Consider the following 115343-nt stretch of genomic DNA (forward strand, 5'->3'; position numbering starts at 1 on the left):
AGGAAGTGTGATCGATGTGCTGTTAGCTGGAATCGTAACTGTTGTTCCAAGTGCCGCATAATCGGTTCCCTCTGTTGCTAAACCGCTTACTGCAAATGTGATTTCTGTATCTACACTTACTGCATTAGTTAAGGTCAACGTAAACAGACCATCAGTTCCCGGCTCACTTGCCTGAGTCGTAGCTGCTATGCTTACCTCTGAACTATCGTCATCATTAATTACTCCTGTTGCATTACCATCAAATATTGTTATTTGTTGTGAATTTTCATTGCTAATCGCAATAGCCACTGTGAAATTCTCTGTTGATTCCACAGTCTGATCCCCAATTATCACAATAGGAATGTTCACACTTGTGGAACCTGCAGTAATTGTATAAAGTTGATTCGTCTGAGCTGTAAAATCTGTTCCATCAGCACTTGAATTAGCAGTGGTAAAGCTGATCACAACATCTTCTTGAGCCGTTCCATTCATGGTAGCTACAAAGTTGTGAGAAGCATCTGCGTCAGTTTCACTAACTACGATATCCGCAATACTTATTGTGTGTGCATCATCATCATTAATGGTTGCTGTTGCACCGCCAGTTCCAATTGCTACCTGCTGTGCATTGGCATCACTAATGGTAATTGCAGCAGTAAAGATTTCCTGAGCTTCTGCGATATCATCTCCCAATACCGTTACTGGAATGTTCACACTTGTTGCTCCCGCTAAAATGGTATAAAGCTGACTTGTCTGTGCTGTAAAGTCTGTTCCATCAGCACTTGAATTAGCAGTGGTAAAGCTGATCACAACATCTTCTTGAGCCGTTCCATTCATGGTAGCTACAAAGTTGTGAGCATCATCAGAATCAGTTTCACTAACAGTGATATTTGCAATACTTATTGTGTAAGCATCATTATCAGTAATCGTACCTAAACCTTGAGATTTAGAAATAGAAACTCCTGATTGTCCATTAACAATTAGGTTCATTAAGTTGATATTATACTCTTCTTCTGGTTCTGCAATTGCATTTTCAATTATATCAACTACGATCGTTTGAGCAGTGCTATTTGCATCACCAAAAGTAAATGTAGTTGTTGATATAGCTGTATAGTCAGAAGGCTCAACTGCTGTTGAATTCGCCGTAGCAAAATCTACAGTATACGCATTCTGAACCGTACCTGTTTGTGTAACAGTAAATGTTGCAGTTCCAGCTGATTCGTTCACACTAATATCATCAATTGCCAATGTAGCAACATCATTATCTGTAATTGTACCAGTTGCATCTGAACTAGCTCCACCACCTATTAGTGAAACATCTTGACTGTTATTTACTAAGTTGCTAAGTCTACCAATTATCGTTTCTAATGGTTCAACAACATCATCGTTATCAATAGTAACAGTAACAGTTTGGCTATTAGCATTTGCAGCTCCAAAATTAAGGGTTGTAGTGCTCACAGCCGTATAATCTGATCCTGCAATTGCTGTACCATCTGCAGTTTCAAAATCTACTGAAATAGCATTTTGAACTGAACGATTTAAAGCAATCGTGAAATCGGCTGTTCCCGTAGCTTCATCTACTGTGAACCCAGTGATGGATACAATTGCTGCATCATTATCATTGATCGTTCCAGTAGCAGTATCTGTTCCTATCGTAATCTGCTGACCATTCTTATTAACAATCGCAATCTTACCTGTGAAAGCTTCTTGTGGTTCATTTATTAAATCACCAATCACAACCACTGGAATATTAACACTTAAGTTTCCAGGTTGAATAGTGTATTCAACTACTGATTGAGCAGTAAAGTCACTACCGGCAATTGCCGTACCTTCTGTTGTTGTAAAACTAATCACAACAGGATACTGAGCAATGATATCCATGCTAGCAACAAAATTATACGATACATTAGCATCTGCTTCTGAATTCGTAAATCCGGCAAGATTAATTGCTGTCACCTCATCATCATCAGTAATTGTACCCAATCCCTGTGAATCACCTCCAGTAAATGAAGAGCTTCCTGTACAAATAATATTACTCAAATCAACATCATATGTTTCTGTTGATTCTGCAATAGCGTTATCAATAATTGGAATCGTGATCGTTTCTGTTGCTCCATTCAAAGATCCAGCAGCAAAAGTCACTGTATTTGTAACAGTAGTATAATCACTTGGTGCGTGAGCTGTTCCATCATTTGTTGTAAAATCAACAGTTAATGCATCCTGAATATTACCAGTTAATGTTACGGTAAATACAGCACCACCAGCACCTACATTTTCTGCAACCTCAACATCATTTATTGCAATGCTTGCCGCCTCATTATCGGTAATCGTTCCAACCGCAGTTCCATCTGAAATTGTAGCTAAACCACCAGTTATTCCACTTAATGTAACCGTGTATGTTTCTGTTGGTTCAACAAAATTATCATCAGTTATAGCAACAGTGAAAGACTTAGTCGTTCCACTTACCGAACCTGCAGGGAAAGTTAAAGTTCCAGAAGATAAAGTATAATCAAAACCATCTAGAGCACTTGCATTATCACTAGTCGTATAATTTACAGAAAACTCATCCTGAATATTTCCAGTTAAAGTTACTGTAAACACTGCTTCTCCAGCTGCTACATTTTCTGCAACACTAACATCCGCAATAGCAATGCTCGCTGCGTCATTATCATTAATTGTGTAAACAGCATTTGCATCTGCAATGGTTACCTGTTGATTATTATCAGTCGTTAAAGAAATTGCTCCATTAAATACTTCTTGTGGTTCTAAAATTGCATCACCTAAAACATTAATAGGAATATTAACTGATTTACTACCTGCTGGAATTGTAACAACAGTATTTACTTGTCCAGTATAATCTGAAGTAGTTATTGCTGTTCCATCTGAAGTGTTAAATTCTAATACAACATCCTTTTCAGCTGCAATATTTGTACTAACAACATAATTTACTGATTGCGTTCCATTTGTTTCTGCAACTACTTTATCAATTAACGAAACTTCCATTTCATCATTATCATTGATCGTACTTGTTGCACTTGCAGTAGTTATTACTACTTGCTGCCCATTTATACCACTCAATGAAATTGTTCCATCAAATTTTTCTTGAGGTTCTGCAATGATATCTCCTAATATTGTTGTTGGAATATTAGTATTATCTGTCGAACCAGAAATCAATGTAACCGCCGTGTTTGTTTGAGCAGTAAAATCGCTTGCATTCTTCGCTGAATCTTCTGTTGTTGAGAACAACAAACCAATTGGCGATTGTGAAGCAATATCTCTACTCACATAGAAATTTTGAACCTGAGAACCATCTGTTTCAGTAACGGTAAATCCATTTAAAACTAGATTTACAATATCATTATCTGTAATTGTACCTGTTCCGAGAGCATCCGAAATTCCAACTCCTGTTTGGCTATAGGTATTTAGATCTGTAAGGTTAATTGAATATGTTTCTGTTGCTTCCGCAATATTATTCTCAATAATATCAACAGTAAAAGTCTGCACGTTACTATTCAAGCCACCAAATGTTAATTCAGTTGCTGCAATAGCAGTATAATCACTTATTGACTCTGCCGTAGCATCTGCTGTTGAATAATTTAATGTAAAATCATTTTGAACAGTACCAGTTAATGTTACCGTAAATGTTGCCGTCCCTGCTGATTCTGCAACACTCACATCATCGATCTTAATGCTTGCAAGATCAGTATCAGTAATTGTTCCTATTGCCTGTGTAGAAGCACCTCCACCAAAGAAAGTTACTGCTTGATTTTTTGCATCTATCTTATTGCTAATTGTTCCGTACAAATATTCTGTTGGCTCAACTACATCGCCATTAAGAATAGTCACAGTTACAGTCTGTGTTAAGGCATTAGCACCTCCAAAATTAAGAGCAGTAACACCTGTTTTTGTAACAGCCGTATAATCCGATCCTGTTAATGCTGTATTATCAGATGTTGCAAAATCGATCGTAAATACATCCTGAACAGCTTTGCTCATCGTAATCGTGAAGTCTGCTGTTCCTGCAGATTCATTCACTGTAAATCCTGCTATTGAAATTACAGCAGCATCGTCATTAGTAATTGTTCCTGTACCAACGCCTTCTGTTGCAGAAATGCTAATTGAAGAATCAACATTACCATCAACTAAAGCATTACTTAAGTTGATTAAGAAGCTTTCATCCAATTCAATAACTTCATCCCCATTAATATCGATACTTATTGTTTGTACTTCACCAGAAGTACCAACGAATGTAAGCATACCTGATTTTGCATCATAATCGCTGTTTGCTATAGTTGCAGTATTATCTGCTGTTGCATAATCAACCGTTACACCTAATTCAACAGGATTACTTAAAGTAACATCAAACACCAATTGTTTCACTCCTGAGTCTCCTTCAGAAATAGTAGGATCCGAAATTGTTAACTCTGAAGTATCATCATTTTCAATTGTTCCAGTACCAATCTTATTTGCATTATCGATGGTAACATTTCGACCAAGAGCATTTACAGAACTCAAAACAAGTTCGAAAGTCTCATCAGGTTCAAGAGCCAGATCTCCATTAACTTCAATTGTTATGGTTTGAGTTTCATTCAAAACTCCACCTGTAAATGCAACAGGACCTCCATTACCAGTATAATCACTTGGAGCCTTAGCACTTCCATTTTGAGAATAATATGATACTGAATATCCACCAACTACCTCGGCACCTGAATGAGTCACCGTAAATACGAAGTTGGTAGTTCCAGAATTCGTTTCACTTTGAGAAACATTATTAATAGAAAGCAATGCTGCATCATTATCTGTATTGGTAACAGAAACATTATCTGGATCATCTACTTTTGCAAGATCTTTATAAATAAGATCGGTTGTATTTATTCTATCAGTAGTTAAATTAATAGAATAAGTTATATCACCATCTACTAGAATATCTTCAACACTTGTTACTGTTACTGTTTGTGCTATATTCCAATTTGTATGATCAAAAGTTAAACTTGCCTTATCAATTGTTCCTTCGCTAGTATCACCACTTGCCAAATCAACAATTACATTGTAATCAGTTGCATCAGTAGCTGGTTTACTTGTTAGTACAACTGTAAAAGTAGCTGTACTTGTAGCAGTTTCACTTGTAGATAATGTGAGAGGTGTTACAACAAAGCCTGCTGTATCATCATCAACATTATTCAAACTTACATCATCAACTACCAAATTACTATACTTTGGATCGGTTGAAGAAGTATTTTCAGTAATGATCGAATAATCAATGTTTCCATCATCAATATCATCATCTACTCCATTGATGGTTACCGTTTGAGCTGTATCCCAATCTGCAGGAGTAAAAGTTAAAGTTGTAGATCCTGATATGCTTCCTTCCGTTGTATCATTACTTGAAAGATCTATTGTTACATTTTGCGTTGGTTCTGTATTCAAAACAACATCAAATGAACCAGTACTAGCATCTTCACCAGTAATCGCATCGTTTACAGTTACTGTAACTCCAGCAGTATCATTATCCTGATTAACCGCATCAACAAGAGTCCCAACAGCATCTTCGAATCCAGAATTATCATCTGTTAACCCTTTGTTTACTGTCAAGTTAATGTCATAATCGATATCTCCATCGTCAACATCATCATTAACTCCAGTTACTGTTACCGTTTGAGCTACGCTCCAGTTTCCAGCATTGAAAGTTAATTGAGCCTTATCAACAGATCCTTCACCTAAATCATCACTTACAACATCAAGAACTACTGTTCCTGTTGGTGCTGATTTTAATTTAACTGTAAATGAATCTGTATCTAAATCCTCAGTTGTTATAATGTTTGCTTTGCTTAATACAATTGCCCCACTACCTGCATTTACGGTTATTGTAAACGCACATGTTCCAGTATTACCAGTAGCATCATAAACGGTATAAGTTATTGTAGTTGTACCAATATTGTATGAGTTGTTATTAAGTGGATTCGTAGTTCCGCTTACCGGACTTAGATCTGAACCAGTTCCTGTAGTTGCACCTGTCATTACCCAATCGAACTGAGTAACGGCACAATTATCAGTATATGTAGAAGCTGGAACATCATTAATTGAAACGCTCGTATCTCCATCTTCGCTTACTAATTTTGAAATATTTGAAGGACAAGAATCAAATACAGGATCTTGATCATCACTTACAACTATATCAAAAGAAGTCACTCTGTCATTATTTCCATGATTATCAGAAGCTGTCCATGTTACTGTAGTTGTTCCTTTATTAAATACAACTCCATTTAAAGTACTTCCTGTTCCTGAAGTAGCTCCAGATAAACTATAAGTCATTGACGTTACTGTTCCACAATTGTCAGTAGGATTCCAAGTGTCATCCGCATGAGCGTAAGAACATAAATTGTTGTCGGCAACTACATTTCTATCCGTAAGATCATCGACAGTTGGACCTTCGTCATCAACAATTGTAAGAGTAGATGAGCAAGTTGTTGTGTTTCCAGCAGCATCCGTCACCTTTAACCAAGCTGTTTGACTTGCAGGATCGGAACAATTATAAGTTACTAAATCACCATATCCAGACGCTTCTAGTTTCGAAATCTTGATTGAGAAAGAACAGTTATCACTTGAACCATTATCAATTTGTGATGCAGAAACAGCCGCTAAACCTTGACGATTTAAGGATACTGTCAAATCCTGACATATTGCCACTGGATCAATAATATCCTGAACTGTTACAGTAGCACTACATGTTGAAGTGTTACCATTATTATCAGTTACAGTTAGTACAACCGTATTTGCACCTAAATCAGCACAATCAAAACTTGTAATATCAAGAGATAAACTTGCAATACCACAAGCATCTGAAGATCCATTGTCAATATCGGTAGTTGAAATACTTGCATTACCTGTAGCATCCAATTGAATTGTTACATCCTGGCACAGAGCAACAGGATCAACATTATCCTGAACCGTTACAGTTGAAGTACAAGTAGATACATTTGCATTGTTATCGGTAACTGTTAAAGTAACAGTATTTGCACCAATGTTAGCACAAGTAAAACTAGATACATCAAGAGTTCGACTAGCAATACCACAGGCATCATTCGATCCATTATCAATATCACCTGCAACTATTGTAGCATTACCTGATGCATCAAGTTGAACAGTAATGTCTTTGCAAATTGCATTAGGATCAATATTATCTTGAACAGTAACTTGAGCAACACAATCATCTGTATTTCCAAATGCATCTGTTACCGTTAAGGTAACTGGAACGGTAGAACCTATATCTGTGCAATCAAAAGAATTTGGCACAACTATTTTACTTGTTATACCACAATTATCTGTAGATAAATTATCAATATCATCACCCGTGATAGTGGCATTTCCACTAGCATCTAACTGAACGATAATATTTTGACAATTTGCAACTGGTGCAATATTGTCTTCAACCGTTACTGTTGATGTACAAGTTTCTATATTTCCACTTTCATCTGTTACTGTTAAAGTTACCGTTTGGTCCCCTAAATCAGAACATGTAAAATCTGTTATATCTAAAGATAAGTTTGGAGATGCATCACATGCATCGTTTGAACCATTGTCTACCTGAACTGCAGTAACGCTAGCATTTCCACTAGCATCTAATTGAATTGTTACATCCTGACAAATAGCATTAGGCTTTTGAACATCGGTTACATTAACAGTAAATGAACATTGCGAAATATTGTTAGAAGCATCTACAGCTATCCAAACAACTGTTGTTATTCCTTTATTAAATGTTTGTCCGTTAAGATTAGTTTGAGCAAGTGGTTCATCTGTTGCTCCTGTTAACTTATAAGTTAAAATTGAAACTGTCCCACAAGCATCTGTTGATGTAGCATTCCAAGTATCATCTGTATGAGTGTAAGTACAAACGTCTGTATCGGTATTTACTGATTGATCTCCAATACAAGAAACAACTGGGTTAACATTATCTTCTACTGTAACAGTTGCACTGCATGTTGCTGTATTTCCATTGTTATCGATTACCGTTAAAATAACTGTATTATCACCTTTATTGCTACAATCAAAACTTGTTTTATCTAAACTCAAACTAGCGATACCACATGCATCATTTGAACCATTATCCACTTGATTTGCTGTAATTGCTACCAATCCATCAGAATCTAATTGAACAATAATATCCTGACAAATAGCTATAGGATTTGTGTTATCAACAACCGTTATTGTGGTTTCACATTCATCAAAATTTCCTTGAGGATCAGTAACTTTTAGTGTTACTGCATTTGAACCTATATTAGTACAGTCAAATACGCTTGGCGTAACTGTTTTTGTTAGATTACAGTTATCTGTTGAACCTAAAGAAATTGCATCAACATTATCAGAAGTAAGCGTGTAATTTCCAGTAGCATCTAGAGTAATCGTTAAAGGACTACACACTGCTGATGGTGCATTATTATCTTCCACTGTTACTGTTGCGTCGCAAGTTGAAGCATTACCATTAATATCAGTAACCGTAACCACTACCGTGTTTGCCCCTACATCTGAACAATCAAAAGTAGTTTGAGCAGCACTTACACTTTGTATACCACATGCATCTGTTGAACCACCATCTAATTGACTTGACAAAATACTTGCTTGACCAAGTACATCAAGTTGAATCGTTATGTTATTACAGATAGCATTTGGTGGTGTTGCATCTTCTAATAATACAACTGCAGTATTACATGTTGAAATGTTACCAAAAATATCAGTAACCGTTAATACAACACTATTATTACCAACATCATTACATGAGAAACTATTAGGAGAAACTTGCATTGAAGCAATTCCGGACGGATCAGAAGATCCACTACCAATAGCATTGATATCATCTGTATCTAAAGAATAGTTACCAGAAGCATCTAATTGTACTGTTATATTATTACAGGTAATTGAAGGAGCTTCCTCATCATTAACAGTTACAAGGTATCTACCTGTATTCGTGTTTCCATGAACATCGGTTGCAGTCCACACAATTTCTGTAATTCCTACTGGAATTTGAGCTCCAACTATTGTCGTATTAATATCAGTTCCTACCTCTGAATCAGAACCAATTTTATAAGTAATCTTAGCAACATCACAATTATCGGTAACAACTGGATTCCAATTATCTCCTGAAACAACAGTATAATAAGCTTCTCCAGAATCAGTTGTTCTCGTTTGATTGGCCACTGTTGTTACAGTCGGAGCCTCAACATCTGATATGGTAAAAACAGTTGTACATGTAGCACTAATGTTATTACTTGTATCATATAATCTCCAAGTTATCGTAGTAGTTGGTGTTGCAACAATACCTACTGGAATTTGCACACCAGCTAAAGTTGTCGTTAGATCAGTTCCTATTTCAGCACCGGATCCTATTTGATAAGTTAGTTTTTGCAATCCATTATTATCTGTAAATCCATAAGGATCAAATTCTGCTCCTGGCACTTCAAATGAGCAAGCGCCAATGTCAGCATTTTTAGCAACTGTTTCACTTGGACAATTCGTAATTGTAGGATTTTCATTATCCGTCACAATTATTTGAATTGAACAATTAACTGAATTTCCAGCCTCATCTGTCGCAGTCCAAACAACATCTGTTGTTCCAACAGGGAAATGTGCTTCTTTTAAGGTATTACTATTGTTAAAATCATTTGTTATGCTTGCACTACAGTTATCAGAAAATGTAGGATCAAATTCTGTCCCTGGAGTTAAGTAGTACGATTTAGTTGCTGTGGTATTTCTTGAAAAAGGAGAACCTGATGGACAAGAAATTACTGGATCTTCGGTATCACTTACCGTTACTGTAAATGTATGAGTTAATTGATTGCCAACTCCATCAACAGCTATATAAGTTACTTCAGTATCCCCAACTGGGAATATAGAACCAGAAGTTGCATCTGCAGGACTAACGGTTACCGTTACAGCAGGATCTGTGGTTCCGTAATCAATAAATACAGGAGGAGTGTAATTTACCACGGCTTGACATGTCGTCACATCATTTCCAGTACTCGTATTTAAAGCTGCAGTAAGTAATACAGGTGGTTCATTATCAACAACCGTTACATAGAACTGAGCTTCGCTTCTGTTCCCACTATCATCTTCGGCATACCAAGTTATGGTATTTTCTCCGATAGCTAATTGACGTCCATCAAGTGAAGCAATATTAAATTCATTAACCAATTTGGTCACGATACCACAATTATCAAAGGCAGTTACCTCATCAAATTCGTCTCCCTGAACAGTATAATAATTTTTATTTAAATCGGTACTCTTTACCTGATTTCCAAGAACAACAATTATCGGTGCTTCTTTATCTTTTATGGTAAGCGTAAATGTACATGCGGAAGTATTCCCCATTGCATCTGTAACTGTCCAAGTGATATCTGTTTCTCCAGTTGCACCGGCACCAGAACCTCTAGGGATTTCAACTCCCGATAATGTATTCACACCAGTTCTTGGCAAACCTGTTACTGCATCAGTAAAGCTCCACTCTACAGAATTTACACTACAATTATCATCAAAACTAACTGGGTCAAATTCATTTCCTAGGACTAAGTACGAACAAGTTCCGTCATCTGCATCTCTTTCTTGATCTGCAATGCATGCAATTGTTGGGTCTATATCAGTCACAACAACATCGAAAACACATGTTGATATATTATCATTATTATCTGTAGCAGTATAAGTTACCGTAGTAGTTCCAACATTAAACAAACTACCAGGAGCATGGGTTGATGCAAAACTCTTCATTCCACTACAATCATCGGTTGCAATTAAAGCAGGCCAGTCAACTACAGCTTGACAATTACTTCCAGAAGCTTGAAGTGTGATTGTAGAAGGACAATTTGTAATTACAGGACCTTCATTATCCGTAACCGTTACTTTCTGAACATATACTGTTTTGTTACCAACCTCATCAGAAATTTCCCATCTTACATTAGTGGTTCCAATTAAAAATGGACTAGGAGCATCATTTGTTATCACTAAATCTCCTTGGTTTGTACAATTATCTGTAGCTACTGGATTTGTCAATGTGGTTGTCTTGACACATGTACCTGCATCTACAAATAAATTTAAATCTGCAGGTAACGGTAAAATTACTGGTGCTACCTCATCTGTAACAACAACTTGATGGCTGCATGTACTGCTGTAGGTATTTCCTCCTATTACTTGAGTTCCAGTCCAAACTACTGTAGTTGAACCTTTAGGAAAAACAGCTCCATCTAAAGTTGTATTACTAGGAGCGTAAGGTTGAACTCCTGAATCAGCTGTCTGAATATTATGTACTAAGGTACGACCTATTATAATTGATAAGTTAGTAATAGCTGCATCATAACTTCCTCCAACATGAGTATAGGTACATGCATCACTTGCTGTTGATTCATAAAGTGTATTTGGACAATCCATTAATGGATCGAAAGAATCAACAATCGTAATGTTAACGGTACAGTTATCTGTATTTCCACCTTGATCAGTTGCGGTCCAAATTACTGCATGATCACCAATTGTAAAGCGAGTTCCATTTAAAGAACTTGAATTTGTTTTATCATTCTGATAAGATGCAAGAGTACAGTTATCTGCTACATCTGGCTTAAATTCACTTCCAACTGAAGTATAATAATCTACATACAAATTATTAAATTCTCTATAATAGGTATCGCTAGGACAATCAATTACTGGAGAAATATTATCATTTACGGTTACTTTTTGTGTGTGATATACATGATTACCTCTTGTGTCTCTAGCGGTCCAATAAACATTAGTTGTTCCAATATCAAAAGTTGTTCCTGTTGGTGTCCTCCAAGATGTAATTTCTGAAGGATCATCACAATTATCGGTAGCTGTTGGTACACCTAAAACGACATTTGTTGCAGTACAAGAACCCGCATCAACATTAACTGTAACATCAGCAGGCCAGGTAACCACTGGATCTTCATTATCATAAACATATACATTAAAAGTACAACACTCATTAGTATCGGCACCATTAGTAGCTATCCAACTTACCGTAGTTGTTCCTTTCTTAAGTGCAACACCATCTAATGATGTTCCTGTATTGTTATCAGTATCTTCGGCACCTACTCCTGTAAGAATATAGGTTAGAGTTGTTCCTGAAGTTGTTGAAGTAACATCAAACTCAACACCTTGAACTTCATAAGAACACAATCCAGGATCTGTTACTTTTGTAGAATTTCCACGGCACGTTACAGAAGGCGGATCGTTATTATATATAGTTATCGTACTTGTGCAAGTTGCACTATTAGGAGTCGGACTAGCATTATCCGTCACGGTCCAGGTAATGGAATTGACTCCCTCTGGTATTTTTGCTCCTGCTAGAGTTGTAGAATTAGGAGCATAAGGTAAAGCTCCAGAATCTGTAGTTTGAATATTATGAGTTTTGGTATAACCAGAGCAATCGTGAAGATTACTAGGATCAAATTCATGATCAAATACCGTATAATAGGTTTGTCCTTGATCAATTTCTCTGCATAAAGATGGACAATTAAATGTCGGAGCATCATCATCCAATACAGTTACCGTTTGTACAACAGTATTGTAATTGTTGTGAATATCTCTTATTCTCCAAGTTACATTTGTCACACCAATCGGATAACTTGAAGGAGCATTATTCCAGTAATCGCTAACCCCACAATTATCCGTTCTCGTTGGTATTCCTAAATCAACACCAGTAGCATAACAACCTGAATTAGTTGGGATTACCAAATCTCCTGCATGGGTAAGAACTGGCAATTCATTATCATAAACGGACACATAAAAACTACAATCATTTGTATAAACTTCCCCGTCTACAGTCTGAGTTGCAGTCCATTTAACAAGAGTAGTACCATAAGGAAAAACAGCATTTGATAAGGTAGTATTAGAAGCTGCTGGCGCATAATCATGTGTAAGAGTAGCCCCTGCACTTGTTGATGTTGCATCGAATTCAGTGCCGACAGCCGTATATTCGCATTCTCCAGTATCGCTTGATTTTGATTGATCGCCAACACAAGTAATTGAAGGATAAAGATCTACAATTACATTCACAACAACTGTACAAGTCGTCTCATTTCCAGCAGCATCCGTAGCAGTCCAAACAATATTATGAGTGGCCGGACTCAATTGTTCTCCTGTTAATGTGCTTGTACCTGTAATATTATTCGTATAAGTTAAGCTACAATTATCCGAAGCAATAGGCTTGAATTCATTTGCGCCAACCGTATAGTAATTTTGACCATAATCAACTACTCTCGTATACGGGTCTGTAGGGCAACTTATTACTGGATCTGTATCATCAGTAACAGTAATGCTAATTGTTTTCGTCAATGAATTTCCATAATAGTCTGATACTGTCCAAACTACATCGGTTGTTCCAACAGGAAACTCTTCGTAAGCCAAAGTTTTATAATTATTCCAATCGTTGGTTATTCCAAAATTATCAGGAGTACAATTGTCAAGAATATCTGTAGGATCAAATTCAGCACCAACAACAGTATACACACAAGAGTTACTTGCCGTTGATTTACTTGCTGTAGCAGGTACATTAAATGATGGAGACGAAATATCATTCACCTTAAACTGATACTGCATAATTGTTACATTACCAGAATTATCTGTTGCTTTCCAAACCACAACAGTTACACCAACTGGAAATTCAAAACCATTTAAACTCGCTGTATTATTTTGATTGTTAACAATACTTGCTATTCCACAATTATCAGTTACACTTAAAGGATCGTAATCAGTTCCTACAACTTTGTAATGACAAACATCAGCAGGTGCATCCTTTTCTTGATCGGCAACAGCAGAAACTACAGGAAATGCATTGTCCTCAATAGTAATCGTAAATGAACAAGTTTCAGTATTTCCACTAGCATCTACAACCGTCCAAACAACATCATGATCTCCAACTGCTAGAATTTCATCAACTAAACTTGTTGAAGCTCCACCAGAAACTCCATCTAGAGTATAACTAATATTAAGATCTGCAATATCATCACAATTATCTTCTAATTCAGTTGGGTCGAACTCGGTACCTACGATTGTATATTCGCAAGAATTAGTCGGAATACTTCGTACTTCATTTCCATAACAAACGAAAGATGGTGCTTGTGCATCGGTAATTGAAATTGTAAATGGAGCTGAGGTAACTGTATTACCATTTATATCAGATAAAGTCCAAACTACAGAGTAATCGTGAATTTCATCTTTTGGGAATTGAGTATTTGCAATTGTATTACTTCCAGTAAATACTTCTACTCCATTCTTTGTAATTACATAAGTGGGTGTTGCATAATCACAATTATCAACTATTTCACTCAAATCAAAATCAGTCCCAGAAACCGTGAAATAACATTGTCCTGGATCTGTCTCATATGAATAAGTGTAAGAATCTGCAACCAAACCTGTTGGCTGTGTAAATGTTGGGTCTTGAGTATCTGTAACTTTTACAAATACAGAACAACTTGTTGTATTGACTCCATCCGTTGCTGTCCAAATAATTTCATGTTCCCCAGTTGGAATTTTCTTTCCTTCCAAAGTTGAAGATCCATCAAAATCATTAGTAACCATTAAATTACATTCATCAGTTGCCACTGGATTAAATTCAGTTCCTACAACTGTATAAAAGCAACCTGCATTATCAGCATCTCTTTCGAAAGGTGCAATAAGAGTGCTAACTGGGCAAGTCAATTCTGGAGGTGTTTGATCGGCAACAGTAACATTAAAAGTCATATAAGTTACTAATCCTGAAGCATCAACTGCACGATATCTAATTTGTGTTGTTCCAACTTGGAAAGTTGAACCGCTAGCTGGGCCTAAAATTCTACTTAAGTTAACGCTCGGACAATTGTCTGTAGCTACCGGCTCTGTCCAGTTCACCTGTGCATCGCATTCTCCTGCATCCACATTTTGTAAAATATCACTAATTTGAGTGATTACAGGTAAATCATCATCTTCAACAGTAACCTGAAAAGTACGTGTACTTGTATTGGTACCATCACTTGCTGTCCAAACAACCGAATTTGTACCTTTTTGAAATACCACTCCATCAAGACTAGTTGCATTAACAGCAGTACCACCATTAATTGTATAAGTTTGAGAACTTACCGAGCAATTATCTGTAATGCTTACATCAAACTCACCACTTTTTGCAGTATAACCACAATTAGTATCTGTTCCTCTATTTTTATTCGTTGTAGCCGAAATAATTGGAGCTTGATTATCCAAAACGGTAATCGTAAATCCTAATCCCGAAGCTTCCGAATTATTACTTGCGTCAAGTGCTGTCCATGTAATTACATTTGCACCTTTATTAAGTTGTTGTCCTGCCAATGAACCAGTTCCACTCAAAATAGAAGCTCCGCTTACTGTATATGACAATACTGTTCCCGAACAATTATCAGATACAATTGGATCAAATTCAGCACCATTCACTGAATAAAAACAATCTCCCGAATTTGTATTTACTGATTTAGTTACCGTTCCTGAGGTAGGAGAAATTACTGGTTTTACAATATCAACAACAGTAACCGTTGCATCACAAGTACTTGTTCTTCCCGCTGCATCTTTTACAGTAAGTGTAACGATGTTTTCTCCTTTATCTGAACAGTTAAAAGAAGTTTGACTTAAGGATAAGACTAAATCACCACTAGCAGTGCAATTATCTGAAGATGAATTGTTAATATCACCAACATTTAATGTTGCCAATCCCGAAGCATCGAGCGGTAAATTAATGTCAATACAACTAGCAACCGGATCCTCATTATCAACTACTTTAACCGTAAATGAACAAATATCACTAACATTTCCTGATTGATCTTCTGCTGTATAAATTACTGTAGTCGTTCCAGAAGGAAAACTAGCTCCTGGTAAATGTGATTTATTCCATGATAATGTACCAGCACAATTGTCTGTGGCTGTTGGCTCAGTCCAACTAGCAATACCAGTGCACAATCCGTTCGTATTATTAATTACAATATTCGAAGGGCAATCACTTAAAATTGGTTTTTGATCATCTGTAACCGTAACTGTAAAACTACAAGTAGTACTTACATTTCCTTTTTCATCTGTAGCAGTATAAGTTACTGTTGTTTCACCTACTGAAAAATCATCACCTGGCTCATGAGATTTAGCCCAAACTAAATTAGCAACAGAAGAACAATTATCTGTTGCAGTTGGCTCAGTCCATGATACATTTGCAGTACATACTCCTTCATCACTAGTTCTAACAATACCTGAAGGACAGTTGCTTATTATTGGTTTTTCATTATCATTTACCGTTATGGTAAAGCTTTCTACTACATCATTACCCGCTGCATCAGTTGCAGTATAGCTTATGGTACTTATACCAACAGGAAAAACCGAACCACTACCAGATCCGGCTGATTGTACGATATTATCACCTGCGCAATTATCCGAAGATGTTGGTTCTGTCCAACTTACAATTGCACCACAATCTCCAGCATCATTATCAACAGTAATATTCTCCGGTAAATCTATAATACTAGGATTTTCCACATCGGAAACAGTTACTGTAAAACTACAATCAGTTGTATTACCGGCTGCATCAGTAACTCGAAATGTATTTGTTGTTTCGCCAACTGGAAATTCTGCACCAGGTGCCAAACCTGCTATTTGTACGGTTGTTGCTCCTGGGCAATTATCTGTCCCCACTGGCGCTGTATAATTTACAACTACCCCACAGTTTCCAACACTCGCATCTGCCGTAATATTAGCTGGGCATGAAATACTTGGCAATTCAGTATCATTAACTGTTACGGTAAAACTTTCGTCATAAGTTCTGCCGGCCGCATCGGTGGCAGTATAAGTTACCGTAGTTACTCCAATTGGAAATTCTGTTCCTTTTGCTAATCCTGCAGTTTGTGCAATACTATGACCACTGCAATTATCATCAGATGTTGGTTCTGTCCATGATACAAGAGCACCACACTCACCGGAATCACTATCCTTTACAATAGGACTTGGTAAGTTAACAATAGTTGGATCTTGCGTATCGACAACATTAACTGTGAATGTACAAGTCCCAATCTTACCACTTTCATCTTCAGCAGAAATAGTTATTAATTGAGTAGCACCATGTCCTCCACTCAATACAGAACCTGCTATTGGAGATTGTGTTAAAATTATATTTCCTGCAGTACTACAATTATCAGTAGCAACAATGCTAAGTAAATCAATATAGTTTGGCAAAACTGCATCACATGTGCCTGCAGATATGTTTAGATTCTGATCAGCTGGACAATTTGTAATTGCAGGTTCCTCGTTATCAGCTATCGTTATGGTATAGGACCATGTTGCAGTATTGTTGCTAGCATCTTTAGCAGTCCATACAATTTCATTTGCTCCTTTATTTAAAGTTGCACCTGAAAGACTTGTAGTTGCATCAGTACCAACTGGAGTCCCTCCATTTATTGTATAAGTTAAAATAGAGACAGAACAATTATCTGAAAAAGCAGTTGGATCATATGTTGCTCCTACAACAGTAAAATCACATTCCCCACTATCGGTATCTAAACTAGAACTTACGGTTGTTCCTGTAATTGTAGGATCTATATTATCTATAACCGTTACGGTAGCATTACATGAATTTGTATTCCCCTTAGCATCTTCAACCGTTAAAGTCACATTCTGTGCACCAAGATCAGCACAAGTAAAATTTGTTTTACTTAGCGTTCGCTGAGTAATTCCACAATTATCTGTTGAACTATTGTCAACATCAGAAGCTAATAATGTTCCTTCTCCTGATGCATTTAAATACAAATCGAAAGGTTTGCAAATTGCTACAGGATCTTCATTATCTATTACTATAGATTCTACCTGTTCAATTGAACAACCTGCACTACTAACAGCAACAATCGTATATTGCATATCGGCCGTTAAAGTTACAGTATATGGTAAATTAGAAATTAAAGCAGTTTTAGGACTGTCCCAAAGTTCTATATGATCAGCACCTGTTGCCGTAGCAGTAATATCAAAACTAACACCCGAACAAACAGATTCTGTTGGGCTGGTTAAAAGTAAATCTGATGGCAATGGATTTACTGTAATGATAATTGTTGCGGCATCAACAGGTAAATAGGTTCCAAATTTATCTTGAACACTTACCAAAGAATAAGTTGTTGTTGCATTTGGGCTTATATTTATCGCATCTCCTCCATATGTAGGACTTTCTATGTCACCATCACTAGCATAATCATCTACTTGAGTTGATGTAGTTCCATCGGAATAGATTACCGTATAGGGACCAACACTGGCACCAATAATCACTTCTAAGCTTGTGCTTTCACCAAAACAAATGCTTTGTTGTCCTTTATTTTTGATCAAGGCATCTTGTGCATGTGCTTCGCTAATAAAGCCAGAAAAGAAAGAAATACTTAAAAATAAGAATAGAAATAAACTTGTGTTTTTTACGAATGAATTTGGTTTGAATAAACCTCGGAGTAAAGTTGCCACCATACGGTACAATTAGGGGATTAGTGAATAAATTATAGTCTTTGAAAATAGTCCTTGCATTTTATTATCATAAAAATAAATTACGGAAGTAAGTTCAAACACTAGAAATCATATACTCCATATCGTTGACAAATGTTACAATTCTATTGACTAAAAGACGATTTTAAAATGTCAAAAGCAAATCGATAAATGAATAGCTTACTTTTAATACTTAAAAAATAAATAAAACACCTCAAAACAGCATCATACTAAACAGAAGCACAACATCACACAAGACTCTGTAAGGTTGACTATTGCAAGCACAAAACAAGTCAAACCCATTTCATAAGTTCAGAATCCTTTCTGTACATAACTAAATACATTGTATGGCTTTTTAAAAACATTAAAAATTATACCATTTGATGATAAAATTGAAAAAAAAATGTAACCTCAAAATAATCAATGCTCGTAAAATTTTAAATATAATTTATCAAACAAAAAAAGAGCTATCCTATACAGGCTAACTCTTTTTATTCACTTACATTTTTCCTCTTTAAAATATCTTGGATTAATTTAAAGCTTTCGCAATAACATCTTCAAAAGCAGGTTCTGACGGTCTTGGTGCAAACACATCGATAATTTCACCTTGCTTACCAATCACCATAAATCGAGGAACTCCGTGTAATTACAAAACAATTTTTCAGATATTTTCCAATGCTTTTAAAATGATTCGGAAATAAAAGACCCACAAGTCTTAATTATCATTTATTTAAACTATTTTTATTCCGTCTAAATCCTAATTAAAATAAAATCACACTACGTTTACCGAAATTGAAACAAAATATACTGCAGGCAATTACTGTGGTTTGAATATAACTAGATCAAAAAAACATGAGTACAAATTTTTCTGAATACATAAAGACTTTCGAAAAGACCTTGAAATCTGTATTTCACGAACGAGATGACATTAGTAAGTTTAGTGCCCAAAGAGGATTACCTCCTTTGGTTATGCGAGAAGTTATGTCGGGCAATCCATTCTCTGTGGCTATTCCTGAGAGTTACGGTGGACGTGGAGGAAAAGTGAAAGAATGCTTAGGTATTTTGGCCTCTGCAGCCTACGAATCACTTCCATTATCACTTACTTTTGGAATTAATATTGGTCTATTTTTAGAACCTGTAGCTAAATATGCTAACGAAGTCGTAAAAAAAGATATTTTTCAACGTTTCTTGCAAAAGCAAAACATGGGTGGTTTAATGATCACCGAACCAGAACATGGTAGTGGTGCTTTAAACATGCAAACCTCTTTTACAGAGAAGAATGACCATTACCATATTAAAGGAACTAAACATTGGCAAGGACTTACGGGGCTAGCGGATTATTGGTTGATTACATCTCGTCAAAAAAATGAGGAAGGCAAATTGGGAAGAGATATCGATTTCTTTATTTGCGATGTAACCCAAGAAAACCAGAAAGTAGTTGTAGAAGAATATTACGACAATCTTGGATTGTACATGATTCCCTATGGCAAAAACAAATTAGATTTACAGATTCCTAAACAATTCAAATTAGAACCAGAAACCACTGGAATTAAAATGATGCTTGATATTCTGCACCGAAGTAGAATGCAGTTCCCAGGAATGGGACTTGGTTTCATTAAAAGAATGATGGATGAAGCTATTGATCAATGTAAAAACAGAATGGTTGGAGGCAAAAGCTTAATCTCTTACGATCAAGTTCAATTCCAAATCTCTAAAATTCAAAGTGCATTTACAATATGTTCTGCCTTCTGCGCTAGAAGTAGCGAAAAGAGCGGCATTGAAAACAATTTAGCCAATGATGGAATTGAAGCAAATAGTGTAAAGACTATTGTTACGGATTTAATGCAAGAAGCTGCACAAACTCTAGTGCAATTATCTGGTGCTAAAGGATATCGACTAAGTCATATTGGAGGAAGAGGTATTGTTGACAGTAGGCCATTCCAAATTTTTGAGGGAGCAAATGAAATGCTTTACACTCAAATCTCTGAAATGGTAATTAAGATGATGAAGAAGAAAAAAGAATTCAACTTATTTCAATTTCTGAAGAATTTTGATTTAACCAGCAAAGCATCTGAATACATCAAAAAGCAAACTGATTTCTCTTTGAACACTGAATTACCTCAACGAAAATTAGTTGACTTGGGAAGAGCAATCGGACGTGTTGTTTCTGCTGGTTTAGTTATTGATCTAGGCGAAAAAGGTTTCCGAAAAGATCTTATTGACAACTGTTTATCTTCACTGCAGCAAGATATCAGTAACATGATCTTCTCCTATCACAACAATACACAAATTGCCAGTATTCCTGATTACCAAGATGGAAGTTCTTGGTTAGACTTCTCTAAGTAAAGAATTCTAGCAATAAATATAAAAGCTGTTTCAGATAATAACTGAAACGGCTTTTTTTTATTAACCACATCCCAAATAAAACGAGATTGAATCCATATTCTAAAACTAAGGATTTATCCTAATAGCCGATTCGTAGATAAAAATCCCCCTTTCGTTGATTGCATTTTATTATAAAATCAAAATCTCATTCCTTAGCATTAGATTAAATAATAAGAACATTTAAATTATACAATTATGAAAATGAATTTCAAAAAAATAGCAACATTATTAATGATTACTGCATCAATAATGATAGGAGGAAACTTTGCACATGCACAACAAGGACCACCACCAACTCCAAATTCTACACAAATCAAGAAAATGGTAATTGAGTTAAGTGATACTCTTGATTTAGATGCCGATCAAACTAAGGATATTGCAGAATTATTTACAGATCATTTTAAAGAAGTTAAAGAAAAATTTGCATCAGGAAGACCTTCAAGAAAAGATATGGAAAATTTGGACACCAAATTCAAAAAGGAGGTAAACTCGCTGTTAAATGAGGAGCAACAAGAGCAGTTTGAAGCTTATATGAAAAAGAACAAGCCTCAGCAAAGCCGACCACAAAGACGTTAAAAAAGAATCGTAATAGTAGATAAATAGTGTGCAAATTACCAGGATTCTCTTCTCATAGAGGGTTCTGGTATTTTTTATTACAAACTATTTTATCAATACATAACAACTATTAGAAACCCTCCTCTTGTAATTCAAACTCTCCCGTTCGTTGATAAAATTTACCAGTTCGTTGATCAGATTTCTTTCCTTCTATAGGTTCATGTTACTTTACTATATAAAAGGTAATAACATCACATAAAACGAAGCGATGGCAATAGAAAATATTAACGGATGCATAGGATGTGGAGTTTGCATACAAACCTGTCCTACCGACGTAATTCGTCTGGGTCCAAAAACAGAAAAAGCAACAATAAAATATCCGGCAGATTGTCAAATATGCCATTTGTGTAGAATGTATTGTCCGGTAGATGCCATTACAATTTCTCCGGAAAAATCGATACCAGTAATTGTTTCATGGGGCTGATTATGGAAAAACAAATTAAAACATACAATATCATACTGGCAATTGCCGTATTTATTGGCTTACCGATATTATTTTGGGCGCTGGGAGATTTTCCTCAACGCAGTAGCTTAAAAGAAGCATTATCTTTAATTACCCTACTCTCATTTAGCTTGATGATAGGACAGTTCTTTTTGGCACGAAGCAATAAAAAGATCCTAAAAGCTCACAAAATGAGTTTGGTAGTTAAGTATCACAAATACATTGGATACATCTTTATTTCTATTCTTTTGGTTCATCCTTTTTTAATCGTTATTCCACGATATTTTGAAGCAGGCGTAGAACCAAAAGATGCATTCATTACTATAATTACAAGCTTTAACAGCACAGGAATCATCTTTGGAATAATTGCCTGGGTCTCCATGCTTCTTTTAGGCTTAACTTCTTTTTTTAGAAATCAACTAGGCCTAAAATACAAAACCTGGAGAATAATTCATGGTATCTTATCGATCTTTTTTGTTGGCATAGCACTAGTTCATGTTATTGATTTAGGGAGACATTCCGATACCGTACTTAGCACCTTTTTTATTAGCCTTTCGGCAATAGGAATTCTTTTATTGCTTAAAACCTACTTCTTTAAAACGTCTGGAGGAACAAAATAATGGATACAAAAAACGAAATGACACGCAGAAAATTCATGGGATTAGCTGGTGGAGCAATTGGCATGGCCACTCTTGCCTCTATGGGAATAGCTGGCTGGGCTGCGAACCAAGCTAATATCGATCCAAAAAATTTAGAATATATTGAACAGGACACAGATGTATTGGTGGTTGGAGGCGGTATGGCTGGCCTATTTGCCACAGTTAAAGCTCACGATGCTGGCGCAAGAGCAATCATGGTTTCTAAAGGAAGATTGGGTTCATCTGGACAAACACCTTTTGCAAAGGGTATATTTGCTTATGATCCGAATACCGCAAAAGTCTCTATTGATGAATTTGCTGAAACGGTCTCTCGTTCTGCACTAGGATCAAACAACTCGGTGTATACCAAACAAATGGCAAAGCATTCTTTAGCCAGAGTTAACGAATTAAAAGAATGGGGTTTTTTCGATTCTGCACTTTACAACAAAGCTTTTAGTAAGCCAATAAACGAACGAAACATATCTCTTTTGGAAAGAATTGTAATCACAAATCTGATAAAAGAAAAAGGTAAAATTGTTGGTGCAGCAGGTTTTTGTTTAGATGAAGAAAAAGTATACATTTTTAATGCAAAAAGTGTAATTCTTTGTACTGGTGCAGGTGGATTTAAACCTAATGGGTTCCCTATTTGCGACTTGACCCATGATGGTACAATTATGGCTTATAACATTGGAGCCAAAGTAACCGGAAAAGAATGGAACGATGGTCACCCAGGGCAAGCGACAAACGCAGCTGACTGTTTCACTGGATGGCACGGCATGTTCGAACGCAAACCAAGTGTAAATGGAATAGAAGTACATCACGATTTGGGTGTGGACATAAATTACATGGCTTATTCCAGTGGAAATCCTGTGCAAATGGGACCTCCGGGTGCTGGTGGAAAAAGTAAAGTTTCTGGTGGACCATTCACACCGACTGAATTCAGTAGAGGTGGACAAGGGAATCGTAAAGATGCACCTAAGGATGGGCCTAAAGATGGAAAAAGACCACCGCGAGGAGAAAAACCAGGTGGCGTTGGTAAACCAGGAGAAGGTGGAGGTCCTCCTGGAATGGGTGGCACTTCTGTTGGAGGATCATCTGCAGGAATGGCCATACACAAATCGGAAGGTTTAGTTCCTATTAACGACAAATGCGAATCAAATATCCCAGGCCTTTATGCTGCCGGAGATGCACTAGGTTCTTATATGTCTGGAGGTATTTACACGCAAATAGGTTCATCATTAGCAGGCTCCGCTGTTCAGGGTGCAATTGCTGGTGAAGCTGCTGCAGAATATTCTGCCAACACCACAGTACCTGCAATTTCAAAATCTTTAATTCAAAAGATAAAAGAAGAAATGTTAGCACCTTTGCATCGCGAAGCTGGATACAGTCCTGCATGGGTAACGCAAACATTACAAGGCATTATGATTCCAAACTTTGTTTTGTATGTAAAAAAAGAAAACATGCTAAAGGCAGCCCTAGCTTATGTTGAAGAATTACGCAACCATCATGTTCCTATGCTTAGAGCTGCTGACATGCACGAACTTAGACTAGCACATGAAACGGTTAACATGATTGCAACAGCAGAAATGAAGTTGAAAGCATCGCTTATGCGAAAAGAGAGTCGCTGCAGCCATTACCGTATGGATTATCCTGATATGGACAATGAAAACTGGCAAGCTTGGATTAACATTTTTAAAGGAAATGATGGCAGTATGCAATTTGAAAAACAAGCATTTGGTACTTGGCCTAACAACAATTTTTTAAGTACGGACTCTTAAATAGAATTATTTGGATATTTTTACAAGATACAATCTTTATGTAATATGATGATTACACAAAAACGAAGCGAAAATTTAATATATATACTACTTTGGTTATTAATCTTTGCACTGCCTGTTTTTACTTTAAAAGGTGGAGATGAATTCAACTGGAATCGAGTATTTTTCGAATGGATGCGAACTTTTCCATTTCTAATAATTTTCATTATTAACAATAGCTTACTGGTTCCAAAATTACTTTTCCGTAAAAAAACGCTTTTGTACACCGTTTCAGTAACGGCAATTATCCTCGCATTTTCAATATTTAATGATTTGCCTCGATTATTACATGAATATTTATTTCAAGAACCAAGTCTAGGTCCAAGACCAGGTCCACATGGTAATCCCATGCGTCCGGGAGGACCTATGATGCAAGGAGATCCTTTTGGTGGATTTCGCGAACCATTAAATGATAGGCCTCCTTTGCCAATTGGAAACAAACCTTTTAGTTTTCTAATATTTGAAAACATCATTATCGCATTCTTAGGTGTTGGATTTAACAATGCAATAAAACTAGGAGTACGTAGACAAAAAGAGGTATCGCAGCACGAGGAAAAAGAAAAAATCCATTTGAAAACAGAACTTTCCTTTCTTCGTCAACAAATTAGCCCGCACTTTTTTATGAATACACTTAATAACATCCATGCACTAATCGAAATGGATCAAATTCAAGCACAGAAGTCGGTAATCGAATTGTCGAAACTAATGCGATATCTGCTGAATGAATCGCAAGAAGGAACGGCAACAATCAAAGCTGAATTTGAGTTTTTAAACTCTTATATCGATCTAATGCGTATACGTTATTCAGATAAAGTGAAAATCGATATCAATCTTGATATTAAAGAAGATCACAGAAAAATCCCTTCTCTCCTCTTTATCTCATTGGTAGAGAATGCATTTAAATATGGCATTAGTTATTCTCATGAATCGTATATTTCTATCCACGCAAAACAAGATCAAGAACAATTATTTTTCGAAATAAAAAACAGTGTATCCAACAAATCGAAAACAATAGAAGGAACTGGTGTTGGTTTGGTTAATTTGAAAAAACAACTAGATATCTTATTTAATGGAACCCAAAATTTCGAAATCATTGAAAATGAAAAAGAATATCTCGTAAAACTTATAATACCTTTACAAAATGATTAACTGCATAGCCATAGACGATGAACCATTAGCATTAAAACAGATCTCTAATTACATCGAGAAAACTGCCTTTTTGAATTTACAGGCTGGTTTTGACAATGCCATGGATGCTTTGCAATTCATCTCAAAAAATGAAGTTGATCTGATTTTCTTAGACATTCACATGCCTGATTTAAGTGGAATGGACATGGCGAAATCGCTCAACAACGGACCGGAGATTATTTTCACCACCGCTTATAGTGAGTATGCTCTTGATGGCTTTAAAGTAAATGCACTTGACTATATCCTAAAACCATTGGATTACGCAACTTTCTTAAAGTCTGCACTAAAAGCTCAAACTCATTTCGATCGTTTGAATACAGCCAGTGAAGATGTCAATGTTAGTCCCGATCATCTGTTCATCAAATCGGAATACAAAATTATTAGAATTGAGATAGAGAACATTCTTTACATCGAAGGAATGCGTGAATACGTGCGCATTCATCTTGAAAATGCAAAACCATTGATGACACTTTTGAGCATGAAAAAAATTGAACAGAAACTATCTGACTCATCTTTTATGAAAGTGCATCGTTCCTATATCGTGAATCTCAAAAAAATTACAACTATAGAACGCAATCGAATTATCTTCGATGATGTTTACATCCCTGTTAGTGACCAGCACAAAGATAAGTTTCAGAACTATATTGATAACAATTTCTTGATTTAAGCAAATCAATTTTATATTCTGTAAAATCTTAACAATACACCCTTTTCCATTTTTTTCTCTGTGTGTCTTCGTGCCCTCGGGAGTAAATGAATAGTCGTTTTGCTCTTTCGTATTCTTAAATAAAAATTACCAAGGAGAACATCGAGCAACACAGAGGTTATCTTTTATTCGAACTACTTTGTGGTTAATTTATCACCAATCAAAAAAGCTTAACCTTTAAGTATTTAACAGTAAAACACAAAGAATATTCCTCTTACTATTTTTCCTCTGTGTGCCTTCGTGCCCTCGGTGGTAAATATTTTTAAGAAATCAATACTCATCTTTCAACCACTGAGTTCACTGAGATACACAGAGGATTTACAATATTCCAATACTACTCTTTTCTTTTTTCTCTGTGGAACTCCGTGTCCCTCAGTGGTGACGTTTTTAGCACAAACAGGATTCATTTTTTAACACAGAGATCACGAAGACACACTTAGGATTTAAAATCTTCCAATCCTATCATTTACACGAATCCCAATTCGTTGATAAAATCTCCCGATTCGTTGATTCCTTTTTCAAAGCAGCCTTGTTCACCATATTTTTGAGGCATATCAATCAACAATAGGTGCATATGAAAACACATTCTTTTGACAGCATTACACTAAGTGAAATGGATCAGGTGAAGTTGATGAACAGAACTGATCAGAAGTTTTGGTTTCACAGCGATTACCTTCCAGAATTACTTGAGATGGTAAAAAATCAGTATTTCCTTTTGCATATTGATGGTGAAAATAAATTACCATATGCAACCACTTATTTCGATACGGAGAACAATCGAATGTTTGCAGCTCATCACAATGGGAAATTAAACCGGTTCAAAATCCGAAAAAGAAGCTATGTAAATTCTGGCATTAGTTTTTTGGAAACCAAGTTCAAAAATAACAAAGGACGAACCATTAAAAAAAGAATTCCTTGTGCATCACCTAACGGCAAATTCACAAGTACCGAATCTCAATTTATCGATTCTCACACGCCCTTTTTTACAAGAGAATTAAAACCCTCTTTAGGCAATAATTTTTCACGATTGACATTAGTAAATAAAAATTTTAAAGAAAGATGCACCATCGATTTAGACATTGAATTTAAAGTAACAGACCGAATTGTCACACTCGACAACTTGGTGATTGTAGAAATCAAGTCGGATGGAAAATCAACAGCTTCACCATTAGCTCTTGCCTTACGAGAGAACAGAATTAAAACCAGTGGATTTAGCAAGTATTGCGTTGGAAGAAGCATAACAGATCCACAGCTAAAAGTCAATGCTTTTAAGCCAAAACTAAGAAACATAGAAAAAGTTACCCAAACAAAAATATTAATCTAATTAAAATAATCATGCTCGAACTATTACAAATCTCTGACACCATTGTCAATGCAGTACCAACAGTAAGCGAAATTAGTACCTGGGAAGAAGAATTGCGTTTTTTAGGAATAAAACTGATTAATGTTGGCGACTTTCTTGAACTTATTGTTCGTTTCACATTTAACACCGCATTAATTTTCATGGTAACCCACGGAATGTATGCTAAAAATAGTAGCCGAAAAGATTTTTATTTCAGTTATCTCGCCATAGGTGTGATTGTTTTCTTACTCTGCTTCCTGCTAAACAGTGTAAAATTAGAACTAGGATTTGCCCTTGGTTTGTTCGCCATTTTTGGAATTATTCGATACAGAACCGATGCAATCCCAATAAAGGAAATGACTTACCTGTTCATTATCATTGGAATATCAGTAATGAATGCTCTTTCGAATAAGAAAGTAAGTTACGCCGAGCTGATGTTAACCAACTCACTAATTATTGCAGGTCTTTGGTTCTTGGAAAAGCGACTAATGCTTAAACAAGAAAAATCGATCAAACTGATTTACGAAAAAATTGAAAACATCCACAACAATAAACACGAGGAGATGCTACTTGATTTTGAAGATAGAACAGGAATTAACATCAGTCGTTACGAAGTTGAAAAGATCGATTTCCTTAGAGATGTAGCAGAAATAACCCTTTACTACAATGTAAATGGTCAAAATAAAACAACTAAATAATCGTGAACCTATGAAGATACAAATCAAAAATACCTATCTCCTAGCATTCCTTTTTCTACTCTTTGCTTCATCAGCGCAAGCGCAAGAAGTAGAAAATGAATTTCAGACAAGAACCTCATTTACGGCTAAAACAAAACTGTTTAAAAACTTCAAATTAAGCGTAAGCCCAGAATTTCGATTCGATGAAAACTTATCCTTAGATAAATATTTATTAGAAGCAAAAGCATCCTATAAGCTATTCGATTATTTTTCGTTGGGAGCAGGATACAGATTCTACGGAAATAAGAGAGAAACAAAAAGCACCGAATACTACAATCGCTATTCGCTTAGCGCCAAATACGAAAGATCATTTTATCGATTTGATCCATCTATTAAAGTAAGTTACTCCAACTTTTCCGATGATGATTCGGATAGCAATTTATTGCGTTACAAAGCTGCAGTAAAATACAACATCAAAAAAAGCAAATTTTCTCCTTATGCAGGATTAGAAGCTTTTCAAGAAACAGATGGAGGCGACTTGGCTAAAATGCGTTATTTTCTTGGAACAGATTATAAAATATGTAAGAAAAATTACATTCAAGCCTCTTACAAGTTCGATTACTTTCAAAATGAATTTAAAAACAAACACATTGTAAGCATAGGCTATAAACTAAAATTCTAAATCAAATATTATGAAATTAAAATATCTATATCTACTGGCACTTATTATCGGAATGTCATTCGCTTGTCGCGATGATGAAGCAATTGAAGAGGTAACTGAAGAAATTGAAGAGGAAGTTGTTGTTGACACTGAAACTTATCCCGACTGGACAGATGCAACGCACAGTAAAAGTGCAGAATTAAACTACGCAACAGTCTTCAATCAAAATGAAGTTTTGCGTTTCGATATCAAGATTGATTCAGACGATTGGTCGGACATGCAATCAGATTTATCTTCCAATTTAGGAAGTAGCGGTGGAAGACCTGGACAGCAAACAACAAGCGATTATGATCCAATTTGGGTGCCTTGTTCTTTTACTTTTAACGATACCGAATGGTACCATGTTGGCATCCGATATAAAGGAAACTCAAGCTTAAGTTCGGCTTATCAATCGGGCAACAAAAAGCTTTCTTTCAAGCTCGATTTTGATGAATTTGAAGACGACTATCCATCTTTAAAGAACCAACGTTTTTATGGTTTTAAACAGTTAAACCTGAACAATAACTTCGACGATTCTTCTTTAATGCGCGAAAAAGTAGGTGCAGACCTGTTTCGCCAGTTTGGATTGGCTTCGGCAGAAATTGCCTTTTGTGTGGTCTATGTAGACAATGGATCTGGATCGCAATACTATGGTGTTTATGCATTAGTAGAAGAAGTTGACGATACTGTATTGGATACCCAATTTACAGATGGATCTGGTAATTTGTACAAACCCGATGGTGATGCCGCAAGTTTTGCAAATGGTTACTATGACGAGGATGAAATGGAGAAGAAAACCAATGAAGATGAAGCTGATTTCTCTGATGTAAAATCGCTATATACAATTATAAATAGCAGCGATAGAACAAACAATACTGCTGTGTGGAAAACGAATTTGGAAGCAGTATTTAATGTGGATGGGTTCTTAAAATGGTTGGCTGCCAATACTGTAATCCAAAATTGGGATACGTATGGTAACATGACACACAACTATTATTTATACAATGATCCGAGCACGAGTAAGCTTACCTGGATTCCTTGGGATAACAACGAAGCTTTCCAAAACGGAAAACAATCTGGCGCACTAAGCTTTTCTTTAAATGAAGTTAGTTCTTCGTGGCCCTTAATTAGCTATTTGGCTGATGATACCGATTACAAAAAAGTGTATGAAAACTACCTTCTCCAGTTCGTAAACGAGGTATTTATTCCATCGGAACTTAGCGATACCTACACTGCTCATTACAATTTAATTAAAGATTATGCTTACGCTGAAGAATCGGGATACACATATATCGGGTCCAATTCTAGCTTCGACTCAGCCGTAGAAACACTAAAATCTCATGCACAATCGAGAAAAGATGCAGTAACAAGTTACTTGAAGTAAAAATTAAAATAAAATTGCTTTATGACAAAAAAAAATAAATTATCCTTGCTGTTTACATTGCTTCTATCCCTCTCTCTTTTCTCTTGTGAACGAGATACAGACTCAGAAGAATACGAAGAAGAAAGTGAGACAATCAGCGAAGAAACAGATAATGTAGAAAGTCATGAAAGCACTGAAGATTATTCTTGGGATAGTACTACCGAAATTTCGGTAGTACTTAACGATAATTCGATTGTCAGTAATGCCGATGGAATCAGTACAAATGGAAGTACACTTACCATCAAGGCAGCAGGAAATTATAACATTAGCGGTTCCCTTTCCGATGGACAGATTATTGTTGATACCGAAGATGAAGACATTGTTCGTCTTATTTTAAATGGTGTTGATATCAACTGTACCTACAACTCTCCCATTTTTATTAGAAGTGCAGAAAAAACCATGATCGTTCTTGAAAAAGGCATGCAGAATTACCTAAGCGATGGTAATGTCTACACCTACGAAGAAGAAGATGATGATTCGAACGCTTGTATTTACAGCAAAGACGATATGACCATTTACGGCGAGGGCTCTTTGCTTGTAAAAGGAAATTTCAACGATGGAATTACAAGTAAAGATGGACTGATTATAGACAGTGAGTTGATCACGATAAATGCAGTGGACGACGGCATACGTGGAAAAGATTATCTGATTATAAAGAATGGTGATTTTTTGATAAGCTGTGGTGGTGATGGCTTAAAATCGGACGAAGAAGAGGATGATGCAAAGGGCTACATCTCTATTACAAACGGTAATTTCGAAATCACATCAGATGGCGATGCAATTACCGCAGAAACTGATGTGCTCATTTCCTATGCTGAGATGGACCTCATCGCCGGTGGAGGAAGTGCTAGTAATACTTATTCAAGCACATCTACAAAAGGAATTAAAGCGGGTTCACAGATTATCATCGAAAGTGGAGTTTTCAGTATCAGTTCTGCTGACGATGCCATTCATTCGAACGGGATAATTACCCTTAACGATGGTGTTTTCGAGATTGCTTCTGGTGATGATGGAATACATGCTGATGCTGATTTAGATATCATTGATAGCTACATTAACATCAGTGAATCCTACGAAGGACTGGAAAGTGCAGAAGGAAATATCAACATTTACGATGGCGACATCTTCACAATATCAAGCGATGATGGAATTAACATCTCTGCAGGAGGCGGTTCTTCGGGCCCAGGAACAAAATCGACTGGCACGTACGCCCTGAATATTTACGGAGGCTATATTGTAGTAGATTCGAACGGAGATGGATTGGATTCGAATGATGCTATTGTAATGAGTGGTGGAATCGTGATTGTAAGTAGTTCTGCAACAAATGAGAATAGCGCATTGGATTACGATGGTTCTTGCATAATTAGTGGTGGATTGCTTGTCGGATCTGGCACCTCACGAATGGACGAAGCTCCTAGCACTGCTTCAACACAATATGCTGCTAAAATAACTTTTAATAGTACCCAGCCGGCCGGACAAATGGTTCACATCGAAAGTGCCGATGGAGATCAAATTCTGACCATAAAACCAAAAAAGGCATTTCAGTCGTTCGTGGTATCTTCTCCAGATTTAAAAAATGGCGTAAGCTACAACATCTATTTGGGTGGCAACTCGAACGGATCAAAAACAAATGGATTGTACACTGGTGGCACCTATAGTGATGGCAGTCTCTATTCAAGCTTTACGATATCAAGTAAAGTAAGTCTTATCGATTAATTCATAAACAATACACATTTAGTTAGAAAGAAGGTGGCGGCATTGATGAGAATCAATTCGCCACCTTTACTTTTACTAGCCTATAAAACATTTCCTAAACTGATTCCAAAAAAAATCGTTCTTGGAGAAATTGGCCCATACACATAGGTAGCATCTCGAGAGTTTCCATAATCAGGATCGTCTTGAAATGAATTGAACAAATTCTTTACACCAGCATTAAATTCTATTTTCATCTGATCTCCAAAATCGATGTGATAAGCAAACTTGAAACCCAAATCGTAAAAAGAGTTGGTTTTCACCAAAGACTCCTCTATCAGCATACCATTTTTATCCAATCCTCCACCTAGGTGTACCATATGCATTGGCCCAGTATAGGTTCCATTAATTGACAGTTCGGTATGATGAGATGGATTCAAATTCACGAGAAGATAGCCATATTGGTTTGGGCTTCGCAAAACTTTATCCGTAAAGGTATTTTCACCCTGGTTTAAAGCAGTATCGTACTTGCCATTCTGAAGGGTGAAACCCAACTGACAGTTTACCACATGAGAAGGAACCAATTTGTACTCAAAATTTACACCCGCAACATCCGATCCTCCTGCATTGGTTCGCAAGGCAATTAAATCTTGCGAATTATCTGGATTTGGAATGTAATCATTGTAGAATGGATTGTTTAAACGGTTGTAAAACCCTTCCACCAAGAAATAAGATTCCCACTTATTCATTGTAAAATCCCATTCAGCAGAAAGCAAGTAAGTATTCGATGTTTCCTCTTTCAAATTCTCATCTAATTCGTGCGTAATGGTTCTGGCTGTTGATGCCTCAATGTGCAAATCCTCATCGAATATTTGTGGCGCACGGTATCCTCTAGCATAACTTGTTCTGACATTAATATTCTCACTTAGCTTAAATTGCAGATTAACACGAGGACAGAATACACTATTTGAAAAGACAGAATGATCGGCATCATTTTTAATACGGTAAGAATCAAATCGTCCTCCAACAAGCAAGTTCATAAAATTAAGATCCCATTTTACCTGAGCATACGAACCAAAAGTATTGTATCGCTGATCTGAAATCACCGTATTTTCAAGCATCAAATTCTTAATTGGATCGAAATAACCCAGCTTCTTATCTTTTAGTGTATTGTACGTATTCTCGATACCCAACACAATTTTCGCAGGTGCCATTAGAAATTTATCTAAATCAGTAGCATACTGTGTTCCAATAACACTGGCAATATCTTTTGTAGAGCCGAAAGCACTATAATCTGGTCGAGGAACTGTATAGGGATTTCCATCAGCATCCTCAAACATTTGTGTGCCATAATAAGTTTCACGATCGGTATATTGCCCCGATACAAAAGTCGATAATTTGTGCTTCCGCTCTTTATCCAAATATAAATCCCAGGTTAGGCCTCCAGCATGAATATCATGTTCTACCTGCTCAGCAATTTCCGAATTAAAAGGCAATCGATTTAAATGATCTCCACCACGACGATATTCGTTTATAAAATGATATTCTGCGGATAGTTTACTTCTATCTGAAAAACGATGGTAGGCTTGCATACCAGCTCCCTTACTCTTTATTTCAACTAGATTTGAGAAACCATCATTTGTTGCATCCCAGGCTTCTCTTTCTCGTTTGACACCAAACAAAAACATACCTGTTTTTCGGTCATCTGAAATAATAGAAGAATTAAAGTCAATATTAAAATCATTAGCCTTATCGTTAAGGCCCACACCCAATATATTATTTTGAATGTTAAGGCTAAAGTTGTTGCTAATAGGGTCTTTGGTAATTACATTAATAGTTCCTGCAATGGCGTTTGAGCCAAAAAGAGCAGAACCACCACCACGAACAATTTCGATACGCTGAATCATAGACGTTGGAATATGCTCTAATCCGTAAACACTGGCTAAACCACTAATAACTTGTCTACTATTAATCAGTATTTGAGAGTAATTTCCTTCCATACCATTCATTCGCACTTGGTTAAATCCACAATTATTGCAATTGTTTTCGACACGGATGCCAGGAGCAAACGCAAGACCTTCAGCTAACGAACAAGAGTTTACTTGCTGTAAGCTTTTGGCCGATAACATATTTACAATTACAGGCGCTTCCTTACGACTAACCTGACTTCTGTCTGCACTTACAACAATCTGTGCGAGTCCTATTACATCTTCCGATAAGGAAACCTGAAGATTTACGGGAACATTTTCCTGAATCTCAAATTGCTTACGCATTGGTTTAAAACCTACACAAGAAAACTGTAATTCATGTTTTCCGGGTTTTAAATTGCCCAGCAAAAAAGCACCCGAATCGTCGGTTAAAGTACCATTGGTACTGTTGGGAATCGAAACTGTTACAAAAGGAAGTGGGTCTTTCGACGATTGGTTAACTACCATGCCTTTAACAACCCCTCGGTAGTTATTTGGCATTGAAAATAAGCTAATACTCACCACAAAAAGCAAGTAAACAATAGCGCATAATTTTTTCATCATTTTGTTTTTTTGATTAAAAAATATGCTCTGGAAATAACTGGAAGGTGCACAGAAAGCCCAATACGAGCCCTATCAAATAGAATAACTGTACATCATAAACCCTTGTCCCGGAGCAATGATCTCTGTTGCAATGGCAGGTCTTCTGACTTATCTCTATCTGTTAACGCCTTCCCATCAGCCTTAGGCTGACAGTGGCACGTGTTAAAGATGTAACGAGAATTACAGCTACGGGCACAGTTCCGGGTTTACACCGGATTCCCTATTGAGCTTTCGCACCAATTGCAGCACAAATCTATAAACTATTTTGCTTTTAAGTTAAATGTAAAAACATGCTATAAAACAATATTTAAACACTTAGTATTGCTTATTCGCTTGCGCGATAGATAAGAATAATTTGCAATTAATAATGATTAGCTTATGAGATATTACTCACAAAACAAGAGCCATTGGCATTCGACAAAAGCATTTAAAATGCATTTCGTGAGTATGCACATCAACTTAAGAATGTATTGAGCAGAAAAACTGAGCTCTATTCTGCCTCATTAATTGAGTATCGCCTGTGATAGATGCTATTTTTTAGAAAAAAAATCATTAACTTAAAAATAAATGAAACTTATCACGTAAAACATAACTATAATACTTAAATTTTATATATTGATTATCTTCCCCATAAAATGCTAGTGCTCTAAATTTACCCATACAAATTAAACCTATGCCATAAACCTTTAAATCAGCAACTACAACACCTTCTTATATTTTAGACTAAAAAGAACAATCGTATGAAATACAAAAAATAAGCGAACCAAATATGTTATGCAGGCAAAACCTTCTGCTAAATTCACCTACAAAAAACTGCTCCCCTAAAGAAGTAAAGTTTGAAACATTTTCTTTTCCCTATCGTTTAATCATTCATAATCATTGAATCAATACCATTATTAATTGAGTATGAGAAATGAACAGACTTATTTTGCTGCAAGCTCATAATAATATTTTAAGCTCTTAAAACTAAAGAGTCTTATTAACAATAAAAATGCCCTAATTCTTACTTTTGTTTTGTAAAAGAAATCTCTAATATGCCAACTAACTCAAACGATAAACTTTACAAAAACATTATCGATTTTGCGCCCATTGGGTTCTATCAGACCAACCGGGATGGCAAATTCACTATGGTAAACAATGAAATGCTTTCCTTACTCGGTTTTGCAGAAGAAGAAGAATTACTCTCCAAAAACATAGCTGACTTTTATTTTGACACCCAAGAAAGAGAAAAATTAATTGCCAAATATGATGTTTCTCCAAAACCTCAGGTTAAAAATGTTGAGATTAAATTCAAAAGAAAAGATGGAAGTCCTATCTGGGTTTTAATGACCGCCAGAGCCATTAGAAACAAAGAGAACAAAACGGAGAGTTATGATGGTTTCATTATTGATATCACAAACAAAAAGGAAGCTCAAGAACGTTTGAAAGAAAGTGAAAATCAATTAACCTCATTTGTGAATTCATCTTCCAACATGATCTACATTAAGGATGGAAATGAGAAATACCTGAATGTAAATAAGAGCTTATGTGAATTTATAAATAAAAGTGAAGAAGAAATAAAATTCAAACGAGATGAAGAAATACCAAACAATCCTTTTCAGCTCGCTTCTAATCCTACCTATGAAAATGCACTAAGCAACAACGAAATAAATCGAAAAACAGTTCAGATTAAGGATCGCATTTTTGAGTTATCTAACTTCCCAGTTAAAGTTGATGGAAAAATAAGATTCGGAGGTATTTACAGAGACATTACGGAACGAACAAAACAAGAAAACATTCAACACTTTCTTTACGAGATATCAGAATTGTCATTTACAGAAAACTCGCTTTCCAATTATCTGGAAAAGATTCATCAGGAAATTAAAAAACTGATAAGCGCCGATAATTTTTACATTGCCATTTATCATTCTGAGTCTCAAGAATATTCCTTCCCGTACTCCGTTGATGCCTATGCCACTTACCCAGAAAACTACACCTCCAAATTAAAAGGCAGCCTAACCGATTTGGTGCGTCGGAACAGAATCGGTAAAATTATTGTTGGCAAAGAACAAGAACAAGTTTATGCCGATAGTAATGCGCAAGTAATTGAAGAACCCTCTGCTGCATGGATGGGTGCGCCAATCATCAACAAACTAACCAATCAATCCATTGGAACCATTGCAGTACAGGATTACAATAATCAGGACGCATATTCTGAGAATGATCTTAAAATTTTGGAAATCATTGCCCACAATATCGGTGCGTTTATTAAGCGTGTAAAATACATCGAACTGTTGAAAAATGCCAAAGAACAAGCGGAAGAAAGCCAATTGGTATACGAAGCGCTTTTTAACGAAAACGCATCGGCTATGATATTAGTTGATGCTAAGAATTCAAAAATTGAAGATGCAAACCAATCTGCTTGCAACTTTTACGGCTATACCAAACAGGAATTATTAACTCTTTTCATTCAGGATCTTAGCACTGATTCGTCTTCGTTTATAACAAGTGAAATTAATAAAACAACAAAATGTGAGAACTATAACGCAGAATACAAGCACAAACTAGCAAACAATGAAATACGAGATGTAGAAGTGTTTAGTGGGAAAATGATACTTCGTGGTAAGTCTTATATCTATTCAATTATTAATGATATTAGCATCCGTAAAAAGAATGAATTGGAAATTCAACGTCTCTACACAGCTATTGACCAAAGTCTTTCCCCAATTGCACTTACCGATTTAAATGGCATTATCACTTATGCAAACCCTGGCTATTCCTACACTTCCGGATATTCAAACAAGGAACTCATTGGTCAGTCCACAAGCATTCATAAATCGGACGAAACACCAAAAGAGGTTTATGAAGATCTATGGCATACAATTACAAAAGGTGAAATTTGGAAAGGTGAAATAACCAATAAAAAAAAGAATGGAGAACGCTATGTTGAACAAGTGATTATTTCACCTGTTTTTGATAAAAATCATAAATTGTTACAATTTATAAAAGCTTCTCGTGACATTACAAAAGAGTTGAAAATCAAAGAAGAATTGATTAGAGCGAAAGAAAATGCAGAGGAAAGTGATCGTTTAAAGTCAGCATTTTTAGCCAATATGAGTCATGAAATAAGAACACCAATGAATGGCATTTTAGGCTTTACAAACCTATTGCAAGATTCCGATCTTACGGGAGAAGAAAAAGAGGAGTTCATTAACATTATTAAACAAAGTGGCGATCGACTTCTAAATACTGTGAATGATTTAATTGATATTTCGATAATTGAAGCAGGACAAATTAAAATCTCGAAGACTGAATTAAATATTACCAAACAAATAGAAAGTTTGCATTCCTTTTTTAAACTGGAGGCTGAACAAAAAGGGATACAACTAGAATTTCTTACGAAATCTGAAAATAAAGATTTAGTAATGGAAACAGATAAAGCAAAATTCGCCTCTATTCTTACAAATTTGATTAAAAACGCCATCAAATTTTCAAAAGAAGGGACAATACAAATTGAATGTGAATGTTTAGCAGGAAAAAATAAAGGACTTGTTAAATTTTCTGTAAAAGACCAAGGCATAGGTATTTCACACGACAAACTCGATCGAATTTTTAATAGATTCGAACAAGAAGATAATACAAATTCAAAAGGTTATGATGGATCAGGAATTGGTTTGTCCATTGCAAAGGCTTACGTAGAAGCATTAGGAGGCCAAATTTGGGTTGAGTCTGAAAAATCAGAAGGTTCAAACTTTCAATTTACTTTACCGCTAAATTCGCAAACGCAATCAACATTACATACTGAAGAACAGGATGATAAACAGCCTGCTAAAAATGGGGTTAAAATACTAATTGCCGAGGATGAAGTAGAAATTTCTAAATATTTATCAATTATTCTTAAAGACATAAGCAGCGAAATAATACTTGCAAAAAATGGGGCTGAAGCCCTTGAAATATTCATTACCCAAAGTGATATAGACCTTATTTTAATGGATATTAACATGCCTGTAATGGACGGATATGAAGCTACACGAAGAATTAGAGAAATGGATAACAACATTCCTATTATTGCTCAAACCGCTTATGCACTATCAAACGATAAGGAGAAAATGCTTTCTTCTGGTTTTAACGAATACATTGCTAAACCAATAAATAGAAATAGACTAATTGAAATGATTAAAATATTAACACGATAAACATACAACAAAAGCATTTGAAATGTAATTCGTAAGTTTATTAACTTTGCATAAGATATTTACAACCCATATGCCACGATATTACATCTTTCTCCTTTGCATGAGCATGGTATGCTTATCCTGCTCAAAAAGTGATAATTTGGAAAATGAAATCATTTCCGACGCTAATGAATTTATTCGTGGAGTAGACATGTCCTTTTTGCCACAAATGGAAGAAAACGGCGTTTTGTATCGTGATGGAAATAATAATTTAGATGCATTGCAAATTTGCAAGAATAATGGAGTGAATACCATTCGCTTGCGAATTTGGCACTCTCCAACGAACAATCACTCCTCTTTACATGAAGTGAAATTGCTTAGCTCTAGAATTAAAGCATTAGGCTTAAAAGTTTGGCTAACGGTTCATTATTCAGATACCTGGGCCGATCCAGGAAAGCAAGATATTCCGGCAGTATGGAAGAGTTTGAATTTTGAAAACCTCACGGACAGTGTGTACCATTACACGACTGAGATTATGCAAGAAATTAAGCCCGATTACATTCAAATAGGGAATGAGATCAACCTCGGTTTTTTACACCCATACGGGGATGGATACAACCATAAAGAACAATTTATAAGCCTACTTGCAAAAGGAATTCAAGCTGTCCGCGATCACAATTCCAATACGCAAATTATGCTTCATTATGCTGGAATAAATAAGGCCAGTTCTTTCTTTACAGATTTGACTGCGCTCGATTACGATATTATAGCACTCTCTTACTACCCTATTTGGCACGGCAAAGATTTAGATCAGTTGGCAACAACTCTTACTAATCTGAACAGTCAGTTTGGTAAAAAAGTACTGATTGCCGAAACGGCTTACCCTTTTACACTTGAATGGAATGATTGGACTAATAACATTATTGGTTCTAACGACCAATTAATTCCAGAATATCTAGCAAATCCTCAAGGACAAAAAGACTTTTTACTAGCTATTCGTAAAGCTTGCAAAGATAACCAAACACTTGGCTTTTGTTATTGGGGTGCTGAATGGATCGCTTTCGATGGACCCGAATCAAAGAATGGTTCGAGCTGGGAAAACCAAGCTCTATTCGATTTTAACAATACTGCATTGCCAGCTTTTAGGGCGTTTAATGACGAAGAATGAGATTCTCATTCATTAATATCCTACTTATCTAATAGACAAAATTATTTGAAATGTAATTCATAAATTCCACTTTCATTAGTTCCATAATTATTGATTAATTTTGATCCCATTCAGATAAAAAATCAAATAAATTATCTAAAAAAACAACATGAGAAATAAGTTAAGATTGATAGTTGAAGATAATACAAGCCATTTAGGTAGAATCTTTGATTATTTTATTCAAACGCTAATTTTACTCTCTCTAATTGCCTTCTCGATTGAGACACTTCCAAACAACAGTTTAGAAACTAAAAACATCTTATCTCTAATAGAAATTACTTGTGTGAGTATTTTTTCCGTTGAGTATATACTTAGAATATTTGTCGCCAAAAAACCTTTACAATACATTTTTAGTTTTTATGGAATAATTGATCTCCTTGCTATACTGCCTTTTTATTTAAGAGCTGCCATTGACTTAAGAGCACTAAGAGCATTTAGGATTTTTAGAATCTTTCGAGCTTTAAAATTAATTCGATACAATAGAGCGCTGCGCAGGTTTCATATTGCTGCTAAAATCGTTAAAGAAGAAATTGTTCTATTTTTTATTGTAACTGGAATTTTAATATTCCTTACTGCTTCTGGAATATACTTCTTTGAAAATGAAGCACAACCTGATGTATTCAGTTCAATATTTAGCAGTTTTTGGTGGGCAATTGTTACTCTAACCACAGTTGGTTACGGTGACATTGTACCAATAACACTAGGAGGTAAAATATTTACTTTTTTCGTATTGATAATTGGAATTGGAGTTGTTACCGTACCAGCTGGTCTTGTTGCAACTGCCCTGACAAAAGCCAGAGTATTAGAAGAGGAAGAAATTAATAAAAAAGCCCCACACAAAGTGCAGGGCAGGTAATTAGTAGGTAAATGAACCCCGTATGCGGTTCGGTATTAAAAAACTATATTCCCTTTAAAAATCGTATCGAATACCCGTAAATATGCCAATAGAATAAGGCTTGTACTGGTACTGATTACTTTTATTTATTGAGTTCAGATAATATTTCATAGATGGTTCCAGGCCAATTTGTAATTTTGGACTCAATCGGTATTCCAAACCAAAGCTAAATTGCGAACTAAAATTCGTGGTTCGAATACCATCTATTTCTCCTATTTTCCGATTTCCTTCCGACTGATCGTAAACACCATTTCCAACAATCAAATTAGCGCTTAAGCCTCCAGATACAAACATGCCTACCCTTTTCTGCACCAAATTGTAACGCATTAAAAACGGTATTTCAATAGACTTAAAAGTTTGAATTAGGTAATCGGATGAAACATAGCTGCTGGTATATTCATTCATAGCAGCATCCTTTGCGTTTCCAGCACTCAATTTAATTGCTCCGGCCGATGTCTGAGCTGGGTAAACTGCAACTCTCTCCATATTTTCTTCTCCTGATAAAGGAGCATCAGCATAAAGTAAACCACCGCCACCACCCGAACTCATGTCCTGACCAAAACGGTTGTACACGATTCCTGTTTGAAAAGCTATTTTCTCATTCATTGCATAATTTACCTTCGCTCCCCCACCAACACTCCAAATTCCTTTTTCGGTGTTACTTCCTTTACTATCTCCCGAATAGGAAGAAAAACTAGAAGAAACTTGACCGATTACAGACCATCTATTTTCTTTAATCTCCTTTTGTTTTAGCTGTTCAATAGCCAATAAGTTCTTCTGTATTTGTATTTCATCCGCTAAAAGCGATAAAGAAGGTTCTTGCTGAAACTGGCTTGTATTTGGCAACAATTGTGTTGGCAAATCGAAATCGGTATTTGCAAGCACAAAGGATTCTTCTGAATTGGCGAGTAGTTTAACAAACTCACGATCTAAAAAGGATGGATTCTTATTCTCCTTCTTTGAAGCTATCAAGGCTTCAAAAGAGTTCGTATTAGAACTAATAAATTTCCCCTGATTCCTACTCTCAGCATTTGCCGATAAATGAACATCATTTTTATTTTCTCGTAATTCTGCCTCAATATTTCTTGCAGCCAATTCCTCTTTTCTGCTCTCATCAGCAAGCCTTTCCACATTATTTTTATTGCTGATATTGCTTTCCTTTTCTACGCTTGCACCATTAAGCTGATCGACTTGTTTGTTATTCGTATTTGCTTCGCTTTTTCCTTCATTAGAAATGGTATTTTCCGTTAGTGTTTCCAATTGCATATTGTAATTAGGCTGATCGGTAAGGTAGCGATTCCCAATTGCCAACAACAAAAGAATAGATGCTGCAAGTCCAGTCCAGATATAAATAGCGAACAATCTTCTTTTTTTAGCAGCAAGCATTTGGCCGCTTACCCCTTCCCAAACTTTCGGATTGGGTGGAACAGACAGATTTTTTAATCCATCAGCAAAAAGACCATCGATATGTTTGTTATCATTTAGCATACACGTAAATTGTTCTGTTTCACCTCCAAATATTCTTTTACTTTTTGTTTTAAGATTGCTCTTCCTCTTGCCAAATTCGATTTCGATGTGCCAACTGTAATTTCCATTACTTCGGCAATTTCGTTGTGCGGATAGCCATCTAAAACATACAAGCTAAACACCATTCGATACCGATCAGGTAATTCTTGTACCATTTTCAATAAAATATCAATGGAAATCTCCGATTCTGCATAATTTTCATCCTCTTCATCTTCAATATCTACAACTTCCTCTACAAGTTGAATTTTCTTTTCTTGTCGAAATTTAGCTAAGGCTGTGTTCACCATCACTCTTCTCATCCAACCCTCAAAGGAACCTTTAAACTGATAAGATTTCACATTCTGAAAAATCTTAATAAAGCCATCTTGAAGCGTATCTTCTGCCTCTGCCAAATCTTTAGAATAGCGCAAGCATACCCCTAACATTTTAGGAGCAAACGTTACATAAAGGAGTTCTTGAGCTTTCGCCTTTCCTTTAATGCAATCCTTTATGATTTTGTCTAATTGACGGCTTTCCAACTTATTTTTAACTTTTAAGGCAAAACAGATTTACCTATTAGTTGCATCTATTGTGAATGGGTTGCGTCAAAATTACAGTTTTTTCATCAACTTTATTAAAAAAGAACAAAGACCATAATTTTCAGCTATTTGAAAGCAACCAATTCCAATAACCTTCATCAATCGGATAAATCAATAATTACTATTAATTTATATTTTAAGAAAAATGAAGCGTTTAAAATTTATTCTACTAGCAGTATTTTCTATTTCAAGTTTAATTTCGTGTGATAATGATGATTTCCAGGATCCTGTTTTCCAAGCAGCTGTAGATATCTATGTTCGCTCAGTAAAAATTGGAGAAGAAGTTGTTCATGCGCCCGTAATCTACACTTACTCTAACTTGGCATTGTTTTCCTCATCGGTTACGTTCAAAGGTGAAACGACTCCTCGTTACGATCTTGATGATACTTTTGAAGGTAGCAGCAGATTACGAAGTGTTCCTTTAAGTTCCGATTTTACAACTACCGATGTTGAGAATGGTATTTATGAATTCGAAATCACCTCAACAGGTAACGAGGTATTAAAACTGAAAGATGAATTGCTAGAAGAAAGAATGGAAGTAGTGAACATTACAGAATTCACCTATGATAGTGACACACATGAGTTTGACATTACATGGGATGAGATTGAAAAAGCAGATGTTTACCAGGTAAAATTAACATCAGCAATTGACAAAAATCGCATTTTCATATCTGCAGGATTAACAAGTAATACATACAATTTTAAACCCGGCAAGAGTGGATGGTTAGCAAACTTTACCCCAGAAAAAGGAGCAAGCTACACACTTGCCGTTTGTGCCTACATGTTCGAATCGGAAACGGCAACAAGTGGTTACGATATCAACCACGAAACGATTGAATATAAAACCATCATTTGGTAGTAAACAAAAAATCTCGCCTTCCAAAATTGGAGGCGAGATTTAATCGTTGATCGTTAATTAATCTATGAACGTGAATTAAATCGAGAAACAAAATTTAGATTTAATTCAGAGCATATATTTAGAATCCTATTCCTAAGATCAAGTTTGCTGTTTCTGCTTGTGGGTTAATACCAATCTTAGCCCATGCATTTAAAGCAAAATTATCGTTTATTTTGATTTCTCTTGTTGCAGTTGCTCCAATGTTTACGAAACCAACGCTTTTTCCGTATACCTGATTTTCGAATGGGTTAAGACCTGCGAATAATGATACAGTTTCTCCACCAATTTTTACAGGGTATCCAAACTCAACGTAAGTTGAATAGTTCTGTTTTCCTTCTTCATCTAAATCGCGACCATAAAGCATAGTAGCTACAGTAACACTCATAGGAAATTGCTCAGTAAAATAGAAATTAAAAGCTGCATCAATTAAGTGATTTGTAGTTTTTCTATCTAAATCTAAATAGTTGTAATCGTCGATAGAAGCTCTGTCTCTGTTTGCAAATAAATCCCAAACTGCAACATTAAAATGATCGCTAAATTTGTATCCTACATGGAAATCAAACTCTGAATAAGTATTATCGAATGCATATCCACCCCAAGCTCCAAATGTGAAGTTTTCGTTTGTATAAGCAAGATCCATTTCGAAGTTCGCTGTATTACTTACCATGATACCTCTCCAGTAGTGACGAGTAGTTACCGATGGGCTAACTGTTACTTTTCCTTGTGCGTTAACTGAAACATTAGAAGCCATGATAATAATCAAAACTAGTAATGTGGTTATTTTAAATGTAATTTTTTTCATCTTTATTTAAATTAGATTCTGATGAGATTTGGATTACATGCGAACCCAAATCTCAATAGATAGGTTAATTTTTGTAGTGGCAATTTATTATAAGAACATAAAAAGTGCCGCTGCTATAACTGCTCCAGCAATTGGTGCAACAATAGGAATTAAAGAATATCCCCAGTCACTTGTTCCTTTGTTATCCATAGGAAGAATAGCGTGCATAATTCTTGGACCTAAATCTCTTGCTGGGTTAATTGCATATCCAGTAGTTCCACCTAAAGAAAGACCAATAGCAACAACTAATAAAGCAACAGGTAAAGCACCTAAAGTTCCCAAACCAATCTTAGCACCTTCTACGCCTGCACCTTCAAACGAAGGACCTGCTAAATAAAAGATTACAAACATCAATACAAATGCTCCAATAACCTCGCTAATTGCGTTACTTCCTAAGTTTCTGATAGCTGGACCTGTAGAGAAACAAGCTAGTTTAGCTCCACCGTCTTCAGTTGAATTGAAATGATCGCGATACATTAACCATACAAGGAATGCTCCCATAGCTGCTCCTAACATTTGAGCTGCAATAAATAGACCTACTTTTGACCATGCAAACATACCTGCTACAGCTAAACCAATAGTTACTGCTGGGTTAATGTGTGCTCCTGAAACTGGACCTGCAACAGCAACACCTGTAAATACAGCTAGTCCCCATCCCATTGTGATTACGATCCAACCACTATTATTTCCTTTTGTTTTATTTAATACTACGTTTGCTACAACTCCGTTACCAAGTAAAATAAGTAGCATTGTTCCTAAAAATTCTGCAATAAACTCACTCATGACATTAGATTTTTTACGGTTTTTATTTAAATAAATAAACGCCAGATAGTTTCATCTTCTCAAATCAATCCATCACCTATCTGGCATTCTATCAAATAGTTTTGTTATTAATTATGCGTCTATATCCCAGTTCTTTGAACGACCTAGAGCCTTATCCCATCCGGTAAGTAATCTCTTCGCTTCGTCTTCTGGCATTGTTGGCTCGAATTTCTTATCCATTTGCCACTGTTCTTTGATATCTTCAACACCATCCCAATATCCAACAGCTAAGCCAGCAAGGTAAGCTGCTCCTAAAGCTGTTGTTTCAAGAATTTTAGGCCTATATACTGGCATATCAAGTATATCTGATTGGAATTGCATCAACAAATCATTAATAGCTGCTCCACCATCAACACGTAATTCTCTAATCTCAATACCAGCATCAGCTTCCATAGCTTTTAATACATCCGTAACCTGAAAAGCAATTCCTTCTAAAGCAGCTCTGGCAATATGTGCTGCTGTTGAACCACGAGTTAAGCCTACAATTGTTCCTCTGGCATACTGATCCCAATGTGGAGCTCCTAAACCTGTAAGAGCAGGAACCATAAATACGCCACCATTATCTTGAACCGAACTTGCTAATGCCTCTACATCTGCAGAAGACTTAATGATACCTAAACCATCGCGCAACCATTGCACAATAGCACCTCCCATAAAAATACTCCCCTCAAGACAATATGTGGTTTCACCATTAATTTGCCAACCAATGGTCGTTAACAAATTATTTTTAGATTTTACAGGCTTATTTCCTGTATTACAAAGCATAAAACAACCTGTTCCATATGTATTCTTAACCGCTCCCGGCTCAATACACATTTGCCCAAAAGTTGCTGCTTGCTGGTCACCTGCAATTCCGGAGATAGGTACTGAGTGCGCAAAAAGAGTTGTTACAGTATGTCCATATACTTCTGATGATGATTTTACTTCAGGAAGCATACTCTTTGGAATATTAAGAAGTTCTAACATTTCAATATCCCACTCTAACGTCTTTATATTATATAATAAAGTTCGACTTGCATTAGAAACGTCTGTTACATGAACTTTACCTTGTGTTAATTTCCAAATTAACCAGGAGTCGATTGTTCCAAAAGCTAACTTACCAGCCTCTGCTTTTTCTCGGGCTCCTTCTACATTATCGAGAATCCACTTTACTTTCGTTCCTGAAAAATAAGAATCGATAATCAGACCTGTCTTATCCTGAATCATATCAGCATGACCATTAGCCCTTAATTCGTCACAATATTTTGAAGTACGACGATCTTGCCATACAATAGCATTATATATAGGTTGGCTAGTTTCACGATCCCAAACGACTGTCGTTTCTCTTTGATTGGTAATACCTATACCAGCAATGTTTAAACCATTAGCATCAGCGCTCATAATAGCTTCAGCTGCAACACCGGCTTGTGTCGACCAAATTTCATTAGCATCGTGCTCAACCCATCCTGGTTTAGGGAATATTTGGGTCAATTCTTTTTGAGCAGAACTAACGACCTCACCTTTTTTATTGAAAATAATTGCTCTCGAACTTGTTGTTCCTTGATCTAATGACAGAATAAACTTATTTTTCATTTGAAGTTTAATTTTGGGTTATTGTGGTATTTAAATTTTTATATATTTCTCTTTCTTTCCTTCTCAATTCACAAGATGTAAACGATTGCAAGAAATGTTTAAAAAAAATCTCTTCTAAGATCTTACCAACTTCAACATGTATATCTCTCTGAAAAGTAAAACTTTTCTGATCTTTTTTAGAGGATGGAAGATAGGTGACTCTACACACCTATCTTCCTGGTGTAAAATGTAAGTTGATTTGCGCTGAGCTAATTTTGTGCCAAAAACTAACCGATTAATATTATTAAACTAACAATTATCCTAGTACTATAATCATTCCCGAAGTACTAACTTCCATTGCTAAACCTCATTGCAAATCAACCTGCAAACAAATTATTGTAATATATATCGAGATGCTAATTCTCTATATTCTTCAACTTGATTCTCTTCCCAAGCCTTATCGTAGCCTAGCTCTTTAGCTAATAATTCCGCTACTTTGGGAGCCATTTTTATACTTTCTTCGGCATCTAATAACAAACATCTGGTTCTACGAGATAAAATATCTTCAACAGTTCTAGCCATTTCGTATCTTGCTCCCCAAACTACCTGTGCATTGATTACCTTTAATTTTTCACTTAAGTATTCTGCTAATCCTTCTTCTTCTTTCGCAATACTTAGTATTTTTTCTTCATCTGCTCCGTAGAAATACATTGGATTTTTTAAATCAACATTTTTCTTATAGCCATGTATTTTTAAGTTTCGCGTTACTGATTTCTTTTCAGGTAGACCTCCTGTATTTGCTACCGTATTCATAACATCCTCTGCCATTTGACGGTAAGTAGTCCATTTACCTCCGGTAAGTGTTACCATTCCAGATTTTGAAACTACAATTTTATGTCCTCTCGAAATCTCTTTGGTTTTCTTTCCTTCTCCACTTGGTGCAGCTAATGGTCTCAAACCTGCAAATACACTTCTTACGTCTGATCTTTTAGGAGGTTTCGCTAAAAAGCGTCCTGCTGTTTCCAAAATGAAATTTACTTCTTCTTCCAAAGCTCTTGGCTCTAATTCAGCCGTATCTTTATGTACATCAGTCGTTCCAACTACTACTTTATTATGCCAAGGGACTGCAAATAACACACGTCCATCTGATGTTTTTGGGATCATTAATGCATAATCACCTGGAATAAATTCCTTATCTAATACCAAGTGTACTCCTTGGCTAACTTTTACGATATCACGGGCTTTTGGCTCATCCATTTTGATGATTTCGTCAACAAAAACTCCCGTAGCATTTAAAACAACTTTCCCTTCTAAAGCGTAAGTTTTACCGCTTTCCATATCTCTTACAGATACAGCATTCACTTTACCATTTGATTTTTGAATTCCCTCAACTTTCATATAGTTAAGTGCAACGCCTCCATTTTCAACAAAGGTCTGACACAAATTAATTGCTAATCTAGCGTCGTCAAATTGTCCATCATGGTATACAACTCCACCGCAAAGGTTTTCACTCTTAAGTGTCGGAATGTATTTTAAAGTACGTTTCTTAGAAAATGGTAAAGAACGGCCATAACCTAACTTACCTGCCATTAAATCATACATTGTAAGTCCTAAGGTATAGTAAGGAGTTCCCCACCACGTGTAATTAGGAATGATAAATGACTGATCTTTTACAAGATGTGGAGCATTCTGCTTCATTAAGCCTCTCTCCCTTAGTGCTTCTAATACAAGAGAAATATTTCCTTGTGCTAAGTAGCGAACTCCTCCATGGACTAACTTCGTACTTCTGCTTGATGTTCCTTTAGCAAAATCATCTTGTTCTAAAAGTAAAGTTTTATAACCTCTTGTTGCCGATTCGATAGCTGATCCTAAACCTGACGCACCACCACCAACGATGATCACATCCCACTTACGATCTAAACTCTCAATCTCTCTAATCATCTTATCTCTTTTCATATCAGCTCAATAAATTATAAATTATCTTTTTATGAACTTCTAAAGTTCCTTTTCCCAGAACTCCCAAATACTTCCATATGTATTTTCTTCATCTCGAACATTATTGCCTTTCTGTACTGTCAAAATGTCGAGGAAAAAATCGTAAAGTCGATTCCCTACTTCTAAATCAAATCTTTGATCTTCCATTGTCGAGTAATTTTATATAACAAAATAAATCCGTTTGCAAAGTACATTGTATAACTATGTAGCTTTTGAAAAAAATTGGAAGTATTACTTCCAAAGAGCTTTAACTGAGAAAGAGTAAGAACTACTTCCTTTTTGTAAACCCCTCGATACAAAGCTAAATAAAATACTTAGCTTTACAAGGTACGTAGCATTAAAATTGCTAATTTTTATTTAGACTAAAGTTTACAATACACCTAAATAGTATTGACTAATAGAACTTTAACCTTCTAAATAAATGTTAAAATATCTTAATTTAAAAAACCAAAACCGATTTAAATCAAAAAGAGCCGTACTTAAAAAGTACGGCTCTCAATATATTTTACCTAGAAATTAGTCTTCCGAATCCAACCAATTAAGGGATCGGTTAACTGCTTTTTCCCAATACTTTTTATGATGTTTTACTGTTTTTTCATCCATTTTCACATTAAATTCATTCGCAACTTTCCATAAACCACGAATTTCATCCATGTTTTCCCAAAAACCAACACCTAAACCAGCTAAATATGCCGCTCCCATCGCCGAAATATCCTTTATTTCCGACTGTACAACAGGTATATCAAAATAATCTGATTGATATTGTAGTAAAGTATTATTGACCATTGTTCCACCAGCTCTAAGTTCCGTGAAACTAATACCTGAATCTGCCTCCATGGTCTTTAAAACATCCGTAGATCTATGAGCTATTGACTCCAAAGAAGCTCTCGCAATATGTCCAATACTCGTGCTCATATTTAAACCCCAAAAGGTTCCTCGAGCATATTGATCCCAATAAGGTGCACCTAGGCCAGTAAAAGCAGGTACAATATAAATACCTCCATTATCTTTTTCTGAAAGGGCTAGTTCCTCAATTTCTTCAACAGAATGTATCAAGTTCATTTGGTCACGAAGCCACTGAATAACAGCACCTCCAATAAACACACTCCCCTCCAAAGCATAAGTTACTTTATCTCCAATTTGCCAGGCAATTGTTGTTACCAAATCATTATTCGATCTTACAATTTGATCGCCTGTATTCATCAAGATAAAACAGCCTGTGTTATAGGTATTTTTAACCATCCCCTTTTCATGGCACATTTGTCCAAAAAGTGCAGCTTGCTGATCACCACAAATACCTGCAATTGGAATATTAGTACCAAACATTGATCTTCTAGTTGTTCCATATACTTCACTCGAAGTACTAACTTTCGGCAGTAAAGATGCTGGAATATCTAACAAGTCAAGAAGTTCCTGATCCCATTTCAAATCGTGAATATTAAACAACATGGTTCTACTGGCGTTGGAAACATCTGTTACATGACATGTACCTTTAGTTAATTTCCAAATTAACCACGAATCAACAGTTCCAAAAGCAAGCTTACCTTCTTCTGCTTTTTGTCTAGCTCCGGGAATATTGTCCAACAGCCACTTAACCTTAGTTCCTGAAAAGTAAGCATCTAAAATTAAGCCCGTTTTTTCCTTTATTTTATCAGCTAAACCTCTTTCCTTAAGTTCATCGCAATACTGCGACGTTCTCCTGTCTTGCCACACAATGGCATTTCCAATTGGTTTGCCAGTTTCTTTATCCCAAAGAATAGTTGTTTCTCGCTGATTGGTGATACCAATAGCTTTTATGTCTTTTGCAGTTAAGCCTGCTTTCTCGATTACTTCTTCGGCCACTGAAGCCTGAGAATACCAAATTTCGTTAGCATCCTGTTCAATCCAACCTGGCTTAGGGTAATATTGTTCGTACTCCTTTTTTACTTGAGCAACAATTTCACCATCCTTATTAACAATTAAAGCTTTCGATACAGAAGTTCCTTGATCCAAGGATAAAATATAGCTTTTCATACCTTTACAATTGACTGGTTTTCATAAAATTATCACACACTCTCTAGAATCCTTGTAATCGAAAGATTTAAAGAATCTACATACTCTTTCATAACCTTTAAATGAGCCGTTCCCTCATCGGTAAGTTTATAATATTTTCGAGGTATACCTGTATCCATTTCAGCCCATTCGGACGTAACCAGTTTTTCTTTCTTCAACCTGTTTAGAAGTGGATATATAGTTCCTTCAGCAATTTCAAGTGAGGTAAACTGGTTCATATCACTTATGAGTTCGTAACCGTAACAAGGACGTGAGCGCAATAGTAAAATGATAATATATTCAAGTAACCCCTTTTTATATTGGGATTTCCATTTGGCAATAAAATATAAGTTAATGTCTTCGTTCATAGTTTAACAAACATATAAAAAAACACCTAGTTTTACAAGATACTTTGTAAAAACAGGAAACTTAATAAATAAGTTAGAATTCAATTTCGACCATTAAAGTAGACTATATTTTCATATTACTGAACAAAACAAAGTATTATTTTAAGGAAACCTCAACCCGATAATTTGTTTCCTTTTGTTGATCCGAAATATTCTTTAAATCAGATGTACTCACATCAAAACAGTCAATAGGAAGCAATAAACTATCCTTCATATAGTTGCGAAGATTTGAATTTCGATCTTCCAGTTGTTTTTCAAACAATTTGTCCAACTCTTGTTCTCCAATCATCTTTACACAATTAGAGATTAATGAATCCTGATTTATTGGAGCTAGCGCTTGATTAATAAAACTATGAAATTCAATATTATTTCTAGCCCAATTAAATAATTCATCAGCTTTCATTGAAATTTCACCCTGCCCGTTATTTTTATAAAATAAATTAGCACATTCCTGTATTGCAAACAAATTTCTTTCTTCTTCCGGATTTGTTTCCTGAGTAAACGAAAACTTCAACTCAGTCTTCTTTTTAGAAATTTTTGCAATTTGCTTCAATCGCTCTTTTTGAATATCATTTACATGACTCTCCAAATAATTAAACGGAAGCGATTTGATGTTATCTGGATTTGTTCCTGTCAAACTTCCTAACATACCGAATGGCTTGGTAGCTGTTTTCACTAAAAAGTTCATTAACGTTTTCCAAATAATTTTCCCTACTCCAAACTTCGGGTCCTGCGGATTACCACTCACAGGTAGATCAAAGGCTATAATATCGTTCTGATCTTTTAGCAAATAAAGAGCTAAACGAACTGGAGTTTTTATCGTATTCGGATCCTTTGTTTTATTCCCAAATTCAATTTCAGAGATTCTTAAATTATTCTGATTTGTTAATTGAGTTGGCGTCATATCAATACTACAAGAATAATTAAATTTACCTTGTGTTATTGGTCTGGCAATATAATATTCTGTATATGGCGAAAAACTCATTAAATCCATTTGTTTCACCTTTCCCTCGAAATCAAAATCAAAGTAATTTATCAAACTAAAATTCAGTTTGCCTGATGAATTTCCACTTCCATTTAAATTCATTGAATACTTTACAGGAACGCTTGTTGCTTTCTCTGTAATTTTGCCCATTTCCACAGCCATATTACTCAAGGAATAAACAAATTTTCGATTTAGGGTATTGTCTTCAAATTCCACAAATCCATTTGAAAGTATTAGCGTATCAATTTGATAATACAATGGGGCAGATTCCTCTTCAATAACAATTGAGTCAGTCAACAAACTATCTGAAATCATTACCGGCTCAAAAATAGTCTCAATATTACTTTTATCTGTATTTAGTGCGGTATATAATTCTACAGAATCAAGCTCAATACTAGCAATTTCATAATGAGATGACCCTAAATTAATCGAATCCAAATTCACGTTTACTGTTTTTGCAGCAACAAACCGTTTATCTTTCTCATCAGTCAACTCAAAATCATTTAACTTCACAAGACCATCAATGATCACATCCTTAAAATTACTCATACTACCATCTATATGAAGTTGAGTATTCACCTTTCCTTGTAGTGAATTAACTCTCATATATTCTTTAAGGTAAGCCACAAAAGGACTAATATCAATATTGCTTACACCTAAATCGATAGAATAGCGTTCTGTAGCATGATCAACATCAGCACTAATATATACATTACCTTCTTTCCCCATTGAAAAATCAACACCCATTTCTGATTTTTCATTGTTCCACGCGATTAACGGCAAGGCTAGATTAATATCTTTTAAATCAATCTCATTATCCTTATCGGTATCCATGTATCTAAGGGCACCATTTTTAAACTCAATATTATGAATGGCAAACTTAAGTATCCGCTTATCTTCCTGAATATCAACACTATTCACTTCGACTTCTTGTTCTTCTATCAGATCATCAAAATTAAATCCTTGCTCGTTCTGAATAACTGAAAGATCCAATCCATCCAGGTAAATTTCACTTACAGCATATTCTCCTGCAAGTAAGCTCCATGGACTAACATTTATATACAATTCATCAAAGGCAACAAATAAATCTTTTTCATTTTGTTCGTACAGTTTAAAACCAACTACCCGAACCGCTACTTTTGCATAATTAAAATGCAATTCTGTAAGCTCCAGCTTACGCCCTACTAACTCTTTAGAATTTTTATTAATCCAGTATTTCACTGCAGTTGAAAGCAATAAAAAAACAAGAAAGAGTACAAATAAAATTGAAACTCCTATTATTCTGCCCTTGGTAATTTTCATCATAAAACCTTAAAATATATTCCAACAAAAATAAGAATTACATCATATACTTTTCATAAAATTCCATTTAATATTCTCCAAAATGCACAAAAAAAGGGAGACCAAAGCCTCCCTTATATAAAACCACATTATATGGTCTAATGATTGTAAACATGAACATCTCTCTGAGGAAATGGGATACCAATATTGTTCTTATCGAATTCTTTCTTAACGGTCTCTTGCATAAAAAAGAAAACAGTCCAATAATCAGCAGCATTTACCCATGCTCTTACTGTAAAATTAACAGAACTATCTGCTAATTCAGAAACAGCTATAAAATGAGCAGGATCTTTCAAAACACTTTCGTGATTAGCTAACAAACCATCCAAAATACCTTTGGCTTTATCAATATCATCAGTATAACCAATTCCAAAAGTCATATCCACTCTACGTGTTGGTTGAGTTGAATAATTAACCATTGAACCTGTTGACAAACCACCATTAGGAATAATAATTGTTTTATTATCTAACGAAAGCAAAATCGTATTAAAAAGCTGAATTTCCTGAACAACACCAAGATACCCTTGAGCTTCTAAAACGTCTCCTACTTTAAAAGGCTTAAAAATTAAGATCATAACTCCACCTGCAAAATTTTGCAAGGTTCCCGACAAAGCCATACCTACGGCTAAACCAGCTGCTGCTAATATTGCAATAAAAGAAGTCATTTCAACTCCCACCATTCCAACAACGGTAATAAATAACATCACCTTTAACAAGATTGTTAACATACTCATAAAAAATGGTCGCAAGGTTGCATCCACATTTCTACTTTCCATTAAGCGTCCTATTCCTTTACAGATAATTTTAATAATCCACAATCCAACAAGGAGAGTTACAATTGCCAATAATAATTTTGGAGCGTACTCCATTGCCATATTTACTAATTGGTCAGATTTTCCTATAATAGCGTCAAAATCCATTTTCTTTTTTATTTTAGTGATTATTTAATAAACATTTCAAATTCTACTCTTCTATTAAGAGCCCTACCCGCTGCAGTAGCATTGGTTGCAATTGGCTCAACTTCACCAAAACCTTTTGCTACAATTCTATTCGCATCGATACCTTTTTCGGTTAGGAATTTTTTAGTTGCATTGGCTCTCTTTTCTGATAAAATTCTATTCATTTCATCTTTACCTTGGCTATCGGTATAACCAGAAATCTTTAAAGAGTATGCTGGGTAGTTGTTCAAAATTTCAACAACTTCATCTAAAATTTTTCTAGACTTAACTGTTAAAACGTCTTTACCTGAAGAGAAATGAACATTTTTAGCTGCAAACTCAAGCTCTTTTTGCACCTCAGCCTTAACTTCTGGGCAACCATAATTACTTGACAAACCAGCAACTTCAGGACACTTATCTTCCTCATTTACTACACCATCTTTATCATTATCAAGTGCACAACCGTTTACATCCACTTTATAACCTGGCTTCGTTGTTGGACATTTATCTTTTGAATCAATTACACCATCACCATCAGTATCAGGGCAACCCTCAAAAGCTTTTAATCCTTTTACTGTTGGACACTTATCTTCTGAATCTTGAACGCCATCACCATCAGAATCAGGACAACCATCAAACTGAACTAATCCTTTTACATCAGGACACTTATCCTTTTTATCAGCTACTCCATCACCATCAGAGTCTGGACAACCATCTAACAAAGGATCTCCTGCTAACATTGGACACTCATCCATATAATCGGCTACTCCATCACCATCAGAATCAAGTGGACAACCTTTTTTATCAACAGCAACTCCAGAAGGAGTTCCAGGGCATTCATCTCGCTTATCACTTACTCCATCACCATCAGAATCAGCTGATTTACCAAAACTGTAAATTACACCAATTGTATTGTGCATGAATTTATCATGATACGCCTCAGTATCCCTTTGCTTATTTTTATAACCATCATACTTGTCGTTTAATGGATAGAATATTCCAGATTCGACAGCAACACTCCATCGATCATCTATTTTAAATGTCAATCCTGCTCCATAATAGAAGTTAATGTTGTCATATTTCTGTTTAAAACCTCCTCCCATAACATTGCCTTTCGCATTCATGTTAGTATAACCAAGTCCTGCTACAAGAAAAGGAGAAATAACAGCGTCTTCTTTTAATAGATAACCATTATTGAATTTGTACTTCATGTTTAAATTCGCATTGAACATCCAGTCATCAAAATAACCTAATGTCCCACTCGACTCTACATTAAAGTAACTCAATCGAACAAGTGCATCGAATGAAGGATTTAAATAGCGATTTAGAGTTGCCGACCCGATTAATGGTTCAGTATTTTTGAATTTCCAAAAATCATTGGCAATATCGCCTTTGTAATCATTAAAGTTTAGGTACAATCCTACGCCCCATTTTTGGTCGGCGTTTTGGGCTTTTACTAGCGGGGAAATAAAAATAGCAAGCAATAGTACAATTGCTATTCTTAGGTGTTTTTTATGCATAGTTTAATTATTAGGTAACAATTTATTTAAAAAATATAATCAGGAAATTGATTTCCTTCTACTAAAATTAAATAAATTTAATCTAAATAAAAAACTACATAAAAAAATTATTTCAAAAATTTGATTAACGTAACATTAATAATTTAACAAATTTTAAACTCTCAAAGTAATAACTACTAATTATTTGACAAAAAAAAGGGAAGCAGTAAGCTTCCCTTTTTTTATATCTTAATATCTCGAACTATCATTATTTTTTCTTCTTCTATCTCTAAAAGATTCTTTGCCTCGGTCAGAACCACCACGACTTCGATCAGAACTACCACGACTTCTATCACCTCTGTCACTTCTAGGTCTTCCCTTACGATGACTGCTTTCTGTTGGACGTTCTCCAGAAACTTCAATACGAATTTTTCTGCCACCTACTTCAGCACCAGCAAAACCTTTGATAATTTCTTCTGTGAATTCTTTGGATACATCGAAGAATGAGAAAACACCCTTAAGGTCAACTCTTCCTACATTTTTCCCGCGAACTCCACATTGCTTATGAATCAAATTCAGCAGACTAGGAACATCAATACCATCTTTACGACCAATATTAATGAATAAACGATCTTCAGTACTTTCTGCTCCGTCATTCTGACGAACACGTTTCTGAGTAGAAGATCTCATATTTAAGTCCTGAGCATTCTTATAGTAATCCCAGAATCGATTAAACTCAAGAGAAACGAATTTTTTGATAATATCTTCTCTGCTTAAATCGGCCAATTCACCATTTATAGCTTCGAAATATGTCTCAATATTGTTTTCTTCCAAGCTTACTTCCTTTATACGATTCATAAAGTGAAGCAATTGTCTTTCACAAACTTCTTCTCCATTAGGGATTTTAACTTGTTCGAAATCCATCTTCAATCTGCGAGATAAATCTCTTACTCTTCTTTCGTCACGAGGCGTAACAAGAGCAATTGAAATACCTTTTTTACCTGCACGAGCTGTACGACCAGAACGGTGTGTGTAAAACTCTAACTCATCTGGTAAATTGTAATGAAGCACGTGAGATAAATCATCAACATCGATACCACGAGCAGCAACATCAGTAGCTACAAGTAACTGCAATGATTTGCTTTTAAAACTACGCATGACTCTGTCACGCTGAACCTGAGACAAATCTCCATGTAAAGCATCAGCATTATATCCGTCTTTCATCAGCAACTCTGCAACTTCTTGAGTTTCCTTACGAGTACGACAAAAAATGATACCATAGATATCAGGATAAAAGTCAACAACACGCTTCAACACATTATAACGATCTCTATTGTTCATCAAATAATATTGATGCTCAATATTCTTATTCGTTGTGTTTGCTGTTCCAACAGTAACTTCTACCGGATCAGTCATGTAGTTTTTAGAAATACGACGAACCTCATTGGGCATGGTTGCTGAAAACAACCATGTTAATTTATCATCAGATGTAGAAGAAAGGATTGAATCAATATCTTCCTTAAATCCCATATTCAACATCTCATCAGCCTCATCAAGAATAACATATTCTACTTTTGATAAGTTGATAGCTTTACGTCGTATAAGATCTAACAAACGACCTGGAGTTGCAACAACAACGTGTGCACCTCTTCTAATCTTTCTAATCTGATCGTCGATACTTGCTCCACCGTAAACATTCACAACATTTAAGTTCAAAATGTTTTTTGAGAATATTTTAAGATCATCAGCAATCTGAATACCTAATTCACGTGTTGGAGATAAAATAAGAGCCTGTGGAATCTTCTCATCCGGCTCAATTAATTGTAACAATGGCAGGCCAAATGCTGCCGTTTTACCCGTTCCCGTCTGTGCTAAACCAACAAAGTCACTTCTTCCTTCTAAAAGAACAGGAATTGCTTTTTCTTGAATAGCTGTTGGAGTTGTGAAGCCTAATTCTTTGATAGCTCCTAGGATAGCCTCAGAAAGGCCAAGATTTTCAAATGAATTCATTCTATAAAATTTATGAGCCGCAAAGGTACAAATTAAATAACGAACTCAGCCATCTTTTATAGTATTATACGAATGAAGTAAAAACAAGAAGAACTGAAGAAATAGAAAATATATTTTATACTGAAAATAAAATACTTATAAATCAATTATTTGTATTTGTAAAAAGCCTAACTTCTTACAAGCATAAAAACAAGTTCTGACTTAATTACAGAAGGCAATTCGATCTTTCTTAATTCTAAACTTCTAAGCCAAGCTTCCATTTCCTTCTCTTTTAAACTATACAGCACTTCACGAAATTCATCGATTTGATCATCATTGTAATCATTTTCTTCAAAATTTCTATAAACATCCAATTCTTCATCTTCATAATAAATGATTTCTTCAGACATCTTATTCAACAAGTCCGTTTCACATACTTCGTGAGCCCCACAACATTCTTCCAATGGTTCGGCAGCTACCTCAACCTCTTCTTCTCCTTTGTTCGATTTCCAACGCTGACCAATATAGGTTGTCAGAAATGCGACTCCTGCAATTGCAACAATTGCTATCAATAAAACTTCCATGGCTACAAAGCTAGATATTCACATTTAATAAATCAAAATAATCAAAGACTACTTTTTCACACCAACAAAACGAATTAGCATCGCCTTCCCTTTGTGCAATTCTCCTTCAGATAATTCAGCCTCAAGTTCTTCCAACATCAAAGAATCGAATTCTCTAAAATCATTTCTAATCTCTGCTAAACTATACAGCATATCTTCATTTCTTGGTCCGCCTGTACCTCTTCCAAGTTGAAGCTTAGAAAACACCTCGAGAATAAGAACACCGCCTGACTTTAAAGAATCTGAAAGGAACTGATGTGCAAGTGGCCTATCTTTTGAATGCAGATGCAAGTAGAAAAAACCAATTGCATCGTACTTTTCTTGAACAGTCTCATGATCTAAAATACTCGAAAGATAGAAATCCACCTCAACATTTTGAGATTTTAAAAACTCTTGAGCATTTTCAACAGCTTGATCACTGTAATCAAAAGCATCAACCTTCCAGCCTTGACGAGCAGCATGAGCCGCGTTTCGCCCCTCACCATCTCCAGGTAATAATATTGAAGCAGGCTTGAATCTTGCTAACTGTTCCTCGAAAAACAAATTAGCTGCTGTTCCATAAATATATTTCGATTCAGCATAACGCTGATCCCAATGTTCCTTCATCTATTTATGTCTAAACTTATTTTGAAAGCGCCTTCTCGTATTCTTTTTTGTATAGATTAACCTGATTGGTAAGCTTCTCTATTTCAGCTTCATTCTGCTCTTTTACTTTTCTCAACCAGTTTAATTTTCCATCTTTTTCAAGAATTTCACTTTTCAAGGTGCTTATTTCATCATCCTTTTGCTTTAAAGCATCTAAAGCCTTTCTCGCTTCTGTTGCAACTTTCTTCTTCTCCCATTCAGCTTCAACGCCAGCTGTCTTTATATCTTGGCTCAATTTAGAAGACTCTTGCTTTAGAACACTAATTTGCTTTAACAAACCAGAAATTTGCACATTGTTTTCCTCATTTCTATTTAAAGCAGAATTGTATTTATCTAAAGTTTCCAACAAGCGTACTTTTAGCTCTGTAGTATCAGACGCTAAGCCCATTAACTCAGTACTTAAATCATCAATCTCGGTATTTTTCATTGCATTACTCTCCGACATGCTATTTTTCATCTCGTTATACTCTGATAAAGTTTGATCCAATTTAGAATTCAACTGATTGATTTGTTTTCCTTTTTTAGAATTTTCTTTATCAAGAGCAACAACTTTAGCATCACTACGTCTTTTTGCATATTCCAACTCTTCGTATTTCTTTTTAGATACAACACATGAGAATAGGAATAAAGGAAGTAAGGACAGGGCTAATATTTTCTTTTTCATAAGATCATTTTTTAATAACAGATATGTAAACCAAATCTAAACTTTGTTCGGTAATTTGTCTACTTATAGCAAACGAAGATATTTCTATTTCAACGAAAAATAAACAGATATCATAAAAATTAACATTTTTTATCATGAAAACTGATCATACCCCTTTTCTAAACCTATCATAAACATATCTTTGTAGTATAAACTCAATTCCGAAACGAAAATACAAAATGAAGTTTAAATTTAAATTATCATTTTATGGCAAGAGAATTGATAGTACTTCTAAATATCAATAAGACTGAACAAATACACATACCTATGCAAAAATACTTTATCCTATTACTTTCAACAATATTTCTTTCTCTATCCGCTTTAGCGCAAGAAGATCAAGAAACACCTAAAATAATTCGAATTGTTGGAAAATTAACCAATGACAAAACGAACGAGCCAATTCCTTTCGCGAATGTTGGCGTAATCGGATCCTATATTGGAGCAGCTTCTAATTTAGATGGAATTTTTGAGCTTAAAATACCGGGGAAACTTATAGATCAAACCATACAAGCGTCAGCCGTTGGGTTTTCGACCTTTTCAAAAAGCGTTAGATTGTGCATGGGTGGAGACACCTTAAAAATAGATCTGACCCCTCAAAATTATAGCATTGCAGAGGTTGAAGTGATGGCTGAATCCTTAGTCTTGAAAAAAAGAATTAAAACTGCTATTGAAAGAATTCCAGACAATTATCTTCAAACGCCATTCAATTATGATGTTTATTATCGTTCAGAAAAATTTAAAAACGAGAAGCTAAATCGACTTAGAGAAGCTGCAATTCGCATTTATGATGACAAAGGCTATCAAAGAGCCGATGCATATCAGGTATTTAAAGAAAGAGGATACAAATTTTTGCAAGTTCGAAAAAACTTTGAAACAGCATCTCTGGCCGACGGATCAACTTATTTGGATGAATTACTAGAGATGGACATTGTTCGTGGCCGTGGAAACATTTTAAATGGCAATCATCTTGATTTCTATGATTTAAAACTTGAGCAAATTACAGCCTATGAAAATGACTCTATTTGGGTAATTGGATACAAAAGCAAAAGACCAATATTAAGTAATACCGGAGATTATTACGCAACTGAATATTCGGGTAAACTGTATATTAAAATTAAAGATTTTGCAGTTGTAAAAAATGAAACTCATGTTGTTGCCAGCAATTATTCAACTCAAGGAAGAAGTTTCTACGTAAACGAGGAAAGACAAAAATGGAAGCCGATTAAAGTAGAATATGATTTTAGTGTTACCTACAAAAAGCATTCGGGCAGATATTATTTAAGCTATGTGAATTATAAGCGTCACCACAAAACAAAAGACAAAACGACGCATGACATTTCCACAATGGATGTCAACACCGAAATGTTAATCACAAAAATCAATACAGCTAAACCTGAAATTATTGAAAAAAGAGCCTATTATGAAAATATGCCTTACGATAAAAAATTCTGGGAAAGTTATAATATCATTTTCGATGGAGAATAAGAAAAGAGGCTTCGGCCTCTTTTTTCTTTTATTTAATGATCGCAAATATTAACTGATCAAGAAATTCATCATTTTTATAAACCGCCTTCTTTAGCCTTGCCTCATGAACAAATCCCGCTTTTTCGAGCACTTTTACTGATCCAATATTACCATCAAAAACATTAGCATATAAACGTATAATACCCATTTCGGAGAAAGCATATTCTACCATCTCTTTTACAACAGAAGTCATAATTCCCTTGTTCCAGTATTCGCGCCCAATCCAATACCCCAACTCTGCCGACTTGCAAAATACGTCTTCTTGCATTTCAATGCCAACACAACCTACAACTTCACCATTTACCTCAATTGCCCGAAAGCAACCCTTAACTAGGTTGTTTGCAAAATAAATCCATCTTCTTGCATCGCTATGCGTGTATGGATAGGGAAAACTATTCTTTAAAAACCGAACCACATCAAGATCACTAGCATGTTTTACCAAATCCTTTTCGTCACCTGTTTTCCATTTTCTTAGTTGAATGCAAATTTCATCCGTTTTTGTTATCATTCCTTGTACTTTAAACATGAGGTTTACTACAAGTTCGAGAAAAATAAACAGATATCAATCACAATTATGCAAAAAAAAAGCCGCCTTAAAATAAGGCAGCTCTCTGAAATGTATCGAAGATTTATTCTTCTTCTTTTGTTTCTTCCTCAGTTTCAACTTCAATCAACATATCGTTCTCCTGAAGAATATTATACCATTGGAAGATTTTTTTCATGTCTGAAACATAAACTCGATCTTCATCATAGTTTGGTAAAACTTCTCTCATATAAGCTTTCAACTCATTTCCTGAAGATTTGTGATTAATTGCTTGTCCACCCTCTTCTTTTTCTTTGATACTCTTGAAAACCTCTTGTAATTGAAGATCACCTTCCTCAGTAAAAATAGCGATATCTTCTAAAGCCGAAATTTTTGAAGTCGCATGTGCAGGCATACGTTTCTTATCGATTAAAGATTCTACGATAAAACCACTTTTCGAGTTTGAAACTAGTTTGAACAATCCAGGCTGTCCTGATATAGCTAATATTCCTTTCAACATATTGTCATTTTTTTAGTTGGAAGCACAAAAATAAAATTCCAGTTGATTAAAAAAAACTAAATACTACTCTTTTTTAACCCACAACCTTCAATATTATGCAAATGCTCTTTCTTTTTTTATTTTTTCGTAAGCCTCACTTACTTTTTGAAATTTTTCTTTTGCAGCCTTTTGCACATCTTCACCCAAATAACTCACTTTATCAGGATGATATTTAACAGCCATTTTACGATAAGCTTTTTTCACTTCATCATTCGATGCTTCTCGTGTTAGTCCCAGAATTTTATAACTAGATTCTGTAGACTGTATGAACATCGACTTGATTGAGTTATAATCTCCTGTCTGAATTCCTAAATAGTAAGAAATCTTATCAATGGTAATCAACTCTGAATCCGAAACCTGTCCATCTGCCTGAGCTATTCCAAAAAGAAAGTGCAACAACTGCAAACGAGAAGAATAGTCGAGGTTATGCCCTATTTGTTGACACACTTGCTCTACTGCAATATTTTGCTTTAAAATATCACGAAGCATGGTTATTGCTTCACTAGCGCGCCCTAAACCAAAACTTTTTACCAAGTACGACTTTACGTAATCTAGTTCAACTTTTAGAATTTTGCCATCTGCCTTCATAACAGCAGCTACAAGAATCAATAAACTCATTACAAAGTCACCTTGCCTGGTTGCTCCTCTAGAGTTACCCTTCTCAATTTCTACGCTATCCAATGCTGATCCCAACAACAATCCTAAAATTCCACCCACTGGACCCAAAAAAGCCCAACCAAGTCCACCAGCAATCCATTTTCCGTATTTTCCCATTCTGTGGTATTATTCTAATCTAAATATCTTTCAAAGAAAATAAAAGAAAACCTAAGTAGAAATCGCAAACGCAAAAAAGTGGTTCTCTTAACAAAGTTTAACAGCTAATAGGCTCTACTTAGCCAATAGATCTAATTTCTTTATCGATTAAAACAATTTGAGGAAGAATCAATTCATTATTATTATAAATGACAAAGTCAGATTTTTGAATTCTCTCTACATCAGGTAATTGATTTGCGATTCTTTTCTGAACCAATTCCCTACTCGAAGAATCTCGTTTCATCACTCGTTGAATTCGAATTTCCTCTTCTGCACTCACCGTAATAATTTTATCGAAATTGCGATACAAGCCAGTATCGAAAAGTATTGCCGACTCTTGTATAACATAGCTAAGATGAGCATGCTTATCACTCCACACTTTAAAATCTTCCCTAACTGCTGGATGAACAATTGAATTGATATCACTTAAAGCCTTTGAGTCGTTAAATACAATATCCGCTAAGCGTTTTCGATTTAAATCACCTTTTAGGCTATACACATCTTCTCCAAATCGAGCAGTTAACTTCTTTCGAACATCGCTACTCGTATTCATCAATCTTTTTGCTTCAATATCCGACACATAAACAGGAACACCAAGCATTTCAAAAGCCTTAGCGACAATTGATTTCCCTGAGCCAATTCCTCCAGTCAATCCAACTTTCAACATATTAAAAAGATATAAATGGTAGATCAATCATACTTTACTTAATTGATTTCTTTTTTTCAATAAGATAAGTAACATCTTGTGGATAAAATCGCACATTAGACACGAATGTAGGCTTTCCAATTAAACTAATAGCTAATCGATTGCTCTCTGTAGATAACGTCTGCTTGTAGTCAACCACAAAATCAAAATGGTCTGCAGAAACATTATCGTATCTTTTTAATCCAACAAAATAAGACACTTTTACATCTCTTGGGAAAAGTCTTATTACTAAAGAATCGGGTAAGTTATTTGCTCTTATTAGAACTGTTTTTTTTGCTTCGGTAAATTGCTCCACAGGAACAGTAACCTCAATTTTCTTTTGTAAAAACTCAATGCCTTTCTTCTCCTTTAGATCAACATTCTTTTTTACTGTTTTATCCAAATCTGATAAAACCAATAGTTCAGTCTCTACCTTAAAAATAGTATCTAGTATCGAACTAGGTCCCTTCACAACAACGCTATCTTGACTAAGAGAAATTTCCCCTCCTAACATGTATTGCTGTTCAAAAGCATTCGAAATATTTAATTGAATAGGAACTTTTTTCTCCAAAATTGGTGAAAGTTCAAAAACAATAGTGTCTGGAGATATTGATTGCAATCGGATACTTGAAGACAATTCTTTCTCAAATCGATTTGTGATTTGAGAAGTTAGTAAATGATACTTTTTAATCGATTCATTCTCTAAACGATTATTCGTATACTTATTTACATCAAAAGGATTAGAGAGAAAGGCGGTACTCAATTTGTATCTTAACAGATCAAAGCCAAAAGCGGTAACCTTTAGGGTTAAACGACTTGGCAATTCATTCGTTAAAACTTTACTCTTTGGCAGATTAACATACCTTACCGGGTAATTCACATTGGTTGTGTATTCTTTGCTAAGAGCATTTAGAAACCAAAATATGGTAGCAATTCCCACAAAAAACACATATACAAGTAATTTCTTATTTGATGTGATTTTTTCTGGATCGAAAAACGCTTTTATCTTTTTAAAATCAAAAATATCCAATGCTTAGGGAATTTAAAAAAAAGACTGTGCTCCAAAGAACACAGTCCAGTACAATTATTTTTGAGCTACATCACTCATATCTTTAACTACTGCTGCCTTATCAATTTTCAAACGGTTCTGTCCTTCAACCTCCATGATAATAACACGCTCTTGAATCTCAAGAACTTTTCCGTAAATTCCACCTGTAGTAACAACCTTATCACCTTTTTTCAAGTCTTCACGAAATTTCTTCAATTCTTTCTGCTTTTTCATTTGAGGTCGAATCATGAAAAAATAGAATACCACAACAATTAAAACCAAAGGTACAAATTGCATGATTGGGTTTTGCCCTTCTGCAGGCTGTGTCATCAATAAGATGTTCAGTAAATTATCCATTTTAATCCTAAATTTTAAGGCCTATTGGCCATATTATAAATATACAAACTTATTCTAGTTAACTTCTGCTGTAATTTTCAATTCTTTATTCCCCGAAAGGGTATTGCAAAAAATCGTAATTACCTTATACTGTTTTCCATACCTACCTTTAGAATTAAACTCAATTGATATGGATGACTCCTCACCCATTTTAATAGGCTCTTTCTTCCATTTAGCCACAGCACAGCCACAACTGGTCTCAATATTGGTAATTATTAAATCTTTCTCTCCTACATTTTTAAAGAAGAAATCATGAACAACAATCTCACCTTGAGAAATCTTTCCAAATTTATGTATTTCTTTAGTAAACTCAAATTTAGGGTAGCCATTCAATAGAATATTCTGCTCAGATTTTTCACCTTCTTTTAATTCTTTCTCTCCCTTGTTATTTTCACCATTCATACATCCCGAAAAACATAGAGACAAAATTAGACAGAAAGAAAAAACAAGATTATTTACAGACAATATTCTATTCATTTATTTCGGACCTTAAATTCGTGGTCGAATGTACTAATTTTTAATGGAAAACATCTTGGCTATGAATACAAAAAATGCGCAAACCTTACGGTCTGCGCATTTGAGTCTATCTATTGACCTATTCTATTTTCCACCAATCAATCCTCGTCCTACTTTTTTAACGGTACCATTCTCCTTTAACTCATTAACTAATTTATCTAAAATTCCGTTAATAAAGTTACTACTATTTGAAGTGCTATAGTATTTAGCAATTTCTAGGTATTCGTTAAAACTCACCTTAACTGGGACACTTGGAAACTCTTTAATTTCGGTAAGAGCTAATTCCATAATAAGAATATCCATATAGGCAATTCTTTCCAAATCCCAATTTTTAGTGTTCTTATTAATCAAGTCCAAATGATCTGCGTGATTAATAATCGTTTTACGAAATAATGTCTTTACAAATTCTTCGTCATCACTATCTTTAAACAAGGACATTAAAGAAGTATAAGTATCGTCATTTTTAGTGAATCCTTTAATCGTCTTTACAACCATACTGATAATAAATTCAATCTCATCATTCCAATAGATACTCTTCTCTTCCATTAATGAGTAGAAATCTTCATCAGCAGCAATAATGTGTGTAAAAAATTTCTCTACAAATTTCTTATCGGCATTATAGCTTTTATCTTCTGATTGCATATACTCCATATACAATTCAGAATTCAACAATTTCTCACGTACAATTCGAACATAGTCCTCCTGATCATTCCAATTAATGGTATGAGAATCTGAATAAGAATTCAACTGAATATTATCAGCTAACTGCTTAATTACAGCATTATCAATAAATCTTGTATTAGGATTAAGGTCTTCATGAGAAGGAATAATTTTACTTCTTGATTTCTCAATTTTCTTTTCAGCTATAAAGGCAACATCTACAAGCAGTAGAAGTAGATAATGATATAAATCGTAAGCTTTTCCAATACTGAAAAACAACTCTTTTTCTGCTTTTGCTAATGAACGATCATCATTCTTGTAATAAGCGTAAAGCATTTGTAACACTTTTACACGCAGCAATCTTCTACTAATCATACTTTTAAAGAACTTTTCAATTATATTATGTGGCTGCAAAAATAGGCTTTTTTTACTTGCCCACAAGGGAAATTGGAGAATTAAGACAAAATATTTAAATCTAATCCAACTATAACTTTACATATAGTTTTTCATCTATTATATTTATTTTGCGCTGAAAAGGTTTGCATACTCATTTTAAATAAGAAAATATTCAATAATTAATTACATATTAATATTAAGAAGTACTTATATTTTTTTATTTTTGAAATGCAATAATCAAAATAAATAACAAATTTATTTGAAATGGAAGGTTACGATAAAAAGGAAGGATTTGAAAAACATAATCGCGATGAAATATTTTCAAACGCGGTAAGAGCGGGGAAAAGGACTTATTTTTTTGATGTAAAAGCAACAAAGAAAAACGACTATTACTTAACAATCACCGAAAGTAAAAAACGTTACGACAAAGAAGGCAATTTTTCTTTTGAGAAACACAAAGTATTCTTGTACAAAGAAGATTTTGATAAATTTGCTGATGGCTTGCTAGAAGCAATCGATTTTATCAAAACTACTAACTTAGAAAAGGAAAACGAAGAAAAAGAACTTGTTAATTCTGAATACAGTGAACCTGCTACGATCATTGATGGTATTGAAACAGATTCTTTCACAAATGTTGAATTTGAAGATCTAACAGAATAATTCTACTAAAATATTTAAAAGCTGTCTTTCACGGACAGCTTTTTTTTTGCTTTTTTTTAAACAAATACGAAAAAAAAATTCATGCTAAACCAGTGCTTCAGCTAAAAATCTTACTTTTGCAACATTGTGCTTATTTAGTCTAAACCTAAGAACCTAAATTATAAAATACCTAGAAGTAGGGATTGCAACTAAATCTTTTTTCCTATACGTTTGACATATATTAGTAACAATATTTTTTTTAACTAATAACTGCAATAAATCGGCTAGTACATTAAGTAGATAGCTAAACCAAGTTCTAAGAAACATGGTTAATTGTAGATACGAAATAAAAACGCATGAAGCTTTCCGAATTATCTGATAGTCAAGAGGCAATTATTACAAAAGTTCAGGGACATGGAGCCTTTCGGAAGAGAATTACCGAAATGGGATTTGTGAAAGGAAAGCAAGTTACCGTAGTAAAGAATGCTCCCTTAAAAGACCCTGTAGAATATCAAATTATGGGATATGAAGTTTCACTAAGAAGAAGCGAGGCATCCTTAATTGAGGTAATCACGAAAGAAGAAGCCAAAAATATCAAAGTAAATGATTTTGAAGGCACCATAAGTGACGACATTCTAAAAACATCAGCAAAAGAAAAAGGGAAAAATATACATATTGCCTTGGTTGGCAACCCCAACTCTGGAAAAACAACATTGTTTAATTTCGCATCCGGATCAAAAGAGCATGTTGGCAACTACAGTGGTGTTACGGTTGATTCCAAACAAGCCAAAGTAAATCAAAATGGTTATCAATTTGAAATTACCGATTTACCTGGAACCTATTCGTTAACGGCATATTCTCCTGAAGAACTGTTTGTTAGAAAATACATCATGAGCGAACGTCCTGATGTAGTTGTTAATGTAGTTGATGCTTCCAATTTAGAAAGGAACTTATACCTAACAAGCCAATTAATTGACATGGATATTAAGGTAGTAATTGCTCTTAATATGTACGATGAATTGGAACAGAAAGGTGCCAACTTCAATTACAAAGAACTTTCCAAAATGCTTGGCATTCCAATTATCCCAACAGTTGGTTCAAAAGGCATTGGCGTTACAGAACTTTTCGACAAAATTATTAATGTTTATGAAGATCTTGATCCTATTGTTCGTCATATTCACATCAACTACGGAAACTCAGTAGAAGAATCCATTTCAAACATACAAAGGGAGATCAAAAAGGACCCTAAACTATGTGCTAAAGCCTCTCCTCGATTCTTATCGGTTAAACTTCTTGAATCGGATGAAAGTGCACGTTTTATGGTGAAAGAAAGTGATCACCATTTTGAAATAAAAAAAACAGCTAAAGAAGAAATACAGAAGCTAGAAAAAGAGTTTAGTGAAGTTTGTGAAACCGTTATTACTGATGCTAAATACGGCTTTATTGATGGCGCGCTAAAAGAAACATATACCGAAAATCCAATTAAGAGGAGAAGAAAAACAGCAATAATAGATACGTTTCTAACTCACAAACTTTTTGGTTTTCCTCTGTTTTTCTTTTTCATGTTCCTAACTTTCTATGCCACATTCAACTTGGGGCAATACCCAATGGATTGGATAGAAACAGGCATTACATACTTGGGTGAATTTATGCAAACTATTATGCCTGATGGTCCTCTTAAGGATTTGATTGTTGATGGTATTATTGGCGGTGTTGGTGGCGTTATTGTATTCCTACCAAACATCTTAATTTTATTCTTTTTTATATCATTTATGGAAGATACAGGCTATATGGCACGTACTGCTTTCATTATGGATAAATTAATGCATAAAATAGGCTTACATGGTAAATCATTCATTCCACTAGTTATGGGATTTGGATGTAATGTACCAGCTCTAATGGCAACCAGAACTCTTGAAAACAAGAATGATAGAATTCTTACCATGCTGATCACACCATTCATGTCGTGCAGTGCAAGACTGCCAATTTACATTCTAATTATTGGTACATTTTTCCCTGAAAATGCCACCTTGGTTTTATTTGGAATTTACACCCTTGGCATTGCTCTTGCAATTCTATTTGCAAAGGTATTCAAGGCTAGTTTTTTCAAAGCAAAAGAGGCTCCATTCGTAATGGAATTGCCACCATATCGCTTACCAACACTGAAAACAACCCTACTCCACATGTGGAATAAAGGTTTTCAATACCTTCAAAAAATGGGTGGAATCATCTTAATCGCTTCCATTATTATTTGGGCCTTAGGCTATTTTCCTCGAGATATTGAATACTCAAAAGATTACGATAAAATAATCACTGAAACTTCAGTAGAGTATGATAATATTATAAACCTTTCCCAAGAAAATAACACAGATGAACTATTAGTAGAAAAAAATACTAAAATTCAAGAATTACAAAACCTTAAGCTGGAAGAAAAACAACTGAACTCCTACATTGGCCAAATTGGAAAATTTATTGCTCCTGCTCTTCACCCATTAGGTTTTGACTGGAAAATGACCGTGAGTATTTTAACCGGAATTGCAGCAAAAGAAGTTGTGGTAAGCACAATGGGTGTTCTGTATCAGGAAGGTGAAAATTCAGATGAGAACAGTGCTGGGTTGAGACAGAAACTTAAAAATCAAAAGTTTACAGGAGAACACAGAAAGGGAGAAACCGTTTTCTCGAGTCTGTCGGCATTAACTTTCCTGATATTTATCTTGATTTATTTCCCTTGTATTGCAGTTATTGCTGCAATTGTAAAAGAAGCAAACTGGAAGTGGGCTACCTTTGTTGTGTTCTACACAACAGGATTAGCATGGCTAGTTTCCTTTATTATTTATCAAACAGGAAATTTAATACTATAACATTATGGACTTTCAACTCATAACAACCTACCTAATTGTAATGTGCGCTATCGGATATAGCCTATATCAATTTGCTTTGCTATTTAAAAAGCAAGAATCAAATTGTGGAAGTAGTTGTGGATCTTGTAATTTTAAAAATGAGCTGAGAAAACGAGGCATTCCCAACAAAGGAATCAAAAACACCCATAACTTAACATACATTAAAAATTAACAACTAACAAAAACTCAGCAAAAAGGGAAATTACAGCACAAAAACATAACATAAAGACAAAAAAAAAGACAGCTACAAAAGCTATCTTTTTTGTATATGTATTTCAATCTTGATTATGCTCCCAAAGTAGCTACCATTACAGCTTTAATAGTATGTAAACGGTTCTCAGCTTCGTCAAATACGATAGATGCTGGAGATTCGAATACATCTTCAGTTACTTCTACACCATTAAGACCGAATTTCTGGAAAACTTCTTCTCCTACTTTAGTCTCTCTGTTGTGATAAGCAGGAAGACAGTGCATGAATTTACTTGAAGCGTTACCAGTTGCAGCCATTAATTCAGCATTAACCTGGAATGGCTTAAGAATTTCAATTCTTTCTTTCCAAACTTCGTCTGGTTCACCCATTGATACCCAAACATCAGTATAAAGGAAATCACATCCTTTAACACCTGCTTTAGCATCAGAAGTAATTGTAATTTTAGCACCAGTCTCTTTAGCAATTTCTTGACATTGAGCAACTAATTCTTCCTCAGGCTGAAGGTTTGCTGGTCCACAGATTCTTACATCCATACCCATTTTTGCAGCACCTACCATTAATGAATTAGCCATATTGTTACGAGCATCACCTAAGTAAGCAAAAGCAACTTGATTCAATGGCTTATCAGTGTGCTCCATCATAGTTAAGAAGTCAGCTAAAATTTGAGTTGGGTGGTACTCATCAGTTAAACCATTCCATACTGGTACACCTGCATATTTACCCAATTCTTCAACAATAGCCTGTCCGTATCCACGGTACTCAATACCATCGTACATACGACCCAATACACGTGCAGTATCAGCCATTGATTCTTTAACACCAATTTGAGAACCTGAAGGCCCTAAATAAGTTACGTGAGCTCCTTGATCGTAAGCAGCAGTTTCGAATGCACAACGCGTACGAGTTGAAGATTTTTCAAATATCAAAGCGATATTCTTACCCTTCATAGTCTGTACTTCAGTTCCGGCATATTTTGCTCTTTTAAGATCTCTTGCAAGATCTAACATGTATTGCATTTCCTTTGGAGTGAAATCCAATAACTTCAAAAAGTTTCTGTTTCTTAAATTAAAACTCATGCTATTTATTTTTTATTGATTACAATCACAAAAGTAAGTGTAATCGGAAATTTAAAAAAGTATTATCTAGTCAAATCCTAAAAAGGATTTAGTCTTCATATTCCATTGTAATCTTAGTACCGTAAGATTTATCTTCAAGCTTTGTTGCCTCAGTAATTACTGATTTCCCACCACCATTCTCGATAAAGCTTAAACAAGCACGAATCTTAGGAGCCATAGAACCTTCAGCAAAAGTACCATCTGCTAAATAACCCATTGTATCAGCATGATTCAAGAACTCTAACTTCTGCTCGTTTGGTCCTTTAAAATCTTTGTAAACAAATGATACATCAGTAAGAATATAGAATTCGTCAGCTTTAACACGAGCACCAATTAATGCAGATGCTAAATCTTTATCGATAACTGCTTCAACCGGGCAAAGGTTACCGTTTTCATCTTCTGAAACCGGAACACCACCACCACCAACAGTGATCACGATATTTCCCTGACGAGCCAGGTTCTCAATAACCTTCTCATTCATTACACGAATTGGCTTTGGCGAAGGAACAACACGTCTCCATCCTCCATCAGCTTTAACTTCTTCTTTGAAAATCCATCCCTTATCAGCGATCAACTTATCAGCTTCTTCTCTATTGTAGATTTTACCAACACGTTTAATTGGATCTGCAAAAGCTGGATCGTTCTTGTCAACAACAACCTGAGTAACCAAAGTCACGACATCTTTTTCAATGCCGTTTGCTTTCAACACGTTACGCAAGTTTCTTTCAATCATGTAACCAATTCCTCCTTGCGAGTCAGCTACATCGATATCTAAAGGCATTTGAGGAATGTTGTAAAGTTGTTCTCCTGCATCATTTCTCATTAATATGTTCCCTACTTGCGGGCCATTACCATGAGCAATAATAACATCATATCCTTCCTTTACAAGGAAAATTAGATTTTCAAGAGTATCAAGAGTGTTTTGGCTTTGTTCTTCAACCGTTCCTCTTTGATTACCTCTTAACAAGGCATTTCCACCTAATGCTACAACTGCTAATTTATTCATTACATTTTGATTTATGTTTGTCATTCTATTTTGCAAATCTAAAAAAAATAACAACAAAACAAACGAATTAAACTTTTTTTAAATTATTTTTCGAACTCTGTTTTTCAACACCTTACAGATGTTTCGTTTTTACTGTTCACTAAACTTTTCTATAAATACATGAATTTCAAACTACAAAATACTTTTAATATCACTCGTTTGCACAAGTCAATTAAACAATGTAATTATGTTTATTTGTTGTAAAAAATATCCTTCCACCTAAAATTACATTTGTATCATCCCCTTAATATTTTTCATCTACTCAATCAAAACACAGAATTACAACAGACTACAATAAAAAGCCCACACATCCATTTTATGCGTATTCAAACAATATTTAAGCTTATTTCGTAAAAAAATCCGTAAAATTGTAATAAGATGATGTACTTTTATACAGTATTCTATAATGTTTTCCTATTTTTAGAAAATCAGATTTACTAAATAGTTAAACCATATTTAATCTGGTCTATATTTTATTTAAATAAATAATCAGATCAAAATTCTCTTTGTATGAAGCAAGGCTTATCTATTATTCTATTATTAATTCTTACCTGGAGTTGCAAAACAAGCTCTGAGTCAAGTAATAAAATTTCAGAAGGAATTATAACCTACAACGTAAGTTATTTTACCTCAGAAAAAGATAATCCAATAATAGCGCTACTACCCAACAAAGTAGAATTAAGGTTCAAGGACAACAATATCTGTTTGATATCAGAAGGTTACCTAGGTTTTTTCAGCACCAAGTTCATCTCAAAATACAAAAATCAAAGCAGTAACATTCTTTTAAAAGTTTTAAGCAATAAACTCAATTATGAATTTCCTAAAGATGAAATTGCTTTTTTGTACAATCAACTCCCACCCACACAAATAGAATATACAGATTCAACAAAAATGATTGCTGGCTATAATTGCAAACAAGCTATTCTGCATGCAAAAGATCAAAATGCTACTAAAATAAGTCTTTATTATACATCTGAAATTTCATTAAAAGCACCTAATCGTAATACCCCTTTATACAAAGTTCCAGGAGTACTAATGGAGTTTGAAACAACAATGAATCAAGTTAAGACTAAATTCACAGCCCAATCTGTAAGTTTAAACAAAGTAAGTGATGACGACTTTAATATCCCAGAAGATTACGTGCTTTCAGATCTTAAAACATTACAAAAATACATTGTTGATTTTAACTGATAATCATTCACTTTTAAACTTATCTTTTCTGAACACTACATTCCGCTGGTTTTAAAAGTCATTTTTATTACTTTTACATAAATTCGCAGGCAATAAGAATTTTGTGAAAATTGATAAAATATTCAATGGCTAAAAAGAAAACAACAAACAAAACCAAAGCAAAAAAACGCTTCTCGGCCCCAAAGTTTCTAAATGATGAAAGAACCAAATTCCTATTTGGAATTACCTTTTCTCTACTCACCATATACATTGGCTTAGCATTTGTTTCCTTTTTCTTTACGGGAGGTGCTGATCAAAGTAAACTTGATATAAAGTGGCTTGAATTGATAACTGATTCTAAAGTTAGGGTAGAAAACTGGACTGGAAAAACAGGTGCATACATTTCAAACTTATTTATTAACAAAGGTTTTGGAATAGCTTCTTTTTCGTTTTTATATTTATTAGTTGTTGTTTCGCTACGTTTTTGGAGTGTGAAAATCCAATCGTTACGAAAAACCATTTTGTACACCCTATTATTTAGCATTTGGTTTTCTGTGTTAATGTCTTTCTTCTTTGTAAAATCAACCTCACATTCTTTTCTATTTCTTGGAGGTGTTCATGGTTTTTTCATTAGCGAATGGCTTATTTCCTTGATCGGAAATGTAGGCACACTTTTTCTAATCGTTTTAAGCCTTTTAACCTTAATTACTTTCGCTTTTCAGAATAGTGTTACAGTCATAAAGAAATTCTTCTCTAAAAAGCCAAAAACCACATCTACTGACAACGAAGAAATCATTGAAAATAAACCTGTTGACAATTCTGCTGAAGAGGAAATAGATAGCTTTAATACAATCATTGAAGAACAAGTATTGGAAAACCCTGAATTGATATTGGGAACCGAAGGATATCCAACAAATGAAATTATTCTTAACGAAGAAGTTCCTGTGGTAGAGGAAGCAAAATCAGATACTGACACTGATGATTTAGAATTAAAAATTGAAACTGTAAAGATATCCGAAGAATCTGTTAGCATCAAACATACTCCAATGGAAGATTTTGATCCCACCCTTGATTTATCCAACTATAAATACCCAACTCTTGATTTATTAGAGGATCACCATCTCCATAACTCGGAAGTTAGTAAAGAAGAATTAGAAAGTAATAAGATCAAAATTGTAGATACACTTCGTAACTACAAAATTGAGATTACACAAATAAAAGCAACAATTGGCCCTACAGTAACACTATATGAGATAGTACCAGCACCTGGTGTTCGTATCTCAAAAATTAAAAACCTGGAAGACGATATCGCTTTAAGTTTAGCGGCTCTGGGTATTCGTATTATTGCTCCAATTCCTGGTAGAGGAACTATTGGTATTGAGGTACCTAACAGAACTCCGGAAATTGTTTCAATGAAGAACATTATCGCATCAAAGAAGTTTCAGGAGTCGAAGTATGCCCTACCTGTAGCCATGGGTAAAACCATATCCAACGAAACTTATACGCTCGATCTTGCAAAAATGCCTCACTTGCTCGTTGCTGGTGCCACTGGTCAAGGTAAATCTGTTGGTTTAAATGCGATTATTACCTCGCTACTTTACAAGAAACATCCATCGCAACTTAAGTTTGTATTAATTGACCCTAAAAAGGTTGAACTAAACATCTATTCAACTATTGAGAAACATTTCTTAGCGAAACTCCCTGAAGAAGAAGAAGCAATTATTACAGATATTCATAAGGTAATTGCAACTTTAAATTCTCTTTGTGTTGAGATGGATGCACGTTACGATTTGCTCAAAAAAGCTCATGCACGTAACATCATAGAATACAATAAGAAATTTGTTACTCGTAAGTTGAATCCTGAAAATGGGCATCGCTACTTACCTTATATTGTTGTAATCATCGATGAGTTTGCCGATTTGATTATGACGGCCGGTAAGGAAGTTGAAACGCCAATTGCGCGTATCGCACAACTTGCTCGTGCTATTGGTATTCATATGATTATAGCCACTCAGCGTCCATCAACAAATATTATTACAGGTGTAATTAAAGCCAATTTCCCTGCACGTATAGCCTTTAAGGTTGCCTCAATGATTGACTCACGAACTATCCTTGATAGCCCTGGTGCTAACCAGCTTATTGGTCGAGGTGATATGCTGATATCAGTAGGTAGTGATCTGGTGCGTGTACAGTGTGCTTTTGTTGATACGCCAGAAGTCGAAATGCTTACCGAGTACATTCAAAAGCAGCAAGCTTATCCTACAGCCCTAATGCTACCTGAATTTGTTGCTGAAACCAGTGAAAATACCGCGGATATCGATTTACAAAAACGAGATGCATTATTTGAAGAAGCTGCACGCTTGGTTGTTGGATCTCAACAAGGTTCTACATCTGCTATTCAACGTCGTTTTTCTATTGGCTATAATCGTGCCGGTCGTATAGTCGATCAACTTGAAGCTGCTGGTATTGTTGGTCCATTCGAAGGAAGTAAGGCTCGTCAGGTTTTGGTGCAAGACGAATACAGTCTGGAAAAACTTCTTTCTGATGTTTTACAATAGTAATGGCACAATTATTGATAAAATATAAATTGAAATAAATAAAAACTGAAAATATGAAAAGAGTCTTCTGCATCCTACTTTTAGGAATACTATGCTTTAATCTGTCAGCACAAGATAATAAAGCCAAAGAGGTATTGGATAAGGTATCTGCAAAAAATAAAGAATTTAAAAGCATTAAAGCTGAATTTACTTTTTCAATGGATAACGAAGAAGAGAATATCCATGATGAATCTGAAGGTAGCATTATTTTAATGGGTGATAAATACCGTTTGAAAGTAATGGGTACGGACAATTATTTTGATGGTGCAACATTGTACTCTCATATGATTGATTCGGAAGAAGTAAACATTACTGAACCTGAAGAAGATGAAGATGGTGGCTTAGATCCTTCTAAAATCTTTACAATTTATGAAAGTGGATTCTCTTATAAATATGTAAAAGAAGAATCAAAAGGTAATGTAAGCTATCATGTTATTGACCTTTTTCCAAAGGATACTGAAAAAGAATTCACTCACATTCGCTTACGAATTAACAAGGCTAAAAGTCAAATTGAGTCTCTAGAATCAGTAGGTAAAGATGGAAATAACATTAACATCGTACTAAAATCTCTTACACCAAACCTTAGCTTTTCGGCTAGTGATTTTGTTTTTGATCAGGAGTCACATCCTGACGTTGAGATTAATGATATGAGATAACTATAACTTATGAAATTAAAACTTCCTCTTCTCTTTTATGAGTAGAGGTTTTTTTATGCTCATTTTCGACGAATAATGGCAAACTAAACCAAAAACAACTGCCTTTGCCAGGCTCACTATCTACTCCAATTTCTCCATTGTTTTTCTCAACGAAATCCTTGCACAATATAAGTCCTAAGCCAGTTCCTTTTTCATTTAATGTACCTGCTGTGGAATAATTAGTATCCAGCATAAATAACTTATCTGCGTCCACTTTATTAATTCCCACTCCATTATCTGAAACCTTAATTAGAGCTTGACTATTTTCAATTTGAACTGAGAACGAAATCTTCCCTTTTTCATTTGTGAATTTAATTGCATTATTTCCCAAATTCCGAATTACAGTACGAATCATATCTGTATCGATAAATACCAATACAGGTTCTTTTTCAGGAAAGAACAACTCGATATTCTTTGCGAAAGCTTTTTCCTCTAGAGACTCTATTTCATCCCTTAAAAGCTGGTTGATATTCAAGCCAACAGGATTGTAACTCATAACTCCCATTTGAGATCTTGACCAAGTCAATAAAGTTTCCAACAACAAAGATCCATGCGATGCAGATTTGTGGATTATCTCTATGTATTCTTGTCGCATGCTATCATCCAATTCTTCATATCGATCCATTAACAAATCAGTAAAACCCAGAACTGCATTAAATGGATTTTTTAAATCATGAGCAACAATAGATAAAAACCGATCTTTAGTAGAATTCAAATTGGATAAATCATTATTCTTCTGATAAATAACTTTATTCTTATCAGTAAGAATTCTATTAACTTTTTTCCTAATTCTCGCAACATAAAAGGAGTAAACAACAAAACCTAGCACAAAAACTCCTATTGCCGATAAGAGCGTTGTTCGATTCTTTTGTGAGTCAATCTCTAACTTTTGAATTGTATTTCTTTGTCGAAGAATCTCATTTTCTCGGTCAAATTGCTCGACTTGATATTTTGATTGTATTTCCGCAATTTCTCTGCTATTGTTCACCCTGTTTAGGCTATCTTTCAAATTATCATATTTTTTATAAAAATAAACACTCTCCTTATAATTGGATTTGTGCTCATACAAGCTTGCTAAATTTTGATAACAATCTAACTCAATTACTGGAACACTAATTTCTTTGGAAATTTTTAATGCTTCCTGCAAAAAACCTAATGATTTGTCGTATTCTCCTCGCATAAGAAAAACATTTCCAAGTGCTGCCTTCACACTAGAAATATCAATTTTTGAATCTCTTGCTTCTCCCTCAAGAAGAGCTCTTCTATAATAAACAAGACTCTTATCATACTCTTCTGTATCCAGATAGTATTTTCCTATATTTTCCAATAATGTAGGCTTCCAAACGACATTATCTAATTCATCTGCAATTACCAAAGCCTTTATGTAAAAGGATATCGACTTCGCTTTTTCTCCCAATTTATGATAAATATTGGCTTGATTATTATAAATTACTGCAATACCCTTTTGATCCGAAACCTTCTTTTTAAATACTAAAGACTCATTATAGTAACGCAATGCATTGCTATAATCTTCAAGTTGAAAATACACGTTTCCAATATTATTCAACGAGCGAGAAATCAATAAGGTGTCTGCTAATTGGTTTCTAACATTTAGGCTAGACAAATAAGAGCTAATTGAAAGCTTATAGTTTTCCATATTGCTAAAAGCATTTCCTAAAATATTGTAACAGTAAGCCTTATCTGTAAGTGATAATTTATCTTTTAATTCTAGAGCTTTTTCAACTTTAGCTATCGCGTTAGTATAATCACATTTAAAATACAAAGCCTTGCCTTGCAAAATGTAAGTTTTTGCATAATCTATTGAATCGTATAAATTCGAGTTCAGAACCTGATCTAAGTAGTAAATTGAGGAATCTTGATTTACAGAAACATAAGCCTCACCCAACTTGTAGAGCAATTCTTCATTTTTTGAATCTGAATAATCTTTCAATAAGACAGTAAGACTGTCTCGCTTGGTGTTTTCTGAGTAAACAAAAGACGCAATATGAATAGAAATAATAACGAATAAGATCCTTCGCATTTACAAGGTTTTATTTGGTTTTAGATAGCCTTATAAAGATGTTAAATAAAATTTATTCATCTGTAATCAAATACATTTATTTGACGAAGGAAGTAAAAAACAAGTTCAGCAAACTAAAAGAGGAAAGCACTGCACAACAACTAGTTATCAAGCCTATTATTTACCAATAAAAACAGGCAGTAAAACATCTTTTGTTTTCATTTATTTCTGTCACAATTATTCTTAATAAATTTAGTTAATATTTTTATACTAGTCCATTTAGAAAGCATCCAAAATCAGCAAAATTAGTTATCTTCGAAAGGTAAACAATTCCAATTATGAGATTAAAATTAACGTCATTTAAAATTCTGTTGTTCCTTGTTTTAACTTTAACAATAGACAACTTTACATATGGTCAAAAATTATCCCAGGATGCTGAGATTAGCTTACTAACTTGTTCTCCTGGAGATGAATTGTATTCCCTTTATGGACATTCTGCCTTGCGAATAAAAGACACTGACAACAAGCTAGATATTACTTTTGGTTACGGTACTTTTAATTTCAACACGCCAAATTTCTACACTAAATTTGCGCGGGGAAAGTTAGACTATATGCTATCCTATAGTCCAACAGATCGTTTTAAGCAAGAATACACCGATGAAAAAAGAGGAATTGTAGAACAAGTATTAAATCTTGATTCTTTAGAAAAACAACAACTATTTAACGCCCTCGTACATAACTACAAACCAGAAAACAGGTATTACAAATACGATTTTCTGTTTGACAATTGCTCGACTAGAATTAGAGATATTGTTGAAGCCAATATTAATGGAGAACTCGTTTTTAATTCCGAAGCTCCAAGCCCAAAGACATTTTGGAATTTACTTGATCCTTTTATGGCTAAGAGTAGATGGATCTTTTTAGGAATACATCTAGCTCTAGGAATTCCTTGTGATGAAGTTGCTACGCCATATCAATATATGTTTCTGCCAGACAACATGATGGATGGATTTACTGAAGCCAAAATTATTAAAGGTGATCTAAAAACCAACTTGGTAAAATCAACAAAAGTTATTTTAGAACCAGAAATTCAACTCCACACTACTGATTGGTTTAAAAGACCAATATTTATTTTTGGCGTAATTGCAATTATTGGTTTATTTCTAAGTCTATATTATTTAAAAAAGAAGAAAAATCTGTTTGTATTTGATACGATTCTATTTGGAGCATGTGGTCTTTTGGGCTGGCTTATTATCTTTTTATGGTTCTTCACCGATCATCAAGCTACTGGTCCAAATTGGAATATCATATGGGCCTTTCCCCTTCATTTTCCAATTGCGTTCACACTTCTAAGAAAAAGAACAAGCCTTTTTACATACTATTACTTTTTAATTCAAGTATTAATTCTCAGCTTGATAATTGCCGTTTGGCCATTTTTCCCTCAATCATTTCCAAATGAAATATTACCATTGGTGGTTCTATTGCTAATTCGCTCAATCTATATCATTAAAAAACTAAGAGACAGACTAATTTAATGGAAACAGTAAACGAAAATCTAACAAAATATAAGAGGTGTTTTCATATTGGCTCTTTCGATACTGATTTAAATGGGAAAGCCAAATTAACAAGCATTTGCAATTACCTTCAGGAAATTGCAGGAAATCACGTTGACGAGATAAATCAAGGAATTGATGATTTAAAAGCCAATAATATGGCATGGGTGCTCTCTCGACTGAAAATAAAGATGATCCATTTCCCAGTTTGGAAAGATAAAATTGAAATTGAAACCTGGTCGATCGGGACAGATGGTCTATTTGGGAATCGTGAATTTAAAATCTATAATTCGAAAGGAGAAACCATAGCAATGGCCAGCTCTTCGTGGCTTATTGTTAACATCCTAAATAAAAGACCAGTACGCCCACAAAAAATAGTAGAAAAAATGCCTTTCAATGCTGTAAGTCCACTTTTTGAAAATACCCTTGGTAAACTGCAGATCACTGAAGAACTTTTCCCAAAAGAGAACATTCCAATCCACTATAGTGATATAGACTTTAACCAACATGTAAACAATGTGAAATACATTAAATGGATTATTGATTCATGTCCGCTAGAATTTCTTCGGCATAAAGAAATTGAACAATTAGAAATTAATTTCCTACATGAAACAAAACTGGAAGATGAATTAAAAATTTTTCAATCTGATCCAACAAATCGATCAGAAATAGTTATCAAAAACAACAATACAAATCGGGAGCACTGCCGAGCAGTAATAAACTGGAAATAAAATTATGAATGCAATTCTTTCAAACTTAGAGATCGCTTTTTACCATTTGATTTCTTTTTCATCATTTGAACCATTTATGCTTTTGGTTTTATTTGGCGTTACATTTCAATTAAGGGATTGGAAAGCCTACTTATCTTTATTTTTAGCATTAACAATTGGATCCATAGTAGGACTCTTGGTATGTAATTTAGACATCCTAAATTTATCAACAGCTACAATTAAATTGCTGTTAGCAACAGCAATACTTGCAATTGGGATACAAAATTTAATGGTTAGTAATGGTTCTGCCTCTACCCTTCGATACAATTTCTTTGCATTACTAGGAATCGTATTAGGCATTGGTATTCACCTTCATTACCAAAGACATTCAGGTAGTAGTTTTACAATCTATCCGTTTATCGGTTACAATTTAGGAGCCACATTATCTTACCTACTAATTTCATTTGTTAGCATGCTTCTCTCCTCATTAACCATGTTAGTCTTTAAAACAGACAGGCGAAGTTTTAATCTGGTAGTTTCAGGAATTGGCATTGGCATTGCGCTAGTCCTTATTTATTTAAGATACTAACAAAAAAAAATGCGAATCAAATGATTCGCATTTTTTTTGGGGGGATCTAATCCTTATACTTTATGAGTCAATTGATAAACATTAGATATTTCCATAAAACTCACACCTTTCGATGGTCCAAAACTTCCTCCTAAAATCACAACAGTATCTTCACTGGTAAAGTAGCCTTTATTCATTAATGTCAACATCGATTGTTTCACATATTCATCACGGCTCGCAAGTAACTTTTTGTAATCGGCCTCAACACCATAAGATAAAGCCAACTCTCTCATAGCACGCTTCGAATAACATTGAGCATATACCGGAACCGTTCCCCTGTAGGCCGATAAATAACGTCCTGTTCGACCAGTAAGTGTATCTGTCACAATAGCCTTTGCTGGTAGAAATTGAGCTGCATTAACAGCAGAACGTGCCAAGATAATAGGAAGTTCTTGATTAACACGCACAAAGTTTTTACGCGTATCAGGAAATAGTTCCTTTTCAACTTCAATCGCAACCTCCTTCATTGTTCGAACTGCCTCAACAGGATAGTCGCCATAAGCTGTCTCACCACTTAACATGATTGCATCTGTTCTATTGTATATCGCATTCGCAATATCACTTACCTCAGCACGTGTAGGGCGAGGATTCTCTATCATAGAATGCAACATTTGAGTCGCAATAATCACCGATTTTTTAGCATCGATACATTTACGAACTATTTCTCTTTGTATGACAGGAATTTTAGCAGCAGGTATTTCAATTGCCAAATCGCCTCGAGCAACCATCACGCCATACACATATTCAAGTATCTCATCAATGTTATCTACGCCTTCTTGATTCTCTATTTTAGCAATAATCTTAATTTTGGAATCTCTGGCATCAAGAATCTTCTGGATTTCCAAAACATCTTCTTTCTTACGAACAAATGAGTGGGCAATAAAATCAATATCTTCGTCTATAGCAAATTGAATAAAGTCTCTATCCTTATCACTCAATGAAGGTAAGTTGATAGAAACACCAGGGATATTTACACTCTTCCTATTCTTTAAAGTTCCTTCATTCTGAGCTTCAACCAACAAATAATTTTCTGTTTTCTCAATAACAGCCAACTCCAAGTCGCCATCATCAATCAAAATCTTATTTCCTACTTCTATATCATTTACAAATCCTTCATAACTCACTCTAAGGCAAACATCCTTACATTCAGGACCACCTTTTCCTTGCATTTTAATCCGATCACCTTTTTTAAGGTCTAGTTCAGTTTCAACATCAACAGTTCTAATTTCCGGACCTTTTGTATCAACAAGTAGGGCTATTCTATCAGAAACTTTTCTAACGTTCTCAATAACCTTCATCGCATCATCATGAGTTTGATGAGCTGTGTTAAGTCGAACAACATTCATTCCTTCCTCAAACAGCTGGGTTAAAAATCCCACATCGCATTTTTTGTCGGAGATAGTCGCAATAATTTTTGTGTGCTTCTTCATCGAGTTACTCTTTCAATATTAGTTTTGGCACAGCAAAGGTACTCAAATTCTCACTAGCTATATAATTTGCTTAAAGAAGTTCTATATAATCTAAAACATACGAAAAATTCCATTTATCAAAAATAACTTACCTTTTATCACAATGATTTAACAATCCTTCTAATCCCAATCGATAAGAATCAAGTCCAAAACCTGAAATGGTTCCTAAACAGCACTTTCCAATCATGGTTTTATGCCTAAGTTCCTCTCTTTTATGCACATTCGAAATATGAACTTCAATTACAGGCATATTAACTGCAGCAATAGCATCCGCAAGCGCTAGCGAAGTATGAGTGTAAGCACCCGCATTGATTATTATACCATCGTATGAGAATCCTACACGATGTATTTCGTTAATCAACTCACCTTCAATATTTGACTGATAATACTCTAGGTTTACCTTATCATATTTCTCTTTTAGTTGTTGAAAATAAGTTTCAAAGGAAACTTCTCCATATATAGATTTTTCGCGGGTTCCAAGCAAATTAAGGTTTGGCCCATTAATGATCAAAAAATTCATTTAGTCAAAGGATTTTAAGGTTAAACATAAACCGCTATTATAAAACTTTCCACCTTACGTAATATTTTTTTAAATTGCAGACAAGTTTTATCATAAAGATTCCGTATCTTATTACTAATTGAGTAAATCTAAGAATAAAATGATATTACTTACAACTAAACTACATACTTAAAATTAATTGAAATGAATTGGACAACAACAATTGAGAATTTCAAGACTTATCTCACATTGGAGAAGTCATTGTCGAAGAATTCTATTGATGCTTACATCAATGACATTACAAAACTAACAACTTTTTTTAAAGAGCAAGGTAGAACTGTCGCTCCGGTTGAAGTTGTTTTGCAGGACCTAAAAGATTTTGTTACCTGGATTAATGATGCAGGTACCAGTCCTAGAACTCAAGCCCGTGTTATTTCTGGTATTAAAGCTTATTTCAAGTATTTATTACTTGAAGAAGTTATTGACAGAAACCCAACTGCTTTATTAGAAGCTCCAAAAATTGGACGTAAACTTCCTCATACTCTGACGGTAGAAGAAATTGACGTACTTGTAAAGGCTGTTGACACAAACAAATCTGAAGGACAAAGAAACAGAGCTATTCTTGAGACTCTTTATTCTTGTGGTCTTCGTGTTTCTGAATTAATAGATCTTCGTGTTTCGAATCTTCATTTCAGAATGGGATTTATTAAAATTCATGGTAAAGGAAACAAAGAGCGTTTAATTCCAATTGGAAAGAGAGCTAAAAAAGAAATCAAACTTTACCTTAAGAATTACAGAGGTAAATTAAACATCGATAAGGACAGCGAGGATATCTTATTCCTTAACCGTAGAGGTCGCAAACTTTCTCGTGTTATGATTTTCACTATCATTAAGAATCTTTCAAAGAAAGTTGGTTTGACTAAAAATGTTTCTCCTCATACTTTCCGTCACTCTTTTGCATCTCATCTTGTTGAAGGTGGAGCAGATCTTAGAGCCGTACAGGAAATGTTAGGGCATGAGTCTATTTTAACAACTGAAATCTATACACATTTAGATAGAGATTATTTAAAAGAGACGATTAAAAACTGTCATCCAAGATCTAAGGACTAATTTGTAATCGCAAACCATTATTGACAACAGGTAATTGGTTAAATTGCAATTTCATACTTCAAAACCTTCAAAAGTTATTCTTTTGGAGGTTTTTTTCTACTCATTAACGTACGATATAGATTTTTTTTAAAACTTAATATGAAATACAATTGATGGGGAAATTATCTGCTTACTTAAAATAATAAAAATAGCGCAAACGTTTGTATTTCAAGAGCCACAGAAGATTATCTTAAACAAAAAAAAAGATTAAAATCCTGAATAGTCCTGTATATGAACGCATTCAGATCAATCTTTCCCACGATAAAAGTACGAAATCTTATTTAGAAATAATATAAAAAAAGTTCATAAAAATTATCTACATAGTAGGATTTGTTTATATATAGTCATATGTTTGAGCTCCAAACTTAAACAAATATCACATGAACGTCATCGAAATCAGTATGATTGAAGATTTAAAAAAATCATTACAAAAGCACTCTAATCTTAGAGAAAATATCTCTAGAGAGGAACTTATTTCTCAGGCTGTAGAAAATAAGGAAGCTATCGTAACTAACAATGGGACATTGGCTACATGGACTCCAGCACATTCAACTGGAAGAAGTCCTAAAGACACTTACATTGTTAAAAATCCTGAAAGCGAATTGCATATTGACTGGTCTTCAGCCAATAATATCGGTATGAACCCGCAAACGTTTGCGTTAATTCTTGAAGATGCTTTAAAAGTAATCGATAAGAAAGAAACACTTTTCACAACCGACAGAGTAATTGGCGCTGATTCTAAATTTGCACTACCTGTAAAAACCATTTGCGACAAAGCCTTAAATCAGGTGTTTATAGACAATATGTTTAGACCAATACCTGAAGATCTAAACAAATCTGTTTTTGCCGACGATGAATTCTTTTTAATTGCTCTTCCTAATGATAAATTAGATAAAGATCGTTACAAAGGTTTGGTACGAGACATGCCAAATGGAGAAACTTCTGATATTTGTGTGGTAGTGGATTTTGATAAGAAAATTGGTATTGTTTATGGTTCCTCTTACATGGGAAGTATGAAGAAACTAATGTTTACTGTCATGAATTACTATTTACCATTTAAAGGAGTGTTACCATTACACTGTTCTGCTAATGAAGGAAAAAATGGTGATTCAGCACTTCTGCTAGGTCTTTCGGGAACAGGTAAAACAACTTTATCAGCAGATCCTGAAAGAGCATTATTAGGTGATGATGAGCACGGATGGAGTGATAATGGTATTTTCAACTTTGAAAATGGTTGTTATGCAAAAATGATTGATATCAAGCCAGAAAATGAGCCTGAAATTTACAAGGCTGTTATGCACGATGCCGAGTATACAAAACATGGTTCTATCATCGAGAATGCAATGATATATCCTAATGGAGATATTGACTTTTTTGATGCTCGCTATACTCCAAATTCAAGAGCTAGTTATCCATTGTCGTTCCTTGAAAACATAAAAGAAAGTTCAGTTTCTGGGCATCCAAATACGATCTTGTTCTTAACTGCTGATGCTTATGGTGTTATTCCTCCAATTTCGAAACTGACTAAGGAACAAGCTATGCTTTGGTTCTTAATGGGATATACCTCAAAATTGGCAGGTACCGAAACCGGAGTTACTGAGCCTCAAGCTACATTCTCTAGATTTTTCGGTCAACCTTTTATGCCTTGCAATCCAAACATATACGCTGAAATGCTAGGTGAAAAGATGGAACAACACAACACAAATGTTTTCCTTATCAACACTGGCTGGAGCGGTGGTTCTTATGGTACCGGTTCAAGAATAAAACTAAAGTATACCAGAGCTATGGTAGATGCAGCTTTAAAGGGGAAATTAAATTCTGGAGAATTTATTGAAAACAAACTTTTCCATGTTAATGTACCTACAAGTTGTGAAGGTGTACCAACAGAAATTCTTAGTCCTGTTAACACTTGGAAAGACAAAGATAAATATCAGAAAACGGCTGAAAAATTAGCCATGAAATTTTCAAAAGACTTTGACAAATCCTATGGTCAACAAAATCTTGATCCTAATGTAATTTCTCAATGTCCTGGTAAATAAATAACAAAAGAGCCTCTTAGGAGGCTCTTTTTATTTAAAAGGATAATCTGTCAACTTCTTCATCTCAAAGTCGTAATATGACATCTGAAGCACATTCTCCTCTTTTCTTATCTGAGTTACACAAAGTGTTTTCACCTTCTCTTTTCTATTCATCACGATCCCATTAATCGGGTCATCCTTTCCTGTTTGAGTGTGAAAGTTTAAAATAGTTTCCTTAGAAAAAACGGTCGTTTTTGTCAACCAGTCATCAAACCATTTTTGACGCATACTTCTTGCACCTTTGTTATATAAGGTTGATGATGACCAGATATAAGATTTTGCTGTATCCAATTTCCGATAATGAACCGATACACCATCCCATCGTACTTCTTCTAAAACTCTTTCGTTTACATAGTTTAATACAATAAATGTAAATGGTTCAATATTATTAAAGGAAAAATTTGATATAAAATCTTTAACTGAAGAATAATTGCCGTACTCCAAAACCATAACACCTCTACTTATTCGATAGGGAGGTTTGTGCTCGTGTTTTTCGAAAGCTCCATTCAGTAAACACGAAGAGAATCCTTTCTCGTGACACATCATCCAAGTTCCCTCTGCCAGTTTATCCTTTGGAAATAGAACCTCACCACTATCTATTTGATATATTTTAGGAAACAAAGCCTCTCTTAAAGGACTTTCATCTCTATTTGTCGTAAAGTAAAAGTCTTCAGAACCAATTGGGATATAAGTTAACGTGCACATAAATCATCTCTAAATCTAATGGTCGAATAGGCGATCCCAAAATCATCATTCAGCTTAATATCAGTAAATTCCTTTTCTATTGCGATTCGAATAATTGCCATATGATGAATTGCATGCTCGATATTATAAACCAATTCTCTTTCTAAACTAGTATTTATGGCAAAACCGTCTTTTTGAAGTTTATCGTAACTCACGATCAGCTTTAGTTGAGCATCAGAATTTATTTGATCAAACCAATTCAAAACCTCATTGAATCTATCCACGGCCACACACTTTTTCTTTTCTGTTCTAGAGCAATGCTCTCGCCTATCGTAACTTAATTCACTTTTTTGAAGGCAGCTGTCCTTTAAAATATCATAGAATTCAACAATATGACGAATGTGCTTGCCTATTGAATTATGCATTAAAAGATCTAGCGAAGCAGAATATTGCTCCTCTGATAAATCTTCGCATAAATTTATTAGCTGATTTATAATGGTTTTAGATGCTGATAAGATTTGCATAAAATAAATATGAATAGTTATTATTTACTTGATACAAGATATCAAATAATCAAAATAAATCATAACAAAGCATTTTATTATTGTTTGAATGTCGGTTGAATTACAATATTCTGTACTTTGGGATTTAAAACAACATTTTCTAACAACATTTTACTTCCTCTGCCTATGAAAATTAAATTTCCTTTCTATCTCTCAAAATGGTTTCACTTCGAATTTTGGCCCTTCTGGATTTTCTATTTTCCCGTGTATGGCTATGGATTGTATTTAGCTATTAAAGCTCGATCCTTTTCGTATTTTACAGCTGCTAATCCAGGAATGAAGTATGGAGGTGCATTTGGAATGGATAAAATGGAAATTTTAGATTTATTAGAAGCAAAATACATTCCTAAAGGCTTCTTATCAGAAAAAGGAAGTAGTGCTCCTAGCATTGTTGAGCAAATGCAGAAAATGAACTTTTCTTTTCCCATTGTGTGTAAACCTAATGTTGGAGAAAGAGGAATTGGGGTTGAAAAAATTGATTCAGAAAAAGATTTGGAATCTTTTTTAAATTCACAAAACCAAGATATTCTGGTGCAAGAGTTTATCGATTTTCCAATTGAACTTGGCATTTTCTATCATCGGTTTCCCATTACGTTAAAAGATGGAATTACATCTATCGTTAGAAAAGAATTTCTTAGCATTACAGGTAATGGAAAAGCTAAATTTGGTGATTTAGTGCGGGAAAACATTAGAGCTAAAGGAAGAATATCATACCTTAGAAAAAAATACAAATCCAAATGGAAACAAGTAATCCCATCGGGTATTAGCTACAAACTTGAACCCATTGGAAACCATAATCGAGGCACAAAATTCTTAGATGGAAATCACTTGATAAACGATCAATTGGTTGCCGTTTTTAGAAATATTTCAAAACCATTAAAAGGATACGACTATGGTCGTTTTGATATAAAAGTTAATAGTATTAAAGATTTATATGAAGGCGAGAATATCAAAATATTAGAAATTAATGGCACAAATTCAGAACCTGCACATATTTACGATCCTGATTATTCTTTATTTAATGCCTACAGAGAGGTGATTAAACACATGAATCTGATTTATGAAATCAGTAAAGAAAATAGGAAACTAGGAGTTAAACCAGAACCATTTGGTATGTTACTGAAAGGGCTTTACCAACATCTGTTTTTAAAGAAATAATGATAGCAATTGTAGTCACAAAAAAAAGAGGTTTCCCATATGGGAAACCTCTTTTTAGTTCATTGTATATTATCTAGAAAGTAAATGCAATCTCTACTTCGATTTGATTCATTTCTAACTCAATTGTTTGATTAGGAACCATATTTCCTTGCATAGCTTGAGCAGCATCAAAATCCATTGGGTTATAACCTTTTACACTTGCAGGCATAGCATATACCAATGCAAGGTGAAGCGCTTTTCCAGAATCTCCAATTGCTTTAGAGCAACCAATTGTGATATGATCTTCGATGATACCAGGAGCTAAAATATTAAATAAAACTTCTGATTTTTTAATAGGTTGATCACAATGTGAATAACCAGCTCTTAAAGTCCAAGTATCAATCCCAGCATACTCAGCACCAACTTTAATAACGTTGATATCTTCCCAACCAAAACCAGCACCTTTATCAGAACCTAGAGGAGTAAATGCAGGATCCATTGGAGTACGCATTTTATTAGAAACAGACGCAACATCCTTATAATTAATACGCTTGAAATCTGCTGCAAATACCCAATTCTCATTAGCTTGATATGCTAAACCTACAGTCCAAGTTGATGGAATATTAAAATCTCCCTGCTCTGCAAAAAGACCAGCATAATCATCAAACTCACTCATATATACCATCGTTTGGTAGCTAGCACCAATACTCAGTTTTTCGCTTAATTGACCTAGGTAACCTAACTTAAATCCTACTCCAAATGCGTTATCATGACCATTATCTGTTAATTTGGTCATATCACTTGACATTCCATTTTGTCCAAAAGCACCTAATCCTTTAGCTTCAAAATATTGGTAAGCAGCAATAGCAGTAACACCAAAGCTATGTTTCTCAGCAATTTTTCTTGAATAAGTTAAACCAACAAACATTTGCCCAAGATCTACACCAGTAGTTTCAGAACTTGTATCACCAAAAGTCATTGTAGGATAATCCGTATTCATACCACCATTACCATACATTGCTACAGAAAAGCTACTTTTTTCATTAAGCATCCAGTTAGCACCGAAATTAGGGATAAAGAAAATTTTACTGTCACTTTCGACAGTCCCCGGTGCCAAGCCAAATGCTGGTCGTGGAGACGGATTTCCTGTTACAGTATATTCACGATTGGGGTTAAAAAAACCAACACCTACTTGGTACTGTTTTCCAAGAAATACATGACCTGCAGGATTACCGTTAATTAACGAGTTTTTGTACCAAGCAATACCTGCTCCAGCTAAACCTTTATTTTGAGCGCCATATCCCACTCCAAAATACCCATCCGTTGCCTTAACAGGTTGAGTCGAAAAAATTCCAGCTAGTACAAATAAGGCTGAAAAAATAATTTTAGTAGTCGTTTTCATATTCTATTTTAATTTAGGTTTTCCATTAGGATTCATGAACAAAATACAAACTCTATAATTATCCATACATGTTTTATATCATATATCTAGATATCAATCCTATCACATCTCAAACTATCTAAATATTAGGTGTTTACCAAAGTCGTTTTTATGATAGAAACACTATTTTAACCCATTGTAAATAAGACAGTTCTAAATCTAGAATTAAATCAATAACACAACTGATATTATCCAATTACTGCATCGATAAATGTCTATTCATTTTCCTGTTTTTCAAATGATATAGAAACAAAAAAGCCTCTCCGAAATTAATCGAAAAGGCTTTTTATATTGGAATGCAAAATTTAACATCCCCCAGCTACTTTTTTCTTCTTTTTTCTTTTCTTGATTTTTGGTTTTACTGTAGTACTGGCTTTTGCATTCGAAATGACTGCACTACCACCACCTAATGCCATACTCGCACCTTTACGAAAATCGTACTTGGCAATCTCATCATCAGGACTCGTAGATGCCGGGGCCGTTGGGTTCATAATTGTTTCTGCCCAATAATTTAAACCACCCTGCATCACGTAATTGTTCTCAAACCCTAACTGACGCGTAATCATCCATGCTTCGTTAGATTTTAGATTCCCGTTAGAATAGAATATATTCATTTTTACATCTTGATCCAGATAGTCGGCCCATTCGTCTGATAAAATATCTGTTAATGGGATATTGATTGCATTTGGTAAATGGAATTTTTCATACTCATCTTGAGCACGTACATCAATCAATCGAAAAGATGGATCTTTCTGAACCAAAGCATCAGCAATTTCGTCAGTACTCATAAACTGAGCCCCCTCCTGCGCTTCTACAAGTAACTCTTCAGCAGTTAACTTATAAGCTTTTGTTGTATTTTCTGGTACTGCAGCTATTATAATTCCTAAAGGAATTAAAACTGAGGCTAATATCAATCTCATTTTCATATGATTGTTTTTTAAGTTACCTGACCTTAAATCAAGTTAATTTAAAATCTCTTTTTAGTCAAAATTTCTCTTCAAAAATTAATACTCCTCCCTAGGAAATTTCTTTTCAGCCCATTCACCAACCCAAAACATACCGAATGCAACCAGTATCAATCCAAGTGCGAACACTCCTCTTGGAATATCCAATATTTCATTCATAGTTGGAGCACCAATAAACTCAGCTTTGTAAAGCTCTTCGAACAGAGGATAACCTTCTGTAAAAATAACGATTCCCAAGAAAAGTCCGCCAATAAATGCTAGTGCATCAAGCTTACCAATTGAGATAGCACAAAAGGCTGTTCCAGGGCAAAAGCCACCCATAATAAAGCCAACACCCATAATTACACCTCCTACAATAGCAGAATGTAAGAATGTTGGATTAATATAAATTAGATCTAGATCGACCCAGCCAAAAAGGCTGAAAAATAACATGCCTACCAGTGCTGTAATAGCCGCCGTAAAAAAGACTTTTAATACTGTTGTGTCGTAACCGTAAAACATACCAGCTAATTTTCTGCTGGATGAAAAGCCACTTGATTCTAATACGAATCCGAAACCAATACCTATTAAAAAGGCTAAGAACAGGTTCGTGTCCGGAGAAATAAATTCATTTACTACTAATGGTCCCATAATTTATTTCTTTATTACATTAATAATTAAATCCAGTTTTTACGAAAAAAATATGCCAAGGCAAATGCTGTTCCGAAAATACAGGCCATTGTTATAAATCCACCAAGGGATAAAACGGCCATTCCGCTAAGTGCAGAACCTGAAGTACAACCTCGTCCTAACTGAGAACCAAATCCAAATAAAGCACCACCTAACAGAGCAAAAATCAATCTTCTTTTTGAAGAGATTTTAGGTGAATGTTCCACCTTAAACTTTAATCTTTTCGCAAAAGTTCCTGATAAAAATCCACCCACTAAAACACCAAAAACTTGAAAAACCAACCATGATTTCATCGGGTTACCAGGATGTGACTCATTATATTCTGAATAAAAAGCAGAGTTTTCAGCGTGAGATGGCATAACGGTATTTACCGTAGTAACCACTGCACTTTTAATAGCTCCACTAGCACCTAGTCCTCTACCAGAAATAAAATTGGCAGATAAAAGAACCAAACCCAGCATTATACCACCGATATATGGGTTCCAATATTTAGTTTTCTTTACTTCGTTCATATGATTTATATTTTACTATCTCAATCTGAATTGAGAAAAGATTATAAATTCTTAATTATAATTTTAATAAAGCCAGCGACTTGCCTGACCAGCATAGGCGATAATGAATCGTAACATTAAGCTACCGAACAAAACCAAAACAACTGGAATAACAACTGGTATTTTAAATTTACGCAGTTCTAAAATCTCAAGTATTGCCGGAACAATCATTCCCAGAATAACAACAAAAATCCAGAAAGGAGCTGTATAAGGGCCTCCTAAGAATAAATTAGCCGCTTCGATTTGAACTTGTGAACTTGCTAAGAATCCCATGAACATGTGGACAATTAAGAATAACTCAACTCCAATAATCATTAGATCTAACTGAGCAAAACGTTTTCTCTCATCATGATTTTTCGATAACCAGATGGTGATAGCAGAACCTGCTGATAATCCCGAAGCTAAAAACAATGGTCCTAAGATGGACGTGTTCCAAAGTGGACGTGCATTAAAGGCTGAAAATAGAATTCCGGTATATATACCAAGTATAGCAGATGAAATTAACATGATCCAAGCCAAAACGATCTTTTGCTTTTCGAAGAAAGCCAGAACATCTTTTATGATATCAAATTTCCAATCCCACTTTGGGAATAATTCTTTAATATGCAGGGCACACCATAGCATTGATAATGGTGTCACTAACATTAAAGTCCATGCACCCCACGACATTGGCGATTCCAACTTAATAGTTGTGTAGAGTCTCCAAAAATAAAGCTTGTGGTGCAGATCTAAAAATAGAGCAATCAATCCGAGAACTAATGCTATTGGAGCCAACATAGGTGCAATTTTAACTGCTGTGCTGTATTCACTTTCTTTGCCTCTTAGATAATACAAAGCCGCAAAAAATAGTAATCCAGCCGCTAAACCTCCCAAAAATAAATAAGTTGGAATCTCCCAATGCCAAATATGAAGTTGGGGATCGATAAGCGGGTTATTTCTACCACTAACAATTATTTCTTCACGCATTTTGTTAGTTTTTTCAGATTAGGAAATACAATTGAGGTTTTGTACCGGCCTCTGGAATTAAGGTTTTATGCTTTCTCTTTTTCAAGATTTCTGAAACTTCAGATCTGGGATCGTCCAAATCGCCAAAATACATACACTTTGTAGGACAAACAGCAACACAAGCTGGCTGCAATCCTTTTTTCACTCGGTGCAAACAGAAAGTACATTTATCTACATATCCTTTAGGGTGAACAAAACGTGCATCATATGGACAAGATGTAATACAAGCACTACAACCTATACACTTATTTTCTGTAACAAGTACAATACCACCTTCGCCATAATGACTGGCTCCTGTTGGACAACAACGCACACAAGGTGAATTTTCACAGTGGTTACATCGCTCAGAACGGATTTCCATTTCAAGCTGAGGGTAGGTTCCATCCATTACCTCTACAACCCAGTCGCGGCAGTAACCAATCGGCACATCATTCTCCGTTTGGCAAGCGACTACACAGTCGCTGCAGCCTACACACTTTTTGGTATCGATAGCCATTGCATATCTCATAGTTTAGGCCTCCTTTTTATTATCAAATCTGAATGTTACAAAATTCCCTCTCATACCTGTTCCTCCCATAATTGGGTCGATCATTACATTAGAGATAAGTTGAGTATCACTAATACCCTTACCGAAACAACGTTTCATTCTCTTATCAGCATGTCCAAAACCATGAACCATATAAACTGAGTCGAAACGAATACGCTCGGTTACTCTTACCTTAATTGAGAAATCGGAAATAATGCCATCTTGATTTTCCAGATAAACATATTGATCATTTTTCAAATCCCACTCCTTAGCCACTTTAGGATTCACCCAAAGGGTATTTTCATCCATCAAGTCAGTTAAATTCGGATTATTAGCTGTACGACTAAAAGTATGCATGGGTGCACGTCCGTATATCAAACGGTAGAAACCTTCCTGAGGCTCAGGATGCTGAACGAATACTGGTATTGGCTCAAATCCTTCTTCAGCAAGTGCTGTAGAATAAAGCTCAATCTTACCTGTATTGGTATCGAATTCGATATCTTCATTTTTCTCAAAATACAAATCGTCATACTCACGTTTGATTCGCTTAACACCAATTCGTTGCATCTCCTCCAATGAAGTACCAACCTGCTGAAGTTCCCAATCAATTTCATCTTCAAGATTCTCAAATGGGAAATAATCTAATAAGTCAAGTCTTTTAGCTATTTCTCTAGCCATCCAATAGGCTGGCTTCGTATTATATTTAGGGTCTACAGCTGGCATTCTAAGTGCAATGCTTGGCTCTCTGCCTTGTGATACTCTTAAAGAATCGTAACGCTCTAGATAAGTACATTCAGGTAAAACCACATCAGCATAACCAGTTATTTCCATTGGCATGGTATCAACCACAGCTATTAAATCAAGTTCCTGAATTGCCTTAAGTGTATTAGCTTGATTGGGTAAAGTGTTAATTAAATTAGTTCCGTTAACAATCCAAGCTTTAATAGCACAACTCATTTCCGGACTAGGTATAGATGCATCACAAACACCAGATGCCAAGGCTAAATCTGCCAATTCATACTTCCCTCCCATCGCATCTCTCCAATTTTTACTTGGTTTTGGAAAGTCTGGAAGTTTAAAATGAGGTACAGAAGCTTTTTCCGGATTATAGTATCCACCTCTTCTTCCCCAACTACCTAATAAGGCATTAAGAATAGCTACAGCTCTCAATCTTTGGGTATCATCACCGTACCAGGTTACATGTCGCCCCGGATGCACAATAACAGCAGGAGCAGCATCAGCCATAGCACGTGCTGTTTCTCTAATTTGTTGCGGCTTAAGTGTTGTTACACCATAAGCCCACTCAGGCGTATATTGCTGAACGTGTTCTTTTAATTGGTCAAAACCATAACAGTATTTCTCTACGTATTTTTTATCGTAAAGTTCTTCGTTAATGATGACGTTCATCCAAGTTAAAAGTAAAGCCATATCAGTAGATGGCTTAATTGGCAACCAAAATTTTGATTTACTTGCCACCGTCGAAAAACGGGGATCTACAGTAATAATCGTCGCACCTTTATCAATGGCATCAGACATCTCCTGAACCTGACCATTGTGCATGTTTTCACCTAAGTGAGAACCTATTAATACCAAGCATTTCGTATCCCGAATATCGGTATTCTCAGGTGAATTAATCCCTTGTCCATAAGTTGCAAGAAAAGCAACCTCACGAGGTCCTCTACACTGAGCATAAGACGGAGCTGCTATGTTATTAGAACCTAATCCCTTTAATACTTTACCAAAATATTTCCCTCCGGATCCGTGCGAAAACAGAGCTAATGATTCCGGACCATGCTCCTTTTTGACTTTCTGCAGTTTTGCAGCTATATAGTCGAAGGCTTCATCCCAGCTAGCTTCACGAAAGGTCTGCTCGCCTCTTTCCTCTGTTCTAATCAAAGGTGTTTTTAGTCTATCCTCATCATTATACATACCAACACCGCCGGTACCTCGAGGGCAAAAACGTCCATTACAATTAGGATCATCATTGTTTCCAATGATTTTCTTTATGCGACCATTCTCATCTTTATACACCCATCCTGCACACTTCCAAAAACAGACTTCACAGTAGGTTGGTGTACGCACAAAATCGAATGGCCCTTTAAAATGAGAGGGATTTTTTTTCACAAGATTTTCGGCGAAAGCATCTAGCAGGCCTCCTCCAAATATTAATCCAGCAGCGCTTAAAGAACTAATTTTTAAAAATTGTCTTCTGCTATTCATGTTGTGAAAACTTTAAACTTGTACACAACAACATATCTACAAACTTAGATTTATGGATGTAAACATATATAAAAAGATGAATTGAAAAACATGCTCTAGAGCATAAATTGCTTCTTTATAATTGTTCTTAAAAAAGGAAAAGCCCCGAAGACACTGAAACAAACAAACATATAACTATTTAGATTTTTACTAAATTACATTTGTTGTATTTTTTCAACATTTAGACCAATTGCCAAGTCACAACACTCTACAATTAAGGGAATTGAGAATATTCTCACTAAAAAGAAACTCCTTTACTTTACAGATCAAATTCTTTAATGCTTTTTTTAAAAATTAGAGTGCGTTAATATCCTTCGGAGAATTAGCATTTAAAAATAATTTAGAGCTATAATATGCCAGTTCATGCGCAATTATAAACGACTTACCATTAAGTAAATCTAGTAATTCCATCATTTTATAATTACCTGATAACAGTTCCTTTTCAATTATCGGTAAACAAGATGAGTTAAAAATAGAGATTAGTGGTTGTCTTCTATCTGTATCATCTATAGGACATATAAAATTAGCATCCATGATATTTGAAAGCATATCTAAAAATAATTGTTCTGGAACATTAGGAACATCACAAGAAATGACAGCATAAAAATCAGATTTGATAGCCTTCATACATGAATAGATTCCACCTATTGGTCCACAATCTTTTATTTCATCAGCTACAACTGGAATATTTAAATAGGAATAACAATCCTTATTTGAACTTATCACAAGCTGATCACAAATTGCTTGTAAAGCTTCAATAGGATATTCAATTAGTCTTTTTCCTTTGTGCTCAACTAATCCTTTTTCAGTTCCCATTCTTGAGCTTTTACCACCAGATAAAATAATTCCCGTCACTTTTCTTGATCCACTCATACTTCAAATATAAGAAGAAATTAAAACCCAAAAAATCGGACAAATAGGTCTTTATATTTTGAAACCAGAACTACTATAATTATATTTAGAATCATTTTAAATAAAATTTAAATCCAGAAAATATGAAAAAGATGATATTATTATATTGTATACTCCTTTCTGGCTTTGTTAATGCAAATAACACTATGAGCGAAAAGAATAAAGAAGATAAATATGAACTAGCTACATTTGGAGCTGGTTGTTTTTGGTGTGTAGAAGCAATTTTCCAAGAACTAAAAGGAGTTGAGAGTGTAGTTTCGGGCTATATGGGAGGCAATGGGGAGACAACATATAAGGAGGTTTGTACAGGTCAAACAGGACATGCCGAAGTTTGTCAAATTAAATTTAATCCTCGCATAATAAGCTTTGAAGAACTTCTTGAAATATTTTGGCAAGTGCACGATCCTACAACTCTAAATAGACAAGGGGCTGATGTTGGAACACAGTATAGATCTGCAATCTTTTATCATTCAGAAGAACAAAAGAATATATCTGAATCAATAAAAGCAAAATTAAATGAAAGTGGTGCATGGGACAATCCAATCATCACTGAAATTTCCATTAAATCTAAATTCTACAAAGCTGAAAATTATCATCAGGACTATTTCAACAGTAATTCTAACCAGCCATACTGTTCAATGGTTATAAAACCTAAGCAAGATAAATTTAAAAAAGCCTTTAAACATAGGCTTAAAAATCACTAAACAAAAATGCCAGATAATTTCTGGCATTTTTGTTTCCCACCTTTTATTTTAATCAATTCACACGATTATTCTGCATTTTCACAAGGTTCACCATCTATTTTATCAAACCTCCCCAACTACTTAACAATAAGAATATTCCTATCAATAAATAGTTCTATATTTGTATTGACTACTCAACCAAAATTTAATTTTATGAATAAACATCTACTCCTTTTACTTTCTTGTATTTTCATTTTTCAATTCGGTTATACTCAAGCCAAATCGGAAATAAATAATTACCCTAACTGGGGCATAATGCAATACAAAGTTATCACTGAAGATAATGTATCAGAAAATGAAATATATCAGAATGAATTATTTCAAAAAGGAAAATTAACCACGAATGAGAACCTTGAATTAAACGCTCTTAAATTTCGCTATAATATTAAAAAAGATGAAATTGAATGTAGAGTTGGTGCACAGCATAGCATTATTAACTTTCCTCAAGCAATAAAAGAAATCAGCATTGATGGAACTTGTTACGAATATCAAAAATATCTTGTTAAAAAAGATACTGCTAAAGGCTATTTACTAAAGCTACATGGAGGAGATCAAACTATTTATGCAAAATATTACATTCCAAAAAATAAAACAATTGCCCCTGAAAGTAAAACTTATTATTTACTGAAAAATAAAGGACAGCTTCCTAAAAAGATTAGTTCGATAAGAAGCACAATTACGAACCATTTTGGAAAGCAGGAAAAAGAAATTCGGGAATATGATCGAAAAAATAATATTAACTGGAACAACCCAATGGATTTAAAAAAGTTAATTAGCTACCTTTCAAGTTTAAAACAGACAATGTAGCCTCTCTTTTCAATTTCCCATTTGGAGTTTTAATAAATTCCTTAATAAAAAAAATATCTCTGGCTTGTTCGAACTTATCGAGCAAGCCTTTTATTTTTACTTGAAGTTTCAATTTATCATTTTCTGCAGCTATTGGATTTTCTACGAGTAAGACTAGCTTCTGACCTAACTTTTCATCTGGTACTCCAGCTAAAAAAAATGGCGCAGAAATCACATTCTGTAGTTTTGCTTCAATTGTTTCTGGGAACAATTTGATACCTCCTGAATTTACAACATTGTCGTACCGCCCAAGCCAAGTAAATTGTTTATCATCAATTAAATCAACAACATCGTTGGTTACAATTGGTAAGGATAAAACCTGAGGTGCATTAATTTTCAAACAACTTCTCTCATCGAGAGAAAATGTGACATCGCCTAAACCTTTAAAATATTTGGATTGATTTGGTCCATTTAAAGGTTTAATTGCCACATGGGAAACCGTTTCAGTCATTCCATAACTAGAAAAACATCTTGTAGTCAAATTCTGAATTTGCTTTTCTAGTTTGAAATCAACTGCTCCTCCTCCTATCAGCAAATTATTAATTAATCCTAATGTACTAGGTGATTTTAGGCTATTAACCAATTGAAGTGGAACCATAGCTGCAAAATCCACTTTAGTGTTGATACTTTCCAAAGGATTTCCATTTGGATCAACTAAAATTAGGTTTAGTTGCCACAAAAAGGCACGAACAATCATCATTTTACCAGCAATATAGTTTGCTGATAAACAAAGAAGTGCTGATTGCCCATTCTCAAAACCAAAAAAATCGCCTGTTAGCTTTGCTGAATTTAGCATCTTCTGTTTAGAGAGTGTAACTTCTTTGGGCACACCTGTGGAACCTGACGTTTTTGCAATAACAGAATCTTTTGAATCGAACCATTCTAAAATAAAAGCATAAACATCTCTCTCCCATTGAAAGGAGCTATTGTTTACACGTTCCTCGCAATGATGGTATAGTGCCTCACCTGCAAAATATTTCCCATTTATGGTCAATTCCTCTTTCATATAACTTCAGAAATTAAGTTCCCACTTATTAGTCTTATTAAAAGCTAGCAAGCCTTTTTCCATATACAAAGGAGATACAATATTATTCGTATAAATTTGCCCAGTACCGAGTCCTTGTGGCATTGAATTGCTTAAGGTATAAGTCCATTGGGCAATTGCATTCAGGCCGATATTCGATTCTAAAGCAGAAGTTATCCACCAAGGAATATTTCGTTCATTTGCTAAAGTAATCCATTCTTCACTTCCTCTGATCCCACCTAATAAACTTGGCTTAAGAATAATATACTGAGGCTTAATTGTATCCAGTAATTCACGCTTCGTTTCGATCTCATGAATTCCGATTAGCTCCTCATCTAAAGCAATTGGTAGCGGGGTTTTCACGCACAATTCAGCCATCTCGTTCCATTGACCAGCTTTTATTGGTTGCTCGATTGAATGTAAATCATATTGTGCTAATTGTTTTAATTTATCCAACGAATTCTGAGGTAAAAATGCTCCATTAGCATCTACTCTTAATTCAATTTGATCAACTGAAAATTCTTTTCTAATCGATTCTAAAAGCTTAATTTCATCATCAAAATTGATTGCTCCTATCTTAAGCTTTAAACAATTAAAACCATCTTCCAATTTTTGTTGAATCTGCTCTTTCATAAAGACTGAATCCCCCATCCAAACAAGGCCATTAATGGAAATTTGTGCAAGTCCTTTCGTAAATTCTGATGGAAACAACAGCTTACTCCCATTCGATTTTAAATCCAGAAAGGCAGTTTCTAACCCAAAATAAATTGAAGGCCAATTCTTTAATCCATTCTCAAGATAGTACCAAAAATCATCAATATTTTCACAAACCTCTTTTATTTTATCTTCGTATCCTGGCCTGTCATCAGAACTCAAACCTTGAATGATAGAACACTCCCCAATTCCTTTAACAGAAGGTTTTTGATCATCCCAAACTCGAATGAACCAAGAATCTTTCTTTGTTAAAACCCCTCTAGAGGTTCCACTTGGACGTTTAAAATCTAAAGGATAATAATGAAAATCAGCTTTTAGCATTTGTTAAAATAATTTTAGAATTAATCCAAGGCCAAAACACAAACTAAATAAGAATGTACTAATGGCTAATTTTTTTAATTCTGGATCTAGTTCTCTTGAATTGACATTTTTGATTACCACAATAATATTTCTGATAAAGAATGGAAAACTAAACAAAAACAACAACTGTAGAGCCGAATCCCATTTAAAGAAAGTATATAAACATGCAGAAAGCATTGCAATAAATATTAAAGTCAAATGGTATATTTTAGCTTTTTCAGCTCCCATTTTGACAACAATGGTTATTTTTCCTGTTTTGCTATCATTTTCAACATCACGCATATTATTTAAATTTAATACACCGACACTTAGCAAGCCAATTGATATTGCTGGCAATACTGTTATCCAATTTAAACTACCTGTGTGCAGAAAATAAGATCCAATTACACCAACCAATCCAAAAAAGATAAAAACAAATAAATCGCCAAAGCCCATATAACCATATGGGTTCTTGCCTATTGTATAATTTATAGCTGCGCCTATTGCTAAAACTCCAACACCCAAAAGAATTAATCCTTCTTGCAGACTAATTAGCTGTAGACCTTCATAAATTAGATATGAGCCTGTTATCAGCGATAATACAATAAAGACAAACAACATGTTCTTCATTTCCTTTTTACTAATGTCTCCACTTTGAACGGCCCGCTCAGGGCCAATTCGATTTTCATTGTCAGCACCAGAAATTGAATCACCTAAATCATTTGCCAGATTCGATAGAATCTGCAAAAAAAGAGTGGTTGTAATGGCCAATATAAATATAGATGAATTGAATTTATCATGTGATGCTGCTAAAAAGCTTCCAAGTAAAATACTCGAAAGGGCTAAAGGAAGGGTTCTTAATCTAAAGGCATGAATCCATGCTTTCGTTTTACTCATAAATAGTAGAAAAATTGAAATTCAAAGTTAAAAAATTGCCTGCACACTGCAAGACAAAAAAAGAGTGATGCTAAGCATCACTCCATAATTTCCATAGGAAATGTAATAATTAAAGATAAAAAAGGTTTTTAAGCTTCCAATTCAGGCGTTATCGCATCGGCAAATTGTTTTGAAAGAGCAATGTACTCCTGCTTAAAATCATCCTCTTTCAAATATTCTTTAATTTGCTCTTGCCAACCATCAGCCTGAGCTGACAATTCCATTATTTTATGCTTGTTACTAACATCAGCATTATTAATTTTCTCATTTTCTACAACCTCAATGTATTCATTCACCCAAACCTTATAATTTTCCAAAAATTGACGTCGATCTTGTTTCGATGAAAAACGATTTGGATTAATATCCGCAAAAGCTTCCTTATCAATTAAAGTAGCAGCACCAACTGCAACCCCTAATTTCTGAAGAAAACCTCGTCTGTTTGTGTTTTTATTACTCATTTCATATAATTTAAGACTTTCAAGTCTTAAATCTACTATATTAAATTAGTTTAAAAAAGAATAGCAATTAGAATTTGAGTCTCATAGATTGAAAAACTATCTTAAAGATCATAAAAAGCAGTTTCAAGAATAAAAGTAACAAAACATGATGCTCATGACTAACAAACATATACCAACACGCGAAGAAGCATTCACTTTACTGAAAAAATACACCAAGTCTGAAAGCTTAAGAAAACATGGACTAGCGGTTGAAGCGGTTATGCGATACTATGCTAAGAAGTACAATGAAGATGAAGAAAAGTGGGGCGTAATTGGCCTTGTACATGATTTAGATTGGGATCAATTTCCAGAGGATCATTGCAATAAAACAAGAGAAATTCTGGAGCAGGAAAATTGGCCAGAAGAGTACATTAGAGCCATTCAAAGTCATGCATGGCTAACCTGCACAGAAGTTGAACCAAAAAGCCTATTAGAAAAAACACTTTATGCTGTTGATGAATTAACTGGATTGGTTACTACTACAGCTTTAATTCGTCCTTCTAAATCGGTTATGGATGTTAAAGTTAAATCGGTAAAAAGAAACTGGAAAAACAAACGTTTTGCAGCTGGAGTTGACCGAACTGTTATTGCGCGTGGAGCTGATATGCTAGATATCGAACTTGAAGACTTAATTCATGATTGCATTAAAGGAATGCAGAAGATTGCTAGTGAGTTAGGCTTAAATGGAAGTGATCTAAATACTTAAGTACTAAAACAAATTCAAAAACTCTTTCGTAGTAGTACGAAAGCAATTCATTTAATCTAAACATGACAATATGCCAAAATTATCATATTTACTCTTCGTTTATTTTATTTTATCCATTCCAAACAATACCTTTTCAACTAAATTATTTGCTCAAGAACAAAATAATTCAGAGCAAAATGTTTTAGTACTTCATAGCTATCACCAGGGACTGGCATGGACTGACAGCATTACTAGTGGAATACGCGCCGTTTTTAAAGACCGACCAGATATTAATCTCATTTTTGAATATCTAGACACTAAGCGGAATTATAATGAAGAGTATTTTACCGCTTTGCAAAACATCTACAAAGTAAAAGCCAAACAAATTCCTTTTCAAGCAATTATTACCAGCGACAATGCTGCTTTTACTTTTATGAAAGATCATGGAAGCAAATTCTATCCAGACATTCCTGTTATTTATTGTGGCGTAAATGATCTTGATCGAAATATACTAAAGGACTATCCCAACTTTTTTGGCTATGGAGAAAAAGCTGACCATCATGGTACACTATCTTCAATAAAAAAAATATTTCCAGAAAGAAAAAATATTTTCATTATCAATGATAACACGATTACTGGAAAAGCTATTCAAAGAGAGTTAGACGAAATTATTGAAGAATTTGAAGATGTTAATTTTGAATCTATTTCAGAATTCACAATGGAGAGTTTGCAACAAACCATACGAAATTTGGATGATAGCTATGTAATTTACCTACTTGTTGTTAACAGAGATAAGAACGGAAACTTCATATCCTACCAAAAAGGAATAACACAAATTAAAGAAGTAGCACATGTTCCAATATTCGGTTCTTGGGATTTTTACCTAAATAAAGGTTTATTTGGGGGTAAAATTACAAGAGGATACGAACAAGGCAGTAGAGCAGCAACCCTTGCATTAAAATTAATGCAAGAATCATTCACCAACGACATACCGCAATTCAACTATTTACCTAGCACCTATGTTTTTGATCATAATGAATTGATTAAATTTGATATCTCTATAAATCAATTACCCGAAAATAGCATAATCTTAAATGAACCAAAAGATTTAAGCTTACTTATAAAAATTAGCCTTATCAGTATAATCATATTGATTTTAGTCGTGCTAAGTTTAATAATTTGGTTAAAAATCAAACAAAAAAGAGCCATTGTACTACAAAATTTAGTCCTTGAAAAAACATCAAAATTAAATGAAACAAATCAAGAACTTGAAAAAGTAATACAAAACAAAGACAAATTTTTCTCCATTCTTGCACATGACCTAAGAGGCTCTATTGGCGTAATTTTAAACCTTTCTAGCTTTATAAATAATGAAGAAATTGAAATAAGCGAAGAAGAAAAAAATGAATTCAATAGAGACATATTTCATGTAGTTACGAGAACAAGTACTTTACTAGAAGATTTATTTTATTGGGGTACCAATCAAATAAAAGGTGGCCCAGAGCTAGACTATTCGCAATTTGATATTAATGAGGTTTTACAAGAAATATCCAAAACATTTAAAATTAACCTAAGCAACGTATCTTTTGAAATTGACGATTCTTCTGAATTGAAAATCAATAGTGATTTAAACATTTGCAAGTTTATATTTCGCAACATTATTCAAAATGCAATAAAATATAGTAATAAGGGAGGTTGCGTGTGGATCCGATCCTATACTAAGGAGAATAAATTTTATATTGAGGTAAAGGATCAAGGTATTGGTATGTCAAAAGAAATTATTGAAAGTATCTATCAAAAAAATCCTATACGAATAGAAGGGCTATCCGGACAAAAAACAACTGGATTAGGGCTTCCTACTGTTCTTGATTATTTAGACATATTAGAAGGTGAGTTATTAATTAAAAGTGAATCAGGCAAAGGATCAACATTTACGATTGTATTGAGAAGTCATGAAGAATTGGAACAAGTTTAATAAACTTCAGATTTTTCTTCCATAATATATTTTCACCTAACTGATATTGATGATACTATACGTATGTCTACGTTCTGATTATAAATTATTCTTACTACTTTTTATCAAACCTTCTAGTATCCATTTTTCATCTTTTTTCGTTAAAAAGAAATAAAGTGTATCCCAAACTCTTTCTCCTTTCACTAAAAAATAACAGGTTGCATTGATCACGAAATGTTTTTTATTTCTTGTAAACATTGGTGGTGATATTAGAAAACAAACTACACCTTCACGATATATTAAACGATTCGTAATCTGATCTAAATACTTTTTAGGAATATATTTCCCAATTAGATTTGACTTTTGATAATCATATTGATGAATCATGTAATCGACTGTCTCAACATCTAAAACAGAATCAATCATTAATAAATCTGCTTTAATTAATTCATTAGGTAAATATCCAGCAAACTGATCTAAAATGAAAAATGTCTTGTAATTCGTACTATCATCAATTTGATTTACAACAAAAGCTTCTAAAGCTACAGATATATCTTTATCATTGACCAATTCTTTGTTTTCAAAACAAGCACTCATAAAAAAGACAATCCCAATAAAAAATATTGCTCGATTAATCATACCCTCCTACCATAATACAAATGATCGCAAGTTTCTCCATCAATATCTGCGACATGTGGCATTAAGCCCCAGCGTTCGAAACTAAATTTCGCTAGTAATTTCAGACTAGCCAAATTAGCAGCCAACAAAATGGCAAACAAGCTCTTAAATTGATACTTAGGAGCTTCACAAATCACAAACTGCATTAGCTGTGAGCCAATTCCTTTTTGCAAATGCTCTTCATGAATGTAATAACTCACCTCAGCAGCAGATTGCAGAGCTCTTCGTCCTGCTCGGTAAGGACTGAAACAGATCCAACCAAGAATGCCACTTTCCTCTGCTACAAACACAGGATACTCTTCGGGACGATGTCCATCAAACCATTTGGTGCGCTGTTCCATACTAATTTCATCTAAATCAGCAGTACAATAGCGTTTACGAACGGCCTGATTGTATATTTCGTTGATAGCTGGAAGGTCGGACTGGGTGGCTAGGCGAATTTTCATTGTGTTTCTTTTTGATTTTGAATGTTCAAGATAATAAAAATATAGATTTACGAAACCCTACACCGAAAGCTTTTGGTGCCCTTGAAGGAGGCTCTGTAAAAAACGACGAAAGGCATCTAAAACTGTTCTTATAGTTATCCATATGCTTTATTCCGAATCTCTATTTAGGAGCAATATTCTTAATGAAAATGTGATTTATTTCATCATCCTGTAAGTATTCTATGTCTTCGTTAAACTCTTCTTCGTCAGTATTATTCTCAGCAGCCTGAGGTATCTTCTTATAGCCACATCTGGCAAAGAATAGGTTAAGTCTTTCTTGTGCTTTGTCGTATTTTTTGTCATCGGCAATTCCTTCGAAACCTATAGGAAAACTTTTAAAAGCCACATAAGCACAGGTCGATTTAAAGTAGATATCTAAACTATTTAAAACATATTTACCATATCCTTTAGCTCTGTATTTTTCTTTAATCTCCAATCGATTGACAAGCAAAATATTCATATTAAAACTATCGCCCACCAATTCTACAATCTGATCACTAACATTAGAATAGGTATCGTCTAATATAGCCTTACCCACCGCAAGAGATGAAGAAGATTTATCAAAAGCTTCCATTAAACTTGTATGCCCAGCTTCGAAATTCAAGTCATACATCTCTAAACAAATCGTTCCAATCTCGACCTCATCCAAATCATAATTATCAAATTTATCATATGAATGTATTAAGATCTTTCCCTCATAAGTCGTCATATTCGGATGAGAAGCATAATCTACATCTAACAAATGCGAAAAACGGTATTCTACTCTAACATTTTCGTCCATATATTCACTATTTTTATTGAGGTGCAAAGGAAGTAAAAACCTCTAGAATAGTAAACATACATTCACTTCCTTTTATTTCTTAGTGTACATTTTTCGTGTTCTACATCATTCAATTAAAAATGGCCATCAGAATTATCCAATGGCCATTTTACTATTTTCAATTTCTGAATTACCCCGGGAATTTAGGGAATTTCTGAAATTCAGGATCACGCTTTTCAAGGAAAGCATTTTTACCTTCCTGAGCTTCCTCCATTAAGTAATACATCATGGTTGCGTCGCCTGCAAATTCCATTAAACCACGCTGCCCGTCAAGTTCAGCATTCAAACCACGTTTAATCATACGCAATGCCATAGGACTACGCATCATCATAATCTTACACCATTCAACTGTTGTGTCTTCCAAATCTTCAAGAGCAACAACTTTGTTGACCATACCCATTTCTTCAGCTTCTTTGGCAGAATACTGCTGGCATAGGAACCAAATTTCACGCGCTTTTTTCTGACCAACCTGGCGTGCCAGGTATGAAGAACCAAAACCTGCATCGAAACTTCCTACCTTAGGACCTGTTTGTCCAAACTTAGCGTTATCCGAAGCAATCGTTAAGTCGCAAACCACGTGTAATACGTGACCACCACCAATAGCATAACCATTTACCATTGCAATTACTGGCTTAGGCATTGAGCGAATAGCCTTGTGCAAATCCAAAACATTTAAACGTGGCACACCACTTTCGTCGATATAACCACCTACTCCTTTTACATTTTGGTCTCCACCTGAACAAAAGGCTTTATCACCCGTTCCAGTGAATACAATTACACTAATGTCTGCACGCTCACGGCAAATATCCATCGCATCAAGCATATCGAAATTCGTTTGTGGACGAAATGCATTATACACCTCCGGGCGGTTAATGGTAATCTTTGCAATACCTTCGAAGAAATCAAATTTGATATCCTCGTATTCTTTTATTGTTGTCCAGTTTCTAGTTGTCATCTTTCTTTGTTTTTATGTTTTTAAAGTAATTTATTAGTACTTGATCATTCACCGTTCTTGGTGTCTTGATTTCTAAAACTGCCGCTTTCTCATTTGCAGCATAAAAGTTTGGTAAAATATTTTCTAGCTGATCTTTATTTTCAGCATAAAAATAATCTAAACCATATGTTTCCGCCAATTTATCAGCCTTATAATCTTGAACTGTTTCAAAATATTCTTCTAATTCATCTACTCCCGATGGACCAGATATAAAACGGAAAATGCCTCCTCCTCCATTATTTATCAGGATAATTTTAATATTTGCTTGTAAGTATTTATTCCATAAAGCATTTGAATCGTAGAAAAAACTAATATCACCAGTAATTAGCGTTGTAATTTTGTTATTCACCAATGCTGCTCCAACGGCAGTTGATGTACAGCCATCAATTCCGCTAGTTCCTCTATTTGAATTGTACGTTAATTGGTTAGAAATTTTAAAAAGCTGAGCATATCGTACTACTGATGAGTTCGCCAAATGCAAATTTCCATTTTCAGGAATTGCACCCAAGATGCCTTCAAATGCCTTCATATCGCTCCATTCTAATCCCGCCAAATAATTTGCATGCAAGTCAGATACTTTTAGATCTCTGGCTTTCCAAAAATCGGCATATGAACTATCCGATGGTTTTATTCTTGGTAATAATTGTTTGAAAAATGAAGCTGGGCTAACATCTATATGAGATGTTAAGCTTTTAAATGTATCAATATAGTGATCCTCTTGCCCTATAAACCAATGTTCTTTTGATCGATTATCCCTTAAAAACGATTTAATCATTTTAGAAACCAAAGGGCCGCCAAAATTAATCAATAAATCAGGAGTGAAATCTTCTAATTCGTCTTTTTTTATAGAACAGATCACTCGATCTATACAAGGCAGAAATTCTTTATTTTGAAGATTAGAAACCGACTCGGTAAGAACTACTACATTCTTATTTTGAGTCAATTCCGATAGTAATTCATTTAAATCGGCTTGCGGGTGCAGTAAACCCGCCACAATTAATATTTTCTGAGTTGAATTGAAAATATCAGCAATAGCATCTATTGTATCTCCACTTAAAGCATCAACCGAATTTATTTTTCCAATAACTCTTTCATTTGTATCTGGATATTTTTTCACTCCATACAAAGGCTCTCGCAATGGAAAATTAATATGCACCGGACCAATTCTTCCAGTAAGTGTTTTTGTTAGAGCCTCATTTACCATTCTATTTAAATACCAGCAATCGTCTGGATCATTAGCATCTAATGGCAATTGATAGCTTGCTTTAACAAATTCACCAAATACATTTACTTGTGGTAAAGCCTGCGAATCATCTTGCCCGATCCATTCCACTGGTCTGTCTGCTGATATCACGACTAAGGGAATTCTTTGATAAAATGCTTCAGCTATTGCTGGTCCATAATTTAACAAAGCTGTTCCTGAAGTACAAACCAAGCCAACTGGTTTTCTTGTTTGCTGAGCAATACCCAAAGCAAAATACGCCGCACTTCTTTCATCGACAATTACCAAACTTTTTATTCGCTGATCTTTCGCAAAAGAAATACTTAAAGGAGCGTTACGAGAGCCTGGCGAAACAATTACGTATTCCATTCCTTTTGCCCAACAGATATCAATTAATTCTTTAACACCTTTAATATCCGAGTATATTCGCTCCATATCTTTATTTTTGTCCTTGTTCTATTGCAACAATAAACCAGTTTATCGCAGAAGTAGTGTAAATATGCTCAAATTTAAAATAAATTATTGGGCTTCCCTTACTTCGTAATCACATTCAATAAGGTTTGCGCTTTTAAACAGGTTTCTTCCCATTCCTTCTCTGGAATTGAATCAGCTGTTATCCCTCCGCCAACATAGAGTGCCATTTGGTTTTCCAGCACTTTCATGCTTCTTAAATTTACAAAAAGAGAGATCTTTTTTATCGAATTTATTGGTCCCAAGTAACCTGCATAATATTCTCTATCGTGCTTTTCTAGCTTATTGATTAAGGAGATGGCTTTTTTCTTTGGCAAACCACAAACTGCAGGAGTTGGATGAAGATCCTTGACAAAGTTTGATAATTGATCAAAGTTCATCTTTAAAGGCAAACGGTAGCTCGTTTTTAAATGCACTACATTTCCTGCTTGAACAGTTGTTGGACCTTCTCTCTCAATTTCATTTAACTGATGTTCTTCAAAAATATTTTCTATATATTGACTGACAAAGGCTTGTTCATTTACTTCTTTTTCTTCCCAATGAATTTGATCCAGTAGCCTGTTTCCTATTTTTTGAGTTCCGGCTAAAGCAACTGTTTCTATTTTATCTTTATTTACGGAAAGTAATGTCTCTGGGCTAGCTCCTATCCACGTTCCAATTCCAGGGATCGAAACATAAAATACAAATGCAGAATCATATGCCTCCGTCAATTTTAAAAATGAACTTGTGGCCTTACTCCTACCAATACCATCTAAAATTTCAATCCTAGACAGAATGACCTTATCCAAAGCTTTCTGCTGCAAGTCATGAATCATACTCTTAACCTGCTGATAATATAAAGCTTGAGAACTACCGAAAACCTCTCCTAAATCGGAAGAGTTCACGAAGGAAAGTTCCTCATTACCCAGTAATTGAATTGATTCAGTCTTTATTTCTGAGGCTTCCAGATCGATATCACTGCGTATAAACCATGCTTTGTGAATCCCATCTGTATCAAAAGGAGAAAAAACGAATCCTTTATTTTCAACCAATTCATTCAAGTTCTGATAATCACACAAGTCGGCATCTTTCTGCACACCTACATGTATCTCCTTCTCTTTTGGTAATTGATAAGCAAAAAATGGATTGTTATTCTGCAAGCAATAATTCAAGAAAGTCGTTACCTCATTTCTATTTTTGATCATGCTTACTTCTTTAAAATAACATTTGTAATTCGACACACAGAGATTAATTTCTCTTGTTCATTCATCACATTAACCTCAACAACATGTGTCATGCTTCCTTTATGAATGAATCTGGCCTTAGCAGTAACTGTTCCTTGTCGTATACTTCTAATATGATTTGCATTGATTTCCATGCCTTTCACATCATATTTTGTTAAGTCTGTTTTAATAACAGATAATGCAGAACCAACTGATTCAGCTAAAGCTAAGCTTGCTCCACCATGCAGTATACGCATCGGTTGATAATGTTTTGATGTCACAGGCATTTCTGCAACTAAATAATCTTCACCTACTTCGGTGTAAACGATTCCCAAATGCTCCATTAATGTGTCTTCACACATTTTATTCAAGATATCTAAAGTATCTATTTCGTTGATCATTCTACAAAAATAATATAATCTTCAATTAGAAAAAAACCTGTTGAAATGATTCCTTCTATAATATTTCTAATCTGAGGGGAAGCTACAAAATAAGACATAAAAAAAGCTCAATTAACATTGAGCTTTAGAACGAAATTCTTTAAAAGAATTAGTCAATTTTTACATTAACTGCATTCATTCCTTTTTTTCCTTCAACTACGTCGAAAGAAACTACGTCTCCTTGATCAATTTTATCAATTAATCCTGTTACGTGAACAAAGATGTCTTCGTCTGTCTCATTGTTTTTAATAAAACCAAAACCTTTAGTTTCATTAAAGAATTTTACGGTACCTTGTGGCATTATTTAGTATTTTTTAAATTATTATGAAGTAAATGTACGTAATTTGATTTAATAAGGAAATAAATCTATTATTATTTTCTAAGATATTTACTGTCCTTTTTAATCATCCTAAAACAAGACAAAATTTAACCATGTATCTTTCCAAAAATTAAAACTACTCTCACAAAACTTTTTTTGTTTCTTTGAATAAAACCATTACTTTAGCCTTTAGAAACACAATAACAATGAGACAAATATTTAATTCAAATAATCTTTTCAATAATTCAATGAATAATAATTCGTTGACAATGGGAAGCTTATAGAATAAATTAAAATATTCAATTATTAAGCCTTCCCAATTCGGGGAGGCTTTTTTTTTATATCAATATGAACACAACTTTAAATAATAACAACAACAATAATAATTCTCCTCCAGGGTGAGAAAGGATATTGTTATATACATTATACAGCCTTTCTCGTCAAACGAGAGAGGCTTTTTTATTTCAACTTTTTTCTATCAAACCAAAATTTTAAAAAATGAAGAATTTAATTATCCCTAAGGGTTATCAAAGTGTTATTGATCCAGACACTACAGAAAAAGCAATCAAATTTATAAAAGACCAATTTCAGCTTCAGCTCTCCTCAGAATTAAAACTGAGACGAGTAACTGCACCTATGATTGTAATGAAAGGAACAGGATTAAATGATGATTTAAATGGCATTGAACGACCAGTTGCATTCCCAATTAAAGGCCTAAATGACTCAACTGCAGAAGTTGTTCATTCGCTTGCAAAATGGAAGAGATACATGTTAGGCGAATTACAAATTCCGATAGGTAAAGGCTTGTACACAGATATGAATGCACTTCGTCCTGACGAAGATTTCACCAACCTTCACTCCATTTATGTAGACCAGTGGGACTGGGAAAAATCAATCCGTAAAGAAGAGCGAAAGCTTGATTTACTAAAAAGAACAGTAAAGCAAATATATTCATCTCTAAAAAGAACTGAATATCTCTTAAGTGAATACTACCCAAGTTTGCAGCCACAATTGCCAGAAGAAATTCATTTTATTCATGCCGAAGATCTACTTGCACAATATCCTGAGCTAAGCCCAAAAGAACGAGAAACTACCGTTACCAAAGAATTTGAAGCCGTATTTATCATTGGTATTGGTGGTGAATTAGCCAACGGAGAACCTCATGATGGAAGAGCTCCTGACTATGATGATTGGACAACACCAACCAAAAATGGTTATTCCGGATTAAATGGTGATATACTATTATGGAATCCCGTATTGGAGAAGGCCTTTGAGATTTCATCAATGGGAATTAGAGTTGATGAAAGTGCTCTCTTAAAACAGTTAGAAATAAAAGGTGAAGAAAAACGAAAAGAATTAATGTTTCACAAGAAACTTCTTGCTGGAGAATTACCTTACTCTATTGGAGGTGGCATTGGTCAATCTCGTCTTTGTATGTATTTACTGAGAAAAGCCCATATTGGAGAAGTACAATCGAGCATATGGCCTGATGAATTAAGAGATACTTGCAAAAAATCTGGTATCATATTCCTTTAAAAAAAAGGTTTATATAAAAGAGTCCTACTTTCCTAGGGCTCTTTTTGAATGCATCTTTTTAATGTAATATTAAAATTGGTTATCTTTATTACATCACTAACCAATTTACAACACAATGAAAAAATTACTGTACATTCTAGCTGCGCTTGCTATAATTGTAGCCATACTTCATGTAATCGCGCCTAAAACCTATCATGTAGAAAGAAAACTTGTAGTATCTGAAAATATTGATACCGTTTTTAAAAGTCTTTGTTCCCTTAAGGAGCAGCAAATATGGTCACCATGGGGCGCAAAAGATCCAAAAATGATCGTGACTTATAAAGGAATTGATGGTCAAAAAGGATCGGTAAGCCACTGGATTGGCAACAAAGAAGTTGGTGAAGGCGAACAAGAAATAACTACAATTACTCCTAACTCTTACATTGAAACAGAACTTCGTTTTCTAAAGCCATTCGAATCAACAAGTACAGGCTTTTTTAACATCAAACAAGTTGAAGGTGGTACGGAAGTAGCTTGGGGATTTAAGGGAAACAATACTTTTCCTACAACCTTAATGATGGTATTTATGGATATGGATAAAGCCATGGGGCCTGATTTTGAAAAAGGATTATCTAGCTTTAAAGCTTATATCGAAAAATAAAATCAACTAAAATTAATAAGAATGAAAAAAAACATGGGTAAAGTTGATCGGATCCTTAGGGTAATTGCAGCAATTGTTTTGGCTGTTCTTTATTTTACCGATACAATTACCGGAACAATTGGTCTTGTTGTACTTATTTTTGCATGTGTAATGTTTCTAACTAGTCTTATGGGAAGCTGCCCTCCCTATAATC

At 34.7% G+C, this 115343-nt stretch carries 88 protein-coding genes and 1 riboswitch (1 of these 89 running past the window's edge); of the genes, 35 read left to right on the top strand and 53 right to left on the bottom strand.

Annotated features, from left to right (window positions below; genetic code table 11):
* On the bottom strand, positions 1–18456 hold an 18456-nt coding region (locus L3049_RS19690), incomplete at its 3' end, for an HYR domain-containing protein (protein ID WP_275111548.1).
* Positions 18457–19323: 867 nt separating this feature from the next.
* On the opposite strand from L3049_RS19690, the gene L3049_RS19695 reads away from it, so the two are divergent.
* The 12 genes from L3049_RS19695 (at position 19324) to L3049_RS19750 (ending at position 32120) form a co-directional block, all read left to right on the top strand.
* The gene (locus L3049_RS19695) at positions 19324–20817 is read left to right on the top strand and encodes an acyl-CoA dehydrogenase family protein (protein ID WP_275111549.1); all 1494 of its coding nucleotides are present in this window, start codon (positions 19324–19326) and stop codon (positions 20815–20817) included.
* A gap of 234 nt (positions 20818–21051) precedes the next feature.
* Complete coding sequence (locus tag L3049_RS19700) at positions 21052–21432, top strand: hypothetical protein (RefSeq protein WP_275111550.1); 381 nt, start codon at positions 21052–21054, stop codon at positions 21430–21432.
* A gap of 247 nt (positions 21433–21679) precedes the next feature.
* Positions 21680–21895 carry a 4Fe-4S dicluster domain-containing protein gene (locus tag L3049_RS19705; protein WP_275111551.1) on the top strand — a complete coding sequence of 72 codons (216 nt, stop codon included), beginning with the start codon at positions 21680–21682 and terminating at the stop codon, positions 21893–21895.
* Positions 21896–21897: 2 nt separating this feature from the next.
* Positions 21898–22533, top strand: a complete 636-nt coding sequence (locus L3049_RS19710) for a ferric reductase-like transmembrane domain-containing protein (protein ID WP_275111552.1) — start codon at positions 21898–21900, stop codon at positions 22531–22533.
* Positions 22533–24329, top strand: a complete 1797-nt coding sequence (locus L3049_RS19715) for an FAD-dependent oxidoreductase (RefSeq protein ID WP_275111553.1) — start codon at positions 22533–22535, stop codon at positions 24327–24329. Before L3049_RS19710 ends, L3049_RS19715 begins: the two co-directional genes overlap by 1 nt.
* A gap of 45 nt (positions 24330–24374) precedes the next feature.
* Entirely contained in the window at positions 24375–25517 is a 1143-nt protein-coding gene (locus tag L3049_RS19720) for a sensor histidine kinase (protein WP_275111554.1), read from the top strand.
* Positions 25510–26223, top strand: coding sequence for a LytR/AlgR family response regulator transcription factor (locus L3049_RS19725; protein WP_275111555.1), 714 nt, complete (start codon positions 25510–25512; stop codon positions 26221–26223). The genes L3049_RS19720 and L3049_RS19725 overlap by 8 nt, the downstream gene beginning before the upstream one ends.
* Before the next feature lie 613 nt (positions 26224–26836).
* Positions 26837–27586, top strand: a complete 750-nt coding sequence (locus L3049_RS19730) for a polyphosphate polymerase domain-containing protein (protein ID WP_275111556.1) — start codon at positions 26837–26839, stop codon at positions 27584–27586.
* Positions 27587–27597: 11 nt separating this feature from the next.
* A complete protein-coding gene (locus L3049_RS19735) occupies positions 27598–28302 on the top strand; it encodes a DUF4956 domain-containing protein (RefSeq protein WP_275111557.1) in 705 nt (234 codons plus the stop codon).
* 10 nt (positions 28303–28312) lie between these two features.
* A complete protein-coding gene (locus L3049_RS19740; protein WP_275111558.1) occupies positions 28313–28963 on the top strand; it encodes a DUF2490 domain-containing protein in 651 nt (216 codons plus the stop codon).
* A gap of 10 nt (positions 28964–28973) precedes the next feature.
* The gene (locus L3049_RS19745; RefSeq protein WP_275111559.1) at positions 28974–30365 is read left to right on the top strand and encodes a CotH kinase family protein; all 1392 of its coding nucleotides are present in this window, start codon (positions 28974–28976) and stop codon (positions 30363–30365) included.
* Positions 30366–30386: 21 nt separating this feature from the next.
* Complete coding sequence (locus L3049_RS19750) at positions 30387–32120, top strand: carbohydrate-binding domain-containing protein (protein ID WP_275111560.1); 1734 nt, start codon at positions 30387–30389, stop codon at positions 32118–32120.
* Positions 32121–32200: 80 nt separating this feature from the next.
* Here L3049_RS19750 and L3049_RS19755 read toward each other — a convergent pair whose 3' ends face one another.
* Positions 32201–34624, bottom strand: a complete 2424-nt coding sequence (locus L3049_RS19755) for a TonB-dependent receptor (RefSeq protein WP_275111561.1) — start codon at positions 34622–34624, stop codon at positions 32201–32203.
* A gap of 118 nt (positions 34625–34742) precedes the next feature.
* Positions 34743–34923: riboswitch (cobalamin riboswitch) on the bottom strand.
* Between the two features lie 777 nt (positions 34924–35700).
* Between L3049_RS19755 and L3049_RS19760 the strand changes: the two genes are divergently transcribed.
* The 3 genes from L3049_RS19760 (at position 35701) to L3049_RS19770 (ending at position 40883) form a co-directional block, all read left to right on the top strand.
* Complete coding sequence (locus L3049_RS19760; RefSeq protein WP_275111562.1) at positions 35701–38841, top strand: PAS domain S-box protein; 3141 nt, start codon at positions 35701–35703, stop codon at positions 38839–38841.
* Between the two features lie 139 nt (positions 38842–38980).
* The gene (locus L3049_RS19765) at positions 38981–39988 is read left to right on the top strand and encodes a glycoside hydrolase family 53 protein (RefSeq protein ID WP_275111563.1); all 1008 of its coding nucleotides are present in this window, start codon (positions 38981–38983) and stop codon (positions 39986–39988) included.
* Between the two features lie 148 nt (positions 39989–40136).
* The gene (locus tag L3049_RS19770) at positions 40137–40883 is read left to right on the top strand and encodes an ion transporter (protein ID WP_275111564.1); all 747 of its coding nucleotides are present in this window, start codon (positions 40137–40139) and stop codon (positions 40881–40883) included.
* Positions 40884–40937: 54 nt separating this feature from the next.
* Here the strand turns inward: L3049_RS19770 and L3049_RS19775 are convergent, their stop codons facing one another.
* Positions 40938–42410, bottom strand: coding sequence for an outer membrane beta-barrel protein (locus L3049_RS19775; RefSeq protein ID WP_275111565.1), 1473 nt, complete (start codon positions 42408–42410; stop codon positions 40938–40940).
* Entirely contained in the window at positions 42404–42967 is a 564-nt protein-coding gene (locus tag L3049_RS19780) for an RNA polymerase sigma factor (protein ID WP_275111566.1), read from the bottom strand. The genes L3049_RS19775 and L3049_RS19780 overlap by 7 nt, the downstream gene beginning before the upstream one ends.
* Positions 42968–43172: 205 nt before the next feature.
* On the opposite strand from L3049_RS19780, the gene L3049_RS19785 reads away from it, so the two are divergent.
* Positions 43173–43886, top strand: a complete 714-nt coding sequence (locus tag L3049_RS19785; RefSeq protein WP_275111567.1) for a hypothetical protein — start codon at positions 43173–43175, stop codon at positions 43884–43886.
* Between the two features lie 118 nt (positions 43887–44004).
* On the opposite strand, the gene L3049_RS19790 is transcribed toward L3049_RS19785, so the two are convergent.
* From L3049_RS19790 to L3049_RS19855, 14 genes are all read right to left on the bottom strand, one after another.
* Positions 44005–44727, bottom strand: a complete 723-nt coding sequence (locus tag L3049_RS19790) for a hypothetical protein (protein ID WP_275111568.1) — start codon at positions 44725–44727, stop codon at positions 44005–44007.
* Between the two features lie 87 nt (positions 44728–44814).
* Positions 44815–45594 (bottom strand): MIP/aquaporin family protein, encoded by a 780-nt coding sequence (locus L3049_RS19795; protein ID WP_342753466.1) that lies wholly within the window; start codon positions 45592–45594, stop codon positions 44815–44817.
* Positions 45595–45660: 66 nt separating this feature from the next.
* Complete coding sequence (gene glpK / locus L3049_RS19800; RefSeq protein WP_275111569.1) at positions 45661–47160, bottom strand: glycerol kinase GlpK; 1500 nt, start codon at positions 47158–47160, stop codon at positions 45661–45663.
* 372 nt (positions 47161–47532) lie between these two features.
* Positions 47533–49095, bottom strand: coding sequence for a glycerol-3-phosphate dehydrogenase/oxidase (locus L3049_RS19805; RefSeq protein ID WP_275111570.1), 1563 nt, complete (start codon positions 49093–49095; stop codon positions 47533–47535).
* Positions 49096–49134: 39 nt separating this feature from the next.
* A complete protein-coding gene (locus tag L3049_RS19810) occupies positions 49135–49281 on the bottom strand; it encodes a hypothetical protein (RefSeq protein ID WP_275111571.1) in 147 nt (48 codons plus the stop codon).
* 369 nt (positions 49282–49650) lie between these two features.
* Positions 49651–51147, bottom strand: coding sequence for a glycerol kinase GlpK (gene glpK / locus L3049_RS19815; protein ID WP_275111572.1), 1497 nt, complete (start codon positions 51145–51147; stop codon positions 49651–49653).
* 32 nt (positions 51148–51179) lie between these two features.
* Entirely contained in the window at positions 51180–51533 is a 354-nt protein-coding gene (locus tag L3049_RS19820) for a PadR family transcriptional regulator (RefSeq protein ID WP_275111573.1), read from the bottom strand.
* A 136-nt stretch (positions 51534–51669) separates the two neighbouring features.
* A complete protein-coding gene (locus tag L3049_RS19825; protein ID WP_275111574.1) occupies positions 51670–53859 on the bottom strand; it encodes a DUF748 domain-containing protein in 2190 nt (729 codons plus the stop codon).
* A 137-nt stretch (positions 53860–53996) separates the two neighbouring features.
* Positions 53997–54818, bottom strand: a complete 822-nt coding sequence (locus L3049_RS19830) for a mechanosensitive ion channel family protein (protein ID WP_275111575.1) — start codon at positions 54816–54818, stop codon at positions 53997–53999.
* 20 nt (positions 54819–54838) lie between these two features.
* Positions 54839–56356, bottom strand: coding sequence for an OmpA family protein (locus tag L3049_RS19835; RefSeq protein ID WP_275111576.1), 1518 nt, complete (start codon positions 56354–56356; stop codon positions 54839–54841).
* 228 nt (positions 56357–56584) lie between these two features.
* Positions 56585–58345, bottom strand: coding sequence for a DEAD/DEAH box helicase (locus tag L3049_RS19840; protein ID WP_275111577.1), 1761 nt, complete (start codon positions 58343–58345; stop codon positions 56585–56587).
* A gap of 167 nt (positions 58346–58512) precedes the next feature.
* Positions 58513–58908: a hypothetical protein gene (locus L3049_RS19845; protein ID WP_275111578.1), complete on the bottom strand. Its 396-nt coding sequence runs from the start codon at positions 58906–58908 to the stop codon at positions 58513–58515.
* 48 nt (positions 58909–58956) lie between these two features.
* Positions 58957–59553: a class I SAM-dependent methyltransferase gene (locus L3049_RS19850; RefSeq protein WP_275111579.1), complete on the bottom strand. Its 597-nt coding sequence runs from the start codon at positions 59551–59553 to the stop codon at positions 58957–58959.
* A 16-nt stretch (positions 59554–59569) separates the two neighbouring features.
* Positions 59570–60256, bottom strand: coding sequence for a GumC domain-containing protein (locus tag L3049_RS19855; protein WP_275111580.1), 687 nt, complete (start codon positions 60254–60256; stop codon positions 59570–59572).
* Between the two features lie 246 nt (positions 60257–60502).
* Here L3049_RS19855 and L3049_RS19860 point away from each other — a divergent pair, with 246 nt between their 5' ends.
* The gene (locus tag L3049_RS19860) at positions 60503–61780 is read left to right on the top strand and encodes a carboxypeptidase-like regulatory domain-containing protein (protein WP_275111581.1); all 1278 of its coding nucleotides are present in this window, start codon (positions 60503–60505) and stop codon (positions 61778–61780) included.
* Between the two features lie 28 nt (positions 61781–61808).
* On the opposite strand, the gene L3049_RS19865 is transcribed toward L3049_RS19860, so the two are convergent.
* The 8 genes from L3049_RS19865 to L3049_RS19900 form a co-directional block, all read right to left on the bottom strand.
* Positions 61809–62327, bottom strand: coding sequence for a GNAT family N-acetyltransferase (locus L3049_RS19865; RefSeq protein ID WP_275111582.1), 519 nt, complete (start codon positions 62325–62327; stop codon positions 61809–61811).
* 121 nt (positions 62328–62448) lie between these two features.
* On the bottom strand, positions 62449–62862 hold the full coding sequence (locus L3049_RS19870) for a DUF5606 family protein (protein ID WP_275111583.1): 414 nt from the start codon (positions 62860–62862) through the stop codon (positions 62449–62451).
* A 93-nt stretch (positions 62863–62955) separates the two neighbouring features.
* Positions 62956–63675, bottom strand: a complete 720-nt coding sequence (locus L3049_RS19875) for a TerB family tellurite resistance protein (protein WP_275111584.1) — start codon at positions 63673–63675, stop codon at positions 62956–62958.
* A 118-nt stretch (positions 63676–63793) separates the two neighbouring features.
* Complete coding sequence (gene coaE, locus L3049_RS19880) at positions 63794–64381, bottom strand: dephospho-CoA kinase (RefSeq protein WP_275111585.1); 588 nt, start codon at positions 64379–64381, stop codon at positions 63794–63796.
* A gap of 34 nt (positions 64382–64415) precedes the next feature.
* Entirely contained in the window at positions 64416–65429 is a 1014-nt protein-coding gene (locus L3049_RS19885) for a YbbR-like domain-containing protein (RefSeq protein WP_275111586.1), read from the bottom strand.
* 54 nt (positions 65430–65483) lie between these two features.
* On the bottom strand, positions 65484–65804 hold the full coding sequence (yajC, locus tag L3049_RS19890) for a preprotein translocase subunit YajC (protein ID WP_275111587.1): 321 nt from the start codon (positions 65802–65804) through the stop codon (positions 65484–65486).
* Between the two features lie 54 nt (positions 65805–65858).
* Positions 65859–66320, bottom strand: coding sequence for a DUF1573 domain-containing protein (locus tag L3049_RS19895; RefSeq protein WP_275111588.1), 462 nt, complete (start codon positions 66318–66320; stop codon positions 65859–65861).
* 123 nt (positions 66321–66443) lie between these two features.
* On the bottom strand, positions 66444–67394 hold the full coding sequence (locus L3049_RS19900; RefSeq protein ID WP_275111589.1) for a transcription antitermination protein NusB: 951 nt from the start codon (positions 67392–67394) through the stop codon (positions 66444–66446).
* A 285-nt stretch (positions 67395–67679) separates the two neighbouring features.
* On the opposite strand from L3049_RS19900, the gene L3049_RS19905 reads away from it, so the two are divergent.
* Together L3049_RS19905 and feoB are read left to right on the top strand one after the other, a co-directional pair.
* Positions 67680–68075 carry a DUF3276 family protein gene (locus L3049_RS19905; protein WP_275111590.1) on the top strand — a complete coding sequence of 132 codons (396 nt, stop codon included), beginning with the start codon at positions 67680–67682 and terminating at the stop codon, positions 68073–68075.
* 335 nt (positions 68076–68410) lie between these two features.
* Positions 68411–70915, top strand: coding sequence for a ferrous iron transport protein B (gene feoB, locus L3049_RS19910; RefSeq protein ID WP_275111591.1), 2505 nt, complete (start codon positions 68411–68413; stop codon positions 70913–70915).
* Positions 70916–71239: 324 nt separating this feature from the next.
* Here the strand turns inward: feoB and L3049_RS19915 are convergent, their stop codons facing one another.
* Together L3049_RS19915 and L3049_RS19920 are read right to left on the bottom strand one after the other, a co-directional pair.
* Entirely contained in the window at positions 71240–72241 is a 1002-nt protein-coding gene (locus L3049_RS19915; RefSeq protein ID WP_275111592.1) for an ornithine carbamoyltransferase, read from the bottom strand.
* A gap of 88 nt (positions 72242–72329) precedes the next feature.
* Positions 72330–73286, bottom strand: coding sequence for a carbamate kinase (locus L3049_RS19920; protein ID WP_275111593.1), 957 nt, complete (start codon positions 73284–73286; stop codon positions 72330–72332).
* 549 nt (positions 73287–73835) lie between these two features.
* Here L3049_RS19920 and L3049_RS19925 point away from each other — a divergent pair.
* The 3 genes from L3049_RS19925 to lolA1 all read left to right on the top strand — a co-directional run bounded on the left by L3049_RS19925 (position 73836) and on the right by lolA1 (position 77748).
* Positions 73836–74516 carry a hypothetical protein gene (locus L3049_RS19925; RefSeq protein ID WP_275111594.1) on the top strand — a complete coding sequence of 227 codons (681 nt, stop codon included), beginning with the start codon at positions 73836–73838 and terminating at the stop codon, positions 74514–74516.
* A 125-nt stretch (positions 74517–74641) separates the two neighbouring features.
* Positions 74642–77053, top strand: coding sequence for an FtsK/SpoIIIE family DNA translocase (locus L3049_RS19930; RefSeq protein WP_275111595.1), 2412 nt, complete (start codon positions 74642–74644; stop codon positions 77051–77053).
* A gap of 53 nt (positions 77054–77106) precedes the next feature.
* On the top strand, positions 77107–77748 hold the full coding sequence (gene lolA1 / locus L3049_RS19935; RefSeq protein WP_275111596.1) for an outer membrane lipoprotein periplasmic chaperone LolA1: 642 nt from the start codon (positions 77107–77109) through the stop codon (positions 77746–77748).
* A gap of 7 nt (positions 77749–77755) precedes the next feature.
* Here lolA1 and L3049_RS19940 read toward each other — a convergent pair whose 3' ends face one another.
* The gene (locus L3049_RS19940; protein ID WP_275111597.1) at positions 77756–79828 is read right to left on the bottom strand and encodes a tetratricopeptide repeat-containing sensor histidine kinase; all 2073 of its coding nucleotides are present in this window, start codon (positions 79826–79828) and stop codon (positions 77756–77758) included.
* A 317-nt stretch (positions 79829–80145) separates the two neighbouring features.
* Here L3049_RS19940 and L3049_RS19945 point away from each other — a divergent pair, with 317 nt between their 5' ends.
* The 3 genes from L3049_RS19945 to L3049_RS19955 are packed head-to-tail and all read left to right on the top strand — an operon-like array spanning position 80146 to position 82659.
* Complete coding sequence (locus tag L3049_RS19945) at positions 80146–81342, top strand: lipoprotein N-acyltransferase Lnb domain-containing protein (RefSeq protein ID WP_275111598.1); 1197 nt, start codon at positions 80146–80148, stop codon at positions 81340–81342.
* Positions 81342–82091: an acyl-[acyl-carrier-protein] thioesterase gene (locus L3049_RS19950; RefSeq protein ID WP_275111599.1), complete on the top strand. Its 750-nt coding sequence runs from the start codon at positions 81342–81344 to the stop codon at positions 82089–82091. The genes L3049_RS19945 and L3049_RS19950 overlap by 1 nt, the downstream gene beginning before the upstream one ends.
* 4 nt (positions 82092–82095) lie before the next feature.
* On the top strand, positions 82096–82659 hold the full coding sequence (locus tag L3049_RS19955) for a HupE/UreJ family protein (protein WP_275111600.1): 564 nt from the start codon (positions 82096–82098) through the stop codon (positions 82657–82659).
* A 53-nt stretch (positions 82660–82712) separates the two neighbouring features.
* Here L3049_RS19955 and pyk read toward each other — a convergent pair whose 3' ends face one another.
* Positions 82713–84128 carry a pyruvate kinase gene (gene pyk, locus L3049_RS19960; protein ID WP_275111601.1) on the bottom strand — a complete coding sequence of 472 codons (1416 nt, stop codon included), beginning with the start codon at positions 84126–84128 and terminating at the stop codon, positions 82713–82715.
* Between the two features lie 127 nt (positions 84129–84255).
* A complete protein-coding gene (aroQ, locus tag L3049_RS19965) occupies positions 84256–84687 on the bottom strand; it encodes a type II 3-dehydroquinate dehydratase (protein WP_275111602.1) in 432 nt (143 codons plus the stop codon).
* A gap of 183 nt (positions 84688–84870) precedes the next feature.
* Between aroQ and xerD the strand changes: the two genes are divergently transcribed.
* Entirely contained in the window at positions 84871–85776 is a 906-nt protein-coding gene (xerD, locus tag L3049_RS19970) for a site-specific tyrosine recombinase XerD (protein WP_275111603.1), read from the top strand.
* A 419-nt stretch (positions 85777–86195) separates the two neighbouring features.
* Positions 86196–87854 carry a phosphoenolpyruvate carboxykinase (ATP) gene (locus L3049_RS19975; protein WP_275111604.1) on the top strand — a complete coding sequence of 553 codons (1659 nt, stop codon included), beginning with the start codon at positions 86196–86198 and terminating at the stop codon, positions 87852–87854.
* 30 nt (positions 87855–87884) lie between these two features.
* Here L3049_RS19975 and L3049_RS19980 read toward each other — a convergent pair whose 3' ends face one another.
* Together L3049_RS19980 and L3049_RS19985 are read right to left on the bottom strand one after the other, a co-directional pair.
* Complete coding sequence (locus L3049_RS19980) at positions 87885–88598, bottom strand: NRDE family protein (protein ID WP_275111605.1); 714 nt, start codon at positions 88596–88598, stop codon at positions 87885–87887.
* Positions 88586–89101: a DinB family protein gene (locus tag L3049_RS19985; RefSeq protein ID WP_275111606.1), complete on the bottom strand. Its 516-nt coding sequence runs from the start codon at positions 89099–89101 to the stop codon at positions 88586–88588. Before L3049_RS19985 ends, L3049_RS19980 begins: the two co-directional genes overlap by 13 nt.
* Before the next feature lie 165 nt (positions 89102–89266).
* On the opposite strand from L3049_RS19985, the gene L3049_RS19990 reads away from it, so the two are divergent.
* Positions 89267–90298 carry an ATP-grasp domain-containing protein gene (locus L3049_RS19990; protein WP_275111607.1) on the top strand — a complete coding sequence of 344 codons (1032 nt, stop codon included), beginning with the start codon at positions 89267–89269 and terminating at the stop codon, positions 90296–90298.
* A gap of 73 nt (positions 90299–90371) precedes the next feature.
* Here the strand turns inward: L3049_RS19990 and L3049_RS19995 are convergent, their stop codons facing one another.
* The 8 genes from L3049_RS19995 to L3049_RS20030 form a co-directional block, all read right to left on the bottom strand.
* Positions 90372–91679 (bottom strand): OmpP1/FadL family transporter, encoded by a 1308-nt coding sequence (locus L3049_RS19995; protein ID WP_275111608.1) that lies wholly within the window; start codon positions 91677–91679, stop codon positions 90372–90374.
* 344 nt (positions 91680–92023) lie between these two features.
* Positions 92024–92644: a rhodanese-like domain-containing protein gene (locus L3049_RS20000; protein ID WP_275111609.1), complete on the bottom strand. Its 621-nt coding sequence runs from the start codon at positions 92642–92644 to the stop codon at positions 92024–92026.
* A 78-nt stretch (positions 92645–92722) separates the two neighbouring features.
* The gene (locus tag L3049_RS20005) at positions 92723–93313 is read right to left on the bottom strand and encodes a YeeE/YedE thiosulfate transporter family protein (RefSeq protein WP_275111610.1); all 591 of its coding nucleotides are present in this window, start codon (positions 93311–93313) and stop codon (positions 92723–92725) included.
* A gap of 26 nt (positions 93314–93339) precedes the next feature.
* Positions 93340–93864: a YeeE/YedE thiosulfate transporter family protein gene (locus tag L3049_RS20010; protein WP_275111611.1), complete on the bottom strand. Its 525-nt coding sequence runs from the start codon at positions 93862–93864 to the stop codon at positions 93340–93342.
* Positions 93865–93927: 63 nt separating this feature from the next.
* Positions 93928–94869 carry an NrfD/PsrC family molybdoenzyme membrane anchor subunit gene (nrfD, locus tag L3049_RS20015; protein WP_275111612.1) on the bottom strand — a complete coding sequence of 314 codons (942 nt, stop codon included), beginning with the start codon at positions 94867–94869 and terminating at the stop codon, positions 93928–93930.
* Positions 94870–94882: 13 nt separating this feature from the next.
* Positions 94883–95416: a 4Fe-4S dicluster domain-containing protein gene (locus L3049_RS20020; RefSeq protein ID WP_275111613.1), complete on the bottom strand. Its 534-nt coding sequence runs from the start codon at positions 95414–95416 to the stop codon at positions 94883–94885.
* 3 nt (positions 95417–95419) lie between these two features.
* Positions 95420–97654, bottom strand: a complete 2235-nt coding sequence (locus L3049_RS20025) for a molybdopterin-containing oxidoreductase family protein (RefSeq protein WP_275111614.1) — start codon at positions 97652–97654, stop codon at positions 95420–95422.
* 333 nt (positions 97655–97987) lie between these two features.
* Positions 97988–98566 carry a molybdenum cofactor guanylyltransferase gene (locus L3049_RS20030; protein WP_275111615.1) on the bottom strand — a complete coding sequence of 193 codons (579 nt, stop codon included), beginning with the start codon at positions 98564–98566 and terminating at the stop codon, positions 97988–97990.
* 122 nt (positions 98567–98688) lie between these two features.
* Between L3049_RS20030 and msrA the strand changes: the two genes are divergently transcribed.
* Entirely contained in the window at positions 98689–99309 is a 621-nt protein-coding gene (gene msrA / locus L3049_RS20035) for a peptide-methionine (S)-S-oxide reductase MsrA (protein WP_275111616.1), read from the top strand.
* 192 nt (positions 99310–99501) lie between these two features.
* Complete coding sequence (locus tag L3049_RS20040) at positions 99502–100155, top strand: hypothetical protein (RefSeq protein WP_275111617.1); 654 nt, start codon at positions 99502–99504, stop codon at positions 100153–100155.
* On the opposite strand, the gene L3049_RS20045 is transcribed toward L3049_RS20040, so the two are convergent.
* The 4 genes from L3049_RS20045 to L3049_RS20060 form a co-directional block, all read right to left on the bottom strand.
* Positions 100121–101200 (bottom strand): AMP-binding protein, encoded by a 1080-nt coding sequence (locus tag L3049_RS20045; RefSeq protein ID WP_275111618.1) that lies wholly within the window; start codon positions 101198–101200, stop codon positions 100121–100123. The genes L3049_RS20040 and L3049_RS20045 overlap by 35 nt on opposite strands.
* A gap of 6 nt (positions 101201–101206) precedes the next feature.
* Positions 101207–102253 carry an o-succinylbenzoate synthase gene (locus L3049_RS20050; RefSeq protein ID WP_275111619.1) on the bottom strand — a complete coding sequence of 349 codons (1047 nt, stop codon included), beginning with the start codon at positions 102251–102253 and terminating at the stop codon, positions 101207–101209.
* Positions 102254–102256: 3 nt separating this feature from the next.
* Positions 102257–103168, bottom strand: a complete 912-nt coding sequence (locus L3049_RS20055; protein WP_275111620.1) for a 1,4-dihydroxy-2-naphthoate polyprenyltransferase — start codon at positions 103166–103168, stop codon at positions 102257–102259.
* Between the two features lie 128 nt (positions 103169–103296).
* The gene (locus L3049_RS20060; RefSeq protein ID WP_275111621.1) at positions 103297–103665 is read right to left on the bottom strand and encodes a twin-arginine translocation signal domain-containing protein; all 369 of its coding nucleotides are present in this window, start codon (positions 103663–103665) and stop codon (positions 103297–103299) included.
* A gap of 154 nt (positions 103666–103819) precedes the next feature.
* Between L3049_RS20060 and L3049_RS20065 the strand changes: the two genes are divergently transcribed.
* Complete coding sequence (locus L3049_RS20065) at positions 103820–104410, top strand: HD domain-containing protein (RefSeq protein WP_275111622.1); 591 nt, start codon at positions 103820–103822, stop codon at positions 104408–104410.
* 70 nt (positions 104411–104480) lie between these two features.
* The gene (locus L3049_RS20070; RefSeq protein ID WP_275111623.1) at positions 104481–106364 is read left to right on the top strand and encodes a sensor histidine kinase; all 1884 of its coding nucleotides are present in this window, start codon (positions 104481–104483) and stop codon (positions 106362–106364) included.
* Positions 106365–106442: 78 nt separating this feature from the next.
* Here the strand turns inward: L3049_RS20070 and L3049_RS20075 are convergent, their stop codons facing one another.
* The 8 genes from L3049_RS20075 to L3049_RS20110 form a co-directional block, all read right to left on the bottom strand.
* Positions 106443–106982 carry a hypothetical protein gene (locus tag L3049_RS20075; RefSeq protein ID WP_275111624.1) on the bottom strand — a complete coding sequence of 180 codons (540 nt, stop codon included), beginning with the start codon at positions 106980–106982 and terminating at the stop codon, positions 106443–106445.
* Positions 106979–107467 carry a GNAT family N-acetyltransferase gene (locus L3049_RS20080; RefSeq protein WP_275111625.1) on the bottom strand — a complete coding sequence of 163 codons (489 nt, stop codon included), beginning with the start codon at positions 107465–107467 and terminating at the stop codon, positions 106979–106981. The genes L3049_RS20075 and L3049_RS20080 overlap by 4 nt, the downstream gene beginning before the upstream one ends.
* Before the next feature lie 160 nt (positions 107468–107627).
* Positions 107628–108287, bottom strand: coding sequence for a hypothetical protein (locus L3049_RS20085; RefSeq protein WP_275111626.1), 660 nt, complete (start codon positions 108285–108287; stop codon positions 107628–107630).
* A gap of 169 nt (positions 108288–108456) precedes the next feature.
* The gene (menB, locus tag L3049_RS20090; RefSeq protein ID WP_275111627.1) at positions 108457–109281 is read right to left on the bottom strand and encodes a 1,4-dihydroxy-2-naphthoyl-CoA synthase; all 825 of its coding nucleotides are present in this window, start codon (positions 109279–109281) and stop codon (positions 108457–108459) included.
* Entirely contained in the window at positions 109271–110977 is a 1707-nt protein-coding gene (menD, locus tag L3049_RS20095; RefSeq protein WP_275111628.1) for a 2-succinyl-5-enolpyruvyl-6-hydroxy-3-cyclohexene-1-carboxylic-acid synthase, read from the bottom strand. The genes menB and menD overlap by 11 nt, the downstream gene beginning before the upstream one ends.
* 98 nt (positions 110978–111075) lie before the next feature.
* Entirely contained in the window at positions 111076–112197 is a 1122-nt protein-coding gene (locus L3049_RS20100) for a chorismate-binding protein (RefSeq protein ID WP_275111629.1), read from the bottom strand.
* Positions 112198–112199: 2 nt separating this feature from the next.
* A complete protein-coding gene (locus L3049_RS20105; protein WP_275111630.1) occupies positions 112200–112616 on the bottom strand; it encodes a PaaI family thioesterase in 417 nt (138 codons plus the stop codon).
* A 148-nt stretch (positions 112617–112764) separates the two neighbouring features.
* Positions 112765–112956 carry a cold-shock protein gene (locus L3049_RS20110; RefSeq protein WP_275111631.1) on the bottom strand — a complete coding sequence of 64 codons (192 nt, stop codon included), beginning with the start codon at positions 112954–112956 and terminating at the stop codon, positions 112765–112767.
* A gap of 516 nt (positions 112957–113472) precedes the next feature.
* Between L3049_RS20110 and asnA the strand changes: the two genes are divergently transcribed.
* The 3 genes from asnA to L3049_RS20125 form a co-directional block, all read left to right on the top strand.
* A complete protein-coding gene (asnA, locus tag L3049_RS20115; RefSeq protein ID WP_275111632.1) occupies positions 113473–114510 on the top strand; it encodes an aspartate--ammonia ligase in 1038 nt (345 codons plus the stop codon).
* Positions 114511–114625: 115 nt separating this feature from the next.
* Entirely contained in the window at positions 114626–115150 is a 525-nt protein-coding gene (locus tag L3049_RS20120) for an SRPBCC family protein (protein WP_275111633.1), read from the top strand.
* Between the two features lie 21 nt (positions 115151–115171).
* A protein-coding gene (locus L3049_RS20125) for a YgaP family membrane protein (protein ID WP_275111634.1) crosses the window boundary here: on the top strand, positions 115172–115343 show its 5' portion. The gene runs 41 nt beyond the window's last position; the window shows 172 of its 213 coding nt (coding positions 1–172); its start codon is at positions 115172–115174; the stop codon falls past the right edge of the window.

It is taken from the genome of Labilibaculum sp. DW002, from assembly GCF_029029525.1.
Lineage (GTDB): Bacteria > Bacteroidota > Bacteroidia > Bacteroidales > Marinifilaceae > Paralabilibaculum > Paralabilibaculum antarcticum.

Coding starts and splice junctions, on each gene's coding strand:
- L3049_RS19700 (WP_275111550.1), top strand. CDS start 21,052: ATGAAAATGAATTTCAAAAAAATAGCAACATTATTAATGATTACTGCA.
- L3049_RS19855 (WP_275111580.1), bottom strand. CDS start 60,256: ATGAAAAAGAAAATATTAGCCCTGTCCTTACTTCCTTTATTCCTATTC.
- L3049_RS19805 (WP_275111570.1), bottom strand. CDS start 49,095: ATGAAAAGAGATAAGATGATTAGAGAGATTGAGAGTTTAGATCGTAAG.
- L3049_RS20050 (WP_275111619.1), bottom strand. CDS start 102,253: ATGCTAAAAGCTGATTTTCATTATTATCCTTTAGATTTTAAACGTCCA.
- L3049_RS19860 (WP_275111581.1), top strand. CDS start 60,503: ATGGCAAGAGAATTGATAGTACTTCTAAATATCAATAAGACTGAACAA.
- feoB (WP_275111591.1), top strand. CDS start 68,411: ATGAAGCTTTCCGAATTATCTGATAGTCAAGAGGCAATTATTACAAAA.
- L3049_RS20080 (WP_275111625.1), bottom strand. CDS start 107,467: ATGAAAATTCGCCTAGCCACCCAGTCCGACCTTCCAGCTATCAACGAA.
- L3049_RS19720 (WP_275111554.1), top strand. CDS start 24,375: ATGATGATTACACAAAAACGAAGCGAAAATTTAATATATATACTACTT.
- L3049_RS19785 (WP_275111567.1), top strand. CDS start 43,173: ATGAAGCGTTTAAAATTTATTCTACTAGCAGTATTTTCTATTTCAAGT.
- L3049_RS19905 (WP_275111590.1), top strand. CDS start 67,680: ATGGAAGGTTACGATAAAAAGGAAGGATTTGAAAAACATAATCGCGAT.
- glpK (WP_275111572.1), bottom strand. CDS start 51,147: ATGAAAAGCTATATTTTATCCTTGGATCAAGGAACTTCTGTATCGAAA.
- L3049_RS20040 (WP_275111617.1), top strand. CDS start 99,502: ATGAATAAACATCTACTCCTTTTACTTTCTTGTATTTTCATTTTTCAA.
- L3049_RS19695 (WP_275111549.1), top strand. CDS start 19,324: ATGAGTACAAATTTTTCTGAATACATAAAGACTTTCGAAAAGACCTTG.
- L3049_RS19875 (WP_275111584.1), bottom strand. CDS start 63,675: ATGGGAAAATACGGAAAATGGATTGCTGGTGGACTTGGTTGGGCTTTT.
- L3049_RS19710 (WP_275111552.1), top strand. CDS start 21,898: ATGGAAAAACAAATTAAAACATACAATATCATACTGGCAATTGCCGTA.
- L3049_RS19850 (WP_275111579.1), bottom strand. CDS start 59,553: ATGAAGGAACATTGGGATCAGCGTTATGCTGAATCGAAATATATTTAT.
- L3049_RS19745 (WP_275111559.1), top strand. CDS start 28,974: ATGAAATTAAAATATCTATATCTACTGGCACTTATTATCGGAATGTCA.
- lolA1 (WP_275111596.1), top strand. CDS start 77,107: ATGAAAAGAGTCTTCTGCATCCTACTTTTAGGAATACTATGCTTTAAT.
- L3049_RS20110 (WP_275111631.1), bottom strand. CDS start 112,956: ATGCCACAAGGTACCGTAAAATTCTTTAATGAAACTAAAGGTTTTGGT.
- L3049_RS19755 (WP_275111561.1), bottom strand. CDS start 34,624: ATGAAAAAATTATGCGCTATTGTTTACTTGCTTTTTGTGGTGAGTATT.
- L3049_RS20025 (WP_275111614.1), bottom strand. CDS start 97,654: ATGAATAGCAGAAGACAATTTTTAAAAATTAGTTCTTTAAGCGCTGCT.
- L3049_RS20065 (WP_275111622.1), top strand. CDS start 103,820: ATGACTAACAAACATATACCAACACGCGAAGAAGCATTCACTTTACTG.
- L3049_RS19915 (WP_275111592.1), bottom strand. CDS start 72,241: ATGAGTTTTAATTTAAGAAACAGAAACTTTTTGAAGTTATTGGATTTC.
- L3049_RS20020 (WP_275111613.1), bottom strand. CDS start 95,416: ATGAGATATGCAATGGCTATCGATACCAAAAAGTGTGTAGGCTGCAGC.
- glpK (WP_275111569.1), bottom strand. CDS start 47,160: ATGAAAAATAAGTTTATTCTGTCATTAGATCAAGGAACAACAAGTTCG.
- L3049_RS19975 (WP_275111604.1), top strand. CDS start 86,196: ATGAACGTCATCGAAATCAGTATGATTGAAGATTTAAAAAAATCATTA.
- L3049_RS19830 (WP_275111575.1), bottom strand. CDS start 54,818: ATGGATTTTGACGCTATTATAGGAAAATCTGACCAATTAGTAAATATG.
- L3049_RS19980 (WP_275111605.1), bottom strand. CDS start 88,598: ATGTGCACGTTAACTTATATCCCAATTGGTTCTGAAGACTTTTACTTT.
- L3049_RS19790 (WP_275111568.1), bottom strand. CDS start 44,727: ATGAAAAAAATTACATTTAAAATAACCACATTACTAGTTTTGATTATT.
- aroQ (WP_275111602.1), bottom strand. CDS start 84,687: ATGAATTTTTTGATCATTAATGGGCCAAACCTTAATTTGCTTGGAACC.
- L3049_RS19715 (WP_275111553.1), top strand. CDS start 22,533: ATGGATACAAAAAACGAAATGACACGCAGAAAATTCATGGGATTAGCT.
- nrfD (WP_275111612.1), bottom strand. CDS start 94,869: ATGCGTGAAGAAATAATTGTTAGTGGTAGAAATAACCCGCTTATCGAT.
- L3049_RS19760 (WP_275111562.1), top strand. CDS start 35,701: ATGCCAACTAACTCAAACGATAAACTTTACAAAAACATTATCGATTTT.
- L3049_RS19810 (WP_275111571.1), bottom strand. CDS start 49,281: ATGGAAGATCAAAGATTTGATTTAGAAGTAGGGAATCGACTTTACGAT.
- L3049_RS19775 (WP_275111565.1), bottom strand. CDS start 42,410: ATGCTAAATGATAACAAACATATCGATGGTCTTTTTGCTGATGGATTA.
- L3049_RS20075 (WP_275111624.1), bottom strand. CDS start 106,982: ATGATTAATCGAGCAATATTTTTTATTGGGATTGTCTTTTTTATGAGT.
- L3049_RS19990 (WP_275111607.1), top strand. CDS start 89,267: ATGAAAATTAAATTTCCTTTCTATCTCTCAAAATGGTTTCACTTCGAA.
- L3049_RS20005 (WP_275111610.1), bottom strand. CDS start 93,313: ATGGGACCATTAGTAGTAAATGAATTTATTTCTCCGGACACGAACCTG.
- L3049_RS19740 (WP_275111558.1), top strand. CDS start 28,313: ATGAAGATACAAATCAAAAATACCTATCTCCTAGCATTCCTTTTTCTA.
- coaE (WP_275111585.1), bottom strand. CDS start 64,381: ATGTTGAAAGTTGGATTGACTGGAGGAATTGGCTCAGGGAAATCAATT.
- menB (WP_275111627.1), bottom strand. CDS start 109,281: ATGACAACTAGAAACTGGACAACAATAAAAGAATACGAGGATATCAAA.
- msrA (WP_275111616.1), top strand. CDS start 98,689: ATGAAAAAGATGATATTATTATATTGTATACTCCTTTCTGGCTTTGTT.
- L3049_RS20000 (WP_275111609.1), bottom strand. CDS start 92,644: ATGAAAATGAGATTGATATTAGCCTCAGTTTTAATTCCTTTAGGAATT.
- L3049_RS19955 (WP_275111600.1), top strand. CDS start 82,096: ATGAATGCAATTCTTTCAAACTTAGAGATCGCTTTTTACCATTTGATT.
- L3049_RS19735 (WP_275111557.1), top strand. CDS start 27,598: ATGCTCGAACTATTACAAATCTCTGACACCATTGTCAATGCAGTACCA.
- L3049_RS20055 (WP_275111620.1), bottom strand. CDS start 103,168: ATGAGTAAAACGAAAGCATGGATTCATGCCTTTAGATTAAGAACCCTT.
- L3049_RS19705 (WP_275111551.1), top strand. CDS start 21,680: ATGGCAATAGAAAATATTAACGGATGCATAGGATGTGGAGTTTGCATA.
- L3049_RS20120 (WP_275111633.1), top strand. CDS start 114,626: ATGAAAAAATTACTGTACATTCTAGCTGCGCTTGCTATAATTGTAGCC.
- L3049_RS20085 (WP_275111626.1), bottom strand. CDS start 108,287: ATGGACGAAAATGTTAGAGTAGAATACCGTTTTTCGCATTTGTTAGAT.
- L3049_RS20030 (WP_275111615.1), bottom strand. CDS start 98,566: ATGAGTGGATCAAGAAAAGTGACGGGAATTATTTTATCTGGTGGTAAA.
- L3049_RS19845 (WP_275111578.1), bottom strand. CDS start 58,908: ATGGAAGTTTTATTGATAGCAATTGTTGCAATTGCAGGAGTCGCATTT.
- L3049_RS19835 (WP_275111576.1), bottom strand. CDS start 56,356: ATGCATAAAAAACACCTAAGAATAGCAATTGTACTATTGCTTGCTATT.
- L3049_RS20070 (WP_275111623.1), top strand. CDS start 104,481: ATGCCAAAATTATCATATTTACTCTTCGTTTATTTTATTTTATCCATT.
- L3049_RS19925 (WP_275111594.1), top strand. CDS start 73,836: ATGAAGCAAGGCTTATCTATTATTCTATTATTAATTCTTACCTGGAGT.
- L3049_RS19750 (WP_275111560.1), top strand. CDS start 30,387: ATGACAAAAAAAAATAAATTATCCTTGCTGTTTACATTGCTTCTATCC.
- L3049_RS19930 (WP_275111595.1), top strand. CDS start 74,642: ATGGCTAAAAAGAAAACAACAAACAAAACCAAAGCAAAAAAACGCTTC.
- L3049_RS19900 (WP_275111589.1), bottom strand. CDS start 67,394: ATGATTAGTAGAAGATTGCTGCGTGTAAAAGTGTTACAAATGCTTTAC.
- L3049_RS20100 (WP_275111629.1), bottom strand. CDS start 112,197: ATGATCAAAAATAGAAATGAGGTAACGACTTTCTTGAATTATTGCTTG.
- L3049_RS20010 (WP_275111611.1), bottom strand. CDS start 93,864: ATGAACGAAGTAAAGAAAACTAAATATTGGAACCCATATATCGGTGGT.
- L3049_RS19730 (WP_275111556.1), top strand. CDS start 26,837: ATGAAAACACATTCTTTTGACAGCATTACACTAAGTGAAATGGATCAG.
- pyk (WP_275111601.1), bottom strand. CDS start 84,128: ATGAAGAAGCACACAAAAATTATTGCGACTATCTCCGACAAAAAATGC.
- L3049_RS19820 (WP_275111573.1), bottom strand. CDS start 51,533: ATGAACGAAGACATTAACTTATATTTTATTGCCAAATGGAAATCCCAA.
- L3049_RS19770 (WP_275111564.1), top strand. CDS start 40,137: ATGAGAAATAAGTTAAGATTGATAGTTGAAGATAATACAAGCCATTTA.
- menD (WP_275111628.1), bottom strand. CDS start 110,977: ATGGAGCGAATATACTCGGATATTAAAGGTGTTAAAGAATTAATTGAT.
- L3049_RS20045 (WP_275111618.1), bottom strand. CDS start 101,200: ATGAAAGAGGAATTGACCATAAATGGGAAATATTTTGCAGGTGAGGCA.
- L3049_RS19825 (WP_275111574.1), bottom strand. CDS start 53,859: ATGAAAATTACCAAGGGCAGAATAATAGGAGTTTCAATTTTATTTGTA.
- L3049_RS20105 (WP_275111630.1), bottom strand. CDS start 112,616: ATGATCAACGAAATAGATACTTTAGATATCTTGAATAAAATGTGTGAA.
- L3049_RS19865 (WP_275111582.1), bottom strand. CDS start 62,327: ATGATAACAAAAACGGATGAAATTTGCATTCAACTAAGAAAATGGAAA.
- L3049_RS19870 (WP_275111583.1), bottom strand. CDS start 62,862: ATGTTGAAAGGAATATTAGCTATATCAGGACAGCCTGGATTGTTCAAA.
- L3049_RS19945 (WP_275111598.1), top strand. CDS start 80,146: ATGAGATTAAAATTAACGTCATTTAAAATTCTGTTGTTCCTTGTTTTA.
- L3049_RS19950 (WP_275111599.1), top strand. CDS start 81,342: ATGGAAACAGTAAACGAAAATCTAACAAAATATAAGAGGTGTTTTCAT.
- yajC (WP_275111587.1), bottom strand. CDS start 65,804: ATGGATAATTTACTGAACATCTTATTGATGACACAGCCTGCAGAAGGG.
- L3049_RS20060 (WP_275111621.1), bottom strand. CDS start 103,665: ATGAGTAATAAAAACACAAACAGACGAGGTTTTCTTCAGAAATTAGGG.
- xerD (WP_275111603.1), top strand. CDS start 84,871: ATGAATTGGACAACAACAATTGAGAATTTCAAGACTTATCTCACATTG.
- L3049_RS19725 (WP_275111555.1), top strand. CDS start 25,510: ATGATTAACTGCATAGCCATAGACGATGAACCATTAGCATTAAAACAG.
- L3049_RS19840 (WP_275111577.1), bottom strand. CDS start 58,345: ATGAATTCATTTGAAAATCTTGGCCTTTCTGAGGCTATCCTAGGAGCT.
- L3049_RS19995 (WP_275111608.1), bottom strand. CDS start 91,679: ATGAAAACGACTACTAAAATTATTTTTTCAGCCTTATTTGTACTAGCT.
- asnA (WP_275111632.1), top strand. CDS start 113,473: ATGAAGAATTTAATTATCCCTAAGGGTTATCAAAGTGTTATTGATCCA.
- L3049_RS19895 (WP_275111588.1), bottom strand. CDS start 66,320: ATGAATAGAATATTGTCTGTAAATAATCTTGTTTTTTCTTTCTGTCTA.
- L3049_RS19920 (WP_275111593.1), bottom strand. CDS start 73,286: ATGAATAAATTAGCAGTTGTAGCATTAGGTGGAAATGCCTTGTTAAGA.
- L3049_RS19940 (WP_275111597.1), bottom strand. CDS start 79,828: ATGCGAAGGATCTTATTCGTTATTATTTCTATTCATATTGCGTCTTTT.
- L3049_RS19985 (WP_275111606.1), bottom strand. CDS start 89,101: ATGCAAATCTTATCAGCATCTAAAACCATTATAAATCAGCTAATAAAT.